A 112,290-nucleotide genomic window follows, 5' to 3' on the forward strand; every position below is an offset into this window, starting at 1 on the left:
TTAAACTTCGTATCGTACTTCGCCATGAAAAACACCCCAAAAGTTGGATCGGTGTCCAACTTTCGGGGTGCAGTTCAAATGCGGGCCTTTCAGTTTTCTGCTTTGTGGATCCTGTGCGAGTCACAGTCATCAACCCGCGATGACGGCGCCATCAATCAGCTATCAATCGCCAGCACGGCTCCGCTGCAGGATGCGGAAGATCGTTTATTCGCTCACTGATCAAACAAATGTCGACATATCAGTGTCGACATGTCGACAACCGCAGTTACCTTAAACAATTGATGTAATGGAGATATTGTTTGTCGACATCACCTAACTTCTGAGTGACCTGGGCTACAAGATTGAATTCATCCAGAAGAAGGAACAGTCCGGCGCGCCCGACTGAGCCGCGTTGTACCGATAAAAAAGCCCGCAACGCTGCGGGCTTTTTTATTGCGCGCGGCAACGTCCGGCCGCGAGTTCAGATGCCGCTGAACCAGTTGTAGCCCTGGTCCTCCCAGTAGCCGCCCGGATTCTGGTTGCTGACATAGATGGCGACGACATGCTTGGGGTTCTTGAAGCCGAGCTTGGTCGGCACGCGCACCTTGAGCGGATAGCCGTAGGAGACCGGCAGCGGCTCCTTGCCGAAGTCCAGCGCCAGGACGGTTTGCGGGTGCAAGGCGCTGGCCATGTCCAGGCTGGAGTAATAACGGTCGGCGCACTTGAAGCCGACATACTTCGCCGAGAGGTCAGCGCCGATGGCCTGCAGGAAGAGCTTCAGCGGCACGCCCGACCACTGGCCGATGGCGCTCCAGCCTTCGATGCAGATATGGCGCGTGATCTGGCCGGCCTGCGGCAGGGTGCGCAGGCGCTCCAGCGTCCATGCCTGCTTGTCGCGCACCAGGCCGGAGACTTCCAGGCGCCAGTCGGCGCCGTCGATGTCCGGCGCATTGAATTCGTCGTAGAAGGCATTGAAGGGAAATGGGTTGGTGATCTGGCTGGCGGCATAGGTCGGCGCCAGCTTGTCGCCGCGAAACAGCATGGCCTGCACGCGGTCGTTCCAGCGCGACATCGCCCACAACACCTTGTCCACGCTGTCGTTGTCCTGCAGGTCGCAACCCGAGAGCATGGACAACGCACCCAGCGACAAGGCCGAACGCAGCATGAGGCGTCGTTCCACCTTCACCAGCCCGCTTCGATGGTCGGCCAACTTGATCTTCTCCGGCTTGGCGCCGGAGCGGTCGTCATTGCGGCCCATCAGCTCGCCTCCCCGCGCGCACGGCGCAGATGTTGCCGCCCCGTCAGCATGGGCAGCAAGGTTTTCGGCACGATCGCCACCAATGCCAGATGCACCGCCACGAATGCGGCGATACCGCTCATCGCGGCGAAATGCACCTTGCGCGCAAAATCGAAACCGCCGAACAGGTCGACCAGCCAATCCAGCTGCACCGGCTTCCAGATGGAAATCCCGGACAGCACCACCAGCGCGCCCAGCAGCAGCACCGACCAATACAGCAGCTTTTGCACGGCATTGTAGATGCCGGGCTGATGCGGCAGGCGAAAGCGCAAGGCCTGGCCCGCATCGGCCAGCACGTCACGCGCGCGCAGCGGCAACAAGTGCCTGCGGAAGTGGCCGCTGGCCGTGCCATAGGCCAGATAGAACAGGCCGTTGGCGACCAGCAGCCACATCGCCGCGAAATGCCAGGCGATGGCGCCGCCCAGCCATCCGCCCAGCGTCATCCAGGCCGGGAACTTGAATCCGAAGATCGGCGACGCGTTGTAGATGCCCCAGCCGCTGGTAAACATGCATGCCATGGCCAACGCATTGAGCCAGTGGGCGATGCGCACCGCCAGAGGATGAAGCAGGATCTTGCCGGGCATCGGTGCGCCTCTTACATCGGCGGCGTGACGCCGTTCTTACCGACGCTGACCGAGACGGCGGTCATGCTGCCGTCGGCGCCTTTGCGAGCGCGCACCACCACCTTGGCGCCGGCGACCAGCATGGAGCGCTCACCGGCTTCGATGTTCACGATGGGCACATCTTCAGGCACCACGATCTTCTTTTCGCCGCCCTTGTATTTCAGCGTGAGGGTGCGGCCGCTGCTGGCCACTACATCGCCCACGGTGCCGTTGGTCATGGTGCTGTTGGGCGCCAGGTCAAAGGGACGATGGCCGTCGCCGGTGCCGGCCATCGCCGGCGGGAACACGTGCACCTCCAGCGCCTTCTGCGAGCCGTCCGGTTGCGGAATGCCGGCCGCGCCGATGTAGCTGCCCGGCTTGATGTCATTGATGTTGGCCAGCGAAATCGCCGCTACCCGGGTGTCCTTGTCGAGCGCGACGGTCTGCTCGCCGCCGCGATTGCTTTTGACGACCAGCTTGTCGGCGCCGACCGAAACGATGGTGCCACGAATGCCGGTTTGGGCAGGCGCGGGCGCCTGCGCCATGGCGGTGGACGCCGCGAAAGCGCCGACGAATGTCGCCGATGCCAGCGCGCCACGGAAGAGTTTGACCAGGGATGTATGCATGGGATGGTGCCTCGTGAGGGGTTGAGGATCATCCATGCTAGTGAGGCAAAGGCGTCATTCGAATGACATTTAGATGACAAAATTGTCATTTTCCGGCGGCCGCCGGCGATGCAGAAATGAAAACGGGCGACCGTTGCAGGTCGCCCGTTTTCCCTCAAGTCGAATGTCTTTAACCGGCTGCGCGCTCAACGGCCGTAGTAGTACGGACGGTCGTCGTCATAACGATAGGTACGCACTTCGGTACGCTCCACGTAGCGCACCGGACGCGGCGGCGGCGGCGGTGCGTAGTAGCGCGGCTCTTCGTAGTACACGCGCTGCGGCGCCTGGTAATACACCTGCTGCGGCGGCGCCTGATAGACCGGCTGGGCCGGGGCGGAATTGGCGTTGGCGATCAGGGAACCGATGGCGACCGCGCCGATGATGCCGGCCGCGATGGCGACGCCGTCATTGCCGCCGCGGCCATGCGCCATGGCGGGCGTGCTGACGGCTGCCGCCGAAGCGAGAAGCGTGGTTGCGATCAGAACCGATGCGATTTTTTTGCTGGCCATGATTGGCTCCTGTCTGAAAATGTCCGCTATGTCGTCGCGGTACGATTTCAATATACGCCGCAAAAAATCGAAATCCATCGATTCTGAAACTTGGTTACAGTTCTTACGAGTCCGGCGCCGAATTGTGACTTTGTGCAATCGGAGCGATTCCCGCCATGCGATTGAACAATCAGGCCTGGCGTTCACCCAGCAAGTTGGCCAGTGCGACGAACTGCTCCATCGGCACGGCTTCGGGACGCGCCTGCGGATCGATGCCGGCCTGTTTCAATTCGTCTTCGGTGAACAGCCCCGCCACGCAATTGCGAATCACCTTGCGGCGTTGGGAGAAGGCCTTGGTGACCACCTGTTCCAGCAGTTCCTGGCGGCACGGCAGCGGCTGCGCCAGCGGGATCATGCGCACGATGGCCGAATCCACCTTGGGCGGCGGATCGAAGGCGGTGGGCGGCACCACGAACATCAGCTCCATGCGGTAACGCCACTGCAGCATCACCGACAAGCGGCCGTAGGCCTTGCCGCCCGGTTCGGCCACCATGCGTTCCACCACTTCCTTTTGCAGCATGAAATGCTGGTCCTGCACCTGCGGCGCAATCTCGGCCAGGTGAAACAGCAGCGGGCTGGAAATGTTGTACGGCAGGTTGCCCACCACGCGCAGCTTTTGTCCTTCAGGCACCGGGATCGAAGCGAAATCGAACTTCAAGGCATCCGCCGAGTGCACGGTCAGGCGCGCCTTGTCGAAACGCTTGTTGAGCCGCTCGACCAGATCGCGGTCCAGCTCGACCACGTGCAGGTGACGCACCGTGTCCAGCAGCAGCGAGGTCATCGCCGCCAGGCCGGGGCCGATCTCCACCATGGCGTCGCCCGGCTCGGGGCCGATGGAACGGATGATGTCGTGCAGGACGACGTCGTCGGTCAGGAAGTTCTGGCCAAAGCGTTTGCGGGCGATGTGTTTCATGGTCGTGATATCTGGTGAAATGCTGGGCGGCCTCAGGCGGCGGCCTGATGCTGGCGACGCGCCATGTCGGCGGCGGCGCGGATGGCCACCACCATGCTGCCGTGGTCGGCGTGACCCAGGCCGCGCGCGGCGAGGTCGAGGGCGGTGCCGTGATCGACCGAGGTGCGGATCAGCGGCAGCCCCAGCGTGATGTTGATGCCATGGCCGAAGCTGGCGAACTTCAGCACCGGCAGGCCCTGGTCATGGTACATCGCCAGTACGCAGTCGGCGTCTTCCAGGTACTTGGGCTGGAACAGGGTGTCGGCCGGGTACGGGCCGCGCGCGTCAATGCCGCGCTGCTGCGCCGCCAGCAAGGCGGGGGCGATGACGTCGATCTCTTCGCGCCCGAGATAGCCGTTCTCGCCGGCGTGCGGATTCAGGCCGGTCACCAGGATGCGCGGCGCGGCGATGCCGAACTTGCTGCGCAGGTCGGCGGCGATGATGTCCAGCGTGCGCGCCAGGCTGTCGGCGGTGATCGCGGCCGGCACATCCTTCAGCGCCAAGTGGGTGGTGGCCAGGGCAACCCGCAGATGCGGCGCATCGCCGCCGGCCAGCATCATCACCACTTGAGGCGTGTTGGTGACGTCGGCCAGGTATTCGGTATGGCCGGTGAAGGCCACGCCGGCGTCGTTGATGGTGCTCTTTTGCAGCGGCGCGGTGACGATGGCGCTGAAGCTGCCGTTGAGCGCGCCCTGCACCGCCATGTCCAGCGTCTGCAGCACGGCGCGGCCGTTGCGCGCATCCAGCTGGCCCGGGCGAACGGGCTCGGCGGTGGGGCAATCGATCACGCACAGGCGATCCGCCGGGAAATTGGGCAGGCCGCCGTTGTGCCACGCCTGAATGGAGATCGCCGCCACCCGCAGCGCGGGGTCGATATCGTGCGCGATCTGCGCCAGCAGGGCGGCGTCGCCCAGCAGCACGCAACGCACTTCATTGCGCAGTTCCCAGGCGGCGCGCAGTGAAATCTCGGGACCGATGCCTGCCGGTTCGCCGCAGGTGAGCGCGATGATGGGTCGGTTCATGGCGTGAAGAAAATGGACTTCAGAAATGCAAGAGCCGGCGACGGGGCCGGCTTCTTGCTCGGGTGAAGGCGCCATCTGGCGCCTTCCTGCTACAAGCTTACTCGTCGTTGCGATATTCAACGTAGGCGCGGTCGCGGATCTGGCGCAGCCAGTCTTCGTTGGCTTCCTCGATCTTGCGTTCGCGGATGGCCTGGCGGGCCGCAGCGCGGGCGCGTTCCTTGGAGGCGTCATCGGTCTTGCGCTCGACCACCTGGATCAAGTGGTAGCCGAACGGCGACTCGATCGGCTGGCTGACTTCGCCCGGCTTCAACTGGTCCATGGCGCGCTCGAACTCGGGCACGGTATCGCCAGGATACACCCAGCCCAGGTCGCCGCCCTTGGAGGCCGACAGATCGTTCGAATACAGCTTGGCCAGTTCCTCAAAGGAAGCCGAACCGTGATCCAGGCGCTCCTTCAGTTCAGCCAGCTTGCGCTTGGCGTCGGCGGCCGTCACCACCTGATTGACCTTGATCAGGATGTGGCGCACGTGGGTCTGTTGCACGGCGGGCGCGGCGGCCTGCGTTTCACCGGCGGCGCGACGGCCCACCAGCTTCAGGATGTGGAAGCCGTTACCGCTCTTCAGGATGGCGCTGACCTGGCCGTCCTGCAGCTTGGACACGCCGTCCAGGAACAGCTGCGGCAGGCGGTCGGACGGACGCCAGCCCAGATCGCCGCCTTGCAGCGCATCGGCGGCGTCGGAATAGGCCGCGGCGGTCTTGGCGAAGTCGGCGCCGGTCTTCAACTGGCGCAGCACGTCTTCGGCGCGCTCGCGGCGCGAGGCCAGTTGCTCGGGCGATGCGTTCTCGGGCACGCGGATCAGGATCTGGGCGATGTCCACTTCTTGGCGGGTGCCGCCGGCGTTGGCTTCGGCCGCGAGGTAATTGTCGACTTCGGATTCGGTGACGTTCACCTTGTTGTCGACCTCGCGCTCACGCAGGCGCTGGCTCAGGATTTCGCGGCGGATATCTTCGCGGAAGCTGTTGTAGGCGATGCCTTCCTGTTGCAGGCGGGCGCGGAACTCCGGCAGCTGCATCTTGTTCTGTTCGGCGATGCGCTGCATGGCGCGGTCGAGCATGGCGTCATCCACCACGATGCCGTTTTCCTTGGCCATCTGCGCTTGCGCGCGCTCCACGATCAGGCGTTCGACCACCTGGCGCACCAGCTGGTTGCGCGGCGGCATCGGCGCGTTCTGCGCAGTCATGCGCTGCTCGACGCTGGCCAGGCGCTCGGCCACTTCCTGACGGGTGATGACGTCGTTGTTGACCACGACCATGATCGAATCGACCGGCTTGGGTTCGGCTCGCGCGGTGGCCGCTGCAGCAGCGGGCGCCGGAGCGACCGGCGCGGCCGGAGGCGTCACCACCACGGACTTGACCGTCGGCGCGGCCGCAGGCTTGGCAGCCGGTTTGGCCGGCGTCTGCGGTGCAGTTTCGGAGGGCGCGACCGGAATGATGGTGGAAGCGAACTGCGCATGCGCGTTGCTGACCACGCCAAGCATGCACAGCAGTGCGGTCACTGTTTTGGTTTTTGCGAGGAGTGGTGTACGCATATTACGCATGGATAAACAGGTCAGAAAAGTTAGAAGGTATCGTTCGTGGAGCTGTCAGGCAGATTCACGTTCTGGTAGCCGGGCACGCTGCTCTTGATCGCTTCCAGCGGGTTGGAGCCGATCTTGGAGAAACCCGTGAGTTCCAGCTGGAAGAAGAAGCCCGTGGATGCCTTGGTCGACGAGGTCGGAATACGCTGGGCAACCAGGCGGAAGACCCAGCAATCGGCCTTGTACTCCATGCCCGCCAGGCCCTCGGCCACGGTGCGGTCAGGCAGCGAGTAGTTGATGCGACCGACAGCATACCAGCGCTGCGACACGGGCCACTGGCCGGAAATGTCGATCTGGCGAATCGGGTCGATCAATCCGGTCGACGGATTGACGTAGGTGCGGTCCAGGCGATATTGCAGGTTCAGCACGCGCTTGGGCGCCGGCTGCCAACGCACGCCGAACGTCGAGCGCACCATCTGGCGCAGCGTTTCGCTGTATTGCACCGTGTTGTCGGTGGAGAATTCCTTGGAAATCTGCCCACCCAGCGCCAGCAGCAGGTCGGACTTGCTGCCCAGCGTCGTCGTGGTGGTGCCGGCGATGGCTACGCGCGGATCGGAGAAATAGAAGCGCTGCGCCACGGCAGCTCGCAGACGTTCCAGGCCGTTCTCTTCGATCAGGCGCGACGTCACTGCGGCAGTCAGCTGGTTGGCGTCGCTGATGCGGTCGTGGCCGACGAACCGATTCTCGCTGAATGCCTGGGCGAAATTGAAGTCCGCCAGGCCGGAGTCGAAGTTGGGCAGCTGCGACTGGTCACGATAGGGCGTGCGCACGTAGAACAGGCGCGGCTCCAGCGTTTGGGTCATGCTTCGGCCCAGCAGCGTGGACTCGCGCTCGAAGATCAGGCCGGAATCAAGCGACATCGTCGGCACGGTGCGCGTGAAATTCGTCGGCTGCCCGGCCGAGACATTGTTGAGGCGATAACTGGTCGCATCCAGCGTGACCTTGGGCGTAATGAAATAACCGGGGCGCACGATGGGATACGCCACGGATTGGGTGATATATCCGCGATCCCCGCCGACCAACTCGCCGCTGGAGAAGCGCGTGAAGTCCGCCACCGTGGTGAAGTCGAATCCACCCAGATCAAGACGGCTGCCGTTGAACACGAGTTGCGGTACCCGGTCGTAGGGCTTGGTGATCGGGTTGTTGACATCTTGCAGCAGCTGGTACTTCGACACGTGCCCGTACAAACTCCAGTAGGTGCTGGAGTAAGTCAGCGAGACGTCACGCGTCAGCAGACGCTGCGTACTACCCGTGATGGAATGCGCGAAATCAGATGCGTAGTCGTTGTCGGACGCCTTGTTCACGTTCCACGCCAGTTCCAGCTGAGGCAACAACTTTTGCTTGTGGATGGACGACAAGGAATAACGTCCGGTCCCCGTCAACTGATCCTGAATGCCTTCGACATAGGTGGTGCCGGAATACGTCTCGCCCAGATAACGCGTCTCCGCCCCCATCTGCAGGCCGCGACGCGCGATGTACTTGGGCACCAGCGTGAGATCGTAATTGGGCGCCAGGTTGAAGTAGTAAGGCACGGCGATTTCGGCGCCGCCGGTGCTGGTCGCGCCGATGGTGGGCGGCAGCACGCCGGACTTGCGCTCGCCCGACAACGGGAACGTCATCCACGGCGAGCCCAGGATCGGCACGTCCTTGAAATACAGCAGGCCGCCATGCACGGTACCAACGTCGCGCCCGGTATCGAGATCGAGCGTGTTGGCCCGCAGATACCAGTCCGGGTCGGTCGCTTCGCAGGTGCTGTAGGTGCCTTGCTGCACCTGGGCCTGGTCGTCCGAGAGGAAATTGATGCGGTCGGCCTTGCCACGGCCGCCGACCTTGCCGATCAGATACGTCGGCTGGGTGACATAGCCCTCGCCGGTGCCCATGTTCATCTCGGCATGGTCGCCGGTGTATTGGTCCTGCAGGCGCTTCATCCAGACGTGACCGGTAGCTTCGACTTCGTCCTGGATGATGCGGTATTCGGCCTTGTCCGCCTTGATGGTGGTGTGGCCCTTGACCACTTCGACGTCGCGATCGAGGTTGACTTGGCGATCGGGTCGACCGGTCATCTGCTCGGCGCTGACGTTGACCGGCGCGTCCTTGTCGTCGGCCGGAGCCGCCGCCGGGGCCGGCATCGTCATCTGCGCGTGGACGGTCAGCGGCAGCAGGCTGGAAGCCGAGGCCACCGCCATTGCCGACGAAAACAGACGCGCCAGCCGCCAGTTGACAGTGCGTTCAGAAAGAGACTTGGAAAACCGGATCATGAAAAGAGTGGCAAGACACCGTGCAGGCGGATTTTTTGAATTTAATCCCTTATTATATGGGAACTCATACACGTCAAACGAATTCCTCAGATAGTTCATGTCTTCATCTAGTTCTGCCCCTGATCTCCGCCTGTCCGAACTGCAAGCCTGGCTCGACACCCTCGCCGACACTCCGGTGCTCTCCTCCACCCTGCGCCCGGCCTCGGCCGACGCCAGCTTCCGCCGGTATTTCCGGGTGGATACGAAAGACGGCGGCACCGCCATCGCGATGGACGCGCCGCCGCCGCAGGAAGATGTCCGCCCCTTCGTCAAGGTGGCCGGCCTGTTCGGCGCCACCGGCGTCACCGTGCCGAAAGTCCTGGCACAGGACGCAGAGCGCGGCTTCCTGCTGCTCACCGACCTGGGTTCGACCACCTACCTGAACCAGCTCACGGCCGACAGCGCGCACAAACTATACATGGATGCGATCGAGGCCTTGGTACTTTTACAAGCGCAAAGCAAGCCCGACGCCCTGCCCGAATACGATCGCGCGCTGCTGCTGCGCGAGCTGGAGCTGTTTCGCGAGTGGTATGTCGGCAAACATCTGGGCGTGACGCTGACCGACGAGCAGAACGCCGTACTGACCAAGACCTTCGACGCCATCCTGGCCAACAACCTGGCCCAGCCGCAGGTCTACGTTCATCGCGACTACCATTCCCGCAACCTGATGGTGCTGCCCACCGGCAACCCGGGCATCCTGGACTTCCAGGACGCGGTCTACGGCCCGGTCACCTACGACCTGGTCTCGCTGCTGCGCGACGCCTACATCCAGTGGGATGAGGAACTGGTGCTGGACTGGGCGATCCGCTACTGGGAAAAGGCGCGCCGCGCCGGCCTGCCGGTGGCGCCCGACATCGACAGCTTCTACCGCGACTTCGAATGGATGGGCCTGCAGCGCCACCTCAAGGTGCTGGGCATCTTCGCCCGCCTGTACCACCGCGACGGCAAGGACGGCTACCTGAAGGACATGCCGCTGGTGATGGAATACACCCTCAAGACCGCGCGCCGCTACGTCGCCTTCACGCCGCTGGTGCGCCTGATCGAGAAGCTCGAGCAAGAACACGCGCCCAAGTTCGGCTACACCTTCTGAGGAGCCGCGCGATGAAAGCCATGATCTTTGCAGCCGGCCGCGGCGAGCGCATGCGCCCGCTGACCGACGACTGTCCCAAGCCGCTGCTGAAAGTGCGCGGCCGCCCGCTGATCGTGTGGCAGATCCTGTCGCTGGTGCGCGCCGGCATCACCGAGATCGTGATCAACCACGCCCACCTCGGCCACATGATCGAAGAAGCGCTGGGCGACGGCAGCAAGTTCGGCGCGCAGCTGATGTACTCGCCCGAAGGCATCGCGCTGGAAACCGCCGGCGGCATCGCAAAAGCGCGCCACCTGCTGGGCGAGGAACCGTTCGTGGCCGTCTCCGGCGACGTCTACTGCCCGAACTTCGACTATGAGCAGGTCAAGACCGTGCTGGAAGACGAAGACCCCTGGGGCAACCCGCTGGCGCTGGACAAGCGCGACGTCGCCTGGATCTGGCTGGTCAAGAATCCATCCTTCCACCCCGAGGGCGATTTTGCGCTCAACAACTTTTCCATCGCCAATGAAGGCGAGAAGAAACTGACCTTCGCCAACATCGGCGTCTACCGCCCGCAAATGTTCGACGCCATCACGCCCGGCGAACACGCCAAGCTCGGCCCGCTGCTGCGCGAATACGCCGCGCGTGGCCAGGTCGGCGGCGACGTCTATCGCGGCGACTGGCACAACGTCGGCACCATCGATCAACTGCAAGCATTGACCTGAGGAGCGCACGCCCATGAGCTTCAACGCCACGCCCTTCGCCGCTCGCCGCGAGCGCCTGATCGCCGCCATGCAAAAAGCCGGCGGCGGGGTCGCCATCATCCCGACCGCGCCGGAAGTCATGCGCAACCGCGATGCCGACTATCCCTACCGCCACGACAGCTACTTCTACTACCTGTCCGGCTTCACAGAGCCGGAGGCGGTGATCGTGCTGATCGCCGGGCGGGAGAACCGCAGCATCCTGTTCTGCCGCGACAAGAACCTGGAGCGCGAGATCTGGGACGGCTACCGCTTCGGCCCGCAAGCCGCGCAGCAGCAATTCGCCTTCGATGCCGCGCACCCGATCGAAGAACTCGATAAAAGCATGCCCGCGCTGCTGGCCGACGCGCCCGCGGTGTACTACGCGCTGGGCCACGACGACAAGCGCGACGCCCAGCTGCAACGCTGGATGCAAGGCGTGCGCGCGCTGTCGCGCAGCGGCGTGGCCGCGCCCGGCTCGGTGGTCGACGTCAGCGTGCTGCTGGACGACATGCGCCTGTTCAAGGACGCCTTCGAGATCGACCTGATGAAGCGCGCCGGCGTGATCTCCGCCGAGGCGCATTGCCGCGCCATGCGCATCTCGCGCCCCGGCCTGCGCGAATATCATCTGGAGGCGGAGCTGCTGCATGAGTTCCGCCGCAACGGCTCGCAATTCCCGGCCTACGGCTCCATCGTCGCCACCGGCGCCAACTCCTGCGTGCTGCACTACCGCGCCGCCGACGCCGAACTGAAGGACGGCGACCTGGTGCTGATAGACGCCGGCTGCGAACTGGACGGCTACGCCTCCGACATCACCCGCACCTTCCCGGCCAACGGCAAGTTCAGCGGGCCGCAGCGCGCGCTGTACGAGATCGTGCTGGCCGCGCAAAACGCGGCGGTGGCCGAGACCGCCCCGGGCAAGCGCTTCATGGACGGCCACGACGCCGCCGTGCGCGTGCTGGCGCAAGGCATGCTGGACACCGGCCTGCTCGACAAGAACAAGGTCGGCTCGCTGCAGGACGTGATCGAGAAAGGCGACTACCGCCAGTTCTACATGCACCGCACGGGCCACTGGCTGGGCATGGATGTGCATGACGTCGGCGACTACCGCGACCCGGCGACGGCCGACGGCAGCAAGCCATGGCGCACGCTGCAGCCGGGCATGGTGCTGACGGTCGAACCGGGCATCTATGTGCGTCCGGGCGAAGGCGTGCCGGAGCAATACTGGAACATCGGCATCCGCATCGAGGACGACGCCCACGTCACCCCGACCGGTTGCGAGCTGCTGACCACCGGCGTTCCCAGCAAGGCCGACGACATCGAAGCGCTGATGCGCCAGGGCTGAGCGCCCCACTTCCTCTCCCATCGGCGATGCATGCGCGGGATCAATTCCCGCGCATGCCGCTCCGCTACAATGGCGGCTTGTTTCCTTTCCTGCACCTGCGCACCATGAATTCCGTCGACTTCGACCTCATCATCTGCGGCGGCGGCCCCGTCGGCCAAAGCGTCGCCGGCCTGCTGGCGCAGCGCGGCCGCACTGCCGCGCGCATCGCGCTGGTCGACATGAAGACGCCGGAGCAGGCCGCGCAGGATCCGCGCACCATCGCACTGTCCTACGGCAGCCGCCAGATCCTGGCGGAGCTGGGCGCCTGGGACGCCGTGGAAAAGCGCGCCACCGCCATCGAACAAATCCATGTCTCGCGCCGCGGCCACTTCGGCCGCACGCTGCTGGACCGCAAGGACTACCAACTGCCGGCGCTGGGCTACGTGGCCCGCTACGGCGACGTCAACCAGGCGCTGGTCAACGCCACTGCCGCGATGGGTCTGTCCTTCCTGCGCCCCGCCGAAGTGGCGGCGCTGGCCGAGGAGGAAGACCACGTCGCGGTCTCGCTGCAGGACGGCCGCGTGCTGCGCGCCACGCTGGCCATCCAGGCCGAAGGCGGCCTGTTCGGGGAACAGAAGCAAAAGAATGTGCAGCGTGACTATCAGCAACTGGGCCTGATCGCCCACGTCCACGCCGACCAGGCCATCGCCCATCGCGCCTTCGAGCGCTTCACTGACGAAGGCCCGCTGGCCCTGCTACCGCAGGACGATGGCTATGCGCTGGTGTGGTGCGTGCGCCCGGCCACCGGCGAGGCCTTGCTGGCGCTGGACGACGCCGCTTTCCTGGCCGCGCTGAGCCAGGCCTTCGGCCAGCGTGTGGGCTGCTTTACCCGCGTCAGCCCGCGCCTGTCCTACCCGCTCGGCCTGACTGCCGGCCCCGGCCAGACGCGCCGCGTGGTGGCCATCGGCAATGCCGCGCAAACCCTGCATCCTGTCGCCGGCCAGGGCATGAACCTCGGCCTGCGCGACGCCCGCGTGCTGGCCGACGTGCTGGCGCGCGACCTGTCGCCGCAGGCGCTGCAAGCCTTCGAACGCCAGCGCGGCGGCGACCGCGGCCTGACCATCCGCCTGACCGACCTGATGGCGCGCGTATTCGCCGGCTCGGCGCAAGGCTCGCCGTTGCAGACGGCGCTGGGTCTGTCGCTGGGTGCCATCGACCTGCTGCCGACGGCGCGCGACCTGCTGGCCGAGCAGATGATGTTCGGTCGCCGCTGACCCGCCCTGATTCCTGCGAATCCGCCGCCGGATACCGCGCCGGAGCGCGCCGTGAGACAATGCGGCCATCGCGGCCCGAGCCGCTCCAACACAGCCTTTTTCTTTACCATGAAACAAGATCCGCGCTTCAAGAACCTGTTCATCCTCGATCACCCGCTGATCCAGCACAAGCTCACGCACATGCGCGACAAGCGCACTTCCACCCGCACGTTCCGCGACTTGCTGCGCGAAATCACGCTGCTGATGGGCTATGAAATCACGCGCGACCTGCCGCTGACCACCGAGAGTATCGAGACGCCGCTGGTGACCTACGACGCCCCCGTGATCGCCGGCAAGAAGCTGGCCATCGTGCCGGTGCTGCGCGCCGGCGTGGGCATGAGCGACGGCCTGCTGGAGCTGATCCCCTCGGCGCGCGTGGGCCATATCGGTGTCTACCGCGACGAGAACCACCAACCGGTGGAATACCTGGTGCGCCTGCCCGACCTGCAGGACCGCACCATGATCCTGTGCGACCCGATGGTCGCCACCGGCAACTCCGCCGTGTATGCCGTCGACGCGCTGAAAAAGCGCGGTGTGCCGGCGGCCAACATCGTCTTCGTGGCGCTGGTCGCGGCGCCCGAGGGTGTGCAGGTGTTCGCCGATGCTCACCCGGACGTCAAGCTGTATGTGGCGTCGCTCGATTCGCACCTGGACAGCCACGCCTACATCGTGCCCGGCCTGGGCGACGCCGGCGACCGCATCTTCGGCACCAAGTAAGCCGGGGCCGGCCGGTACAAACCCGGTTGCAAGAATAAAAAAAGCCGCTCCGAAGAGCGGCTTTTTCATTGCCTGAAAGCGCGGCTCAGTCCACAGCCTTGACCATGTCCTCGATGACCTTCTTGGCGTCGCCGAAAACCATCATGGTCTTGTCCATGTAGAACAGCTCGTTGTCCAAGCCGGCATAACCGGCCGCCATCGAGCGCTTGTTCACGATCACGGTCTTGGCTTTGTAGGCCTCCAGGATCGGCATGCCGGCGATCGGCGACTTCGGATCCTTGGCCGCCGGGTTGACCACGTCGTTGGCGCCCAGCACCAGCACCACGTCGGCCTGCGCGAACTCGCTGTTGATGTCTTCCATCTCGAACACCTGGTCGTAGGGCACCTCGGCCTCGGCCAGCAGCACGTTCATGTGACCGGGCATGCGGCCCGCCACCGGGTGGATTGCGTACTTCACGGTCACGCCGTTGTGCGTCAGCTTCTCGGTCAGCTCCTTCAGCGCGTGCTGGGCGCGCGCCACCGCCAGGCCGTAGCCGGGGACGATGATCACGGTCTCGGCATTGCCCATCAGGAAGGCCGCGTCGTCGGCCGAGCCAGACTTGACGTTGCGCTGCTGCTGCGCACCGCCGCTGGCCGCCGCAGCCTCGCCGCCGAAGCCGCCCAAGATCACGTTGAAGAACGAACGGTTCATCGCCTTGCACATAATGTAGGACAGGATTGCGCCGGACGAACCCACCAGCGAACCGGAGATGATCAGCATCGGGTTGTTCAGCGAGAAGCCGATGCCGGCCGCGGCCCAGCCGGAGTAGCTGTTCAACATCGAGACCACCACCGGCATGTCGGCGCCGCCGATGGGGATGATGATCAGCACGCCCAGCACGAAGGCGATCGCCGCCATGATGATGAAGGGCAGCCAGCTTTGCGTGAGCACGAAGATGATGCCGAAGCCGATCATGGCCACCGCCAGCAGCAGGTTCAGGAAGTGCTGGCCGGCGAAGTTCACCGGCGCGCCCTGGAACAAGCGGAACTTGTACTTGCCCGACAGCTTGCCGAAGGCGATCACCGAACCGGAGAAGGTGATGGCGCCCACGAACGTGCCGATGAACAATTCCACCCGGTTGCCCACCGGGATCGGCATGCCGTGGCCAGAGATACCCAGCGCCCAAGGCTCCGCCACCGCCGCCACTGCAATGCAGACGGCGGCCAGGCCGATCAGCGAGTGCATCGCCGCGACCAGCTCGGGCATCTTGGTCATCTCGACACTGCGCGCGAGGTAGGCGCCGATGCCGCCGCCCACGATCACGCCGGCGGCTACCAGGAGGTAGCCAATGTTGCTGGCAGAGTCGGCGCCGTCGCCCTTCAACTTGACGATCAGGGCCAGCGTGGTCAGCACCGCGATCACCATGCCGGCAATGCCGAAGGCGTTGCCGCGACGCGCGGTGGCCGGGTGCGACAGGCCCTTCAACGACTGGATGAAGCAGATCGAGGCGATCAGGTACAACAAGGTGACGAGGTTCATGCTCATGCCTGTCCTCCCGTCTTGGCCTTGGGTTCTTTCTTCTTGAACATTTCCAGCATGCGCTGGGTCACCATGAAGCCGCCGAACACGTTGACCGCGGCCAGCGCCACGCCCAGGGTGCCGGCGATGCGGCCCACCGGGCCCTCGGTCAGGCCGGCGGCCAGCATGGCGCCGATGATGATGATCGCCGAGATGGCGTTGGTGACCGCCATCAGCGGCGTGTGCAGCGCCGGCGTGACGGTCCAGACCACGTGGTAACCGACGTAGATCGCCAGTACAAAGATGATCAGGTTGATGATGGTATGGCTGACTTCCATTTCTTGTTCCTCTCTTTATGGCGCGGCGGTGAAACCGCGGGTCAGATTCACGTCGGTCAGGTTGCGGTGGTCAGATCGCCTTCAGGCTGGTGATGCGGTTCTTGTCGTCGACGAAGACGACCTTGGGCTTGTATTGCGCGACTTCCTCGTCCGACATCGGGGCATAGGTGCAGATGATCAGCAGATCGCCCAGGTGCGCCAGGCGGGCTGCCGCGCCGTTCAGGGAAATCTCGCCGCTGCCGCGCTTGCCGCGAATGGCGTAGGTGGAAAAACGTTCGCCATTGTTGACGTTGTAGAGCTCGATCTTCTCGAACTCGCGGATATCAGCCGCCTCCAGCAGGTCTTCGTCAATGCCGCAGGAGCCCTCGTAGTTGAGGTCGCACTGGGTAACGGATGCACGGTGGATCTTGGCGCGCAGCATGATGCGTTGCATGTACTTCTTCCTTCTTTTTTATTGAGTGATGGTGATGCCGGACGGCCGGCGTTCGACGCCGCCGGCCTTGTCCGATGGATTACTTGTTTGGCTGGCGCAGGACTTCCCCGCCCTGGCACAGCAGCGTGGCGGCGACGATGTCGTCTTCCTTGTTGATCACCAGCCGGCCTTCGCCGTCGATGATCAGCTTCAGGAAATCGATCACGTTGCGCGCATACAGCGCCGAGGCATCAGCCGCCACCAGGGCCGCCAGGTTGCCTTCGCCGATGATGTGCACGCCGTGCTTGATGACGGTCTTGCCCGGCTCGGACAGGGGGCAGTTGCCGCCCTGGTCGACTGCCATGTCCAGGATCACCGAGCCCGGCTTCATCGCCTTGACCGTCTCTTCGCTGATCAGCACCGGCGCCTGGCGGCCCGGGATCAGCGCGGTGGTGATGATGATGTCGGCCTGCCTGGCGCGTTCGTGCACCAGTTCGGCCTGACGCTTCATCCAGTCGGGCGGCATCGGGCGTGCATAGCCGCCGACGCCCTGGGCGATCTCGCGCTCTTCGTCGGTAATGAAAGGCACGTCGAGGAACTTGGCGCCGAGCGACTCGATCTGCTCCTTGACTGCGGGACGCACGTCGGACGCCTCGATCACCGCGCCCAGGCGCTTGGCCGTGGCGATCGCCTGCAGGCCGGCGACGCCCGCGCCCATGATCAGCATGCGCGCGGCCTTGACCGTGCCGGCCGCGGTCATCAGCATGGGCATGAAGCGCTGGTAGGTGTTGGCCGCCATCAGCACGGCCTTGTAGCCGGCGATGTTGGCCTGCGAGGACAGCACGTCCATCGATTGCGCGCGAGTGGTGCGCGGTGCGGCTTCCAGCGCGAAGGCAGTGAGCCCGGCGGCGGCCATGGCGGCGATATTGTCGGCGTCGAAGGGATTCAACATGCCCACCACCACGGTGCCGGTCTTGATGCGGGCGCGCTCCTGCTCATCGGGTGCGCGCACCTTGAGGATCACTTCGGCGGTGTAGACGGCGTCGGCGCTGCCGATGCTGGCGCCGACGGCGACATAAGCTTCATCCGGGAGGCTGGATTTGATGCCGGCGCCCGACTCGACCATCACTTCGTGCTTGGCGGCCACCAGTTTCTTGACGGTTTCCGGGGTCGCCGCGACACGCGTTTCTCCGTCCCGACTTTCGGCGGGAATCCCAATCCTCATGCAAAGCTCCTGTGTGGTGAATTCTTACCTGAATCTTACACGACAAAATTTGGAACCCAACAACTTTACCCGGGTACCGCGGCAGACGGCAAATCCCCGCGCCACGGGCCTTTGCGCTGAAGAGTCGGCGCCGAACGGGTAAAATGTCGGATTCACGAGGTAATCAATGTCTGAAGTCTGGAAACCCTCCGTCACGGTCGCCGCGATCATCGAGCGGCAAGGCAGCTTCCTGATGGTCGAGGAGCAAAGCGGCGGCGCCATTCGCATTAACCAGCCGGCCGGCCACCTGGAACCGGGCGAATCGCTGCTGGACGCCGTGGCGCGCGAGGCGCTGGAAGAATCGGCGCGCCATTTCACGCCGACCGCGCTGGTGGGCACCTACCTGTCGCGCAATGTGTCTTCCTCGCGCGGCGGCATGAGCGTGACCTACCTGCGCTTCGCCTTTGCCGGCGATGCGGGAGAGGCGCTGGACCGGCCGCTGGACGAAGGCATCCTGCGCACGGTCTGGATGACGCGCGACGAGCTGGCGGCCTGCGCCGATCGCCATCGCAGCCCGCTGGTGCTGCGCTGCGTGGACGACTGGCTGCGCGGCCAACGCGCGCCGCTGGAACTGGTGCACGCCGATCCCAGCGCGATCGGCGAGCTGGGCTGAGGACATTGCATCGCGTGCATGCATTTGCACGCCAATCTAACGGGCAACATCATGGGCAAGAAAAAAGTAGTCATCGGCATGTCGGGCGGCGTGGATTCGTCGGTTTCGGCATGGCTGCTGAAGGAACAAGGTTATGAAGTCATCGGCCTGTTCATGAAGAACTGGGAAGACGACGACGATTCGGAATACTGCTCGACGCGCGAAGACCTGATCGACGCCGTCAGCGTGGCCGACGTGGTCGGCGTGGATATCGAGACAGTCAACTTCGCCTCGGAATACAAGGACCGCGTGTTCGCCGAGTTCCTGCGCGAATACCAGGCCGGCCGCACGCCCAATCCGGACGTGCTGTGCAACGCCGAAATCAAGTTCAAGGCCTTCCTCGACCACGCCATGAAGCTGGGCGCCGACTACATCGCCACCGGCCACTATGCGCGCGTGCGCCAGAACCCGGCCGGCAACTTCGAGCTGCTCAAGGCGCTGGACGCCAGCAAGGACCAGAGCTATTTCCTGCACCGGCTCAATCAGGAACAGCTCTCGCGCACCGTTTTCCCGCTGGGCGAAATCCACAAGACCGAAGTGCGCCGCATCGCCGAGCAGCTGAAACTGCCCAATGCCAAGAAGAAAGATTCCACCGGCATCTGCTTCATCGGCGAGCGACCGTTCCGCGAATTCCTGAACCGTTATCTGTCTTACAAGCCGGGCCCGATCAAGACCGCCGACGGCGACACCGTGGGTGAGCACGTCGGCCTGTCGTTCTACACGCTGGGTCAGCGCAAGGGTATCGGCATCGGCGGCATCAAGGCGCACCAGAATGCGGACGGCAATGGCGACGCCTGGTACGTGGCGCGCAAGGATGTGGAAAACAACACGCTTTATATCGTGCAGGGCCATGATCATCCCTGGCTGCTCTCGCCGAGCTTGTCGGCAGGCCAGATCAGCTGGGTCGCGGGCAGCGCGCCGGACAAGGCGGCGCTGTCGGCCAAGACGCGCTACCGCCAGGCGGATGTGCCCTGCGGCTTCGCCGGCGGCGATGGCCAGTTCGCGCTGCATTTCGACACGCCGCAATGGGCGGTCACGCCAGGCCAGTCGGCGGTGCTGTATGACGGCGACATCTGCCTGGGTGGCGGCATCATCGAGACCGGCGCCGTGACCGCCTGATTCCCCACCAAAGAGCAACGAAACAGAACGCCCCGCAGGCATTGGATGCTGCGGGGCGTTTCTTTTTGCACAACAAAAACGGAGACAAACGCCGTAAATCGCCGAATGATGCCAAGAGGAAATCTTTGGGCGATAAAAATAATCAATCTCACTCATAAAGAGCTTGCAATCTGGCGGCAAATGACAAATAATCTAAATAAGAATTGTTCGCATTTAATAGGAGGTGTTATGAGCCAACTGAACGAACACGGCATTGACCGTCGCAACAAGCCCGGTACCACTGCAAACGGCACTCCGATTACTCGCATCAAGAGCACGGACCTGTTCCGTCAGATGCGCGAACTGGAGATCGATCATGGCGGTCGCATCTACAAGTTGCGTCTGACCCAGCTGAACAAATTGATCCTCACGGCGTAAGCCGCGCGGATCGCAGTCATTGCGGTACAAGGTGGACAAACAGGCCAGCCAGCGTTGAAGCCATTTGACGTTTAGCCAGCAAAGCTAGCCAAGTGAGGAGAGTTTGATGGTTACCGACCAAATGCATTCCGCTTTTGCGGAACCCAACAGCGCGCCGGCCCAGCCTGAACTTCTGGTTTCTGCCGTATTGCATCTGATGTCGCACTACACTGCCAACAACAATCAGGAAACTCAAAGCTGCGTCAAATTGGCGTCGGTGATTGAGCGCCACCTGAAAGCCTTGGCGGACCTGCCGAATCTGGCGCCGGTGTTGCGGGCAACTTGCCAGCAACTGTCGGAGCAGTGGGCAACCGTAGTGGAACGGACGATGCCGCAGCCGGAAAAATTTAAATTCTTCTCGCGTATTGTGTCAGGGGCGAGATCCGCATAGGCCTGATAAAGCAGGCGGCAAGGCGTACAATGATCGTATGTGTTTGTAACAACATCTCCGAAGGCAAGATTCATCAGGCGGTCGATGCAGGCATGACATCCATGACCGAGCTGCGCAAGCAGCTCGGTGTTGGCACTTGCTGCGGCAAATGCCACTCTTGCGCCAAGCACGTTCTGCGCGAATGTCTCGACAAAGCCAATCAAACACATCAAGGCGCACGGCCGATGGTATTTCATCCATCGCTCGCTGCTGCGTAATTAAAATTCATGAACGCCATTTCGCCGTCTGTTATGCGTAACAGCTCTCCCAGCGCTTTGATGCGCCAGGTTCGCAAAATCGGCCCGCTCGGGCTGATCATCCTTTTACACATCGCTTTCTTCTGGGCCCTGCAAAGCGGCCTGGTTCATCAGGTCGCCAGCGCCATTCCCAAGGAAGTGATCGCCACCTTCATCGTGCCCGAGAAGGCGCCGGAACCGGCGCCGCCCAAGGCTGAGCCGACGCCTCCGAAAGTCGTGAAGACGGTCAAGAAGGTCGTCACGCCGCCCAAGCCGGTTCCGGTGACCGAAGCCCCCGCCCCGACCGCCATCACCGCGCCGCCGCAACCGCCACAGCCGGCTGAACCTGCCCCGCAAGTCGCAGCGGCGCCGGCACCCGCGCCGGCTGCGCCGCCGGGCCCGATCCTGCCCAAACAGATTACCTCCGGCATCGAATACATCGAGCCGCCTCGCGTGAACTACCCTGCCGTCTCCAAGCGCATGGGTGAAGAAGGCGTGGTGCAGTTCAAGGTCACGGTCAACACTAGCGGCCGCGCCGAGAAAGTCGAAATCACCAAATCGTCCGGCTATCCGCGCCTGGACGAAGAAGCGCGTCGCGCCGTCATGCGCGCCGTCTACAAGCCGTATATCGAAGATGGCAAAGCCATCGTCGTTGCCACCACGGGCAGCATTGCCTTCAAGTTAAATTCTTAAACCATAACAAGTAGCAAAGGAAGTCATCATGGAAGTTAGTCCGTACGGATTGGAAAGCCTTTGGGCTCAAGGGGATTTCGTCACCAAGGGCGTCGCCGTCCTGTTGCTGGCCATGTCGATCGCATCCTGGTATGTGATCATCACCAAGGCGTTCCAGCTGCTGCGTTTCCGCAAGGCGTCGGCCGCCGCCGGCCATCAGTTCTGGGATACCACCAGCCTGCCGGAAGGCGTGGCGACCCTGGGCGATGAAAACCCGTTCGCCGACGTCGCCAAGGCTGGCGTCACCGCGATGAGCCACCACACCGCCCACAAGGGCCACTTGCATGACCAACTGTCGGTCAGCGACTGGGTCACCCTGTCGCTGCGCCAAGCCATCGACGAAGCCTCCGGCAAGCTGCAGACCGGCATGGCCGTGCTGGCATCGGTCGGTTCCACCGCGCCGTTCGTCGGCCTGTTCGGCACCGTCTGGGGCATCTACCACGCGCTGGTGTCCATCGGCACCACCGGCCAGGCCAGCATCGACAAGGTCGCCGGCCCCGTCGGCGAAGCGCTGATCATGACCGCCTTGGGTCTGGCCGTGGCGATTCCCGCCACCTTCGGCTACAACGCCCTGGTGCGCGGCAACAAGACCACTATCGCCAAGCTGAACAAGTTCGGTTTCGACCTGCACGCCCTGTTCGTGACCGGCTCGCGCGCCGCCACCGAAGAAGGTGACAAGAACAGCGCCAAGGCCAAGTTGACCGCCGTCGGGAGAGCGTAATGGCAATGGGTTCCCTGTCCGATTCGGACGACGACTTCAACCCGGAGATCAACACCACGCCGCTGGTCGACGTGATGCTGGTGCTGTTGATCATCTTCATCATCACCATCCCGGTGATGAACCATGCGGTGAAGATCGATCTGCCCAAGGCCAGCAGCCAGCCGGATGAAGTGAAGCCGGAAAGCATCAACCTCTCCATCGACGCCGGCGGCGACGTGTTCTGGAACGAAGAGAAGATCGACAGCAACCAGCTGGGCATGCGCATCGCGGCAGCTGCGCAAAAGCAGCCGCAGCCCGAACTGCATCTGCGCGCCGAGCGTACGACTCAGTACGAAAAGGTGGCGCAGGTCATGTCGGCGGCGCAGTCCGGCGGACTGACCAAGATCGGCTTCGTGACGGATCCGGACAAGAAGTAAGCGCAACACCCCGCGCGTGAGCGCGACTGTGCCGCAGCGTCTTCATGATCGCTGCGGCGCTTTCCCAAGAAACCTCCCTCGCTTTTGCGTCGGAGGTTTTTTGTTTTTGGCACAAGAATGGTGTGATTCCAAGAAAGAGCGCCGCGCAACGAACGACGCACCCGATTGCGCCGTCAACCGGCCCCATTCGTTCAAAGGCGTGCCGGGCCTGCCTTTGCGCGGCATGCCCTGGACACAAAACGACGACGAACAATGACAAGAATGATTCGCGCTAATTTATGCTGAAGAAACAAATTGCCTGCGCTATGATGCGTCCGTTCTCGCCGCACGGGTCTGTAGTCTGATTATCAACTGCCGGGCGGCCTCCCATCTACTTCACGAATTCAGAGGTTCCCATGAAAGGCGATCCAGCAGTCATCAAGTTGCTCAATGCACAATTGACCAACGAGCTCACCGCTATCAACCAGTATTTCCTCCACGCCCGCATGTACAAGCACTGGGGCTTGGACAAGATCGGCGCCAAGGAATATGCAGAATCGATCGGCGAAATGAAGCACGCCGACAAGCTGATCGACCGCATCCTGATGCTCGATGGCCTGCCCAACCTGCAAGCCCTGCACAAGCTGATGATCGGTGAAAACACCAAGGAAATGATCGAGTGCGACCTGAAGCTGGAAAAGGCCGCGCACAAGACCGTCAAGGAAGGCATCGCCACCTGCGAACAGCACGGCGACTATGTGTCGCGTGAACTATTCCAGATGATCCTGGACGATACCGAAGAGCACATCGACTGGCTGGAAACGCAGCTGGACTTGATCGAAAAGATCGGCATCCAGAATTACCTGCAAAGCCAGATGGCGCCTGCCGGCGAATAAGCCGTCTCACCCGCCGGACAAAAAAAGCGCGCTTTCAAAGCGCGCTTTTTTTTGCGCCGACGACAGCCGGGGCCGGTCGGCATGAGCCTGATCCGCTCAGAGATGCGGCACCGTATCCTTGAAGGACTGGCGCTCCGATACCTTGTCGAACAAGCGGGCCAGCTCGGGATAGTCTTCGCGCCAGGGCATGTCAGGGAAGCGGAAGCTCATCCAGCCCAGCGCACAGCCGACGGCGACGTCGGCCAGCGTGTAATGGTTGCCGACGCAGAACGGCTTCTCGCCCAAGCCTTCGGCCATCGCCTTGATCGAGGCTTCGACCTTGCTCCACTGACGCTTGATCCACTCCGGGCTTTGCTGCTTGGTGGGACGCAGGGTCTTTTCCAGGCGCACCAGCACGGCCGCATCCAGCAGGCCGTCAGCCAGCGCTTCCCAGCACTTGATCTCGGCGCGCTCGCGGCCGTTGGGCGGCAGCAGCTTGCCGACCGGCGTCAGGGTATCCAAGTATTCGACGATCACGCGCGAATCGAACATGGCGCCGCCGTCATCCATCAGCAGGCAGGGCACCTTGCCCAGCGGGTTGCTTTGCTGGATGGTGGTCGATGCACTCCAGACATCTTCCAGGATGAATTCGTAGTCGATCTTTTTTTCTGCCATCACGACGCGCGCTTTGCGCACAAAGGGGCTGGCGTAGGAGCCTATGAGTTTCAGCATAGCGTTTGGAGTAATTATCTGCGGCGATTATAGCATTCGCGTTTTGGGCAAAAATCGATGGCCCGCAGCAACGGGACGGAAAGCAACACAGCGGCAAAACTGGGCTGCCGGCCGCGCGGATGGTAAAATCCCGCCTTCGGGCGATTCGGGTTTTGACTGTATTAACGTCAACAGCCTGCCAATCTTCAGTCAACGTATCTCATCCCTTCCTTCGTTTCCATCATGTCCCTCTCCGCTCTCTCGGCACTGTCCCCGCTGGACGGCCGCTACGCCTCCAAAACCGACAAACTGCGTCCCATCCTGTCCGAAGCAGGCTTCATGCATCATCGCGTGAAGGTTGAGATTTCCTGGCTGCAAGCCCTGTCGGAAGCCGGCTTTGCCGAGATCAAGCCGTTCTCCGCCGCCGGCAAGAACCTGCTGGACAAGCTGGCCGCCGACTTCAGCGAAGCCGACGCCGCCCGCATCAAGGAAATCGAAGCCGTCACCAACCACGACGTCAAGGCGGTCGAATATTGGCTGAAAGAAAAGGTCAAGGACGTGCCCGAGCTGGTCGCCGCCTCCGAATTTATCCATTTCGCCTGCACCTCCGAAGACATCAACAACACCTCGCACGGCATGATGCTCAAGGCCGCACGTGACGGCGTGATGCTGCCGTCGCTGCGCAACGTCATCACCAAGCTGACCGAGATCGCCCACGCCAACGCCGAACTGCCGATGCTCTCGCGCACCCACGGCCAGACCGCCAGCCCGACCACCCTGGGCAAGGAGATGGCCAACGTGGTCGCCCGCCTGCAGCGCGCCATCAAGCGCATTGAGCAAGTCGAGATCCTCGGTAAAATGAACGGCGCGGTGGGCAACTACAACGCCCACTTGTCGGCGTATCCCTCGTTCGACTGGCCGACGTTCTCCAAGAACGTGATCGAGCAGCGTCTGGGCCTGGTGTTCAACCCGTACACCATCCAGATCGAACCGCACGACTACATGGCAGAACTGTTCGACGCCTTCGCCCGCGCCAACACCATCCTGCTGGACCTGAACCGCGACATCTGGAGCTACGTCTCGCTGGGCTACTTCAAGCAAAAGCTGAAGGCCGGCGAAATCGGTTCGTCGACGATGCCGCACAAGGTCAACCCGATCGACTTCGAAAACTCCGAAGGCAACCTGGGCCTGGCCAACGCGGTGCTCAAGCACCTGTCCGAGAAGCTGCCGGTGTCGCGCATGCAGCGCGACCTGACCGATTCGACCGTGCTGCGCAACATCGGCGTGGGCCTGGGTTACACGCTGCTGGCCTACGACAGCTGCCTGCGCGGCCTGAACAAGCTGGAAGTCAATCCCGAGCGCCTCGCAGCCGACCTGGACGCCAACTGGGAAGTGCTGGCCGAGCCGGTGCAAACCGTGATGCGCCGCTACGGCATCGAGAACCCGTACGAGCAACTGAAGGAGCTGACCCGCGGCAAGGGCATCTCCAAGGAAGCGCTGCGCGACTTCATCAACGGCCTGGCTATCCCGCAGGAAGCCAAGGACGGCCTGCTGGCCATGACCCCCGCCAACTACATCGGCGGCGCCGTGACCTTGGCCAAGCAGATCTGAGCTGACTGAGGGTCGCAGCCTGCTGCGGCCTAGCGACACTGCTGCAATGGCGCGCATCTTGCGCGCCATTTTTTCATCCACTCCCCTCGCCCCTCCCGCTCATTACTCGCAAAATCGGACGGCTGAAATTCGAATTGCACGAGTAATGCGCCGCCGCAAAGCTCTTTATACTCACAATCGGCCAAAAGAATGGCATGATGCAACGCACCCGATGGGCTCGCCGCCCGCGCCCATCGCGCATCAGCCGGCCCGTGCATGCTTGCGAAACCATTTCGGGCTAAGCCATTCAAACCGCAACAATAAGATTCCGCCCGCTATGGATCGCTACACCAAACCTGCCGTGCTGCTGCACTGGCTGATCGCCCTGCTGATCATCTCCGCCTTCGGCCTCGGCTTGACCATGGTCAATATCCCGGGCCTGACGCCGACCAAGCTCAAATACTTTTCCTGGCACAAATGGATAGGCGTGACCGTACTGGCGCTGGCCTGCGTGCGCCTGCTCTGGCGCCTCACGCACAAGGCGCCGGCCTATCCCTTGCACATGCCGCAATGGCAGCAGGCTGCCGCACACGGGCTGCACCTGGGCCTGTATGCGCTGATGTTCGCCATTCCCGTTTCCGGCTATTTCTACAGCCTGTCGGCCGGCGTGCCGGTGGTCTACCTGGGCATCGTGCCGCTACCGGTGCTGATGGCCCCCAACCCGGAACTCAAGCCGCTGCTCAAGGAGCTGCACTATGTGCTCAATATGGTGCTGCTGGCCGCCTTCGCGATGCACGTACTGGCGGCGCTGAAGCACCAGTTCATCGATCGCGACAATATTTTCCGGCGCATGCTGCCGTAAGCGGCGCCGTTTCAGATACGCCGCAAGCCAGCCGCCGCGGCGCGTTTCACTCGCTTTATGTTGGTTTGTATTTCACGCAGGCTTGCCCCAAGCCACACCGTTCGTCTTAGTCTGTTTTTACCGGGACCCGATATGACACTGCGAAGCATCCTCCACCCCACCCTCGCCGCCCTCGGCGCCGTCGCCCTGATGGCCTCCGCGCAAGCGGCGCCGCTGAAAGTCGACGCTGCCAAGAGCAGCGTCGGCGCCACCTTCAAGCAACTCAACGTGCCGGTCGACGCCAAGTTCAAGAAGTTCGCCGCCAACATCGACTTCGACGCCTCCAAGCCTGAACAAGGCAAGGCCAGCGTCGACATCGACGTCTCCAGCTTCGACCTGGGCGAAGCCGAATACAACAAGGAAGTGCAGAAGAAGGAGTGGTTCAACGCCGCGCAATTCCCCAAGGCGACCTTCGTCGCCAGTTCCATCAAGGCCGCCGGCGCCGGCAAATATGATGTGGCAGGCAAGCTGACCATCAAGGGCAAGAGCACCGACGTCAGCTTCCCGCTGACCGTGAAGAAGGAAGGCAACACCCAGGTGTTCGACGGCACCTTGCCGATCAAGCGCCTGACCTACAACATCGGCGAAGGCGAATGGAAGGACACCGGTATGGTGGCCGATGAGGTCAGCATCAAGTTCCACATCGTCGCAGCGCCGTAAGCATTTTCGCAATCCCACTGACAGCACAACAACATCCGCGCCCTATTGCGCCGCTCCACCGCGGCGCCCGATAAGCCGGTATTTTCTACACTCAAGGAACCGAACCATGAAACTGAATCACGTCCTCGTCGCTCTGCTCGCCGCCGGCGCAGCCGTCTCCGCATCCGCCGCCGACACCTACACCATCGACCCAAGCCACACTTACCCCAGCTTCGAAGCCGACCACATGGGCGTGTCGATCTGGCGTGGCAAGTTTGACAAGAGCAGCGGCACCGTGACCCTGGACCGCGCGGCCAAGACCGGCACCATGGAAATCACCGTCGACACCTCCTCGATCGACTTCGGCCACGCCAAGATGAACGAGCATGCCAAGAGCGCCGATATGTTCGACGTCGCCAAATTCCCGACCGCCGTGTACAAGGGCACCGCCATCAAGTTCGACGGCGACAAGCCTGCCTCGGTCGAAGGCACCCTGACCCTGCACGGCGTGACCAAGCCGGTGACCCTGACCATCAACAAGTTCAATTGCATCCAGCACCCGATGCTCAAGCGCGAAGTGTGCGGCGGCGATGCGTCGGCTACTTTCAACCGCGCCGACTTCGGTGTGGACTACGGCGCGAAGTACGGCTTCTCGATGGAAACCAAGCTGGCCATTCAGGTCGAAGCGATCAAGACCAACTGATCAGCCTGTCCTGACAGCAAAAAGCCGATGCGATAATGCATCGGCTTTTTTTTGCGTCGCTTGTTCGCGATCATTGAAGACGCCGTCGCCCGGGCGCACAATGGCTCGCATTCGTCGTTTTGCCGTTCTGCAAAACTTTTTAAAACGCGCTACTCTAGCGCTGTTCCATGAGGACCAAGTAGCATGTCGATAGCAGACCTACGTAAAGACTACAGCCGCGCCAGTTTGTCCGAACTCGAAGCCGCCGCCGATCCGATTGATCAATTTGCAATCTGGTTCGACGAAGCGACCAAAGCACAAGTACCCGAATACAACGCGATGAGCGTTGCCACCGTCGGGGCCGATGGAAGACCGTCTTCGCGCATCGTCCTGATCAAGCAGTTTGACCAGAATGGCTTTACTTGGTTTACCAACTACGACAGCCGCAAGGGAAGGGATGTCGAATCCAACCCGTACGTAGCCTTGTTGTTCCATTGGGTAGAACTTGAACGCCAGGTTCGCATCGAAGGAAAGATCGAGCGCGTCACCAAGGAAGAAAGCGACGCGTATTTCTTCAGCCGACCGCTGGGCAGCCAGCTGGGAGCCATCGCCTCCCGCCAGAGCCAGGCAGTCTCGGACCGCGAAACACTGGAACGACAATACGAAACGACGAAGCAGCAATTCGGCGAACATCCGGTGCGCCCCGCTCATTGGGGCGGCTACCGGGTCATCCCTGATCGCATCGAATTCTGGCAAGGCCGCCCATCGCGCATGCACGACCGCGTGCTCTATACACGCACTGATAGTGGCGAATGGCAGCGGCTGCGCCTGCAGCCCTGACGAAGAAAATCTTGACAGGGCTGTTAAGCATTCACGTCACTAACGCGGAGGAAAATCGTGTTTTGGGAAAAGAAGCTTGACGCCTGGGTAGAAAATATTCGCAACGCATCTGCACTGCCGCTGCGGCTGGTACTGTGGAACGGACAGCAATACGACTTCAGCACGGGTTCGCCCGAAGTCACGCTGAAAGTGCCGCAGGCATCGGCCATCACCTCGCTGCTCAATCCTTCGCTGGCCAATCTGGGCGAGGCCTATGTGGAAGGCAAGATCGAGGTGGAAGGCGCGGTCAAGAACATCATCAAGGTGGCCAACGGGCTGGCCGCCAACACGCTCAAGGCCGAAGGCAAGCTCGGTCGCATCGTGCGCAGCGTGACGCACACCAAGAAGAAGGACGCGGAGGCGATCCAGTATCACTACGACGTCTCCAACGACTTCTACAAGCTATTCCTCGACGAGAACATGGTGTACTCCTGCGCCTATTTCGAGAACGGCGACGAAGACCTGGTCAGCGCGCAAATCAAGAAGATCGATCACATCCTCGACAAGATCCAGCTCAAGCCCGGCCAGACCCTGCTCGACATCGGCTGCGGCTGGGGCGCGCTGGTGCTGCGCGCGGCCCAGAAGTACGGCGCCAAATGCGTCGGCGTCACCCTGTCGCAGAACCAGTACGCACTGGCGCGCGAGCGCGTCGAGCGCGCCGGGCTGTCCGACCGGATCGAGATCCGCCTGCAGGATTACCGCGACGTCACCGGCACCTTCGACCGCATCACCAGCGTGGGCATGTTCGAGCATGTCGGCATCAAGAACCTGCCCGGCTACTTCCGCCAGATCAACAAGTTGCTGGCCGATGACGGCATGGTGATGAACCACGGCATCACCAGCACCGACATCGACAACGGCGAGTCGCCTTATGGCGCCGGCGAGTTCATCGACAAGTACGTGTTCCCCGCCGGCGAGCTGCCGCATATCAGCATGGTGTTGAAGACCATGCAGGAAGGTGGCCTGGAAGCCTTCGACGTGGAAAACCTGCGCCGTCACTACGCCAAGACTTGTGGCATGTGGGCCGATAATTTCGAAGCAAATACCGAAGCCATTCGTAAAGTCACCGACGAAAAGCATTACCGCATCTGGCGCGTCTATCTCGCCGGCAGCTCCTACGGCTTCGAGCGCGACTGGATCTCGCTGTACCAGGTGGTGTGCACCAAGGCCGACACCAGCGCCCAGACGTTGCCGTGGTCGCGCAACTACGTCTATAACAAATAAGGTTCTTTCCGCTGGTCGCCGGGCATGCATCGGTGTATCGATGATGTCCGCTGAGCCGGAATCTGTAGATAAAAAAACGGGCATGCGGCTTGGCCGATGCCCGTTTTCTGTTGACTGCCTGGTGCTTCTTTCTTATTGCGCCTTGCTCTTCTGCGCAAACACCTCTCGGAATTTGGCGAGCTTGGGCGCCACCACGAACGCGCAGTAACCCTGGAAGGGATGCTGCTGGAAATAGTTCTGGTGGTAGTCCTCGGCCTTGAAGTACGGTTGCGGCGCACTCAGCTCGGTAACAATGGGCGCATCCCATACCAGCGCCATCTCGGCGATGATGTGCTTGGCCGTGTCCTGCTGCTGCGCGTCCTGGTAGTAGATGACCGAGCGGTATTGCGTACCGACGTCGTTGCCCTGTCGATTCAAGGTGGTGGGATCGTGGATCGTGAAGAAGATCTCCAGGATCTCGCGATAGCTGATCTGCTGCGGGTCGAAATGCAGCTTGACCACCTCGGCGTGGCCGGTCTGGCCGCCGCACACCTGTTCATAACTGGGATTGGCAATCGCGCCGCCGGTGTAACCCGACTCCACCGCCTCCACCCCTTTGACTTGCTGGTAGACGGCTTCCAGGCACCAAAAACATCCGCCGCCCAACACTGCGATTTCGCTAGCCATTTCGGCCCCCTTTTTCAGTTGCATTGCATGAAACTCTAACGCAAAACGGTACGTCCCGTCCGAAGGATGTTGACGCACACCAACATGGCGCATCGACAAGCCGGCGGCAGGAGTGGCCGCGATCCGCTATCATGTTGGTTTGTGGCCGGCCTCGCCGCCGCGCCTCCATCCCGGATCAAACCCATATTCCCGATGCACACACGCTATCCGCGCGCCGAATCGCGCGAATTCGACGCCGCTCATTTCCGCCAGGCCCTGTCCCAGTTCGCCACCGGCGTCACTGTGATCACCACGCGCCTGTCCGACGGCACCCTGCTCGGCCTGACCGCCAGTTCATTCAACTCGGTCTCGCTGGATCCGCCGCTGGTGTTGTGGAGCCTGGGCACCAAGGCCAACAGCCTGCCCGTGTTCTCCGGCAACTCGCACTACGTGATCAACATCCTTGGCGCCGAGCAGGCGCACGTGGCGCAGCAGTTCGCCAGCAGGAAGGAAAACCGCTTCGAGGGCATCCCCTACACCCTATCGCGCACCGGACAACCCGTGCTGGATGGCGTCTCGGCCTGGTTCGAATGCCATAACCGCAGCCAATATCCGGAGGGGGATCACGTCATCTTCGTAGGTGAGGTCGAACACTGCGAAGTCAATCCGCAGGCGGCGCTGGTGTTTCACAACGGGCAATTTATCAAGACCGGCGAAATCTGATCGCCCCGCGACGGCTAACATCGCCAGTGATGCTGCAAATAAAAAAGCGCCCGAAGGCGCTTTTTTATTTTCTACGCGTTCAGCTTAGAACTTGTAGCCGACGGACAGGAAGCTCACGATCGGATCCAGCGTGATGGTGGTCTTGTAACGCTGTGCACCCAACGCGGCTGCGGCGCCTGCCGGCTGGGCAGTGATGTCGGCATCGGTCTTCAGCGGGATGTAGGAAACCGACAAGCTCATCGACCAACGATCATTGAAGTTGTAGGTGGCGCCCAGGTTCAGAACCGGCGACCAGGACGAGCTCAGCGACGCGGTTGCGGTGCCGTTACCCAGCGCTGCGGAATTCTGGAAAGCCTGCGACAGGGAAACGTCCGAGTACCACACATAGGTCACACCAGCGCCCAGGAACGGACGGAACTTGTCGTTGGCGCCGCCGAAGTAGTATTTGGCAACCAGCGCCGGGCTCCATTGCTTGGCCTTGCCCAGCTCGCCCAGAGCGGCCAGGTCACCGGTGCCCTTGAGCTTGAACTCCGGCGGAATGCCCAGGTCGGCGGTCAGCGCGAAGTTATCGGTGAAGAAGTGGGTGAAGGCGATACCAACGGTGTCAGCGGTGCTCACGCTGGAAGTGCGGTTCGGATAGAAGCCGGCGCCAGGGCCGTTCAGCTTGCTCAGGCCGGAGCTGGAATCCTGAGGCGCCAGGTGGAACCAGCCCAGGTTCACAATGTTGCTGCCAGCCTGCTGCGCCATGGCCGGAGCGGCGCATGCTGCCATCACGGACAACGCGGCGATTTTAGGCAAAAGGGAAAATTGTTTCTGCATTTCTGTCTCCAAGAGTTAAGGGCATTCTTGCCCTGATTTTTATTCCCGCAGGCTGGCGTCGGCGGGCTGTTTCCCAACGGCTGATTTACCGTTTTTCATTTTTTTGCGTAACTCAGGGTAACTGATACACCCCTGGCACTTACATCCGTCAATCAAAAAGAACGCGCGTGCTATTCTTGGAAGATACTATGCCAGCTTTGTGACAATTTGTATAGAAGATGTCAGGAGCTGTCTTGTTTTGACAACCGGCAACTGACCGCAAAGTCAGTACCGGCGCAGACAGCAGAGTTTCGGTAGTGAGGAGATCAGCGGCCCAGCCGCTCCAGGATACCTTGCGAATCAAAGGCGGCGCGGCGCAGACGATCGTTCACGCCCTGCCATTGCGCCGTCAGCGGCAAGGCCTCCACCACGATGATGTCGCAACCGGCATGGTCCATGTCGCGCAATGCGGCGTAGAGATCGTGCGCATAGGCATCCGCCTCTTGCGGCATGGCTTGCGTCACCGCCACGCGATGCGCATCCCCTGTGCGGGAAATCAGGGCAACCTTCTTCCCTGCGTCGGCCAGTTTTGCCAGCACTGCGGCCAGCTCGTCGGGCTGCACCTGCACCACCGGAGTGTGCGGCGCATAGTGCGCATCCAGCGTGCCCGAGGCGCGCGGCGCGGCGGCGTCGGGCGCAGCCGGCATTACGCCCAGCACGGCGGCGATCTGGTCGGCGCTGATGTGGCCGGGACGCAGCAGCACCGGCCCATGGGTATCGATGCGGGACAGATCGACAATGGTCGACTCAATGCCGACATCGCTCTGCCCACCGTCCAGCACGTAATCCACCAAGCCGTCTTCATCGTCGCCGAATTCTTCGCGCACGTGGGCTGCAGTCGTCGGGCTGACATGGCCGAACTTGTTGGCCGACGGGCCTGCGATGCCGCCCTTGCCGCCACGGAATTCACGCAGCAGCGCTTGCGCCACCGGGTGCGAAGGACAACGCAGGCCCACCGAATCTTGGCCGCCGGCCACGGCGTCGGGAATATGCGGCGCGCGCTTCAGAATCAACGTCAACGGCCCCGGCCAGAACGAGGCGATCAGACGGCGCGCCTCCACCGGCACCGATGCCGCCCAGTAAGCGATATCGGCCTCGGGCGAGACGTGCACGATCACCGGATGGTTGGCGGGACGGCCCTTGGCGGCGTAGATAGCGGCAATCGCAGCCGGGTCTTCGGCGTCGCCGCCCAGGCCGTAGACGGTCTCCGTCGGGAACGCCACCAGTTTGCCCTGCTCCAGCTTGCGGGCAGCCAGCATGACGGCTGCGGCATCGATGCCGCGTTCGGTGGGGGCTTGCTTGTCGTCGCTCATCGCCGTGTCCTGCAATCCAAAATCAAACTGCGATGCCGAGGATGGCGCAGGCGGAAGCCAGCTGCTGTTGCGCATCGTCGATGGTGGCGCCGGTGAAGGTCACGTGGCCCATCTTGCGGCCGCGACGCGCCTCGGCCTTGCCGTACAGGTGCAGGTGCGCGCCGGGCAGCGCCAGCACTTTTTCCCACGCCGGTTCGCGCACAGTCTCGCCGTCGTACCAGACGTCGCCCAGGATGTTCAACATCACTGCCGGCGAATGCTGGCGTGCGTCTCCCAGCGGCAGGCGGGCCATGGCGCGCGCCTGCTGCTCGAACTGGCTGGCGACGCAGGCGTCGATGGTGTAGTGGCCGCTGTTGTGCGGACGCGGCGCCATTTCGTTGACTACCAGCGAACCGTCCTGCAGCACGAAGAATTCAATGCACAGCACGCCCACGTACTGCATCGCGCCAATGATCTGCAGCGCCGCCTGTTGCGCGCGCTCGGCGGCTTCGGGCTTAATGTTGGGACCGGGCACGGTAGTGGTGAACAGGATGCCGTCGCGATGCACGTTCTCTGCGATCGGGTAGACCACGGCCTGACCGTCGTCGCCGCGCGCCACCAGCACCGAGACCTCGTAGGCCAGCGGCAGCATCTTTTCCAGCACGCAGGTCACGCCCTTCATGTCCTTGAAGGCGGCGCGCACTTCATCCTGCGTGCGCACGCGGACTTGTCCCTTGCCGTCGTAACCCATGCGGGCGGTCTTCAGGATGCCAGGCAGCAGATCGTCGCCGATGGCGGCGATGTCGGCTTCGGTCTGGATCACACGGTGCGGCGCCGGCAGCACGCCGGAACGCGTCCCGCATTCGGTGAAGAAGGCCTTCTCGGCCGTGCGGTCCTGCGCGATCGACACGCCCGAGGCGGCCGGCGCCACGAAGGTCTGGCCGGCCAACGCGGCCAGGCTTTGCGCCGACACGTTCTCGAACTCGGTGGTCACCGCAGCGCACAGCGCGCCCAGTTCCGCCAGCGCCTTGGCGTCGTCATACGGCGCGGCCAGCAGGCGATCGGCCACCTGCCCGGCAGGGCAGTCGGCATCCGCTTCCAGCACGGCGACCTTGAAGCCCATGCTTTGCGCGGCGTGGGCGAACATGCGGCCGAGCTGGCCGCCGCCCATCACGCCCAGCCAGGTGGCAGGCGTGGTCGAGGGAATGGCGAAAGGCTGTTTCTTCACGGACTGCTGGGTCATACAGGCAACTTCATATCGAGAGCGACTTGCGTCTGGGTCTTGCGGAATGCGTCGAGCTTGACGGCCAGCGCATCGTCGGTGGTCGCCAGGATAGCGATGGCCGACAGCGCCGCGTTGGCGGCGCCGGCCTCGCCGATGGCATAGGTGGCCACCGGAATGCCCTTGGGCATCTGCACGATGGACAGCAGCGAATCTTCGCCGCGCAGGTACTTGGACGGCACCGGCACACCCAGCACCGGCACGATGGTCTTGGCCGCCACCATGCCCGGCAGGTGGGCGGCGCCGCCGGCGCCGGCAATGATCGCGCGCAAGCCACGCTCGCGCGCGGTCTCGGCGTAGTCGAACATCTGGTCAGGCATGCGGTGTGCGGAAATCACCTGCGCCTCGAAGGGGACGCCGAAGTCATTCAGGATGGACACGGCGTTCTGCATCACGTCCCAGTCCGAGGACGAGCCCATGATGACGCCGACCAGCGGCTTGATGGCGTTGCTCATGGCTCAGTCCTTCAGCTTGTTGCCGGTCAGGCGTTCCAGCGCTTCGCGGTACTTGGCGCCGGTTTTCTCGATCACGTCGTCCGGCAGCGGCGGCGCCGGCGGGGTCTTTTCCCAGCCGTCCACGGTTTCCAGGTAGTCGCGCACGAACTGCTTGTCGAACGACGGCGGCGAGATGCCGACCTGGTAGCTGTCGGCCGGCCAGAAGCGCGACGAGTCTGCAGTCAGCACTTCGTCCATCAGGTGCAGCACGCCGTTGTCGTCCAGGCCGAACTCGAACTTGGTGTCGGCGATGATGATGCCGCGGGTGGCGGCGTAGTCGGCAGCCGCGGTGTACAGCGCGATCGCGGTGTCGCGGATCTTGTTGGCCAGCTCGGCGCCGATACGCTGCACGGTTTCCTCGAAGCTAATGTTCTCGTCGTGCTCGCCCAGGTCGGCCTTGGCGGCCGGCGTGAAGATCGGCTGCTCCAGCTTGGAGGCCTGCTGCAGGCCGGCGGGCAGCTTGATGCCGCAGATCGCACCGGTGGCCTGGTAGTCCTTCCAGCCCGAGCCGATGATGTAGCCGCGCACCACCGCTTCCACCAGGATCGGCTTCAAGCGCTTGGCCACCACGGCGCGTCCGCGCACCTGCTCCACTTCGGCCGGTGTCACCACCGACTCCGGATCCACGCCGGTCAGGTGGTTGGGCACGATGTGGCCCAGCTTCTCGAACCAGAAGTCGCTCATCTGGTTCAAGACCTTGCCCTTGCCGGGGATCGGCTCGTTCATGACGACGTCGAAGGCCGACAGGCGGTCGGTCGTCACGATCAGCAACTTGTCGTCGCCGACGGCGTAGTTTTCGCGGACCTTGCCGGTGCCCAGCAGCGGCAGGGAGGTGATCGAGGATTTGTACAGACTGCTCATGGTGGTCTTCCGTAAAGTCAAAAACCGGGACCGCCTTAAACGGATCCCGGTTGGTTGGTACGTAGTGCTTGTGCTACGGCTTACTGGACGATTTGCGCCAGCTCGCCCTTCTTGTACTTCTCTGCGATCTTTTCCAGCGGCAGGGCCTTGATCTTGCCGGCCTGGCCTTCGCAACCGAACGACAGGAAGCGCGCCTTGCACACCAGCTTGGCGGCTTCGCGGGCAGGCTTCAGGTAATCGCGCGGGTCGAACTTGGACGGGTTCTCGAACAAGTAGCGGCGGATCGCGCCGGTCATCGCCAGGCGGATGTCGGTGTCGATGTTGATCTTGCGCACACCGTGCTTGATGCCTTCCTGGATCTCTTCGACCGGCACGCCGTAGGTTTCCTTCATGTCGCCGCCGAATTCGCGGATCTCGGCCAGCAGTTCCTGCGGCACGGAGGAGGAGCCGTGCATCACCAGGTGGGTGTTGGGGATGCGGGCGTGGATTTCCTTGATGCGGTCGATCGCCAGGATGTCGCCGGTGGGCTTGCGCGAGAATTTGTAGGCGCCGTGCGAGGTGCCGATGGCGATGGCCAGCGCGTCGCACTGGGTCTGCTTGACGAAGTCGGCCGCCTGGTTGACGTCGGTGAGCAGCTGCTCACGGGTCATGGTGCCTTCGGCGCCGTGGCCGTCTTCCTTGTCGCCCTTCATGGTTTCCAGCGAACCGAGCACGCCCAGTTCGGCTTCCACGGTCACGCCGATGGCGTGCGAGAACTCCACCACCTTGCGCGAGACTTCGACGTTGTATTCGTAACTGGCCACCGACTTGCCGTCTTCTTCCAGCGAGCCGTCCATCATCACCGAGCTGAAGCCCGACTTGATCGCCGCCATGCACACCGCCGGCGACTGGCCGTGGTCCTGGTGCATCACGACCGGGATGTGCGGATAGGCTTCCACCGCGGCCGAGATCAGGTGGCGCAGGAAGGCTTCACCGGCGTACTTGCGGGCGCCGGCCGAGGCTTGCATGATCACCGGCGAACCGACTTCGTCGGCAGCCTGCATGATGGCGGTGACCTGCTCCAGGTTGTTGACGTTGAATGCCGGCAGGCCGTAACCGTTTTCGGCGGCGTGGTCCAGCAATTGACGCATGGATACGAGAGGCATGATGAAAACTCCAGAACGATAAAAAATCAGTACTCGCCGACCTTGAGGATCTTCAGGGCGTTGGTGCCGCCCACCTGGCCGATGGGCTCACCCCAAGTGACGACGACGAGATCCCCGCGTTGCACCACGCCCTTGGCCAGCAGCAGATCCTGCGCGCCCTTGAGCATGGTTTCGGTGTCGGCGCATTGCGCCAGTTCCAGCGTGGTGACGTTGCGGAACAGCGCGGCCTTCTGGCGCGTGCCGACATTGGGGGTTACGGCGAAAATCGGGATATCGATGTTGTGACGGCTCATCCACAGCGCCGTCGAACCGGACTCGGTCAGCGCCACGATGGCCTTCACGCGCAGGTGATGCGCAGTGAACAGCGCGCCATAAGCGATCGACTGGTCGACGCGGGTGAAGCGCTGGTTGATGAAATCGGCGTCGACCTTGGCTTCTTCCGAACGCTCGGCTTCCTCGCAGATGGCCGACATAGCTTCCACGGTTTCCACCGGATACTTGCCGGAGGCGGTCTCGGCCGAGGTCATCACGGCGTCGGTGCCGTCCAGCACGGCGTTGGCGACGTCGGAGACTTCCGCGCGGGTCGGCACGGCGTTGACGATCATTGACTCCATCATCTGGGTCGCGGTGATGGTCAGCTTGTTGGACGCGCGCGCCATCCTGATCATGCGCTTTTGCAGGCCCGGCACGGCCGCGTTGCCCACTTCCACGGCCAGGTCGCCGCGTGCCACCATGATGCCGTCGGAGGCGTCGAGGATCTCCTGCAGCAGCGGGATCGCTTCGGCGCGTTCGATCTTGGCGATCATCATCGGCTTGTGGCCGAACGGCTCGCCGGCCACGTTGGAGAGCTGGCGCGCCATTTCCATGTCGGTCGCGTTCTTGGGGAAGGACACGGCGATGTAGTCGGCCTGGAAGCTCATCGCGGTCTTGATGTCGTCCATGTCCTTGGCGGTCAACGCCGGCGCCGACAAGCCGCCGCCCTGGCGGTTGATGCCCTTGTTGTTGGACAGCTCGCCACCGATCTTGACCACGGTGTGGATCTCATTACCCAGCACCTTCTCCACCTTCAGCACGATCAGGCCGTCGTTCAACAACAGCACGTCGTTGCCCTTCAGGTCACGCGGCAACGCCTTGTAGTCCAGGCCCACGCGTTCCTGGTTGCCCATCTGGCAATCGGCGTCGAGGATGAACTTGTCGCCGTTGGCCAGCATCACCTTGCCGTTTTCGAACTTGCCCACGCGGATCTTCGGACCTTGCAGGTCGGCCATGATCGCAACCTTGGTGCCGCACTCGTCGGCCACGTCGCGCACCAGCGTTGCGCGGTCGATGTGATCCTGCGGCTTGCCATGCGAGAAATTCAGGCGCACCACGTTCACGCCCGCGCGAATCATGCGGGTCAGGGTGTCGCGGTCGCTGGACGCGGGGCCGATGGTGGCAACGATCTTTGTGGCTCTGGACATGAGGACTTTCTATTTTCTTTTCGACTTGATGAAGAAGCCCGCCAGACTCCGGTTCAGGAACCGGGGCTTGGCGGATGGCTTCCCGCCCCTGGATGCGCGTCTCCGGCGCATCCTGTAATTCGGTACTGCTTACTGCGCGCGTTGCAGCAGGATGTCGACGGCCGGCAGGGTCTTGCCTTCCAGGAACTCCAGGAAGGCGCCGCCGCCGGTCGAGATATAGCCGACCTTGTCGGCGATGTTGTACTTGGCGATCGCGGCCAGGGTGTCGCCGCCGCCGGCAATCGAGAAGCCCTTGGAGGCGGCGATGGCGCGCGCCAGGGTTTCGGTGCCGCGGCCGAACTGGTCGAACTCGAACACGCCCACCGGGCCGTTCCAGACGATGGTGCCGGCGCGGTCGAGCTGCTCGGCCAGCTGGGAGGAGGTCTCAGGGCCGATGTCGAAGATCATGTCGTCGTCAGCCACGTCCTGCGCGCGCTTGACGGTCGCGGCCGCGGTCGGCGAGAACTCCTTGCCCACCACCACGTCCGTCGGGATCGGCACCGAAGCGCCGCGCTTGGCCATCATGTCGATGATGGCCTTGGCATCTTCCACCAGGTCCGGCTCGGCCAGCGACTTGCCGATCTTCAGGCCGGCCGCCAGCATGAAGGTGTTGGCGATACCGCCGCCGACGATCAGGTTGTCCACCTTTTCGGCCAGCGTCTTCAGGATGGTCAGCTTGGTCGAGACCTTGGAGCCGGCCACGATGGCCACCAGCGGACGCGCCGGCTGGTTCAGGGCCTGGCCCAGTGCGTCCAGTTCAGCAGCCAGCAGCGGACCGGCACAGGCCACCGGCGCGAACTTGGCCACGCCGTGGGTGGTAGCTTCGGCGCGGTGCGCGGTGCCGAAGGCGTCGTTCACGTAGACGTCGCACAGTTTGGCGATCTTTTGCGCCAGCTCGTCGCTATTCTTCTTTTCGCCCTTGTTCAGGCGGCAATTTTCCAGCAGCACCACCTGGCCCGGCGCGACATCCACGCCGTCGACCCAGTTGGACACCAGCTTGACCTCGAAACCGAGCAGCTCGGAGAGGCGCTTGGCGACCGGCGCCAGCGAGTCTTCCGGCTTGAATTCTCCTTCCACCGGGCGACCCAGGTGGGAGGTGACCATCACCGCAGCGCCTGCCTGCTGGGCATCGCGAATCGCCGGCACCGAGGCGCGGATGCGCGTATCTTCGGTGATGTTGCCGGCATCATCCTGCGGCACGTTCAGATCAGCACGGATGAATACGCGTTTTCCTTGCAATTGCTTGGCAGAAATCAGGTCGCTCAGTCGATTGAATTTCATGGGTCCGAATTCGAAAATGGGGGCGAAAAACGTCGTATTTTACTCCAGCCTGACCTCTCCCTGACGGGTTTTTGGGGGGCTGCGGGGCAAAGGTCGGTACGACGGACGTGGTAGCCGGGGCCGGTTCAGCCTTGTTTTTATTAATAAAAAGACAAGGCGTCGGATCGCTGCGTCAAAGCATCAATCTCAGCACTGTAAAGAGTGCCATTCCCGCCACAATAGTTCCCAAAAGATGACGCGTCGCAGCAAAGAAAATAGCGCCGCCAATGCCGGCAAGCAGCTTGGGATTGGCCAGGCTGACGTCGATCATGCCCTCAACCGCCACCAGGTCGGGGATGACAATGGCCGCCATCGCCGCCGCCGGCGCGTAGCCAAGGGCGTGTTTCAAGCGCGGCGGCAGCTTGACCGCATGGCCGAAGAGAAAGAACCCACTGCGGGTGATCAGGGTCGACAAGGTCATCAGGGCGATCGCCGCCCACACATACCATTCGCTCATGCCGTCGCCCCTTCATCCTTGTCGGCGGCCGGCAGGAATCGGTCCACCAGCAGCGCCGCGGCCATGCCCAGCACCATGGCCGCCAGCAAACCCAATCGATAAGGGAAATGCAGCGCCAACACCGACACCGTGCCTGAAACGATGACGCCGGCCAGCGCGGCAATATTGTTGGTCATGGGAATCATGATGGCGATCAGCGCCAGGGTGCCGGCGAAGCCGATGTTCCAACTCTCGGGAATCTGGCTCGCCAGCAGGATGCCGACGGTGGCGCCGAGCTGCCAGCTGAGCCAGCCCGGATAGCAGATGGCGGCGAAGTAGCCGATCTTGCCTGCCGGTTGGCCGAAGGTATGCGGCGGAAAGCGGCGCGGGAAGAACGCCATCGAGATATCGCCGTTGAAGAAACCGTACCACGCGCGGCGATACCAGGGCAGATGCTCAAAATGAGGCGCCACAGCTGCGGAAAAGATGACGAAGCGCAGGTTGACGATCATCGCCGTGAAGAACACCACCAGCAGCGGCGCCCCCACCGCCAGCAGCGGCAGCGCCGCGAACTGGGCCGAGCCGGCGTAGACCAGCAGGCTCATGCCCAGCGACTGCATGATGCTCATGCCGGACTTGACCATGGCCATGCCCGACACGACGCCCCAGGCAAACACCGCCGGGATGGTCGATGCGCTGTCCCGCCAGCCTTCCTGAAAGGCATCCTTCTCGATACGGCGCGCCTCGGACGCGCTACGGTCGTCCCGTGGCCCGGCGTCGCCTGTCTCCGTCTGCATTGTTGTGTCGCTTTGCGCTTGGTTGGATCGGGTATGCGCGGCTTTTTCGCAAGGAATGCGCGCTTGCCTGTCGGCATTGTTACCCAGGCCGAACATTCTACAGATGAAAGTTTTTGCTCGCTTGAATCCGCTAAAATGGAGCTCTTTCGTACCGATAACGCTCTGGTGACCGTTATCGATTCATTCCGGGGAGATCCATCATGTCCATGGCAGACCGCGACGGCAAAATCTGGAAGGACGGCGAGCTGATCGACTGGCGCGACGCCACCGTCCACGTGCTCACCCATACCCTGCATTACGGCATGGGCGTGTTCGAAGGCGTGCGCGCCTACAAGACGCCCGAGGGCACGGCGATCTTCCGCCTGAAGGAGCACACCCAGCGCCTGTTCAACTCGGCCAAGATCTTCCAGATGGACATGCCGTTCGACCAGCAGACCATCTACGAGGCGCAGCGCCAGGTAGTGCGTGAGAACAAGCTGGAGTCATGCTACCTCCGTCCGCTGGTGTGGATCGGCTCGGAGAAACTGGGCGTGTCCGCCAAGGGCAACAAGATCCACGTGGCGATCGCCGCCTGGCCGTGGGGCGCCTATCTCGGGGAAGACGGCATCAACAAGGGCATCAGCGTGAAGACGTCGTCGTTCTCGCGCCACCACGTCAACGTCTCGCTGGTGCGCGCCAAGGCCTGCGGCTACTACATCAACTCCATCCTGGCCAACCAGGAAGCGCTGGCCGACGGCTACGACGAAGCCCTGCTGCTGGACACCGACGGCTACGTCTCGGAAGGCTCGGGCGAGAACGTCTTCATCGTCAAGAACGGCAAGGTGTACACCCCTGACCTGGCCTCCTGCCTGGACGGCATCACCCGCGACGCCGTGCTGACCATGGCGCGCGACCTGGGCATCGAAGTCGTCGAAAAGCGCATTACCCGCGACGAGATGTATTGCGCCGATGAAGCCTTCTTCACCGGCACCGCCGCCGAGATCACGCCGATCCGCGAGCTCGACCGCCGCACCATCGGCAACGGCGCGCGCGGCCCGATCACCGAGAAGCTGCAGACGCTGTTCTTCGATATCGTCTCCGGCCGCGCACCGCAGTACAAGCACTGGCTCACGCTGGTGTAAGCAGGACCGAACCTCTTCATTACCGCAACATCGTTTCAACGCTCAACCAGCACCACCTACGGAGAACAACATGAGCCAGGCTCAAGCATCCCAGGCAGTCGTCCAACTCGAAGGCAAAGACCTGCCGGCCCACTGCCCCAACCCCAACATGACCAGCTGGAGCTCGCACCCGCGCGTGTTCCTGGAGCTGGACGACCACGGCGCCGCCAAGTGCCCGTACTGCGGCACCCAGTACCAGCTCAAGCCGGGCACCGTGGTCAAGGGCCACTAAGCACACCAAGAGGGCCGATGGCCCTCTTTTCATCTGATCCGGAGCTTCCCATGCCTCGCGCCAAACTGATCCATGGTTCCCCCGACGAAATCGAATCGGCCTATTACGACGCCCTCGCCCGCGCCGACCTGGAAGCATTGATGGATCTGTGGGCGGAGGACGAGGAAATCGTCTGCATCCATCCCGGCGCGCAACGCCTGGTGGGCCATGCCGAGATCCGTTCGGTGTGGGAAGACATCCTCAGCAACGGCGGCCTGCATATCCAGCCGCGCCAGTTGCACGCCACGCAGAACATGATGACGGCGGTGCACAGCGTGGTCGAAGAAATCGACCACGGCGGCCAGCAGCAGCAGCCGGACGTGCACGTCATCGCCACCAACGTCTATCTGAAAACCGCGCTGGGCTGGCGCATGGTGATGCACCATGCCTCGGTGGCGCCTGGCGCAGCGCCGGCCGAACCGATCTCCAGCGGCGCCATGCTGCACTGAAGACAGAAGCGCCGCACCATACCCGCAAGCACAAGCAAGGCTAGCAAGATGCTTTACATCCCACCCCGCTGGCTTCCCGGCGGACATCTGCAGACCATCTACCCGTCCACCTTCATCGCCAAGCCGCCCGTCACCTACCGGCGCGAGCGCTGGGAAGCGCCGGATGGCGACTTCATCGACATCGACTTCGTCGACGGCAAACCCGGCCGGCCGCTGGTGGTGCTGTTCCACGGGCTGGAAGGCTCGTCCGACAGCCACTACTGCCGCGCGCTGATGGCCGAAGTGCAGCGCCGCGGCTGGCACGGCGCGGTGCCGCACTTTCGCGGCTGCTCGGGTGAGATCAATCTGGCGCCGCGCTTCTACCATTCGGGCGATGCACAAGAAGTTGATTGGATCCTGCGCCGCTTGAAACAACGCCAACAAGACCTGGCCGCCACCCACCTGTACGCCACCGGCGTCTCGCTGGGCGCCAACGCGCTGCTGCGCTGGCTGGGCGAGTCGCAGCACCAGGCGGAGATCGTTGACGCCGCCTGCGCGGTCTCGGCGCCGCTCGACCTGGCCGGCGGCGGCGCTGCGCTGGCGCGCGGCTTCAACCGCCTCTACACCTGGGTGTTCCTACGTACCATGCGTCCCAAATGCCTGCTGAAGCTGGATCAGTTTCCCGGCCTGTTCGATCGCGAGGCGCTGCTCGGCGCGCGCGACCTGTACGCCTTCGACAACATCGTCACCGCACCGCTGCACGGTTACCGCGACACCGACGACTACTGGGATCGCGCCAGCGCCAGGCACATCCTGCACGACATCACGGTGCCCACGCTGGTGCTGAACGCGCAGAACGATCCCTTCCTGCCGGCGCGTCACCTGCCGCGCACCGCGGCGCCCGAGGTGGTGCTGGAATATCCCGAACAGGGCGGCCACGTCGGCTTCGCCGCCGGCGGTCCGCCGGGCAGCCTGGCATGGCTGCCAGCGCGCCTGCTGCACTTCCTGGAAGGGAAATCCGACACCGCCTTCGCCGCGCAGAAAGAACTCGCCCATGGATGAAATCGTCCGCCAGGCCATGACCAAGTGGCCCAATGTGCCGCATTGCTTCGGCTGGCTGCGGCTGGATGCACGCGGCGGCTGGCGCATGCGCGACGAACGCGCGCAGCACCTGAATTTGCCGGGCGAGCGCATCAGTCACCCTGCCCTGCTGGCTTTCATCGAACGCAATTATGCCGGTGACGAACAGGGCCGCTGGCACTTCCAGAACGGCCCGCAGCGCGTCTATGTCGACCTGGAGCTGACGCCCTACATCGTGCGCACGCAACCCGGCCCCGCCGGCGCGCCGCAGCTGGTATTCCACACCGGGGAGACGGTCGGGCAGATCGATGCCGCCTGGCTCGATGAACACGGCCGGCTCTACATCAGGGACGGGGAAAAATCAGGCGGCGTGGACGACCGCGACATGGCGCAGCTGCTGCCGCATCTGCAGGTGGATGACGACAGCGACGAGAACGAAGAGGCATTGTTGCGCTGGCTGGAAGGCGACGATAGCGTAACCGCCCGCCTCGTTCTGGGCACGTACATTATCGACCTGCAGCGCATCCGCTCGGATCATCTGGCGCAGCAATTCAATTTCACCGCCACGCCGCGCCAGGCGTAACGCCAAACATATCGCCAGGAGTCGGCAACAGGATCGCGACGCTCAGCCGCGATCCTTCATTTCCTTGGACTCGTCTTTCCAACGTTCTTTCCACTCGCGCTCGCGAGCGTCGATCTGCGACTGGTCATAGAAGGTCGCATCGGGTGCGCGGCGCGCGATGCCGAGCTGCTCGATCGCCGACAGCAGGCTGCCGTTCAACGCATACGATTCGGCCAGCGCCAGATGCTGCAAGGCCTGCTTGCCCTGCGCCGCGTAGGCCTTGGCCAGCAGGCCCTGGATCCGGGCGTCGCTGCGGTATAACTGCGCCTGGTCGCGCAGGTAAGCCACGGCCTCGTCGTAACGCTTGCTGGCGGTCAGCGCCTCGGCGTACTGGCGCGCGGCCACGCGTGAAATGGGGAACTGCTGGCGCATTGCCTCGGCCAGCTGCAGTGCCTGCGGCGCCTGCTTGCGGGCGATCTTGATGTCGATCTCCAGACTGGTGATCATGATGCCGGTCTTCAGCGGCATCGCTGCCTCCTGCGCCTCCTTGAGCATGGCGTCGGACTGTTCCAGCTTGTTTTGGCGATAGTAGACGTAGGCCAGGCCGTACTTGGCGGCCGCGGTCTGCAGCTTGGTGTTCTGCTTGGCCTGGTTCTGGAATTTCTCGGCCGATTCGCGCAAGCCCTGCACCGAATCGTTCTGCAATGCCTGGGTGCGCGCGCGCACCAGCTGGAACTCGGGATTGTCCACCCGCTGCTTGTAGCGCTGGTCGCGGATACGCGCCTCGATGTCGGCGATACGCTCGGTAGTCAGCGGGTGGGTCATCAGGTACGGCGGCACCACGTCGCTGTAGTTGCGCGAGGCGGCTTGCAGGCGACCGAAGAAGGTGACCATGCCGGATGGATCGTAGCCGCCGTCGCGCATGATCTGCAGGCCGATGCGGTCGGCCTCGCGCTCGGCGTCGCGGCTGAAGTTGAGCTGGCGCTGCACGGCCAGTCCGGTGCCGCCCATCATGGTGGCCATGGCGGCGTCACCGCCGGCCTTGGAGACGCCGGCCAGCGCGCCCAGCACGATGGCGGCCAGCTGGATCATCGAGTTTTGCTTTTGCTGGCCCAGCATGCGCGCGATGTGGCGCTGGGCCACGTGACCGATTTCGTGCGAGAGCACGCCGGCCAGTTCGGACTCCGACTGCGCCGCCACGACCAGGCCGCTGTTGACGCCGATGAAGCCGCCCGGCAGCGCGAAGGCGTTGAGCATCGGGTCGCGCACCATGAAGAACTGGAAGTCGAAGCCGGCTTCGCCGCGCACCTCGGGGTGGATCTGCACCAGATTCAGGCCGAAATTGTTGAGGTATTCCGAGACCGGGCCATCGTCGACGTAGTCGCGGTCGCCGCGAATGTCGCGCATGATCTGCTCACCCAGCTTGCGCTCGGTCAGCGGCGACAAGCCCTCGCGTTCGGTGTCGCCCAGCGTCGGCAGGTTCTGCGCCACGCCGGCCACCGGCGCAATCGCCAGCGGCACCGTGGGCAGCAGGAGCAGCGCGGCGGTCAGCGCGCGCGCCAGGACCCGGCGCACAGGGCGAAGTGAACGACGATCAGGCGAGGTGGCGTATCGTTGCATGGGCGAAAACGGTAAAGGATGACCTGCCGGCCGCAGGCGTCCGGACGCACAATCGGTCCGGCCACGGCTGCGGCTCGCCTGCTATGATACCCGCTCCCTCATGGGCGTTCCATGGCGGACATGCCATTTTGATCTCCACCACTTCTGCGATTCACACCATGCACACACCCGGCGACGACAACGCCCCCAACGGCGGCCTCACCCATTTTGACCAGAGCGGCCAGGCCCACATGGTCGACGTCGGCGGCAAAGAGCAAACGCACCGCGTGGCGGTGGCCAGCGGCGTGATCCGCATGAAGCCGGAAACGCTGGCCATCATCGAGTCCGGCAGCGCCAAAAAAGGCGACGTGCTGGGCATCGCCCGCATCGCCGCGATCATGGCGGCCAAGCGCACCGGCGACCTGATCCCCCTGTGCCACCCGCTGGCACTGACGCACGTATCGGTCGAGTTCGAGACCAATACCGCCGAGTCCAGCGTGCTGTGCACCGCGCGGGTGGAAACCTACGGCAAGACCGGCGTCGAGATGGAAGCGCTGACCGCCGTGCAGGTGGGCCTGCTGACGGTCTACGACATGAGCAAGGCAGTGGACAAAACCATGGTGATGACCGACATCTGCGTGACCGAGAAGCGCGGCGGCAAGAGCGATATCGCGATGGCGCGACCATAGGCCTGCATGGCCCCGCCAACGAAAAAGCGCCCCGAAGGGCGCTTTTTTTTCATACCTGAAATCGCTGCACTGAAAGCGCTGCTGCAATCAGCCGCGGCAATTGGCTGGCGCGTACTTGGCCGGCAGAGTACCGGCGACAAATGCTGTATTATCCACAGCGCCTGTGGCCACGGCCGCCTTAGCCACGTCCGCCGCCGCGCATTGCCACTGGATGGAAGTCGAACCGATCGTCGGCGTCAACGTCAGGGTTCCGCCGCCGCCCACGCGCTGACCGAACTTGATGGTGATCACGCCGCCGACGCCACGGTTTGCCATGGGCGTCACCGTGATGTCAGTCACGTCTGCGGTCGGCGTGAACTTGGCCGGCAAGCCGAGTTGTGCGTCCGTGAATACCCCGTTGTTGGCCTGCGCCTGCTCTGCCACCGCCAGCTTGTATGGCGCCGCCAGGTTCAGCCCCTCGGCCACGCGTGAACGCGCGATGTAGTCCTGATATTGGGAGGCGCCGATGGTGGCGAGAATGCCGATGATGGCGAGCGTCACCATCAATTCCAGCAGGGTAAAGCCTTGTTGCTTGCTCTTGCGTGCGACTGGTTTCATTGAATCCCCAAAAAATAAAATGGCGTTGCCAGTATCGGCACCGCCAGCGATGCGGCCAAGCGAATTTGTTCCAAACTAACAGGCTTTGACGCCGCGGTCGCTGACATGCGTCAAACATCGGCCGATGCGGAGCCTGGTCTCACGGCGGCGTCGAAAAAATCCGTAAATCATTTCGACCCGCCGCGCCTGGGACGACCGGCTTCAGATTCCTTCCCGCCCCTGCTTCCTGCGCTTCAGGCTCAGGCCCACCAGCACCACGCCGACGGCGCCGACCAGGCCGGGCAGGCTCAGGTGCAGCTGCGCGCCGGGCACCACGAACTCGGTGTCGGGGATGAAGCCCTGCAGATAGCCCCGCACGCCGACATCGCTGAAGATCATGCCGCCGGCGATATAGCCCAGCAGCGCCGCGCCCAGCGTGATAATAACCGGGAATTTTTCCATCAGCTTCAACACCAGGGTGCTACCCCAGACGATGATGGGAATGCTGACCACGATCCCGAACACCACCAGGGCCATCTGATGCTGGCCGGCTTGCTCGGCCGCGCTGGCGATGGCGATCACGTTGTCCAGGCTCATCACCAAGTCGGCCACAATCACGGTCTTGACCGCGCCCCACAGGCGATCGCTGCCGTTGACCTCGGCGTGCTCATCGTCCTCGTTGAGCAGCTTGACGCCGATCCACAGCAGCAGCAGGCCGCCGATCAGCTTCAGGAAGGGCAGCTCCAGCATGGTCACGGCGAAGGCGATCAGGGCGATGCGGATCGCGATGGCGCCGATGGTGCCCCAGACGATGCCCTTCATGCGCAGCTGCGCCGGCAGGTTGCGGCAGGCCAGCGCGATCACGATGGCGTTGTCGCCGCCGAGCAGGATATCGATCAGGATGATTTGTCCCACCGCCACCCAGTTCAGGTTTGCCAGGAATTCCATGCTGGTCCTTGTCCTTATGAATTCTTGATATCCGATGTCCGCGATATCCGTGAAAAAACATGGGGAGCCGCAGCTCCCCATATTGGTCTTGCAGTGACTATCCCGAGGCGCCGGGCGCTTCGGGACGGCCACCATACAGCATTGATTACAGCATGGCCTTCAGCAGACGCGCCATTTCGGACGGGTTGCGTGTGGCCTTGATGCCGCACTCTTCCATGATCGCCAGCTTGGCTTCGGCGGTGTCGGCACCGCCCGAGATCAGCGCGCCGGCGTGGCCCATGCGCTTGCCCGGAGGCGCGGTGACGCCAGCGATGAAGCCAACGACCGGCTTCTTCATGTTGTCACGGACCCAGTACGACGCGTTGGCTTCGTCAGGACCACCGATTTCACCGATCATGATGACGGCATCGGTGTCCGGATCGTCGTTGAATGCCTTCATGATGTCGATGTGCTTCAGACCGTTGATCGGGTCGCCACCGATACCGACTGCCGACGATTGGCCCAGACCCAGAGCGGTCAGCTGGCCGACGGCTTCGTAGGTCAGGGTGCCGGAACGGGAAACCACGCCGATACGACCCTTCTTGTGGATGTGACCCGGCATGATGCCGATCTTGATTTCGTCAGGGGTGATCAGGCCGGGGCAGTTCGGGCCCAGCAGCTTGGTCTTGGAACCGGCCTTTGCCATGCGGTCCTTCAGGGCCAGCATGTCACGCACGGGGATGCCTTCGGTGATGCAGATGGCCAGGTCCAGATCGGCTTCAACAGCTTCCCAGATCGCAGCGGCGGCGCCGGCGGGCGGCACGTAGATCACCGACACGGTCGCGCCGGTAGCCTTCTTGGCTTCAGTCACGTTGGCGTAGATGGGGATGCCTTCGAAGTCTTCACCGGCCTTCTTCGGGTTCACGCCTGCCACGAAGGCGTTCTTGCCATTCGCGTATTCACGGCACAAGCGGGTGTGGAACTGGCCGGTCTTGCCAGTGATGCCTTGCGTGATGACCTTGGTGTCTTTGTTGATGAGGATCGACATTTCTCTTCCTTGTCTGTGATGCCTGCACTGCTCGCGGCCGGGATGCCTTTGTCGCACCTGGCGCAGCCGCAGCGGCGCAGACTTGCATGTATGAGTTCTTACTTGCCTGCGGCAGCAGCCACAACCGACTTCGCTGCCTCTTCCATCGAATCGGCCGAGATGATCGGCAGACCGGAGTCAGCCAGCATCTTCTTGCCCAGGTCTTCGTTGGTGCCCTTCATGCGGACCACCAGCGGGACGCCCAGCGACACTGCCTTGGAGGCGGTGATGACGCCTTCGGCGATCACGTCACAGCGCATGATGCCGCCGAAGATGTTGACCAGGATGGCCTTCAGGTCGGGGTTCTTCAGCATGATCTTGAAGGCTTCGGTGACCTTCTCGGCAGTAGCGCCGCCGCCCACGTCCAGGAAGTTGGCCGGCTCGCCGCCGAACAGCTTGATGGTGTCCATAGTGGCCATGGCCAGACCGGCGCCGTTCACCAGGCAGCCGATGTTGCCGTCCAGGGAGATGTAAGCCAGGTCGAACTTGGAGGCTTCGACTTCAGCCGGATCTTCTTCGTCCAGGTCGCGGTAGGCGACGATTTCCGGGTGACGGAACAGGGCGTTGGAGTCGAAGTTGAACTTGGCGTCCAGGGCGATGACCTTGCCGTCGCCGGTCAGGATCAGCGGGTTGATTTCAGCCAGGGAAGCGTCGGTTTCCCAGTAAGCCTTGTACAGGCCTTGCAGGTTCTTGCGCGCTTCGGGGATGGAAGCGGCCGGCACGCCGATCTTGGCGGCCACGTCATCGGCGTCGGCATCGGTCAGGCCGGTGACGGGGTCGATGATCACGTTGTGAATCTTTTCCGGGTTGCTGTGGGCAACTTCTTCGATGTCCATGCCGCCTTCGCTGGAGGCCATCAGCACAACCTTTTGGCTCACGCGGTCGGTCACCAGGGAAACGTACAGTTCCTTCTTGATGTCGGCGCCTTCTTCGATCAGCAGGCGACGAACCTTCTGGCCTTCAGGACCGGTCTGGTGGGTCACCAGTTGCATGCCCATGATCTGGTTGGCGTATTCCTTGACCTGCTCGATGGACTTGGCCACCTTCACGCCGCCACCCTTGCCGCGACCGCCGGCATGGATCTGTGCCTTCACGACCCACACCGAGCCGCCCAGGCTCTTGGCTGCCGCTTCGACTTCGTCGACCGACATGCAAGGAATACCGCGCGGAACGGTTACGCCGAACTGGCGCAGGATTTCTTTACCCTGATACTCATGGATTTTCATGGGAGCTTCCCTTTAGACACTGAATGAATAAAACTTGCCGGATTGAAATTCTGTCGACGGCATGATGCCGGCGAACGAGAAAGCAGACCGCAACCCGCAGGCGGGCGTCGCATCCGAGGCCGGATGGGAACTGGCGCAGGCGTGAGCTGCGCGGGTTGCGAAAGAATTCGTAGAATTGGGCATGTGCATGCCGTCTGCATGAGTTGGTCTGATATTCGTCTCACGCCGGGCAATCCGGCGCGATGCGCATTATCTGTCTCCACCGCTGTCATCAGCCTTACATCGACGCACCGTTTAATAAAAACGACAAGCATCGACAGATCTCCTCAGGCTTCCGCGTTGCAGCAAAAACTTCCGAATTTTAGCACAGGCAATGAAGGGTGAGCGCCGGTAGCGCTAACATTGCCGATAAAGACTTGAAGGCGCGGCAGGCGGACATGACGGATTCGCCGACACATGCCATTCAGACCGGGAACGAGGTAAAAGAAAGTGGAGATTGAAGATGCGGCGCTCAGCCGCCATCCTCGTCATCCGCCCAGGCCGTGTTGAAGGCCTCGCGAATGCTGCGATGGGAAAAACCGCGCTGCTGCAGGAAGCGCATCTGCTTGGCGCGCGTCTCGACGTCGGCCGGTGGTTCGGCGAACTTGCGCCGCAAGACTTGCGCTGCGCGCTCGCCCTCACCTGCAGCCAGGTCGGCCTTGAGCTCGGCCAACCCGTCACCGCCGATGCCATGACCATGCAACTCGGACAGGATACGGTTGTTGCCGTAGCGCGCCGCACGCCGGTTCACCAGCGACTCGGAAAAACGTTCTTGGGAAAGGAAGCGGGATTGCTCAAGCCAGTTGAGCAAGGCCTCGATGTCGTCACCCTCTTGCGCGTAAGGGGCAAGCTTACGCGCAAGTTCCAGGCGACTATGCTCACGTGAAGAGAGATATTTGAGCGCCCGTGCTTTCAGGCTGATCGGCGGTCTGGGCATGACGTTCGACTACACGGACGTTGAAACGAATATTGCGGTTGATACGGTTGATGCGGTGATGGTGCACTTGCTGCCATTGATGCGGTTACTGCCGTTGATGCTGTGAAGCCGGCGCCTTCCCGTTGAGCTGGTCAAACACCGGCACGACTCAATACCTACTACAACCGCTGCGAGCGACGACGATCTTCCATGACGACATCCGCAGCGGATACAACCACCGGTACGACAGCGACGGGCCAGGCATCCCTTGCCGCCGCACCGGCTTATCTCTGCCTTGCGGGAAATCAGGAAGCTTGCGCTTCGGCTGCTTCGCCGCCGGCCAGCTCGGGCACGCCCAGGGCGACACGAACCTTGTTCTCGATCTCGCGCGCCAGTTCCGGACGTTCCTTCAGGAAGTTGCGGGCGTTGTCCTTGCCCTGGCCGATCTTCTCGCCGTTGTAGCTGTACCAGGCGCCGGACTTCTCGACCACCTTGTGTTCGGAGCCCAGGTCCAGGATCTCGCCTTCGCGGGAAGTGCCTTCGCCATACAGGATGTCGAAGTGGGCTTCGCGGAACGGCGGCGCAACCTTGTTCTTGACGACCTTGACGCGGGTTTCGCTGCCGATGACTTCGTCGCCGGACTTGATCGAGCCGGTGCGGCGGATGTCCAGGCGCACGGAGGCGTAAAACTTCAGCGCGTTGCCGCCGGTGGTGGTTTCCGGATTGCCGAACATGACGCCGATCTTCATGCGGATCTGGTTGATGAAGATGACGGTGGTGTTGGTGCGATTGATGCTGCCGGTCAGCTTGCGCAGCGCCTGCGACATCAGGCGGGCCTGCAGGCCGGGCAACGAGTCGCCCATGTCGCCTTCGATTTCAGCCTTGGGGGTCAGCGCCGCCACCGAGTCGACCACGACCAGGTCGACCGCGCCGGAGCGCACCAGGGCGTCGGTGATTTCCAGCGCCTGCTCACCGGTGTCCGGCTGCGAGATCAGCAGGTCGCTGAGGTTGACGCCCAGCTTTTGCGCGTAGGTCACGTCGAGCGCGTGCTCGGCATCGATGAAGGCGCAGGTGCCGCCCAGTTTTTGCATTTCGGCAATGGCTTGCAGGGTCAGCGTGGTCTTGCCCGAGGATTCCGGACCGTAGATCTCGACGACGCGGCCGCGCGGCAGGCCGCCGACGCCCAGGGCGATGTCCAGGCCCAGCGAGCCGGTCGACACGACCTGGATCTCTTCGCCGATGATGCCGTCTTCCATGCGCATCACGGAGCCCTTGCCAAACTGCTTTTCAATCTGCGCCAACGCGGCGGCCAGCGCTTTACCCTTTTCAGAGTTGTTCGCAGCTTTTTTGTCGTCCATAAATTTCTCTCGGCAAAAGGTCGTGAAGAAGTGTCTTACAGGAAAGGTATTGCTTGGATGCATCTGGCGCGCGGCGCGGTTTTGCGGAGTGCGCCAGACCAATGAAGCGATACTGTATAAAAAAACAGTAATTCGCGCAAGCGTTTTTAAATTGCGGCGGAAGAGGCAATTATAAGAGTGCAACAAAACCGCGCCGCGGCCGGCCTGCAACACCGGAGATGCGCGCCGGCGCAAAAACCGTCAAACTCGCGGTTTGCCTAGAAATGGATAAGGATTCCGTCCCTAAATTCGCTACGGAATCATGCTGATTTGATATACATTTCAGGCTAGCAATATAACGAGATAAAAGATTGTTTTATAGACGGTAGTCATGAGTTTAGTCCCCTTCAGCCATATCAGCGCGCTGCGCTGCCTCGTCATTGACGACATGCCGACGATGCGCCAGAACATCCGGATGCACCTCGGCCAGCTCGGAGTGACCAAGGTGGATCAGGCCGCCACGCCTGACGAAGCGATCCGCTTCGTGCAGTCGGGGAATTACGACCTCATCATCTGCGACTACAACCTGAACAAGGAAAGCAACGGCCAGCAGCTGCTGGAGTTCTTCCGCACCCAGAACATGCTCTCGCCGACCTCCATGTTCATCATGGTGACCGCCGAGAGCGGCTACAACCTGGTGGCCAGCGCCGCCGAGTTCCAGCCCGATGCCTACATGCTCAAACCGCTGACGGCCAGCCGCATCGCCGAGCGCGTCGATCGCCTGCTGGAAAAGCAGCACGCCATGCTGCCGGTGACCGAAAAGATGAAGCGCAAGGATTTCGCCGGCGCCATCATCGAGTGCGACAACGTGCTCAAGGCCGCGCCGAAGTGGATCGTCGAGATCATGAAGACCAAGGGCACGCTCCTCATCGAGCAGCGCCGCATCGACGAGGCGCGCGAGGTCTACCAGCAGGCGCTGGGTATGCGCGACGACCTGGTGTGGGCCAAGATCGGCCTGGCCCGCTGCAACATCGTGGCCGGCCAGTTGAGTGATGCGCGCACCATCATCCAGGACGTGCTGGCGCAAAACAAGCAGTTCATCGCCGCCTACGACCTGCTGGCGCAGATCGATGAAGCGCAGGGCAACCAGGAAGGCGCGCTCGCCGCGCTGACCACGTCCTCCGAGATCATTCCGTCGGCGCGCCGCAGCCGCCTGGTGGGCGAAGTCGCCTACCGCAGCGGCCACCTCGACCAGGCGCGCGAAGCCTACGACAAGGTGCTCAAGCACACCAAGGGTTCGCTCACCGCGCAACCGACCGACCTGCTGTCGCTGGCCCAAGTGCACGTCGACAGCGGCGATCCGGACCAGGCGCTGCGCCTGCTGGAAAGCGCGCCGCGCCGCTACGAAGAATCCAGCCTGTTCACCTCGGCCCAGGCAGCGGTGCAAGCGCAAGCCTACGTGCAGCTGGGCGACACCATCTCCGCCCAGCAGGCCTTCGAAGCCGCCAAGCAGGCCGCCGGCAAGGACATCTCGGAAGTCGCCACGCTGGCGCTGGCCAAGGCCGCCTTCTCGATGGGCAAGGATGACGAGGGCGCCAAGCTGATCGCCGACGCCATCAAGTCCGACCACGAAAACAAGAACCTGCAGACGCTGGCGCGCAAGGTACTGGCCGATACCGGCAAGAATGCGCTGGCCGACGAGCTCATTGACGGCGCCGTCAAGCACTGCATGAGCATCATCGCCGAGGCCAACGCGCTCATGCGCAGCGCCAAGCCCGACGAATCGCTGGCCAAGCTGGAAGAGGCGCTCAACAGCATGCCGGAGAACACCGGCGTGCTGCTCGCCTCGGCGCAGCTGCACCTGCTGTGGATGAGCCAGCGCGGTTGGAACGACGAGTACGTCAAACGCGTGCGGCGCTACCTCGCCACCCTGGACCGCCTGATTCCGGGCAATGACCGTGTCGCCAAGATGCACAAATTCCTGCGCGACACCCTGAGCAAAGTAGCCCCGAAGAGCTGACCATGGATCCCAAGCTTGCCGCGATCATCATTCACGACATCAAGAACTCCCTGGGCGTGCTGGAGGGCGAACTGCGTCGCCTGTCCGACGACGTGCCGCGCGTGCAGCAGGCGCACGTCACCTGCCTGGCGCTGCAGGAAAAACTGATCGCCTTCCTGACCTTGTACAAGGCCGACTCGCAAGGCCTGCGCGCGCAGGTGGAGGCGGTATCGCCGCTGGACTTCCTCGACGCCCTGCTGCGTGAGCACGGCGTGGGCCGCAACGGCAACGGCATCGACGTCAGCATCGACGAGACCGACATGCCGCTGATCGGCTTTTTCGACGAGCACCTGGTGGCGCTGGCACTGGAAGCCGCCTGGCAGAACGCCAGCCGCTTCGCGCGCTCGCGCATCGAGCTGGGCTGCCGCAAGAACCCGCAAGGCGGCGTGATCTTCACGGTGCGCGACGACGGCCCCGGCATCGGCACGCAAGAGAAGAAGCCCTCCACCGGGCTGGGCATGGACCTGTGCAATGCCATCGCCACCGCCCACAACAAGGAAAACCAGCACGGCGAGGCGCGGCTGTCCAACCATCCGGACGGCGGCGCGCTCTTTGAGCTCTGCCTGCCCTGACGCAACATCCCCGCTCCTGCAGCAACCGCTGCGGGAGCATGCGTAAAGCGCATATCCAAACCTGAAAACAATCGTTCTGCCGTTCGTCGTTCGTCCTTAGAGTGTTTGTCTGCACCGCAGACTCCCCCGACACAACAAGAACGGACATCATGGAACGCAGACACTTTCTTCGCCTCGGCGCAGCCTCGCTGGGCGCCGGCCTGGTGGGCGCCACACCCTTGATCGCACAGGCTGCCCAGGCACCCAAGACCATCCGCCTGGACTATGCCTACTATTCGCCGCCCAGCCTGGTGCTGCGCAAGTTCGGCTGGCTGGAGGAGGCCCTCAAGGCGCAAGGTACCGAGGTCAAGTGGGTGCTCAGCCAAGGCAGCAACCGCGCGCTCGAATACCTCAACAGCGACAGCGTCGACTTCGGCAGCACCGCCGGTCTGGCAGCGCTTTTGGCGCGCGCCAACGGCAATCCGATCAAGGCGGTGTACGTCTATTCGCGCCCGGAATGGACCGCTCTGGCGGTGTCCAAAGATTCGCCGGTGAAGTCGGTGCGCGAGCTCAAGGGCAAGAAGATCGCTGCTACCAAGGGCACCGACCCCTACCTGTTCCTGCTGCGTGCGCTGCATGAAAACGGCCTGAAGAAAGGCGACGTCGAGATCGTCCACCTGCAGCATCCGGACGGACGCGTGGCGCTGGAGCAAGGCCGGGTGGACGCCTGGGCCGGGCTCGATCCGCACCTGGCCGCCAGCGAGCTGGAAGCCGGCTCGCGCCTGATCTATCGCAACGTCAACTTCAACACCTACGGCTTCCTCAACGTCAGCGATACCTTCGCCGCGCGTCATCCCGAGCAGGTCAGGCAGGTGATCGCCGCTTATGAGAAGGCGCGCGCCTGGATCGCGGCGCATCCCGACGATACCGTGGCGCTGCTGGCCGAAGAATCCAAGCTGTCGCCGCCGGTGGCGCGCCTGCAATTGAAGCGCAACGATTTCTCGCACCCGCTGATCGGTCGCGAACACATCGACGCCTTGCGCGCAGCCGCCCCCATCCTGACCGAAGAAGATCTGGTCAAGAGCGGCACCGATCTGCCGCGCACCATCAACGCCCTGATCGATCCATCGTACGCGACGGGCGTGGTCAAGGCTTGATGCGATGGACGAGGCCGGCGCCATGAGCACAGCGAAACCCGCCCGCCTGCCGTCGCAGGCGGCGATCTCTTCGGCTGCGCCGGCCACGACGACGGCGAAGCAAGCGCCGCGCGCGCCGGCAAAAGTGAGCAGAGGCTGGCCGCACGACGACGGCTATCGCCCCGGCAAACTTACCGGCTGGATCCTGCCGCTGGGCTTCTTCCTGCTGGTGGAACTCGGCGCACACCTGGGGCTGATCCCGGCGCGACTGTTGCCGCCGCCCAGTGAACTGGCGCAGACCCTGTGGTCGCTGGCGGTGCGCGGCGAGCTGCTACCCCACATCTGGGCCAGCCTGGCGCGCGTGCTGGCCGGCTTCATCATCGGCAGCGTGTCGGCCGTCGCGTTGGGTCTGCTGGTGGGCACCAGCCGCCGCGCCGAGGCGCTGCTGGAACCGAGCTTCCAAGCCTTGCGCGCGATTCCCAGCCTGGCATGGATTCCGTTGCTGCTGCTGTGGCTGGGCATCGATGAGACGCCCAAGATCGTGCTCATCGCCATCGGCGCCTTCTTTCCGGTCTACCTGAACCTGGTATCCGGCATCCATGACATCGACCACAAGTTGATCGAGGTCGGCACCAGTTCCGGGCTCGGACGCGCGGAGCTGGTGCGGCACATCCTGCTGCCGGCATCGCTGCCCTACCTGTTCGCCGGCCTGCGCGGCGGCCTGAGCCTGGCCTGGATGTTCCTGGTGGCGGCCGAGTTGATCGCGGCCACACGCGGCGTTGGCTACCTGCTCTCCGACGGTCGCGAAAGCAGCCGTCCCGACCTGGTGCTGGCGGCCATCCTGGTGCTCGCGCTGCTGGGAAAGCTCAGCGACAGCTTGCTGCGCCTGGCCGAACGTAACAGCCTGCGCTGGCGCGAAGCGCATCGCATCCCGACTTCTTCGCGCGCCAAATCCTGAAGCGCGTTTCCTGACCACCTTCCATGACGCCATGAGCAAATCATCTCTCCCCGACCTGCATCGCCGTCGCCTCCTGCAATCTGCTGCGGCCCTGGGCGCGGCCGCCGCGCTGCCCTCCATTACCCTGGCGCAGGGCAACGGTCGCGCGATCCGCATCGGCTACCAGAAATCCTCGACGCTGCTGACCATCATCAAGAGCAATGGCACGTTGGAAAAACTGCTCGCGCCCGGCGGCGCCAAGATCAGCTGGCATGAATTTTCCAGCGGCTTGCCGCTCTTGGAAGCGCTCAACGTCGGCGGGGTCGACCTCAGCGCCGACGTCGCCGACACGGTGCCGGTGTTCGCCCAGGCAGCCGGCGCCAAGCTGACCTACCTGGCGCAAGAGTCGCCTTCGCCGTCGGCCCAGGCGATCGTGGTGCGCGCCGACTCGCCCATCCGTACCACGGCCGACCTCAAACGCAAGAAAATCGCCGTCACCAAGGCCGCCGGCGTGCACTACCTGCTGATCGCCACCCTGGAAAAGGCGGGACTGAAATTTTCCGACGTCGAGGCCGCCTATCTGTCGCCGGCCGACGGCCGCGCCGCATTCGAACGCGGCAGCGTGGACGCCTGGGTCACCTGGGACCCTTTCCTGGCCGGCGTGCAGCGGCAATCGCAAGTACGCGTGCTGGCCGACGGCCGCGGCGTTGCCGATTACCAGCGCTACTACCTGGCATCGACGCCGTTTGCCGACGCCAATCCGGATGTGCTGCGCGCGGTCTTCAATGAACTGCAAAAAACCGGGCAATGGGTCAAGCAGCATCCAAAGGAAGCCGCCGCTTTCCTCTCGCCCTTGTGGGGACTCGACGCCGACACCATCGAACTGGCCAACGGCCGTCGCAGCTATGAAGTGCGCGCGGTGAAGCTCGATGCGCTGGGAGAACAGCAGCGCATCGCCGACACGTTCTACGCCGCAGGATTGCTGCCGAAGAAGGTGAATACGGCGGAAGTGGCGATCTGGAAGCCGGCGCAACCGGGCTGATCCCGGCGAAGGATGACGAACATGGATGCACTCGACAAAATCACCCTGGTACTGATGGTTTGCCTGGTAGCGGTGGCCCTGTTGTTCCCGCTGTCCTCCGGCCATCTGCCGCAGCGCAAGGAGCGACGCAAAGGTCATGACCGGCACGAGGCGGACGAACAACAGCGCCGCTGACCCAGAGGATCCGGGACGACAAAAAAGCGCCGCATCAGCGGCGCTTTTTTTTTAATTGGTCGGCCGCGCCGTCCGTATCGCCTACACCAGCGTCGCCGTCACCGAAATATCGGCATTCAAGACCTTCGATACCGGGCAGCCCGCCTTGGCGGCTGCCACCGCTTCATTGAATTTCTGTTCATCGCGATCAGTGAGCTCAACCTTGACCACCAGCTGGATAGTGGTGATGGTGAAGCCGGGATCGGTTTTCTCCAGCGTCAGCGCGGCTTCGGTATCGATGCGCTTGGGGCCGAGCCCTGCCTTGTCCAGGCGCGCCGACAAGTCCATCGAGAAACAACCTGCATGCGCCGCTGCGATCAACTCTTCGGGGTTGGTGCCCACGCCGTTTTCAAAACGTGTGGAAAAGGAATACTGGGTGTCGGACAGCGTCTTGCTCTCGGTGCTGAGCGCGCCCTTGCCATCCTTGAGATTGCCGGTCCATACCGCCGATGCCTTGCGTTTCATGTCAGCCTCCATGTCAGGGTCAATGCGGCCCCGCTTTTGCGCATGGGCCGCGCGAGCTTCTCATCCTGCCCGCAAGCGGCCGGCGCGACGATAGGACAAGCCCTCGGCCATGCGTAGGACTGCGCGCGACGCATGTCTTGATCACAACGATGAGGCGAAACTGGAAGGAAGAAAGTGCGTGGCCGGGATGGCCGCAGAGCGCAACACAGCGCGCAAAGAGGAGGCAGAGAAACGGTGAAACGGAGAGACGGTGAAACGCAGAAACGTCAGGCGTGGAGTGCAAATAAAAAAACCGCCGGCAGAGCCGGCGGTAAAACGGACTGGCGACGCTCATCCACTAACCGCCGCCTTCCGCGCCAAACTTTTACTGATGCATGAGCTTTGCTCAGGCCGACACAGGATCCACTTGTTGGATACCTGCCAGCACCCAGCCGCCTTGACCGGCGGTCGGCTTGGACAGGTTCCAGATCTCGGCGAACTGGGCCGGCGATGCGTTCTGGTCTTCCTTGATGAAGCCGAAGAACTTCACGCTGGCCACGTGATCGTTGCCCACGGTTTCCACACCCAGGACTTCCGCATCCAGCGACACCACATCAGTGTGGTTGGCTGCAGCGCCGCGTTCCTGGATCTGCAGGCGCAGCTCGGCGAACATTTCCGGCGTGGTGAATTCGCGGATGTCATTGATGTCGGCCTTGTCCCATGCCGCTTGCAGGCGGATGAAATAGGTCTTGGCATTGCGCACGAAACCAACGGTGTCGAAACCGGCCGGCACGCCGTAAGCCACCGCCTCGGCGTTACCGAAACCACCGCCACCGAAGCCGCCTTGCGGAGCTGCCGGCGGTTGCGCCGGCTCCAGCAGCGAGCCGATCTTGGGGGTCGCGTTGCTGTCGGCAGCGTGGTTGTCATTGGCGCCAGCCCATGCCGGACGCGGCTGCGAAGCCTCCGACTTGCGGCGGAACATGCGGTAGATGAACATCGCGGCCATTGCGATCAGGGCGACGGTGAGGATGGTGCTGATCATGCTCGCCAGGGCGCCGCCCAGGCCGAGGTGCGAGAGCAGCGCGCCCAGGCCGAGGCCCAGCAATGCGCCGCCCAGGATGCCCTTCCACGGGCTGGGCTTGGCTGCGGCGGGAGCCGCTGCCGGGGCGGCCGGCTTGGCCGCTGCTGCGTTCTGCTGCATCGGTGCGGCCGGGCTTTGCGCCTGGCGGCCTGCGCCCGCGGACTGTTTGCCGATCGAACCGCCGCCGCCAAGACGCTTGGCTTCGACCGTCGATATGCCAACAGACAGCGTCATCACCGCCACTATCAGCGCGACAAATGCTTTTTTCATTACTATCTCCTGAGATGGAATCTGATGTGATGCGGTCACATCGGCCGTGTTATCTGAACTCTTGATTGCCTGACTGGCGCCGCAATTGGCGACAAATGGAGATCGCGTGCGGACATGCGCATGCTGTCGCACGACGCGAAGCCACGGATCAATCAGGAGCGGTTCAGCGGGCGCAGCAAGTCAGTCGCGCGAAGCGACAGGATCAGGCCCGGGGAGGACGGCCGGCGAGCGGCAGGAACGGAGGCTGGCTGGCGTCGTCGCTGCGAAGAGCGGGAGCCAGACGGGTGGTTTGCGGCAGGATGGCCAGCGACTGGATCAGCACCGGCTCGTCGCCGATGCCTGCATGCGTGGAGAAATCTTCGCCATTGTCGGCGTAGGTATTGCTGTCTTCATCGGCCGCGCCCTTGTCGGCCACGGCATCGTGCTGCTGCACGTCGGCGACGTGATCGACCACGGCAACGGTCTTGTCGACCAGATGCTTGACGGCGATATTGGATTGCACCTGCACCGGCGCCGAGAAATCAGTTGCGGCGACCGAGCTGGCGTACGTCAGCACCGCTGCAAATACTTGCACCGGGAACAGACAGATCAGCAGAAGGACCCACAAACGTTTCATCTAATTTTCCAGCAATGGATGCGAGAAATTATAACAACAAAAATTACGCCGACACGCCGGCGGAGAAATTAATTACAGCTCCTACTATTGGACCGAAACCGCGATCTTCAAGGGCCGTCGACGCACTGTTACATTTAAAAGCTCATCCGCCGTCGATTTCCCCTCGACGACCTCACGCGGCAATTTCCCGAGCCGGCCGGATCGCGCCTCGGACAAGTGATTCCGGGCGTCAGCCCCAATTGCGAGCTTATCTTCAGATCAACCGTTTCCCTCATTTGCATTGGCGGTTGAATTAGTAGATTATGCGTGAAAATACCACAATAATTCCATCACACGAGACAAATCAGACGAGAGTTCTCTCTGATAAATTCCTATGCGCATCCTCCTTGCTGAAGACGACAGCGTACTGGCCGATGGATTGACGCGCTCGCTGCGCCATTCCGGCTATGCCGCCGATTGCGTCAAGAATGGTGTGGAAGCCGACTCGGCCCTGTCCACCCAGGACTTCGACCTGCTGATCCTGGACCTGGGGTTGCCCAAAATGTCCGGACTGGAAGTGCTGCGCCGCCTGCGTGCGCGCAATTCGCGCCTGCCGGTGCTGATCCTGACGGCGGCCGACTCGGTGGAGCAGCGCGTGCAAGGCCTGGACCTGGGCGCTGACGATTACATGGCCAAGCCCTTCGCGCTGTCCGAATTGGAAGCGCGCGTACGCGCCCTGACCCGGCGCGGCGCCGGCGGCGGCCCCACGGTGATCAGGCACGGTCCGCTGTCGTACGACCAGGTTGGCCGTATCGCCTACATCGGCGAGCAGATGCTGGAATTGTCGGCGCGGGAACTGGGCCTTCTGGAAGTATTATTGCAACGCACGGGACGGCTGGTCTCCAAGGAACAGCTGGTCGACCACCTGTGCGAATGGGGAGAGGAAGTCAGCAACAATGCCATCGAGGTCTATGTCCACCGCTTGCGCAAAAAAATCGAAGTCGGCGGCGTACGCATCGCTACCGTGCGCGGGCTGGGCTATTGCCTGGAAAAGCTCCCCGACGCCGGCAGCCCGGCGCCGGCCGTCGCCAGCGGCGCGGCCTGAACACGCCCGCCCGTTACTGAACGCCCGCTCGCCCGCCGCGGCGCTGCCTCATGTCGCCGCGTGATCCCTCCTCCGTCCAGCCGCAGGCTGACGCCGAAGCCCCCTCCTCCGCGCCGCCGCGCAAGAAGCGCCGCGCCATCGCCACCCAACCGGTGGAGCGCATCCAGCGCTCGCTGTTCGGCGAGATCCTGGACTGGATGCTGGCGCCGCTGCTGTTGCTGTGGCCGATGAGCATCGCCATCACCTACCTGATCGCGCAATCCATCGCCAACCAACCCTTCGACCGCGCGCTGGAAGACAGCGTCACTGTGCTCGCGCAGCAGGTGTCCGAAGTCAACGGTAAGGTAGTGGCGCGATTGCCGGTATCGGCGCGCGACCTGCTGCGCGCCGACGACATCGACAATATCTATTACAAGGTCAGCGGCCCCGCTGGCGAATACGTGGAAGGCGACGTCGACATGTCGCAGCCGCCGCCCGATGATGATCGCAGCACCGTCGGCACGGTGCAGTTCCGCAACGACATCCTGCACGGCAGCGACGTGCGCATCGCCTACGTGCAGGTCGACCTGCGTCGCAGCGCCGCCCAGCGCGCCGCCTCGCGCGAGCCGCGACTGGCCACGGTGCAGGTCGGCGAGACGCTGGAGAAGCGCGCCCAGCTCGCCAATGAAATCATCAAGGGCGTGATCCTGCCGCAGTTCATCATCCTGCCGGTGGCGCTGGCGCTGGTGTGGTTCGCGTTGTCGCGTGGGCTCTCGCCGCTGTCCGAACTGCAGCAGCGCATCCGCGCGCGGCGTCCTGACGATCTCTCGCCGATCGACTCGGGCCAGGTGCCGGAAGAAATCTCGCCGCTGGTACGTTCGCTCAACGACATGCTGGCGCGCCTGTCGCAGACCATCGCGATCCAGAAGCGCTTCATCGCCGACGCCGCGCACCAGATGAAGACCCCGCTGGCCGGCATGCGCATGCAGTCCGAACTGGCGCTGCGCCAAGACGACCAGGTCGACGTGCGACGCTCGCTGGAACAGCTGGCCAAGAGTTCGGAAACCGCCACCCGCCTGGTCAATCAGCTGCTCTCGCTGGCCCGCGCCGAGAACCAGCAATCGCAGGCCGGCGGCATGGCGCCGGTCGAGCTGTCCGAACTGGCGCGCACCGTGGTGCAGGACTGGGTGCCGATGTCCTTCACCCAGCGCATCGACCTCGGTTTCGAGCAACCGGGCCACCCGATCCTGATCAACGGCAATCCCATCATGCTGCGCGAGATGCTCTCCAACCTGCTCGACAACGCGCTGCACTACACCCCGCACGACGGCAACGGCCGCGTGACGGTGCGCGCGCGCACCGAAGAAGGCGGCGGGCTGGCGATCCTGGAGGTGGAAGACAACGGCCCCGGCATTGCGCCGGCCGAACGCGCGCATGTGTTCGAGCGCTTCTACCGCATCCTCGGCACGCCCACCACCGGCAGCGGCCTGGGCCTGGCCATTGTGCGCGAGATCGCCCAACAGCACGACGCGCTGGTGGAGATCGCCAACAATCCGCGCAGCAACGACCCCAGGCAGCCCGGCTGCCTGTTCCGGGTCAGCTTCCGGCTGATGCCGCGCACTCCCTTCATCGACGATATCGGCTGACATGGACCCTACCCACGCCGCCTCCGGCGACCACGGCCATCCCGGCAACCACTGGAGCAAGACCCGACGCATGACGGCCGTGCTGCTGGCGGTGTGGTTCCTGGTCACGTTCTTCTTCATTTTCTTCGCGCGCGAGCTGGATCAGGTGCACTTGTTCGGCTGGCCGATTTCCTTCTACATGGCGGCCCAGGGCATGATGCTGATCTACCTGGCCATCGTGGTGATCTACATGCGTCGCATGCGGCGCATCGAACAACAGGCGCACGGCGAACCGGGCGATGCACAAGAGAACAGGCATGGAGAGTAACCGCGACTTCTTCTGGCGGCTGACCCGCTACTATTCGCTCTACACGATGGGCTTCATCGCCTTCCTGTGCGTGCTGGCCATCCTTGAACACGAGGGCATGCCGCGCTCGTGGATCGGCTACCTGTTCCTGTTCGTCACCATCGGCCTGTACGCTGCCATCGGCGTGGTCTGCCGCACCTCGGACGTGCCCGAGTACTACGTCGCCGGGCGCCGCGTGCCGCCGCTGTTCAACGGCATGGCCACCGCGGCCGACTGGATCTCGGCAGCCACCTTCATCAGCCTGGCCGGCGGCCTCTACCTGCAAGGCTTCGACGGCCTCGCCTACATCCTCGGCTGGACCGGCGGCTATGTGCTGGTGGCGCTGCTGATCGCGCCCTACCTGCGCAAGTTCGGCCAATACACCATTGCCGATTTCCTGGCCGCGCGCTACCCCGGCAAATACGGCGGCAACCTGATCCGCATCCTGGCGGTGGCGGCCACCATCCTGATTTCCTTCACCTACGTGGTGGCGCAGATCTACGGCGTGGGCCTGATCACTTCACGCTTCACCGGCATCGATTTCTCGATCGGCATCTTCCTCGGCCTGGCCAGCATCCTGGTGTGCTCCTTCCTGGGCGGCATGCGCGCCATCACCTGGACCCAGGTGGCGCAGTACATCATCATCCTGTTCGCCTACCTGATCCCGGTGATCTGGCTGTCCGCCAAGCACACCACCGTGCCGGTGCCGCCGGTGGCCTACGGCGCGGTGCTGCCCAAGCTCAACGCCATCGAGCACAAGCTGGAGAGCGATCCGAAGGAACAGGAGATCCGCAAGATCTTCCAGGTGCGCGCCGACGACTATGAACGCAAACTGAAGAACCTGCCGCGCTCGTGGGAGGAAGGCCGCATCGAGGCGCAGAACCATATCGACGAGGTCAAGCGCAACACCCACGCCTCGCTGGCCGAGATCAAAGCCGCGAGCCGCATGCTGTCGTCCTATCCCAAGAGCCCCGAAGAAGCAGAACGTCGCTGGAGCGAAGCGCGCGCCGCCAACCTGATACGCGCCCAGCCGCCGGTGTCGCAGACCGAGCCCTTCCCCGGCCGTGACAAGGAAAGCTCCGACATCAAGCGCAACAACTTCCTGGCGCTGGTGTTCTGCCTGATGCTGGGCACCGCCGCGCTGCCGCACATCCTGATGCGCTACTACACCACGCCCACCGTGGCGGCCGCGCGCAAGTCGGTGTTCTGGACGCTGTTCTTCATCATGCTGATCTACCTCACCGTGCCGGCGCTGACCGTGCTGGTGAAATACGACATCTATACCTCGCTGGTGGGCAGCAGCTACTCCCATCTGCCCGACTGGGTCTACTACTGGGCCAACATCGACAAGGTCAACCCGCTGGTCTCGATCACCGACCTCAACCGCGACGGCCTGGTGCAGCTGGGCGAGATCTCGGTGGACGGCGACATCATCGTACTGGCCATGCCCGAGATCGCCGGCCTGCCCTATTTCATCTCCGGGCTGGTGGCCGCAGGCGGCCTGGCGGCGGCGCTGTCGACCGCCGACGGCCTGCTGCTGACGATCTCCAACGCGCTCTCGCACGACATCTACTACAAGGTGGTCGACCCCAGCGCCTCCTCGCAAAAGCGCGTGACCATCTCCAAACTGCTGTTGCTGGTGGTGGCGCTGCTGGCCGCCTACGCCGCGTCGTTGAAGCCGGGCGACATCCTCTCTATGGTCGGCGCCGCATTTTCGCTGGCCGGCTCCACGCTGTTCCCGGCGCTGGTGCTAGGCGTGTTCTGGAAGCGCGCCAACCAGGCCGGCGCAGTCGCCGGCATCGTGTGCGGCTTCCTGATGTGCGTGTACTACATGCTGCACACCAATCCCACCTTTGGCGGCAATGCCGCGGCCCAGTGGTTCCACATCGCGCCGATCTCGGCCGGCGTGTTCGGCGTGCCGGTGGGCATCGCCGCGATGGTGATCGTGAGCCTGCTCACGCCGCCACCCGACGAGGGCACCATCGCGCTGATCGATCACATCCGTACGCCTTGAAAAATATTACCGCAAGGCTATTGTGAAATCGTCCACAGGCCTGACATGCGTTGACAAAGCGCCATCAGAGAACGCCTGATGGCCGCGCGACAGCCATCCGCTATCATGCATCGGCCAGCCTGACATCGCGCCGCCACCAGCGGCCTGCCGGCAGATCGTCAACAGCGCATCAGCAGACACACGCCCCGAACGCCAAAGAGCGCGGGGAGAGAGCCGGCCCACCGGCCTTCGCCAAAGCAGCGTAGCAAGCTCCCCCGGGAGCCGCATCACCTCATCCACGGCAATACCTCACATCGGCGCCGACCGGCGCCTTCGCACGTCACCAAGGGGAAAATCATGCCGTTCAAGAACACAAAGGTTGCGACCAAACTGGGACTGGGCTTTGGCCTGGTGCTTCTGCTGCTGGCGGCCATCACCGCCATCGGCATCGCACGCATGGTGCAGATCAACGCTCAGGTGAAGAACATCGTCGACATCAACAACGTCGAGATCAGCGCAGTGATGACCATGCGCGCAGCCATCTTCGAGCAGTCCATCGCCGTGCGCAACGTAGCGCTGATGAGCGACCGGGCCGCCATCGACCGCGAGCTCGACGGCCTGATCAAACAGGATGAACGCTACAAGACGGCGCAGGCCAAGTTGCAGGAGTTGTTCGGCATCGACCAGAACACCTCCGGCCGCGAGAAGGAGCTGCTGGCCACCGCCACCAGCCAGTCGGCCGCAGCCAGCACGATGTTTGCCCGCGCGGTCGAACTGAGCCGCCAAGGCGAGGATGCGGAGCTGAAGCGCTTCATCACCAACGAAATCGGGCCGCGCCAAATCGAGCGCCGCGGCACGCTGGCCGACCTCGCCGCGCTGGAAGACGAATCCAACCGCGAAGCCGGCGCGCACGCGCATGCCGTGTTTGAAAGCGCGCGCCTGCAGATGCTGGTCATCGGCGGCGCGGCGCTGCTGATCGGCGTGATCGCCTCGCTGCTGATCGCGCGCAACCTGCTGCGCCAGCTCGGCGGCGAGCCGTCCTACGCGGCCGACATCGCGCAAAAGATCGCGGTGGGCGACCTCACCGTGGAAGTCGCCGTGGCCGAGCAGGACAAGAGCAGCATGCTGTTCGCCATGAAACAGATGCGCGACGCGCTGACCCGCATCGTGGCCCAGGTGCGCCAGGGCACCGACACCATCGCCACCGCCAGCAGCGAAATTGCGCGCGGCAATCTCGACCTGTCCTCGCGCACCGAGGAGCAAGCCAGCTCGCTGGAAGAGACCGCGTCATCGATGGAAGAACTGACCTCCACCGTGCGCCAGAACGCCGACAACGCACGCCAGGCCAACCAGCTCGCCAGCTCGGCCTCCAGCATCGCCTCCGAAGGCGGCCAGGTGGTGCAGCAGGTGGTCGACACGATGGGCTCGATCAACGAGTCATCGCGCAAGATCGTCGACATCATCGGCGTGATCGACGGCATCGCCTTCCAGACCAACATCCTCGCCCTGAACGCGGCGGTGGAAGCCGCCCGCGCCGGCGAGCAGGGGCGCGGTTTCGCGGTGGTGGCGTCGGAAGTGCGCACGCTGGCGCAGCGCTCGGCCTCGGCCGCCAAGGAAATCAAGCAGCTCATCGACGACTCGGTCGCCAAGGTCGACACCGGCAGCAAACTGGTGGCGCAAGCCGGCGGCACCATGGACCAGGTGGTCTCCAGCGTGCGCCAGGTGACCGACATCGTGTCCGAAATCTCCGCCTCCAGCCGTGAGCAGAGCGACGGCATCGAGCAGATCAACCAGGCGGTAGTGCAGATGGACCAGGTCACGCAGCAGAACGCCGCCTTGGTGGAAGAAGCCGCAGCAGCAGCGCAGTCGTTGCAGGACCAGGCCGACTCGCTGCAGCAGATCGTCAGCATCTTCCGCATCGACGGTCGCCAGCTGGCGGCCATGGGCAAACCCGCGCAAGCGCAGCGCGTGCCGCAAGCGCAGGCACCACGCAGTGTGCCGGCTCCGCCAACATCAACGTCGCCGGGTCGTGCAACAGAAGCACAACGTCCGGCACTGCCCGCCAATGCGGAGCCGACGCGCAGCAAGGCCGTGGCCGGCGATGACGATTGGGAACAGTTCTGACGCGCAGCTCACCGCGCGAAGATGCAATAAAAAAAAGCCGGCGCAATGCCGGCTTTTTTATTTCCGCAGCAGCTTCAGATCGACAGCTGCAAACCCTGCGCCTCTTCCCCCGGCATCACCGTCACCGCCACCTGCATGCTTTGCTGGCCGCCGCCGATCAGCACGCCGCGCAAGGGCGAGACATCGAGGAAGTCGCGGCCCCAGCCCAGGGTGATGTGGCTGGTGTCGGCAAACACGCCGTTGGTAGGATCGGCGTCGATCCACGTCCCCATCGTGCCGTCGTCGCCCGGGCAGTACACCGAGACCCAGGCGTGTGAGGCGTCGGCGCCGATCAGGCGCGGCTGGCCCGGCGGCGGCTCGGTCAACAGGTAGCCGCTGATGTAACGCGCGGCCAGGCCGATCGAGCGCAGGCAGGACAGCATCAGGTGCGCGAAATCCTGGCACACGCCGCGACGGTTGGCGAAGACTTCCGTGACCGGCGTCGACACCGTGGTGGCGGCGGGATCGAAGGCGAACTCTTCATGGATGCGCAGCATCAGCGCGCGCATGCCCTCCACCACCGGCAGGCCGGGACGGAAGCATTCGGCGGCGTAGCGGATGAACTCGCGCTTGATGCGCACATGCGAGGACTCGAACAGAAAGTTGGACGCATCCAGCATGCCCGGCGCCATCGGCTGCCCGCCGCGATACGACATCAGGCTCACCGCTTCCTCCCACGACATGCCGGCTTGCGGCAGGCCGCGCGGGGTCAGCTCGACCCAGGAGTCGGCATGCACCTCGAGGCTGGTGTGGTCGGTATCCAGCGAGAACGCCTTGATGACGTTGCCGAAGTTGTCTTCATAGCTGCGCACCAGCTGCGGCGCCGGCAGCACCGTGACGGTGTGCGACAGGCAGCGCTGCCACGGCAGCTCGCGCGGGGTCAGGTGCAGCATCTGGTGCGACAGGCGCACCGGCAGCGAATACTGGTAGGAAGTCTGATGGCGGATCTGGTAGACCAGGCGCTGTTGCGCATCGCCGGCATTGGCACTGGCAGTAGCGGCGGCAGCGGAACCGATGTCGTCTTGCTCGGCCATCTCAAACCCCCTGGCTGACCGGCGCGGTCAGCGGCGTGAAGTAATGGCGCGAGAGGTCGTCGGACAGCATGTAGCCGCCGCTGACCGCGTCGCGCATCAGTTGCGCCAGGCGCGCATTGGCCTCCCCGGCGGTGGCCGAGCCGTAGGCGAAGTCGGCCAGGCTCATCGCCTCCAGTTGCTGCGCCAGGTGGGTCGGGATGGTCATGCTGAGCAGGCCCAGCTGCTGCGCAATCTCGGCCAGGTACTGCTGCAGCATGCGAAACTGGTACGCCATGCCGTGCGGATTGGACACGTCGAACACCAGCAGGTGCAGCACCGGCAGCCACTCGGGCGTGCGCCGGTAGCGCACGCGATAGGTGACGATGCTGCTGGCCGACTCCAGCAACCAGGACAGCGCTGCGGTCTGGTGGCGCGGCGGCAGCCGCAGGAAACTGTCGAACAGCGTGGCCATGTTGACCATGCGCTCGATGTGGCGGCCGACCATCAAAAATTGCCAGCCGGCGTCGCGCGTCATGTCGTCCAGCGCGTGGCCGGCCAGGCCGGAGCAGGCGTCGATCACGTTGCCCAGCACCTGCTGGGCGGCGGCCGGGGTATTGATACGCTCCTGCACCATGGCCGGCATCTTGTTGAGGGCATGCCAATTGTCCAGCGACAGGTGCTCGCGCACCTGGTAGGCGGCGCCGGCCAGCTGGCGCAGCTGGGTCGCCACGCTGACCGATGCCGAGGTGTCGACCACCGCGGCCTGCAGGCTTTGCTGCAGGCCGGTGATGGTCGGGCGCGGATCGGACTTGGGCATCTGCACGCCAAGCTGGCTGCAGATCCAGGACACGCTGCCCAGCATGCCGCGGCTTTCGGTCTGGCCGTCCATCGTGTATTGCAGCGTGGTGCGCAGCAGGCGCGCGAGGTTCTTCACGCGCTCGGAATAGCGTCCCATCCAGAACAGGTTTTCGCCGGCGTGCGAAGAGACATCGACGGTGCTACGAATCAGCGTGCCGTCGCCCGCGGCTATGCCGGCGGCGTCATCGGGTAACTGGTCGGCCGCGGCCGCGCCGGCGTCGCCTTCGCGCAGCACCCATACATCCTTGGTGGTGCCGCCCTGCTGCATCGACACCACGTCGCGCCGCTGGCGCGAGGCCACCCGCGTCAGGCCGCCCGGCATCACGTGGTAGCCGCCCTCGCCGTCGGCCACGGCGAACACACGCAGGCTGATGGTACGGTTCATCAGGCGGTAGTCGCCGCTGCGCGACATCACCGGCGCCTGCGACAGGCGCACCCACTCCTGCGCCGCATAGGCGTGCGGTTGCAGTTGCAGGCTTTCGATCAGGCGGCGGCGCGCGGCGCCGGTGACGGTGTGACCGAACACCGGCTGCATGCGCATGCTGGAGAAAGCCGGCACGATCACCAGGTCGTCGAAATGCTCCAGCGTGTAGTCCAGCGCCGGCTTCTCGCCGCACCACCAGGAGGCGACCGCCGGCAGCATCAGCGGCTCGCCGAACAGGCGCTCGTTGATGGCCGGCAGGAAGCCGTGCAGCGCCGTCGACTCGAGTACGCCGCTGCCCAGCGAATTGGCCACCAGCACATTGCCCAGGCGCGCCGCCTGCGTCAGGCCGGGCACGCCCAGCGCGGAGTCGGCGCGCAGCTCCAGCGGGTCGCAATAGTCGTCGTCCATGCGGCGCAGGATGGCGTGCACGCGGCGCAGGCCGTTGAGGGTCTTCAAGAAGACTTGCTCGCCGCGCACCGTGAGGTCGACGCCCTCCACCAGCGGAAAGCCCAGCGTATGCGCCAGGAAGGCGTGCTCGGAATAGGTTTCGTTATACGGGCCGGGGGTCAGCAGCACGATCAGCGGCGGCTCGCCGTTGGCCGGCGCCAGCCGCGTCAGCGTCGAGCGCAGCGTATGGAAGTAGCCGTGCGGCGACTCCACCTGCATGTCGCGCAGCGCCTCGGGCATGGCGCGCGACATGATCTGGCGGTTCTGCAGTGCGTAGCCGGTGCCCGACGGGCCCTGGGTGCGATCCGACACCACCCACCAGGTGCCGTCGGCCGAACGCGCCAGGTCGATCGCGTAGGCATGCAGGTGCACGCCACCGGGCGGCTTCAGGCCGTGGCAGGGCATCAGGTAGCCGTGCTGGCCGAACAGCAGCGCCGGCGGCAACAGCCCGCCGGCGATCAGCGATTGCTCGCCGTAGATATCGGCCAGCACCGCGTTCATCAGGCGCGCGCGCTGGTCGACCGCGCGCGACAGGAAGCCCCATTCCTCGGACGACACCAGGTGCGGCAGCAGATCCAGCTCCCACGGTCGGTTGGCGCCCTTGGGATCGGCATAGACGTTGTAGGTGACGCCGTCGGAGGCGATGGCGTCGCGCACCTCGTTGGCGCGCCGGCGCAGCATCTCCGGGGAAAGATTTTCCAGCTGGTCGATCAGCGTTCGCCAATGCGGCCGCAAGCGGCCGTCGGCCAGCAGCATTTCGTCGTAACGATCGCTGCTGACCGGATAGCTTTCCAGTAAACGCTGGTGCATGAGTGAGACGAAACGGGCGCACCGGCACGGGATGCCGGAGTCGCGCGCGCTTGAGTTAGAAGTAGCGCAAGTCTAGCGTAAAAGGAAACTCGATAGACGGCCGCGCGGGCTGGATATCGAATTTTCCCGGCGTATGGTTCAGGCGGAAATAGCGCGCCAGGCGACGGCTCTCGGCCTCGAAGGCATTGACCGGGAAGGTCTCGTAATTGCGCCCGCCCGGATGCACCACGTGGTACTGGCAACCGCCCAGGCTGCGGCCGTTCCAGGTGTCGACCAGGTCAAAGGTCAGCGGCGAGTCGACCGCTATCGTCGGATGCAGCGCCGAAGGCGGCTGCCAGGCGCGGTAGCGGATGCCGGCCACGAACTGGCCCACCGTGCCGGTGGGCTGCAGCGGCACGGCCACGCCGTTGCACGTCAGCACGTAGCGATCGGAGGCCATGCCGCCGACCTTCACCTGCAAGCGCTCCAGCGACGAATCCACATAGCGCGCGGTGCCGCCGGCGGTGCTCTCCTCACCCAGCACGTGCCACGGCTCCAGCGCGGTGCGCAGCTCGATCTCCATGCCCTTGACCGCATAGTCCCCGATCTTGGGGCAGCGGAACTCCATGTGCGGCGCGAACCACTCGGCCTTCACGCCATAGCCGGCCTCGTTCATGTCGGCGATGACGTCGCGGAAATCCTGTTCGATGAAATGCGGCAACAGGAAACGGTCGTGCAGCTCGGTGCCCCAGCGCACCAGGCGCGCCGGCTTGTAGGGCTGCTTCCAGAAACGCGCCACCAGGCCGCGCAGCAACAACTGCTGGGTCAGGCTCATGCGCGCATGCGGCGGCATCTCGAAGGCGCGCAGCTCCAGCAGCCCCAGGCGGCCGGTGCTGCTGTCGGGCGAATACATCTTGTCGATGCAGAACTCGGCGCGGTGGGTGTTGCCGGTGACGTCGATCAGCAGGTTGCGCAGCAGGCGATCCACCAGCCAGGGCGGGCAATCGCCCTTGGCGACCTGCTTGTCCATCTCGGCGAAGGCCAGCTCGATCTCCACGGTGGAGTCGTTGCGCGCCTCGTCGATGCGCGGCGCCTGCGAGGTCGGCCCGATGAACATGCCCGAGAACAGGTAGGACAGCGAGGGATGATTGTGCCAATAGGAAATCAGGCTGCGCAGCAGGTCCGGCCGGCGCAGGAAGGGCGAATCGCCGGTGGTGATGCCGCCCAGCACCATGTGGTTGCCGCCGCCGGTGCCGGAGTGGTGGCCGTCGAGCATGAACTTTTCGGTGGTCAGGCGCGAGGCGCGCGCGGCGTCGTACAGGTGAGTGGTCTGCTCGACCAGCTCGCCCCAGTTGTTGGCCGGCTGGATGTTGACCTCGATCACGCCGGGGTCGGGGGTGACGCTGAACTTGCGCAGGCGCGGATCGTTGGGCGGCTCATAGCCTTCCAGCAGCACCGGCTGCTTCAACTCCTCGGCCACCGACTCGATGGCCGCCACCAGTTCCAGGTAATGCTCCAGCTGCGACAGCGGCGGCATGAACAGATACAGCACGCCGTTGCGCACTTCTGCGCACAGTGCGGTGCGGGTAATCCAGTTGGCCGATTCGAACTGCTCCGGCACGGCTTGCGTCGCATGCGCGGCGCTGCCGTTGCCGGTGCCCATGACAGCAGCGGCAGATGCGCCCGGCGCGGCGACGCGCGCGGCAGGCTCCTGCGGGCTGCCGACCTGCCGGCGAATGGCGGCGGCGCTGGGCAAGGGGCGGAACAATTGCGACGGATCGGCCGGATGCACCGACGGATGCTCGCTGCCGCTGACCCAGGGTAGCGAATCGAGCGGCATGCGATAACCCAGCGGCGAGTCGCCCGGATACAGGTAGCAACGCTCGCTGCGCAGGAACCAGGATCCGCTCTGCCAGCCGTGGCCGTCAAAGCGGCGCGCCAGCGGCAGCACATGGCCCACCGCGCTTTGCAGGCCCTGGGTGAATACGCGCATCAGGCGCTCGCGCTCCTGCTTGTCGTCCACGCGCGAATCAAAAGGGTCGACGTTGCCCGGCAGGCGACGCTCGCGCCACAGGTAGTAGAACACGTCCTCGTAAGCCGGGAACACGTTCTTGCCGTCCACCTGCAGGCGCTGCGCCACGCGATGCAGGAAGTGGCTGGTGACGATCTTGTCGGCCACGTTCGGTTTGGTTTCGTCGCCGATCAGGGCCGGGTTGTGCCAGATCGGTTCGCCGTCGCGACGCCAGTAGCAATTCAACGCCCATCGCGGCAACTGCTCGCCCGGATACCACTTGCCCTGGCCGAAATGCGGCAGGCCGTGCAACGCGTACTTGTTGCGCATGCGATGGTAGAGCTCGGCGGCCAGCGGCTTCTTGGTCGGCCCCATGGCGGCGGTGTTCCATTCCGGCTCGTCCGGATAATCCAGCGCGACGAAGGTCGGCTCGCCGCCCATGGTCAAGCGCACGTCGCCTGCGGCCAGCTCGGCGTCGATGGCATGACCCAGCGCCTCGATCGCGCTCCACTGTTGTTCGGTATAGGGCTTGGTCACGCGCGGCGCTTCCCAGATGCGCTTGACGCTCATCAGATGCTCGAACTCGACCTCGCAGGGATCAACCAGGCCTGACACCGGCGCCGCCGATGCCGGCTCCGGCGTGCAGGACAAAGGGATGTGGCCTTCGCCGGCGAACAGGCCCGAGGTCGGGTCCAGCCCGACCCAGCCGGCGCCCGGCAGGTAGACCTCGCACCAGGCGTGCAGGTCGGTGAAATCGGCCTCGGGGCCGGAGGGGCCGTCCAGCGACTTCTGGTCGGCGGTCAGCTGGATCAGGTAGCCGGAGACAAACCGCGCCGCCAGGCCGAGGTGACGCAGCAGCTGCACCAGCAGCCAGGACGAGTCGCGGCAGGAGCCGGACTTCAGCGCCAGCGTCTGCTCCGGCGACTGCACGCCGGGCTCCATGCGGATGGTGTAGTCGATATGGTTGGCCAGCTTCTGGTTGAGCTCGACCAGGAAGTTGGCGCTGCCCTTCTTCTCGCGCGAGATGCCGTCCAGGAAGGTCTTGAACAGCGGCGACAACGGCAGCTTCTGACGATAGGGCAGCAGCTCGTTTTGCAGCTCATCGGCATACTCGAACGGGAACTGCTCGGCATACGGCTCAAGGAAGAAATCGAAGGGATTGATGACCGACATCTCGGCCACCAGGTTCACCTCGATCCTGAATTCAGTGGTCTTCTCGGGGAACACCAGGCGCGCCATGTAGTTGGCTTCGGGATCCTGCTGCCAGTTGATGAAATGCGGCTCGGGCAGGACCCGCAGCGAATAGCTCAGGATGCGGGTGCGGCTGTGCGGCGCCGGGCGCAGGCGGACTATTTGCGGTCCCAGGTTGATGGCACGGTCATACTTGTACGAAGTGACATGGTTCAACGCCACGTGAATTGACATGTAGATCCTTTACGGCATGCAAATGGTTGAAGTGCTGAGGTTCGCCGGACATACAGGCGCGCCGCCGGTCATGCCCGCCTGTTCTTGCCGCGCTCCATTCTTCCCGCGCTTTGTTACCTCTTCTTTACCCTTTTTACCCTGTTCCCTGCGGGCGGCGATGCTCAGCCGCCGTGCCTACCTGTGGTGCATATTAATGAAATCACGCAGGCGCGGATAGATCTCGTTGTCCCAGCGGCGACCGTTGAAGACGCCGTAATGCCCCACCGCCGTCTGAACATGGTGCAGCCGCATGTAGGGCCGGATACCGCTGCACATTTCCTGTGCAGCGACGGTCTGGCCGACGGCGCAGATGTCGTCCTTTTCGCCCTCGATGGTGAACAGCGCGGTGCGGCGTATGGCGGCCGGTTTCACCACGCGTCCCTGGTATTGCAGCTTGCCCAGCGGCAGCGCATGCTCCTGGAATACCGCGCGCACGGTCTCCAGGTAGAACTCCGCCGGCAAGTCGGACATGGCGAAGTATTCCTCATAGAAGGTCTGGATCTGCGCGGCCTTCTCGTCCTCGCCGTCGACCAGGTGGCGGTACAGGTTGCGAAAGGCGTCGACGTGGCGGTTCAGGTTCATGTTCATGAACGCCGCCAGCTGCACGAAGCCGGGATACACGCGCCGGCCGGCGCCGCGATGGCGCGCCGGCACGGTGCTGATCATGTTCTTTTCAAACCATTCGATGGGCTTGCTCTTGGCCAGCGCGTTGACCGCGGTCGGATTGACGCGCGTGTCCAGCGGGCCGGCCATCAGCGTCATGGTGCGCGGCTGGGCCGGGTTGTCGTCCTCGGCCATCACCGCGGCGGCGGTCAGCGCGGCCACGGTGGGCTGGCACACGGCCAGCAGGTGCGCGCCCGGCCCCAGCACACCGAGGAAGGAAATGACGTGGGAAACGTATTCATCCAGGCCGAACTTGCCGTGCTCCAGCGAGATGTCGCGGGCGTTGTGCCAGTCGGTGATGTAGACGTCGTGATGGCGCAGCAGCGTCTTGACGGTGCCGCGCAGCAGCGTGGCGAAGTGGCCGGACATGGGCGCCACCACCAGCACCTTGGGCTGCTCTTCCAATGTTTCCTTGCGCAAATCTTTGCGCGCATCTTTACGAAACCGTAGCAGGCTGCAAAACGGCGTGGCAGCCACGACTTCCTCATGCACCGCAATCGTGCGTCCGCCGTCTTCCACATTCGGAATGTCGAAGTCAGGCCGCGCGTGGGTCAATTGCGTACGCGCAAAGACGTCGCAGGCCGAGGCCAGCTTGCGCATGAGCGGATTGGCCGGCAAACCCGGCCATTCGACGCCGAACACCGGCACCAGCATTCGGGCGGAGGCCCGCAGCGGATCGGTGGCGTCGGCGTATTGCTGGTAGAGCTGGTAGGTATTGATCATGAAGACGCCGCCCTTCTCGTTCTGGTTCTCGTTCTGTCTTTTTTGGTCTCGTCCGGCTGCTCGCCCGCACGGCCTTCGATGCAATATGCATGCCACTGGCCATGCGCGGCGCACGCCGTTTGTCGACGCCGCGCCGCGACAAAGCGCCGGGCTGGCACGCGCTTTGCAAGAGCCTCAAGGCAGGCGCCGACATACAGGCCGCCGCTTTCATCCCGCTGGACTGATGCAGGATGAAAGTTGTAACGTCGTCCCGTGCGGCGCGATTTGCGCGTGGCGCAGGCGACGTGCTCAAAGTCAACATTCGCGAAAAGAGACATAAGGGACTGACATGCCTAAAACGACTTTGCGCATCACCAGCAAGAACTACTCCTCATGGTCCCTGCGCGGCTGGCTGCTGGCCAAGTTCGCAGGACTGCCCTTCGAGGAAGACATCGTGCCGCCGGACGACCCGACGGCGCGCGCGGAGATCCTGCTGTTGTCTTCCTCCATCCTGGTGCCCAGCCTCAAACATGGCGACGTGCTGGTATGGGACACCCTGGCCATTGCCGAATACCTCAACGAAATCCGCCCCTCCGCCAAGCTGTTGCCGGGCGACCAGGCCGCGCGCGCGCACTGCCGCTCGGTCTGCGGCGAAATGCATTCCGGCTTCTCGGCGCTGCGCGCGGCCTTGCCGATGAACCTCAAGGCGCACTTTCCCAACTTCAAGGTGTGGTCGCGCGCCGAAGCCGACATCGTGCGCATCACCACCATCTGGAAGGAATGCCTGGCCAAGTACGGCGGCCCGTTCCTGTTCGGCGAGCAGCGCACCATGGCCGACGCCATGTACGCGCCGGTGGTGACGCGCTTCATGACCTACGACGTCAAACTCGACCCGGTGTGCGCGGCCTACGGCAAGCGCATCATGGCCATGCCGGAAATGCAGGCGTGGATCACTGCGGCGAAGAAGGAGCCGGAAGATATCGATGAGCTGGACGTAGAGTTTTAGGACGCCCGATTGCCGTTTTCAGCAATGCGTCCGGGGCGCGGTAACAGCTTGGGCTGACGCCGCGTTCATTTGTCGCAGGCCAAATGCGGGACGCCGCAGAAAGGATGGTTGTGATGAACACCGTAGCTGAAAGCGTACTGGCGGGGAATGTGTTTTCGCACGTGTGCGAGGGCGATACGAAGTACGAGTCGGGCGGCTTGCGCGACTTCTTCCTGTATCGCGACCTGGGCATCGCCGCGGCCACCGGCGGCCAGGTGGTGGCGCAACTGGTGAAGGCCAACATGGCGCCGGAGGAAGGCACCGGCTGGCACCGGCACGAGGCCAACTTCCACATCGTCATCATGCTCAAGGGATGGGCGCGCTTCATGTACGAGCAGGAGGTGACGCTGGTGAAGGCCGGCGACTGCGTGCACCAGCGACCGGGCATCGTGCATTTCCTGTTCGATTATTCGCCCGACATGGAATACCTGGAAATCGTCAGCCCGGCCAACTTCACGACCATCGACATGCCGGCGCCGTGCGCGGTGCCGGCGCCGACGCCCTGGAGCTGAACCGCGTTTCAAGCAGCCGTCGGTCATGCCGGGGACGCGCTTCCCGGCGTGACGGCGATGATGATTTCAAGCCGTCTTCAACGCGCCGAAGGAGCCAAATTCTCGTGACCAGAACCATGAAACTTTCCACTGTCCAAAAGCATATGCCTCTGATAGGCTTATCCAACACACGCCAGCAGGCGCGCGTATTTGCCGCAGATCCCTCAGTCTCATTTGTCGTCTAATTCAACTTAAAAAAGTTCCCGCTCCGGCAGGGAAAAAGAATCAAATTTATGGCACATTTTTTCGATGAGATGTATTCGGGAAGCGCTGCAAGCGACAACCCGCAAGTGCGTCAGCACTACGCCGAATTCGCCAACTGGCTGTCCGCGCAATCGGCTGAAACCATCGCCCGCAAACGTGCCGAGTCCGACCTGATCTTCCGCCGCGTCGGCATCACCTTCGCGGTCTACGGCAACGATGCGGGCACCGAACGCCTGATCCCGTTCGACATCATCCCGCGCATCATCCACAAGGCCGAATGGGCCAAGCTGGAAGCCGGCCTGGTGCAGCGCGTCAAGGCGCTCAACATGTTCATCCACGACATCTATCACGAGCAGAAGATCGTCAAGGCCGGCATCATCCCGGCCGAGCAGATTTTCCAGAACGCGCAGTACCGCCGCGAGATGCAGGATGTGAACGTGGTCAACGACATCTACGCGCACATCGCCGGCGTCGACATCGTGCGCGCCGGAGAGGGCGAGTTCTACGTGCTGGAGGACAACCTGCGCGTGCCCTCCGGCGTGTCCTACATGCTGGAGAACCGCAAGATGATGATGCGGCTCTTCCCCGAGCTCTTCACCCGCCACAAGATCGCCCCGGTCGACCATTACCCCGACCTGCTGCTGGACAACCTGCGCTCGGTGGCGCCGGCCGGCGTGACCGATCCGGTGGTGGTGGTGATGACGCCGGGCATGTACAACTCGGCCTACTTCGAACACGCTTTCCTGGCCCAGCAGATGGGGGTGGAACTGGTCGAGGGACAAGACCTGTTCGTCAAGGACAACGTGGTCTACATGCGCACCACGCGCGGCCCCAAGCGGGTCGACGTGATCTATCGCCGCATCGACGACGACTTCCTCGATCCGCTGGCCTTCCGTCCCGATTCGGCGCTGGGCGTGCCGGGCCTGCTGCAGGCCTATCGCGCCGGCAAGGTGACGCTGACCAACGCCATCGGCACCGGCGTGGCCGACGACAAGTCGATCTACCCCTACGTGCCGGACATGGTGAAGTTCTACCTCTCCGAAGAACCCATCCTCAACAACGTGCCGACCTACCAGTGCCGCAAGAAGGCCGACCTCGACTACACGCTGGCTAATCTCGAAAAGCTGGTGGTCAAGGAAGTGCACGGCGCCGGCGGCTACGGCATGCTGGTCGGCCCCGCCTCCACCAAACAGGAGATCGAGGACTTCCGTGCCCGCGTCATCGCCAAGCCCGACGGCTACATCGCCCAGCCCACGCTGGCGCTGTCGGTGTGCCCGACCTATGTGGAAGCCGGCATCGCGCCGCGCCACCTTGACCTGCGCCCGTTCGTGCTGTCCGGCAAGAACGTGACGATGGTCAAGGGCGGCTTGACGCGCGTGGCGCTGAAAGAAGGCTCGCTGGTGGTGAACTCGTCGCAAGGCGGCGGCACCAAGGACACCTGGATTCTGGAGAAATAAGATGCTCAGTCGTACCGCCGATCACCTGTTCTGGATGGCCCGCTACACCGAGCGCGCCGAAAACACCGCGCGCATGCTGGACGTGCATGTGCAAACCGCCCTGCTGCCGCAATCCACCGACGACGCCGAGCAAGGCTGGCGCGCCGTGCTCGGCATTTCCGAGCTGCTCTACGGCTACAACCAGAAGTACGACAAGCTGACGCAGAAGGACGTCATCGACTTCATGGTGCGTGACCCGAACAACCCGTCCTCGATCGCCTCCTGCCTGCGCCAGGCGCGTGAAAATGCGCGCGCGGTGCGCGGCGCGCTGACCACCGAGGCATGGGAAATCCAGAACGCCACCTGGATCAAGATGCAGTCCTACCTGCAGACCAACGCGCTGGAGCAAAGTCCGGGCGACTTCTTCGAATGGGTCAAGCACCGCTCGCACCTCTCGCGCGGCGTCACCATCGGCACCATGCTGCAGGACGAGGCTTTTCACTTCATCCGCCTGGGCACCTTCCTCGAGCGCGCCGACAACACCGCGCGCATCATCGACGTAAAGTTCCACGGCGCCGGCGAAGCGCAATCGCAAAAGCAGAAACAGAAGCAGTCTCCGCAGGGGCAATCGCAGTCCGACGAGGACGGCGGCCAGATCGACTTTTATTATTGGGCGGCAATCCTGCGTTCGGTGTCCGGCTTCGAGATCTACCGCAAGGTGTATCGCGACGTCATCACGCCGGAACGCGTGGCCGAACTACTGATCCTGCGTCCGGACATGCCGCGTTCGCTGCTGGCGTGCGTGGCCCAGGTGGCGTCCAACCTGAAGCACGTGCACAACGACGTCTCGGCCGACACCGAACGCTTTGCCGGCAAGCTGCACGCCGACCTCGAGTTCGCGCGCATCGAGGAAATCCTCGACGCCGGCCTGCACGACTACCTGACGGTGTTCCTGGAACGCATCTTCGAGCTCGGCAATCGGGTCAGTCGCGATTTTCTTGTTCCTTTGGCAGCATGAATATTCATTTATTCAGCCCTCTCGCCTAAGAAAATTTTGAATCGCGCCGTTAATGTAGGAACACGGCGACAGTGAGCCCCGCTCGCAACTTGTGCCGGCGGGGCTTCCTGTAAAATCCGGTTTTTATATTTTCAGATCAGATCATGACCTATTGCGTTGCCATGCGCCTGAACAGCGGCCTGGTATTCCTGTCCGATTCGCGAACCAATGCGGGCGTCGACCACATCGGCACCTTCCGCAAAATGAGTGTTTACGAGAATCCGGGCGACCGCGTCATGGTATTGATGACTGCCGGCAATCTGTCCATCTCGCAGTCGATCCGCCAGATGGTCAGCGACCGCACCAACGCCGATGGCCGCTCCATCTGGACCGCCACCTCCATGTATGAAGCCGCGCAGATCCTGGGCGACGCCATCCGCGCCGTGCATGATCGCGAGGCCAATGAGCTGGGCAAGTTCGGTATCGATTTCAACGTCAGCATCATCTTCGGCGGACAGATCAAGGGCGAGCGTTGTCGCCTGTTCCAGATGTACTCGGCCGGCAACTTCATCGAGTCGCACGACGAGAACACCTATTTCCAGATCGGCGAAGCCAAATACGGCAAGCCCATCATCGACCGCGTCGTCACCCCGCAAACCACGCTGGACGAAGCCGCCAAGTGCGCGCTGATCTCCATGGACTCGACGCTGAAGTCCAATATCTCGGTCGGCCTGCCGCTGGACCTGCTGGTCTACAACAGCGACGACCTGTCCGTGGGCCGCTTCGTCACCATTGACGAACAGAACCAGTATTTCCAGATGATCCGCCGCAGCTGGGGCTCGCAGTTGAAGCGCGTGTTCGAGGCGATCGACGACCCGGTCTGGGATGCCGCGCCGGAGGCGACGTTAAACGTGCTGTCCTCGTCGTCCGACCACAGCGAACCGGTGCGCGTGGCGCCGCCGTCGGGTGTGGCGCGCAACCCACAAGCCGTGCCGCGCCAGATCCTGGCGCATCAGGACGGCGACTCGGAGCAGGCCAGCTAAGCAATATTGGCGTTCTGACAAAACCCGAACCATGCGTTCGGGCAATAAAAAAGGCTGCAAGCAATTGCAGCCTTTTTTGTTTTCCGCGAGCAACACGGCGCCGGCAGGCGCCGTGTCTGCCGCGATCAGCGCACGATGGTCTGCGCTTCGCCTTCGGCGCGGGCGCGGATGGCGCCGATGCGGTAGACGGTCTCGCCGGCCGCCTTCAGGTGGGCTTCGGCGGCGTCCGCGTTTTCCTTGGACACAATCACGGTCATGCCGATACCGCAGTTGAAGACGCGGTGCATCTCGGCGTCAGCCACGCCGCCGTGCTGCTGCAGCCAGGTGAACAGCGGCGGCATGGTCCAGGACTTGGCGTCCAGCTCGGCGGTCAGGTTGTCCTGCAGCACGCGCGGGATATTCTCGACCAGGCCGCCGCCGGTGATATGCACCATGCCCTTGACTTCCAGCTTCTCCATCAGCGACAGCAGCGGCTTGACGTAGATGCGGGTCGGGGCCATCAGCACGTCGGCCAGCTTGCGGCCGTGGAAGTCGGCGTTCAGGTCCGGCTTGGCGACTTCCAGGATCTTGCGCACCAGAGAATAGCCGTTGGAGTGCGCGCCCGAGGAGGCCAGGCCCAGCACCACGTCGCCCGGGGCGATCTTGGTACCGTCGATGATCTTGGACTTTTCCACCGCGCCGACCGCGAAACCGGCCAGGTCGTATTCGCCGTCCGGGTACATGGACGGCATTTCAGCGGTTTCACCACCGATCAGGGCGCAGCCCGCCTGCTCGCAGCCGGCGGCGATACCCTTGATGACGTCGGTAGCCGACGGCACGTCCAGCTTGCCGCAGGCAAAGTAATCCAGGAAGAACAGCGGCTCGGCGCCTTGCACCAGGATGTCGTTGACGCTCATGGCGACCAGGTCGATACCGACCGTATCGTGCTTGTTCAGATGGAAAGCCAGCTTGAGCTTGGTGCCCACGCCGTCGGTGCCGGACACCAGCACCGGCTCCTTGAATTTCTTGCTGATTTCAAACAGGGCGCCGAACCCGCCAATGCCGCCCAGCACGCCTTCGCGGGTCGTACGCTTGGCAAAAGGCTTGATCGCCTCTACCAGGGCGTCGCCGGCATCGATGTCGACGCCAGCGTCGCGGTAGGAAAGGGAGACATTGGATGGTGAAGTCATGATGAAATATTGCCAGTTAAGACGGTAAAATACGGGATTAGGGCGAAATACGCCCTGCCAAACCGTGATTTTAACAAAACCGACACCCCCGAAGCCCGATTCCATGCCTTTTTCTTTGTCCGAAGAGCAAAAACAAAATCTGGTGTGGCTGATCGTCGGTATTCTGCTATTGAGCCTGCTGGCCGCGCTGGGCCCCATGTTGTCGCCGTTCATCGCCGCCGGCATCCTGGGCTACGCGCTCAATCCCGGCGTGGACTGGATCGCGCGCCGCCGCATCGGACCGGTGCGGGTGCCGCGTTTCGTGGCCGTGACGATCATGGTGCTGCTGCTGATCCTGGCCGCGCTGGCGCTGGTGCTGATCGTGGTGCCGCTGGTGCTGCGCCAGATTCCGCAACTGCAGGCGCAGATCCCGCCGCTGCTGGACAAGTTGAACGCCACCGTGTCGCCGCGCCTGCACCAGCTGGGCATCGACGTGCGCCTGGACCTGGCCGGCATCAAGGCCTTGCTGACCCAGCAGATCAGCACCAGCGGCGATGAGCTGTGGGCCTCGGTGCTGGCCTCGGCGCGGGTGGGCGGTACGGCGCTGCTGGCCTGGGCGGCCAATCTGCTGTTCGTGCCGATGGTGCTGTTCTACCTGCTGCAGGACTGGCATCCGTTCATCAAGCGCGTGCAGACCATGATTCCGCGCCGCTGGGCCGGCCGCATCAACACCATGGCCACCGAGGTCGACGACCTGCTGGGGCAATACCTGCGCGGCCAGTTGCTGGTGATGCTGGTGCTGGCGGTCTATTATTCAGTGGCGCTGACGCTCGCGGGCTTCGACAGCGCCCTGCCGGTGGGCGTATTGACCGGCTTGCTGGTATTCATCCCCTACGTCGGTTTCGGCCTGGGCCTGGTGCTGGCGATCCTGGCCGCGATCCTGCAGTTCGACGGCGCGGTCGGCCTCCTGTGGGTGGCGCTGATTTACGGCGCCGGCCAGGTGCTGGAAAGCTTTATCCTGACGCCCAAGCTGGTCGGCGAGCGCATCGGCCTGCACCCCTTGGTCGTCATCTTTGCCCTGCTGGCCTTTGGCCAGCTGTTCGGTTTCGTCGGCGTGCTGCTGGCGTTGCCGGCATCGGCCATCGTCTCGGTGATCGCCACCCATGTGCGGCGCGAGTACCTGGCAAGTAATTTCTATAACCGTCAGTCATGAAACAGATTCCGCTCGATTTAAGCGCGGACCAGCCGCAAAGCTTCGACACTTTCGTCACTGGCCGCAATGCAGAACTGCTGCAGCGCCTGAAGCTGCTGGCAGCCGGCACGGACACGTCCACGCACACCGCCAGCGCCAGCACTGACCGCTTCATCTACATCTGGGCCGAAGCCGGCGCCGGCAAGAGTCATCTGCTGCAAACCGTGGCCACCGCCGTCGGCCCGCGCGCACGCGTGATCACGCCCGCTTCCGCCAACGAGGCGCAGGACAGCTTCGATTATTCGTCGCAGATTTCGCACTACCTGGTCGACGACGTCGACCAGTTGCACGACGAGGCGCAGATCGCCGTCTTCAACCTGTTCAACCAGATTCGCGAACAGGGCGGCTGGCTGGTGTCCACCGGCAAGCTGCCGCCGACCCGGCTGGAACTGCGCGAAGACCTGCGCACCCGCCTGGGCTGGGGCCTGATCTACCAGATCCACGACCTGTCCGACGACGAGAAGATCGCCGCCCTGCTGCAGGCCACCCTGACGCGCGGTCTCGAAATCCCGCCCGCCGTGCTGACCTACATGCTGACCCACTACCGGCGCGACATGCCATCACTGTCGCGCATGCTCGATGCGCTGGACCGCTACTCGCTGGCGACCAAGCGCGCCATCACGCTGCCGCTGCTGCGCGAACTGTTACAACAGGAATCCGAAGAACAATGAACCTCGCCTTATTCGACCTCGACCACACCCTGCTGCCGCTCGACTCCGACCACGAGTGGGGCGAATTCCTGGCCCGCATCGGCGCGGTGGAAGCGGAAAGCTTCCGCAAAGCCAACGATGAATGGTTCGCCCATTACCAGGCCGGCACGCTGGATCCGATCAAGTACCTCGAGTTCGCCTTCGAGATCCTGTCGCGCTTCCCGCGCGCACAGCTCGACGAGATGCACCGCCAGTTCATGCAGGAAGTGGTGCAACCCGCCATCCTGCCGCAGGCGGTGGCGCTGGTAAAAAAACACCTGGACGACGGCGACCTGGTGGCCATCGTGACGGCCACCAATCACTTCGTCACCAAGCCCATCGCCGAGCAGTTCGGCCGCGTGCACCTGATCGCCGCCATGCCCGAGCTCGACGCCGCAGGCAACATCACCGGCAAGCTGGTCGGCACGCCCACCCTGGGCGCCGGCAAGGTCACCCATACCGACGCCTGGCTGGCCACGCTGGGCCACACGCTGGACAAGTTCGAGCGTAGCTATTTCTACAGCGACTCGCAAAACGACATCCCGCTGCTGGAAATCGTGACCGACCCGATCGCCACCAACCCCAACGCCAAGCTGCTGGCGCACGCGCAGGCGCGCGGCTGGCCCGTGCTGAACCTCTTCGAAGACGGTCACGCACAATGATCAAGAAGCTGATCCGCTCCATCCTGGGCAAGGGCAAGTCCGCGCCCGCCGGCAAATCCACCGAACCCGACGTGCTCGGCCACAAGCAGCACGGCATCGATCCCTCGCTGGTCTCCCCCAACGCGGTGCGCGTGACGCAGACCTTGCAGGACGCCGGCTTCAAGGCCTTCATCGTCGGCGGCGCCGTGCGCGACCTGCTGCTGGCGATCAAGCCCAAGGACTTCGACGTCGCCACCAACGCGACGCCGGAACAGGTCAAGGCGCTGTTCCGCCGCGCCTTCATCATCGGCCGTCGCTTCCAGATCGTGCATGTAATGTTCGGCCAGGAACTGATCGAGGTCACCACCTTCCGCGGCGCCTCCGCCGACAACGCCCCCAAGGACGAACACGGCCGCGTGCTGCGCGACAACACCTTCGGCGAACAGCACGAGGATGCCGAGCGGCGCGACTTCACCATCAACGCGATGTATTACGATCCGGCTTCGCAGACCGTGCTGGATTACCACGGCGGCATCGCCGACATCCGCGCCAAGAAGCTGCGTATCATCGGCGAGCCGGAAGCGCGCTATCGCGAAGACCCGGTGCGCATGCTGCGTGTGGTGCGCTTCGCCGCCAAGCTCAAATTCACCATCGACCCGGCCAGCAGCGCCCCCATCCGCGTGATGGCGCCGCTGATCGACAACGTGCCGGCCGCACGCGTGTTCGACGAAATGTTGAAGCTGCTCATGAGCGGCCACGCGCTGGCCTGCCTGCAGCAACTGCGCAAGGAAGGCCTGCATCACGGCCTGCTGCCGCTGCTGGACGTGGTGCTGGAGCAACCGCTGGGCGAGAAGTTCGTGACCCTGGCGCTGGCCAATACCGACGCCCGCGTCAAGCAGGGCAAGCCGGTGTCGCCGGGCTTCCTGTTCGCCTCATTGCTGTGGCACCAGGTGCTGGAAAAATGGCGCGCCTACCAGGCCGCCGGCGAGTACCCGATCCCGGCGCTGCACCTGGCCGCCGACGACGTGCTCGACGCCCAGACCGAAAAGCTGGCCCTGCAGCGCAAGATCGCCTCCGACATGCGCGACATCTGGGCCATGCAGCCGCGCTTCGAACGCCGCGTCGGCAAGGCGCCGTACAAGCTGCTGGAACACCTGCGCCTGCGCGCCGGCTACGACTTCCTGCTGCTGCGCTGCGAATCGGGCGAATTGGATGCGGAACTGGGCGAGTGGTGGGAAGCCTTCATCGGCGGCAACGGCGCCGAGCGCGAAGAACTGATCGCGCGCAAGCCGGCTGACGCCTCCGCCGGTCCCGGCCCCAAGAAGCGCAAGCGCCGCGGCGGCCGCAGCCGCTCCAAGAGCGACGCTACGGGCGAATCGACGCAGGCCGAATTCACCGTGGAAGACCCCGCACCGGCGCCGAAGGCAGCTGCGACCCCTGCAGCCGAAGCACGTGAAGACGGCGCACCCGCCGACGGCGATGCTCCCAAGCGACGTCGCCGACGCCGCAGCAGCGGTGGCGGCAACTCCGGCAACACCGGCGGCGATGCTGGTCATGCAGCGGCTTCCGGCGAGTAATCCTCGCGCAGGAACCGGCACGCACTGAGTACGCGATGAACCCGCAGCAAACCACCGCCTTCATCGGCATCGGCGGCAACCTGGGCGACGACGCCCGCGCCACGGTCGAGCAGGCCATCGTGCGGCTGGCCGCCCTGCCGCAGGCGCAGCTGCTGCGCGCCTCGTCCTTGTACCGCACCGCGCCGGTGGACTCCAGCGGTGACGACTACGTCAACGCGGTCGCGCAACTCTTCACCTCGCTGTCCCCGCTCGATCTGCTGCATGCGCTGCAAGCCATCGAGCTGGATCACGGCCGCGAGCGCCCCTACCGCAACGCGCCGCGCACCCTCGATCTCGACCTGCTGTTGTATGGCGAGCAGTTGATCGACAATGCCGAACTAGTGGTGCCCCACCCGCGCATGGCGCAGCGCGCCTTCGTACTGGCGCCGCTGCTTGAACTCGATCCGGCCATCACCATCCCCGGCATCGGCCCGGCGCAGCCCTGCCTCGACCTCATCAACGACCAGCCCATCAGCAAGCTCTGACAGCGGCAGCCGCCATCGCGGCACTCTCCCGAACTTCATCGCCTTGCATCGCTCTGAGCGAAACCGGCGCGCGCCGGCAACACGCCAAAGGAGAGACGCATGAAACTGCAAGGATCCTGCCACTGCGGCGCCGTCAGCTTCAGCCTGGAAAGCGACACGCCCTATCCCTATCAGCGCTGCTATTGCTCGATCTGCCGCAAGACCCAAGGCGGTGGCGGCTACGCCATCAACCTCGGCGGCGACTACCGTACCCTGAAGGTGCGCGGCCGCAAAGCCATCAGCATCTATCACGCACGCATGAAGGAGCCGGGCGACAAGCGTGCCCGCATCAGCACCGCACAACGCCATTTCTGTAGCAAGTGCGGCAGCGCGCTGTGGCTGTACAGCCCGGAATGGCCGGAGCTGGTGCACCCGTTCGCCTCGGCGATCGACACACCGCTGCCAGTGCCCCCGGAGCGCACGCACCTGCTTCTCGATTCCAAGGCGCCGTGGGTAGAAGTGGAGAAGAAGAAAAATGACAGGACGTTCCGGCACTTCCCCAAGGAGTCGCTGCTGGAGTGGCACCAGCGCCTGGGCTTGGCCAAGCGCGGATGAGCTGATCGGCGCCGTTGGTCAGCGCCGTTGGTGAGCGCCGTTGGTCAGCTTCGATAGTCAGCAGTCAGCGCGCCGCATCAGACTGCGCCGTTGTTGGCGCCGTCGCCGGCGCCATCGCCCCCGGCCGGCAGCGGACGCAGTTCAGGCAGGCGGCGATGATGACCCTTGAGCCACAAGGGCAGCTCATTGGCCGGCATCGGCTTGGCGATCAGGTAGCCTTGGCCGATGTCGCAACCGAAACTCTGCAACAGGCGCCAGTCCTCCATGGTCTCGATGCCCTCGGCCACGGTCACCAGCTCAAGGCGGCTGGCCATGTCCAGCGCGGACTGCAGGATCACACGCAGGTTCTTGCGCTCATGCGCGCCGTGCACGAAGGAGCGATCAATCTTCAGCTCGGTGAAGGGAATGCGCGCCAGCTGCTGCATCGAGGAAAACCCGGTGCCGTAGTCGTCAATGGACAGCCCGAACCCCTTCAGCCGCAAGCGCGCCAGCATGCCCAATGAATTGCCCTTGTTGGCCACCACCGAACTCTCGGTGATTTCCAGCACCAGCCGGTCCGCCGGCACCGCATGGCGGTCCACCAGCTCGACGATGCGCTGCATGAAGTCCGGTTGCTCCAGCGACAGCGGCGACAAATTCACCGCCACCTTGATCGCCAGCCCGCGGCTGTGCCATACCGCGGCCTGCGCCATGACCTGCTCCATCATGCTCACCGTGAGGTCGTGGATCAGGCCGGTCTGCTCGGCCATGGGGATGAAGCGATCAGGCGGAATCATGCCGCGCTCGGGATGGATCCAGCGCGCCAGCGCTTCCACGCCTTTGAGGATGCCGGTCTGCACGTCGACCTTGGGCTGGTAGTACGGCACCACCTGGCCTTGCGCAATGGCGGCGGCGAGATCGGCCTCGCACATCGACGGACCGGGATCGGCCTGCTTGCGCGCGTCGCTGCGGGCCGGCTTGAAGGTGCGCAGGGCCGATTGCAGCTTGTCCTGGTTAAGCGGCTTTTGCAGCGCCCCGATGACGTGCATGCCCAGCGCCTGGATCATGGTCTCCACCGACAGCAGCAGCGAGGCCTCGCGGCTGGAGGCGACGATCAGCGGCATGCTCACGCCCTTGCTCTGCAGGTGCTGGATCAACTCGATGCCGTCCATGCCGGGCATCTCGAGATCGATCACCGCCAGGCCCGGCGGCAGCTTCAGCAGCGCCAGCAGATCCAGCGCCTCGTTGCCGTTGCCGGCTTCGTAGATCATGTCGATGCCCAGCTCGTGCAGCAGACCCACGGTGTGCTGTCGCTGCAGCGCGCTGTCGTCGACCACCAACGCCGACTCGATCAGCTCATTCAGGTTCTCGGAAGCCATATTGTTCAATCACAGCAGAAATGTTTTCAAGGGAGATGACGTCGCCGACGCCACCCAGCTGTATTGCTTCTTTCGGCATGCCGAAGACGATGCTGCTGCGCTCGTCCTGGGCATAGGTGGCGGCGCCGCGCTCCGCCATTTCCTTCAAGCCGCGGGCGCCGTCATCGCCCATGCCGGTCATGATGATGCCCACCGCATTGCTGCCGGCGGCCTTGGCCATCGATCGAAACAGCACATCCACCGACGGCTTGTGCCGGCTCACCAGCGGACCGTCGATCACTTCCACGAAGTACTGCTGGCCATCGCGCTTGACCACCAGATGACGACCGCCCGGTGCGATCAGAACGCGTCCCGGCACCACCAGGTCGAGGTGCTCGGCCTCCTTCACGTCCACCGGCGAGATCTTGTGCAGCCGCTCGGCGAAACTGCGGGTGAAACTCTCGGGCATGTGCTGCACCACCACCACCCCGGGACTGCGCGAGCTCAGGCCGCCCAGCACGAGTTCCAGCGCCTGCGGCCCGCCGGTGGAAGCGCCGATGGCGACGATGCGTCCGGTCGTCGGATGGAAGGCATCGGCCGCGCCTGGCGCATCCAACACCGCGTCGGCGCTGTGCCTGCGCAAATCCACGATCCAGCCGTCATGATGGCGCAATTCGCGCGGGGGCGCCTTCGGCGCGCGCGTCTCGGCCCGGTGCCCAGACAGCGGCAGCTCGATCGGCTCGAACACTTGCTCCGGGGGCGTCATCGACACGGCGGCTGAAGCAGCGCCGACGCCATTGCGCGTCAACTGCGCCTGCGCCGCGGCGCGAATTGCATTGGCCAGGTCGGCCGAACTGTCCTGCAGGAAGTCCCGCACGCCCAGCGCCGGCTTGGCGATCACGCCTACCGCGCCGGCCGCCAGCGCGTCCATGGTGATATCGGCGCTGCCGTCGGTGCGCGCCGAGCAGATGATGACCGGCGTAGGACGCAGCGCCATGATCTGCTTCAGGAAGGTAATGCCGTCCATGCGCGGCATCTCGATATCGAGCACGATCACGTCCGGCCAATCCTGGCGCATCTTGCGCATGGCGAAGATGGGGTCGGACGCCGTGGCCACCACCTGGATGTCGCTGGTGGCGCTGAGCAGCTCCTGCATCAGCTGACGCACCACCGAGGAATCATCGACCACCATCACCCGGATCATGGCGTCCTCCTGCCGCGCCCACCACCGCGCACGCAACGCTCCCCGCGCGGCCGGCGGCGCGATGCTGCAGCGAGAGTGTCCGGCGCGCGATTCATTACGGCTTCCTGTAGATCGAGGGCGAATGCATTTCCAGCCCCAGGTCCATGCCATGCAGCGACTCCGAATGTCCGACAATCAGATGACCGCCTGGCCGCAGCCGCTTGATCACCGCGTTGAGCACCTGGATCTTGGTCGGGAAATCGAAATAGATAATGACGTTGCGCAAGAAAATCAGGTCGAACTGGCCATCGTCGAAGGCGTCCAGGTCGGTCAGGTTGCGCTGCGCGAATTCGACCTTGCGACGCAGCGCGCCTTCCACCAGGAAATGCCCCTCATAGGCATCGGTGCCGCGCAGGCAATAGCGCCGCAAATACGACGAAGGGATATTCTGCCCGCGCGCCATCGGGTACAGGCCGCGCCGCGCAAAGCTCAGCACCCGGGTGCTGATGTCAGAAGCGAACACCGACCAGTTGCCGACCGGACGATAATGGTCCAGCAGCATGGCCAGCGTGTAAGCCTCCTCCCCGGTCGAGCTGGCCGCGCTCCAGATCCGCAGTGCCTTGTCGCTGCCTAGGGTCGGCAGCAACTCCTTGGCGAGGAAATCGAAATGACTCTGCTCGCGGAAGAAATAGGTTTCGTTGGTGGTGATCAGATCGATCGCGCGTTGACGTTCTTCGGCGCCGTCATCGGCGACAATGAGCGCATGATACTGACTCATCTCGCGCAAGCCGAGCTCCTGCAGGCGTCCGCCAAGGCGACTTTGCAGCAGGGCCTTCTTGGAGACCGGCAGATGCAGACCGATATGACGCTTGAACAGCCGCTGGAACAGCAGCATGTCGTGGTCGCTGACTTCCTGGTCCACCAATGCAGGCCCGGTGTTCATCGCTACTCCTCCCTCCCTTGGGGGAGCCCTTCGGATCCCGCGCGCAGCGTGCGCTCCTCGCCGCCCAGCACGCCGTCCGAACTGATGCCCAAGAGACTGGCCAGTTCATCCACCGACAAGGCCCTGGGTACATCCAGCACCACCACGAAGCGCTCGTTGATGTTGATCATGCCCTCGATGAAATCGGCGCGAATGCCGGCGCCGAACGACGGACGCGGCTCGATGCGATCGGCCTCGACGGTGAGCACCGCGCTGACGGCGTCCACCATCACGCCCAGCAACAACTGCTGTTCTTCCTGAACCAACTCCATGATGATCACGCAGGTGCGCTTGGCCACCACCGTAGGCGCGCGCCCGAAGCGCACCGCCAGGTCAATCACCGGCACCACCGATCCGCGCAGGTTGATCACTCCACGTAGAAAGCTGGGCATCAGCGGCACCTCGGTGAGGCCGCCAAACTCGATGATTTCGCGGATGCTCTCGATGGGCATCGCAAAGCTCTCGGCGCCGACCAGGAAGGTCAGGAACTGGTGGGTTTCCACCACCTCTTCCTGCTGGCGTTTCTTCTGGAAAGCGCCGTTCAACGACACGCTAGGCATTGCTTGCCCTCCTTGCTGATACGGTTTGCATCATGTTGCGTTCCATGTTCACATCGACTCCAGCGCCGCGCCCGGCGCCACGGCCGGCGGCAGCGACAAGCCGCGATTGTTGCGATGCTGGTCGCGCGCGCCCGCATGGCGCTCGCCCAGCGAAAAGTAATGCATCATCTCGCGCAGGTTGATCGCCTGCGCGTTCAATTCCTCGGAGGTCGACGATAGCTCCTCCGACGCCGCGGCGTTGAGCTGCGCGGCCTGCGAAATCTGTCCGACCGCCTTGTTGATTTGCAGCAGTCCGGAATTCTGTTCGCGCGCCGAGAAGGAAATATCATCGACCAGGTCTGCGGTACGGCGAATCGCCGGCAGCATGTCGTCAAGCATTTCGCCGGCGCGCTCGGCCAGCGTCACGCTGCGCGCGGCGACCTCGACGATCTCCTGCGCTGCTGCCTGCGAACGTTCGGCCAGCTTGCGCACCTCGCCTGCCACCACCGCGAAGCCGCGTCCGTGTTCGCCGGCACGCGCCGCCTCGATGGAAGCATTGAGCGCCAGCAGATTGGTCTGGTAGGCGATCTCGTCGATCACGCCGATGCGGCTGGCGATGGTGCGCATGGCCTCGATGGTCTCCCGCACCACCTGCGCGCTGGCCTCCGCCGCCCGCGCTGAATCGCCGGCGATCTCGTTGGTCTTGTGCGCGCCGTCGCTGTTGTGACTGACCGTGGCCGTGATCTGCTCGACCACGGAACTGGTCTCTTCGGCATTGGAAGCCTGGCCGGAAGAGTTCGCGCTCAGGTGCTGCGCCGCCTCCGACAATTGGGCCGAGGCGCTGGCCAGCATGCCGATCGACGTCTTCACTTCATGCAGCACATTGTTCAAACGCTCCATCATCTGCTGCGCGCTGTCGAGCATGCTGCCGCGCCCCAGCGGCGAGATATGAAAGCGCACCGTCAGGTCGCCTTCGGCCGCGCGCTTCAAGGCCCGCATCGCCTCGCCCGGATCGCCGCCAATCTGGCGCGCCAGCACGTAGCGCATCCAGATGCCCAGCCCCAGCGCGAGCGCCATGGCCAACGAGGTGACGGCAAGCATGCTGGTCATGTTGTCGCGCTCGAGCATGTCGGCGCGGGTTTTGTTCACGCCGGCCTGGCGCACGTTCTCGTCGGTCAGCGCCTGCAACTGGTCGCGCACCCGCCCGGACTGCTCCTGCACCCGGGCAACGGCTTCGATTGCCATCGTGCCGGCCATCAGCGGCGTGACGGCCAGTTCGATCAGGCGGCGATAGTCGGCCAGCAGCTGCTCGCACTGTCGCTGCTGCACCGCCTCCAGCTCGGAAAGGATTGTCGTCCCCTTGTAGGCGGCGAAGGCCTTGTCCATGTCGGCCACGCCGGTGCGCACCCGCGCAGCCAAGCTTGCACGATCGGCGGCGGCGTTGGCTCGCTGCAGCAGGACCACGTTCAGCGAAATCGCCTGCGCGTTCTTGCGGGTATCGTTCAGGTTGACGATGGTCAGCAGATTGGAGACGTAAATCTCCTGCAGCAGGCGGTTGACCCGACTGAGGTTGTACGCCCCCTCCATCCCTACCCCGAGGGTGATCAAGGCTCCCACCACGAAGAACACGGCCAGCTTGTTCGACAGTTTCATGACGACCTCTTTGCGTTTCACCGGTCGGGATCCTCCCCCGTCTCCGGCCCCCAGGAACGCGCCGACGGCGCATTAAAAGCGCTTGAACGACGATTCGTCTATCGGTGGCTGGCCGTCGGCGCCATCGAGCATCGACAGCCGGCGCACATTCGCCTCTGCGCCGATGTTGGGCTTCTGGTTCACCACCGTGGCCTCCGGACGAGGCGGCTTCTTGCGCGCCTCGCCGACACGGAAGAACTGCATCAGATCCTGCAGGTGCATGGCCTGCGCGCTCATCTCTTCCGACGTCGCCGACAATTCTTCGGAAGCCGACGCCGTCATCTGCGTGGTTTGCGCCATCTGGTGCACGGCGTTGTTGATCAGCTCCAGGCCGGCCGACTGTTCGTTGGAGGCCGCCGAGATCTCCTGCACCAGGTCGGCGGTCTTGCGAATCGACGGCACCATCTGGTTGAGCAGCCCCCCCGCCTTCTCCGCCAGCCCCACGCTTTGCTCGGCCACCGCGATGATTTCCTGCGCCGCCGTCTGCGAGCGCTCGGCCAGCTTGCGCACTTCGGCCGCCACCACGGCAAACCCCTTGCCATGCTCGCCGGCGCGCGCCGCTTCGATCGCTGCATTCAGCGCCAGCAGGTTGGTCTGGTAGGCAATGTCGTCGATGATGCCGATCTTGCTGGCGATCTGCTTCATCGCCAATACCGTCTCGCGCACCGCCTCGCCGCCTTCGGTGGCGGCGCTGGCGGACTGGCTGGCGATGCTGTCTGTGGTGCGCGCGTTCTCGGCATTCTGGGCGATGGTGGCGGTGATCTGCTCTACCGATGCACTGGTCTCCTCGACGTTGGAGGCCTGCTGCGAGGCCGTGTGCGAGAGCGCCTGCGAGGACGAGGAAATCTGCTCGGAGGCCGAGGCCAGTGAGCTGGCGGTGCCGCCGACGTCGCCGATCACGTCGGTCCATTTATTGACCATCTGCTGGGTGCTGTAGAGCACGCTGACCTTGTCCTTCTTGTGCAGCGGCACGGCCACCGTCAGGTCGCCCTCGGCCACCCGGCGCAGCACGCTCATGGCGTCGCGCGGCTCGCCGCCGATCTGCGAGCGGATGGTGTAGTAGGCGAACCAGAGGCAGGCGAACAGCACCAGCACCGACGCCGCCAGCAGCCAGAAGATCTTGCGCTCGAGGTCCGCATAGTCATACTGGGCGCGCTCCACCTTGGCCTGGGTGCGCTCGTCGACCAGGCGCAGGAAGTCGTTGATCGGGCTCATCACCTTGCCGAACAGGCTGCGATAGGTCTGGTCGAACACCAGCTCCTGCGCCATCGCCTGGTTGGGCGCGCCGACCACGGTGAACTTGCCCTCGCCGTCGTCGAACTCACCCTTGACGGCGTGAAAGGCGGTGATGTCGATCTTGGAGAGCTGATCGGCCACGCCGAGCGCCTCCTGCATCTTGGCCAGCTCCTGCTCGGTGAAACCGGACTGCTTCATCAGCGCCACCAGCGGCACCGGCTTGGCGCCGTTCTCGGCCGGCAGCTTGCGCGCGCTGACCAGGTCCCAGTTGAAGCGATCGTAGTTCTTCGGACGGGCCTGCTTGCCGTTACGGATGTCCATGATCATGTGGTAGCGATCCTCGTCGTTGGGATCGCCCGTGGTGACATAGGCGCGCGCAAACTTGGTCATGTCCTCGGTCGTGCGGCGCAGCTCGTTGGCCAGCGCCGTGGAGGTATAGCGCGACTCATGCGCCCGCTCCAGCGCCAGGTTGGCGTCCTTGAGCGCGCCGGTCAGGCTGACCACTACCGCCACGAGCAGCGAGAGCACCAGCGCCAGCCAGATAAAAAGCTGTTTGATGCTCATCCTGTGGGTCATCGTCGTTTGCATGGTTTTTCCCCCTGTACCGGCTCTCGCTTATTGTTCCGACGCCACGCCGCGTTCAGGCTGCGGCGCTGCATGATTCTGTTCGTGTTGCTGCGTGTATTGCACCAGATGCGGAATGTCGATGATCAGCGCCACCCGGCCGTCGCCCAGGATGGTGGAACCCGACAAACCCTTGACCTTGCCGAACAGCCGGCCCAGCGGCTTGATCACGGCCTGGCATTCGCCCAGCAGGCCATCCACCAGCAGCCCCGCGCGTTGCTGGCCGTATTGCACGATCACCAGGCTGCGGCGGCCCTTCGCGCGCGCGGGCAAGTCGAACAGTTCGCGCAGGTTGACGAACGGCAGCGGCTCGTCGCGCACCGAAATGATGTTGTGCTCAGGCCATTGCGCCGGCATATCGATGCACTCCACCACCATGTCCAGCGGGATCACGAACACGGCATTGCCGACCACCACCTGGAAGCCGGAGATGATCGCCAGCGTCAGCGGCAGGCGCACCCGCACCACCGTGCCGCGCCCGGGTTCGGTATCGATCGCCACCTCGCCGTGCAACGCGTCGATGTTGCGTTTGACCACGTCCATGCCCACGCCGCGCCCCGACAGTGCGGTCACCTGGCGCGCCGTAGAGAAGCCCGGCTCGAACACGAAACGATAGATCTCGGCGTCGCTGAGATCGACGTCGGCGGTGGTCAGGCCACGTGCGATCGCGTTGGTGAGAATGCGCTCGCGATCCATGCCGCGGCCGTCGTCCATCACCTCAATCACCACGCTGCCGGACTCATGCGTCGCGTTCAGTCGCAGCGTGGCGCGCGGCTCCTTGCCGGCGGCGATGCGTTCGGCGGCGGGCTCGATGCCGTGGTCGATGGCGTTGCGCACGATGTGCATGAGCGGGTCGGCGATGCGCTCGATCATCGACTTGTCGAGCTCGGTATCGGAGCCGGTCATGACCAGCTCGATGTCCTTCTCCATGTCGCGCGCGAAGTCGCGCACGATGCGCGGGAAGCGCTGGAACACCTCATTGATCTGCACCATGCGCAGCGTCAGCGCCGCATCGCGGATCTGCTCCATCAGCGTATCGATGGCCTGGGTCGCCTCCTCGAACTGGGCGTCCTTGCGGCGCCGCGCGATCAGGCGCGCACTGGCGCCGGCGATCACCAGTTCACCCACGAGGTCGATCAGTTGATCCAGTTTGGAGACTTCGATCTTGATGAATTTCTGCTCTTGCGTGCGCCGCTCTTCCAGCGGACGCGGCCGGCTGTCCCAACCTTCGGCCACCGCGCCCGATGCACGGATCGCCGCTGCGACAGGCGCTTTCTGCAGCGGCTCGTCAATCGCCAACACCGCCGCCAGCGCACCGGCCAGCACCGGCTCGAGCACGGCGTCGTCGGCGCCACCGCACAGGGCCAGCCACTCCTGCTCAAGCAATGCGCCGTGACCCAGCCACATGCGCCCCAATGCGGCCGCGTCCTGCTCGCCCAAGCGCGCCAGCACCGTCGCGTAACTGAGCAAGGGACTGGCCGGCGGCAGGATCTCGATACGGCTGTCGTCGCGCACGAACTCGAAGACATTCTCCAGCGTCTGCCGGGTCGAGTCCGACACCAGGCAGATCTCCAAGCCCAGGTAGCAGCTCTCGGCATCCATCTCGGCCGCCTCGGGCATACGCTCCATTACCGGCATGATGGCCACGATGCGGCCCAGCGTGCGCAGGTAATGCAGGAAGGATAGCGGGTCCAGGCCGTCGCGCAGGACGTTTTCGTTGAACTGCAGCGACAGGTGCCAGTAGGGATTGGAGGCCACCACGTCCTCGCCGATGGCGGCCAGCCATGGGGAAGCAGGCGGCGATGATTCGGATGCGAAAATCGGCGCCGGCTCGGCATTGCCATCGTCGGCTTGCCCCGCCGGCCCGGGCGGCTGCGCGGCCTCCTCGGTTGCCTGCTCCTGCGCAGCTAGCGCGGCGTTCTTTTCGGCGCGGCGCGACATCGCGTTGAGCTCGGCTTCCAACGCCTGGCGTCGCGCCAGGTTGGGCTCCTGTTCTTCCTCGCGACGTTCGATGGCATCGACCAGTTCACCCACGTAGTCGCCGCATTGCAGTAGCAGCGACATCATGTGGTCGTTCAGCGGCAGCTCTTCGTTGCGCACCTTGTCCAGCACATGTTCGACCAGATGCGTGAACTGCACGATGCTGTCGAAGGCGAACAGGCCGGCCGAGCCCTTGATGGTGTGGGCGGCGCGGAAGATGGCGTTGACCGTGTCCTTGCCCGGCCCTTCCATCTCGATTTGCAACAACGCAGCCTCCATCGCCACCAGCAGTTCGCGGGCTTCCTGGACAACGGCGTCGCGGGCGGAGTCCTTTTTCATGCAGCCGCTTCCGCCTGCGGCGCGCTGTCGGCGCCGAACATCTCGTGCAACTGCAGCAGGTCGAATACGGCCAGCGCCGCCGGGCTGAACGCCGACACCTCGATCGCGCGCCCGCTGCGGCGAATCTCGCGCTGCAGCAACAGCAGCAGCTGCACCCCGGCGGTGTCGATCTCGTCGACTGCCGACAGGTCCAGCGACAGCGTGTGCTGCACGTGCGACAGCATGTGCAACAGCTCGGGCTTGCGTTCGGCAGCCTGGAAAATGGTCAGCTCACCGCCGAGGGCGAGTTGCAGGTTGCCATTGTTCGCGGTGTACTTGAGCGGCATGGTAAAACTCTCGGCGCTTTCTTTCGTGTTGGCGTTCCGGTGCGCCCTCAGGGCTGCACCAGCTTGGCCACGGCGTCGAGCAACACCGGTGGCTGGAACGGCTTGTTGACCCAGGCGCGGATGCCGACGGCTTTACCTTCCTGCTTGCGCGCCTCGCTGCTTTCGGTGGTCAGCATGATCACCGGCGTGAACTTGTAGGAGGGCATCTGCTTCATCTCACGCACGAAGGACAGGCCGTCAAGATTGGGCATGTTCAGGTCCGAAATGACCAGGTTGAACTTGCGGCCATCGAGCTTCTTCAGCGCCTCCTTGCCGTCGGCGGCTTCCACTACCTGATAGCCGGCACCCTTCAACGCGATGGTGATGGTCTGCCGCAGGCTGAATGAATCGTCGACGATCAATATGCTCTTTTCCATGAAGGCTCCGTCAAAAGAAGTCCACTTGCGACTGCGGTCCATTGTGGGAATGCTGCCCGGCGTGCACCTGTCGCTGCTCTTGGGTGGTATAGGTCTTTTCGAGGTCGGCCAGCCATTGTTCGGGCGACGGCAGCCCGGGCAGGTCGGTTTTCTGCAGCCGCACGATGTCGCCTTGCAGGTGGTCGAGGATCTGGCTGATGCGATCCTGGAATTGCAGGTTGACCAGGATGTCGCACACCTCGCGGTCGACTTCCCGGTTCTCGCCTTCGAGCTGGTCGACGGTGGCCGACAGCTTCATGGCCGACTGGCGGAAATCGGACACCACCTGGTCGATCACTGCGCGCGAATTCTCGATGATGCCGTCAGCGCCGGCCGACAGCTCGCCGGCGGCGCCCACGGCAGCCTGGATCTGCTGGCGCACGGCGCGCGCGCGGGTGGAAATCTGTCGACTGTTCTCGGCCGAGCGCTCGGCCAGCTCCTGCCAGCTCTGCTCGCTGCTCAGGAGGTCGGTCACGCCGGTGTGGCCGGCCAACTGCTCGTTCTCTTGCGCCAGGCGGCGAATGTCTTCATTGGAGGCGGACAGCGCCTCCAGCTTGAGCAACAGCGCCTGGCGCGAGGCCAGCACGTTTTCCAGCGCCGAGGCGATGCCGCCCAGTTGCTCGGCGGCGCTCTGGATCACCTGCAACACGTCGGCGTTCTTGCCGCCCTGCGACAGGTTGAGCGCGCCGCCCAGGCGCTCATGGATGCCCACGAAGCGCGCGGTGAGATTATCGATGGCCGATTTGGTCTGGCTGCGCGCCAGCTGCACGTGTCCCTGCCACACCGGCAGCACGCGCTGCAACAAACCGGACAACCTGTCGCCGTCATCGGGGGCCGGCAGCGCGACGGCTCCTGCTCCGGCTGCAGTGGCCGCAGCCGGAGCAGGCAGGCAGGTGAGATAGAAGGCGCCGCCGATCAACAGACCGACCAGGCCACCCAACCACCAGTGCTGGGCCAGCATCATGAACAGCAGGAGGTTCACGAAACACAGCACCGGCAAAATATTGCGAAGCGATTTCACAGCCATCCATCCAGAAAATGTTGTCGTTTTGACTGCACTGTCCTGGCTCCCCCGGACATCCATCTTTCATTATCGGCAGTACGAAACTGTTTTTTTAGCAATATTTCGAATATTTTGGTAAATATTCCCGCATTGCTGTCTGACGGCACGCGCCGCAGAAGCAACAATCGGCGGCGCGCCAGGTCTATCATGCGACGCGTGCATGGCAGAGTCACCGAGCCAATGCACCGAAGAGGTCCCAGCCTGATTGTGCAGGCGTGACCAGAATAGCCTTGGGAGGAATAAAGGCCAATTTCCCGCTGAATTATCGGCCACGCATCGCCGGGGGCGGCGCCCGCACATATTAATTATTAAAAAGACAACTCAAACCAAATAAATCCTCATCCCATGTTCAATTCCATTCCCGTCTGGTTGCAAACTGCCGGTCTGCTGGCCCTGTCCAACATGTTCATGACCGTGGCTTGGTATGGTCACTTGCGCAGCCTGGCCGCCAAGCCCTGGTGGATCGCCGCGCTCATCAGCTGGGCCATTGCCCTGTTTGAATATCTGCTGCAAGTGCCGGCCAATCGCATCGGCTACACCCAGTTCAGCCTGGCGCAGCTGAAGATCATGCAGGAGGCGATCACGCTGACCGTGTTCGTGCCCTTCGCCATGCTCTACATGAACCAGCCCTTCAAGCTCGATTACCTGTGGGCTGGCCTGTGCCTGGTGGGCGCGGTGTACTTCATCTTCCGCACCTGAGGCGGCAGCCGTCCGCACTCGCCGTCCCCCGGGATCCCCGCGGCCGGAACGCCGCGGCGAAATCATCTACAATGCCGCACCCGATCGCACCCGGCGTGCGCCCTGAAAGCAAGCAAGGGAAACATGGAACTGGAAAGCTATCGCTACATCGCAATCGAAGGCCCCATCGGGGTTGGCAAGACTTCGCTGGCCACGCGGCTGGCGACGCTGTTCGGCGCCGGCGCGATCCTTGAGCAGCCGGCCGACAATCCTTTCCTCGAGGCCTTCTACCGCGATGCCGGCCGCCACGCGTTCCAGACCCAGACCTTCTTCCTGCTGCAACGTATTGCGCAACTGCAGGCGCCGCTCGATCCGGCGCTGGCGGCCGAACGTTTCGTCGCCGACTTCATGCTGGAGAAGAATGCCTTGTTCTCCCAGCTGACCCTGGCCGGCGATGAACTGCAGCTCTATCAGGCGCTGCACGCGCAACTGCGTCCGCAGGTGCGCCTGCCAGACCTGGTGATCTACCTGCAGGCGCCGACGCCAACGCTGCTGGCGCGCATCGCCCAACGCGGCATCGGGATGGAGGAAGCGATTTCCTCCGACTATCTGCAGCAGCTGTCCGACAGCTACAGCAATTTTTTCTATCACTACGAAGAGACGCCGGTACTGACCGTCAATACCGAGCACCTGGATCCGGCCCACAACGACGCCGATCTCCAGGTACTGCTGCAGCACATCGAAGCGATGCGCGGCAAGCGCGCCTTTCTCAATCAGGGAGGTTGATTTCCAATGGCAGGCTATCTTCAGGAACCGGGCGCCGCGCGCACCAAACCGGTCACCACACACGCGCTGCAGGCCATGCGCGCCAAGGGTGACAAGATCACCATGCTGACCTGCTACGACGCCAGCTTCGCCACGCTGATGGAACGCGCCGGCGTGGAGACCGTGCTGATCGGCGACTCGCTGGGCATGGTGTGCCAGGGCCACAACTCGACGCTGCCGGTGACCATTAACGACATCGCCTACCACACCGCCAGCGTGGCGCGCGGCGCCGGCACCATGCTGGTGATTGCCGACCTGCCCTTCGGCACCTACGCCACCCGCGAGGATGCGTTTCGCAATGCCGCCATCCTGATGCAGGCCGGCGCGCAGATGATCAAGCTGGAAGGCGGCGTCTGGCTGGCCGACACCATCAAGTTCCTGACCGAGCGGGGCATCCCGGTGTGCGCCCATATCGGCCTGACGCCGCAGTCGGTTCACCAGCTGGGCGGCTTCAAGGTGCAGGGCAAGACCAGCGACGGCGCCACCCAGCTGCATGCCGACGCGCTGGCAGTGCAACAGGCCGGCGCATCGCTGGTCGTGATTGAGGCGGTGCCGGCAGCACTGGGCAAGGAAGTCAGCGACCGCATCAGCATTCCCACCATCGGCATCGGCGCCGGCCCCGACTGCTCGGGCCAGGTGCTGGTGATGCACGACATGCTGGGCGTGTTCCCCGGCCACAAGAGCCGCTTCGTGCGCAACTTCATGGAGGGCGCCGACAGTATCGAGCACGCGCTGAAGGCCTACGTGGCTGCAGTCAAGGACGGCAGCTTCCCGGCACAGGAGCACTGCTTCTGATGCGCGCGTATGTCGTCGTTCGACAGGACGGCTGTGGATAAGATAAGAAAAGCCCGGCACATGCCGGGCTTTTTCATTGGCGGGATTGAAACGCACAATACGATCTGCACGATCTGCACGATCTGCACGATCTGCGCAGCTCTCGCCGCAAAGGCCGCAGGCAAGAAAAAACGGCCGGGCTTGCGGCCGGCCGTTTTTCTCTTCAGGAATGCAGCACGAACTGCACGCCTTCCCGTCATGCCTTACTCGAAGAACTCCTTAACCTTGTCCTTCCAGGTCTTGGTCTGCGGGCTGTGCTTGGCGCCGCCTTCGGTGGTCAACTGCTCGAACTCGCGCAGCAGCTCCTTCTGGCGCTCGGTCAGCTTGACCGGGGTCTCGACCACTACGTGGCAGAACAGGTCGCCGGGGAAACCCGAGCGCACGCCCTTGATACCCTTGCCGCGCAGACGGAAAGTCTTGCCCGACTGCGTGCCCTCGGGGATCGAGAAGGAGGCCTTGCCGTTGAGCGTAGGCGCTTCGATCTCGCCGCCCAGCGCCGCCTTGGCGAAGGAGATCGGCATCTCGCAATGCAGGTCGTCGCCGTCGCGCTGGAACACGTCGTGCGGCTTGATGTGGATTTCCACATACAGGTCGCCCGGAGGACCGCCGTTGACGCCCGGCTCGCCGTTGCCGGAGGAGCGGATGCGCATGCCGTCGTCGATGCCTTCCGGAATCTTCACTTCCAGCGTCTTGTTGCGCTTGATACGGCCGGCGCCGGCGCAAGTCGGGCACGGCTCGGGGATCACCTTGCCGCTGCCGTGGCACTTCGGGCAGGTCTGCTGGATGCTGAAGAAGCCCTGCTGCATGCGCACCTGGCCGTGGCCGCCGCAGGTCGAGCAGGTCACCGGCGAGGTGCCGGGCTTGGCGCCGCTGCCGTGGCAGGTATCGCACTCGTCCCAGGACGGCACGCGAATGGTGGTCTCGAAGCCGTGGGCGGCCTGCTCCAGCGTGATCTCGAGGTTGTAGCGCAGGTCTGCGCCGCGGTACACCTGCGGGCCCGAATTGCGACCGCGACCACCGCCGCCGCCGAAGATGTCGCCGAAGATATCGCCGAAGGCGTCAGCAAAACCGCCCGCGCCGGCGCCGCCGCCGGCACCCATGTTGGGGTCGACGCCGGCATGGCCGTAGCGGTCGTAGGCGTCGCGCTTCTGCGGATCGGACAGCATCTCGTAGGCTTCCTTGACCTCCTTGAACTTCTCTTCCGCGCCCTTGCTGTCCGGGTTGCGGTCAGGATGGTACTTCATCGCCAGCTTGCGATAAGCCTTCTTGATTTCGTCATCGGTGGCGTTTTTCGCCAGGCCGAGAATTTCGTAAAAATCGCGTTTTGCCATTTCGTGTAACCCACCTTGTTATTGTGTTTCGCGGTGATTAACTGCGGAAACCAACAATGTGAAAAAGCCGAGTTCAGCTGTTGAGGCTGCGGGACTCGGCGTGCCCTGCCGCGCTGTTGCTGCCGCGCGACCCGGGATGATGCATCTCAAAAATCCGCCCGGGCCGCGCAATGCGCATGGATTTCCACGCGCATCGCGCCCCGGGCGCGAGGTCCGATCTTGCGATCAGACTCGGATTACTTCACTTCCTTGAAGTCCGCGTCGACGACGTTGTCGTCCTTGGGCTGGGCCTGGCCGGTCGCGCCTTCGGCAGCACCAGCGCCGGCCGCGCCGCCGGCAGCGGCTTGCGCCTGCTGGTCGGCATACATCTTCTCGCCCAGCTTTTGCGCAGCAGTACCCAGCGCGGCGGTCTTGGCGTCGATGGCGGCCTTGTCGTCGCCCTTCAGGACGTCTTCCAGCTCCTTGATGGCGGCTTCGATGACTTCCTTCTCGCCGGCAGCCAGCTTGTCGCCGTATTCGCCCAGCGCCTTCCTGGTCGAGTGCACCAGCGCGTCGCCCTGGTTGCGGCTCTCGGCCAGTTCACGCAGCTTCTTGTCTTCCTCGGCGTTGGCCTCGGCGTCGCGCACCATCTTTTCGATCTCGTCTTCGTTCAGGCCCGAGTTCGCCTTGATGGTGATCTTGTTTTCCTTGCCGGTGGCCTTGTCCTTGGCGCCCACGTGCAGGATGCCGTTGGCGTCGATGTCGAAGGTCACTTCGATCTGCGGGGTGCCGCGTGGCGCCGGCGGGATGCCTTCCAGGTTGAATTCGCCCAGGCCCTTGTTGCCGGCGGCCATTTCGCGTTCACCCTGGTAGACCTTGATGGTCACGGCCGGCTGGTTGTCGTCGGCAGTCGAGAACACCTGGCTGAACTTGGTCGGGATGGTGGTGTTCTTCTTGATCATCTTGGTCATGACGCCGCCCATGGTCTCGATGCCCAGCGACAGCGGGGTCACGTCCAGCAGCAGCACGTCCTTGCGGTCGCCCGACAGGACCGAACCCTGGATCGCGGCGCCCACGGCGACGGCTTCGTCCGGGTTGACGTCACGGCGCGGATCCTTGCCGAAGAACTCCTTGACCTTCTCGATGACCTTGGGCATGCGGGTCATGCCGCCCACCAGGATCACGTCGTCGATGTCGGACACCTTCACGCCGGCATCCTTGATGGCGGTGCGGCAGGGTTCGATGGTCTTGGCGATCAGCTCTTCCACCAGCGACTCCAGCTTGGCGCGGGTGATCTTCAGGTTCAGGTGAACCGGCGCGCCGTTGGCCATGGCGATGTACGGCTCGTTGATTTCGGTCTGCTGCGAGGACGACAGCTCGATCTTGGCGCGCTCGGCGGAAGCCTTGATGCGCTGCAGGGCGATGGCGTCCTTGGACAGGTCCAGGCCGTTGATCTTCTTGAACTCGTCGATGATGTAGTCGATCAGGCGCTGGTCGAAGTCTTCGCCGCCCAGGAAGGTGTCGCCGTTGGTGGACAGCACTTCGAACTGCTTTTCGCCGTCGACGTCGGCGATCTCGATGATCGACACGTCGAAGGTGCCGCCGCCCAAGTCATACACGGCGATCTTGCGGTCGCCCTTCTCTGCCTTGTCCAGGCCGAAGGCCAGTGCAGCCGCGGTCGGCTCGTTGATGATGCGCTTGACGTCCAGGCCGGCGATGCGGCCGGCGTCCTTGGTCGCCTGGCGCTGCGCGTCGTTGAAGTAGGCCGGCACGGTGATCACGGCTTCGGTGACTTCTTCGCCGAGGTAGTCTTCGGCGGTCTTCTTCATCTTGCGCAGGACTTCAGCCGAGATCTGCGGCGGCGCCAGCTTCTTGTCGCGCACGCCGATCCAGGCGTCGCCGTTGTCGGCGGCCACGATCTCGTAGGGCATCAGGTTGATGTCCTTCTGCACTTCCTTTTCCTGGAACTTGCGGCCGATCAGACGCTTGGACGCGTAGATGGTGTTGCGCGGGTTGGTGACAGCCTGGCGCTTGGCGGGTGCGCCGACGAGGATCTCGCCGTCTTCCTGGTAAGCGATGATGGAGGGCGTGGTGCGCGCGCCTTCCGAGTTCTCGATCACCTTGGGCACGTTGCCTTCCATGACGGAAACGCAAGAGTTGGTGGTGCCCAGGTCAATGCCAATGATTTTTCCCATGATTTTTCCTTCGTTCTTTCAGCCCTGGATGCCGGGCTACAGTAGTTTTTGATAGTTTTAATATGTGGAGGGAAGACGGACTTTCAAGCGCCGGAACCAGGCCGAAAAGCAAATTTTGTGCCTTTTTCTCCCCGGCGCCCCGTCGCTTACTTTCCCTGCGCCACCGTCACCAGCGCCGGGCGCAGCAGACGGTCGGAAATCATGTAGCCCTTTTGCAAGACGGCCACCACGGTGTTGGCGTCCTGCTCGGCCGGCACGGCGGAAACCGCCTGGTGCTTCATCGGATCGAGCTTTTCGCCGGTTTGCGGGCTGACTTCCTGCAGCTTGTTCTTCTCGAACGCCGAGGACAGTTGCTTCAGGGTCATGTCCACGCCTTCCTTGAGCGACTCCAGCGAGGCGTTTTCGATCTTCAGGGCCATTTCCAGGCTGTCCTTGACGGCCAGCAGCGACTCGGCGAAACCTTCGATGGCGAACTTGTGGGCCTTGGCGATATCGTCCTGGGCGCGGCGGCGGATGTTCTCGCCTTCGGCGCGGGCGCGCAGGAAGGCGTCCTGCATCTCGGCAACCTTGGCTTCGGCCGCGGCCAGCTTGTCTTCCACGGTGGGCTCGGCAGGAGCGGCCTGGACGCCTTCGGCTGCGGCGTCAGCGGCGGCTGCAGCTTGCTGTTCGTTCTGCGCTTCCTGTTTTTCCATGTCTTGCATTCCTGAATTACCTCCAACAAATCAATCAGTGATGTGCGGCTGCAGGGCTTGTTTCCCGCCTGCCGACGCGGCGATGCCGCTCAAATATGGCATACCCCTGAATTTTCAAGGGCTTCTTGCCCTGTTTTCCTTGGTTTCTTGCCTATTTCTGCTGTCTCAAGGCCGAAAGTGTTACCGGCTGTTACAGAAATTACCGAGCTCATCTTCAAGTTAATACGACCTTGACCTAAGATGAATTCAAGCCTGAGCCGTTTCGCGCTCAGCGCGACCTGGACGCGGCGCTGCCCGGTCTGGACCTCCGGGCCCCGTTCCATCTAATGGGGTAACACCATGAAACTGCCACTGATTGCGGCCACCATCCTGGTCGCCGCCTACAGCCTGCTGGCCACTGCCTGGATCAGCTATTCCCACTTGGTGGGCCTGTTCGCGCTGTAGACTCGTTGTAGAGCCTTATCCGCAAGACCGGCAAGCCACCCGCCAGCCTCCTCATTGTTCTTCTAGGGAAGAGACAGCGATTCAGCCTCGCGCGAATTGCCATTCCAACAAGCGAAAGATTGCCCGCGCGCAAGCACCGAGCCCGCTATTCTAGCAGGCCGCAGGCGGCTTTCCGCCGAATCGGCGCATCCGCGGCAAGAGAACAACGGCAACAAGGCAGCCGCGGCCAAATGAAGGGAAAACCAGCCTCAGCTGCCCGCCCCCATGGCGGCGGCGCGCTCGGCCGCAATCTGCGCCTGGCGCGCCATTTCCTCGCGCGCGGCGGCGTTGCTCATGGTCGGCCAGCCGGCCAGGTGTTGCTCGGCGACGTCGACCATGCCGGCAATCCATGCCGGCGACTCGTTCAGGCAAGCGATGAAGTGGAATTCCTGGCCGCCGGCGTGGAGGAACTCGTCCTTGCCCTCCATGGCGATTTCTTCCAGGGTTTCCAGGCAGTCGCTGGTGAAACCAGGGCACATCACGTCGACCCGGCGCACGCCCTGGCGCGCCAGCTCTTGCAGCGTCGGCGCGGTATAGGGCTGCAGCCATTCGGCCTTGCCGAAGCGCGACTGGAAGGTCACCAGATATTCGTCCTGCGACAAACCCAGCGACTCGGCCAGCAGGCGCGCCGTGCTGTGGCATTCGCAATGATAAGGATCGCCCAGCAGCAGCGTACGCTTGGGCACGCCGTGAAAACTCATCACCAGCTTTTCCGGCTTGCCATGCAACGCCCAATGGTCGAGCACCGACTGGCGCAGGGCCTGGATGTAGCCGTCGTGGTCGTGGTAGTCACGGATCAGGCGCAGCTCGGGGATATTGCGCACCTGGCGATAGTGGGCAAACACCGCGTCGAAGATGGAGGCGGTAGTGGTGCCGGAATATTGCGGATACGCCGGCAGCACCAGGATGCGCGTACAGCCCTCGGCCTTGAGCCGGTCCAGCACATCGGGCAGCGCCGGGCTGCCGTAGCGCATCGCATGGACCACCTTCAGCTGGTGATGCCCGCGCGCGGCCAGTTGTGCGCCCAGCGCCGCGGCCTGGCCTTCGGTATGCACCCTCAGCGGCGAGCCGCGTTCGGTCCAGATGCTGGCGTACTTCTGCGCCGACTTCGACGAACGGAACGGCACGATGATGCCGTTGAGGATGAACCACCAGACGGCGCGCGGAATCTCCACCACCCGCGGGTCCGACAGGAACTGCCTCAGGTAGCGCCGCAGCGCGGGTGTGTCGGGCGCGTCCGGCGTGCCGAGGTTGACCAGCACCACCGCAGTGGACGGCAGGGCGCCGTGGGTGTGATTGGGTTCTTTGCGAAAGGCCATCGATCTCTTGTTCTTGGAAAGTGCCGCGCGTTCAGGAAGCCAGCAATTCGCGCGCGTGCTTGCGGGTAGTGGCGGTAATTTCCAGGCCGCCCAGCATGCGGGCGATTTCCTCCACGCGCTCCTTGGCGTCCAGGCCGTCGATCTGCGACAGCGTCTTGCCGGCTTCGCTGCGCTTGCTGACCTGGAAGTGCTGGTTGGCCTGGCTGGCCACCTGCGGCAGGTGGGTCACGCACAACACCTGGCGCTCCTGCCCCAGGCGCTTCAACAGCCGGCCCACCACCTCGGCCACGGCGCCGCCGATGCCGCTGTCGACTTCGTCGAAGATCAGCGTGGGCGTGCTGGTGGCCGCCGAGGCGATCACCGAGATCGCCAGCGAGATGCGCGCCAGCTCGCCGCCCGAGGCGACCTTGGCCAGCGGGCGTGGCGCCACGCCGGCATGCCCGGCCACCAAAAACTCGACCTGCTCCAGGCCGTATGCGGCCGGCTCGGCTTCGTTCAACGCGATGGCAAAACGCCCGCCCGCCATCGACAGGTCTTGCATTGCGGCGGTCACAGCCTCGCCCAGCGCGGCTGCGGCCTTGGCGCGCGCCTTGGAAAGCTTGCCGGCCAGCGCGAGGTAGGCCGCCTTCAGCTTTTCCTCCTGCGCGCGCAACGCATCGAGGTCGCTGGCGTCGGCCAGTTGCTTGAGCTGCTCCGACAGGCTCTGGTATTCCTGCGGCAGGTCGTCCGGTTGCACGTGGAACTTGCGGGCGGTGGAATGCACTGCTTCCAGCCGCTCTTCCACCGCGTGCAGGCGCGCCGGATCGAGCTCGACCCGGCCGAGGTAATCGTTGAGGGAATACACCGCCTCCTGCAGCTGGATCTGCGCCGGCTCCAGCGAGTCGAGCACCGGCTTCAACGCCGAATCCACGTCGACCAGCTTGCCCAGCTTTTGCGTAATCGACGACAGCTGCGACAGAATCGGCGACTCCGATTCCGAGATCGCCGACAGCGCCTCCTGCGCGCCGCCGATCAGCGCTGCGGCATGCGACAGGCGGCTGTGCTCGGCGCTGATCTCGGCCCACTCGCCTGGCTTGACGGCCAGCTTTTCCAGCTCGGCCACCTGCCATTCCAGGCGTTCGCGCTCCAGCAGCACGTTGCGCGCGTTCTGTTCGAACTCTTCACGCTGCCGCGCCAGCGCGCGCCAGGTCTTGTACGCCGTGGCAACGTCGCGCGCGGTCTCCAGCAGACCGGCCTGGCTGTCCAGCAACTGGCGCTGGGCATCGGCGCGCAGCAGGGACTGGTGCGCGTGCTGGCCGTGGATGTCGACCAGCATCTCGCCCAGCTCGCGCAACTGCGTGGCGGTGGCGGCAATGCCGTTGACGTAGGCCTTGGAGCGGCCGGCGTTGTCGATCACGCGGCGCAACAGCACGCCGCCGTCTTCGTCGGCAAATTCGTGTTCGTCCAGCCAGGCCTGCACCTCGGGCGTGGCGGCGAAGTCAGCGGTGATGTCGGCCTTGGCCGCGCCCTCGCGCACCACGCTGGCGTCGCCGCGTCCGCCCAGCGCCAGCGCCAGGGCATCAATCAGGATGGATTTGCCGGCGCCGGTCTCGCCGGTGAAGACGGAAAACCCGCGCGCGAATTCGAGCTCGATGGCATCGACAATCACAAAGTCGCGGATCGTGAGGGTACGCAGCATGGTGGTATCGGGAAACGGTTGGACAGGCAGGCAGCGTCGGTTGCCATCATGACGCGCGGATGACCCGCTGCCCACATGACGGAATCGGATTATTGTAATCGTCCCTCGATGGAGGGATATTCATTCCAGTGCAGCTTCTGCCGCAAGGTGTCGAAATAGCTCCAGCCCTCGGGATGCAAGAAGGTGATCTTGTGCTGCGAGCGACGAATCACGATGCGGTCGCCATGCAGCACGCTGGTCAGCGACTGCATGTCGAAGTTGGCGCTGACCTCGCGTCCGGCCACCACCTGGATCACGATCTCGCAGGAGTCGGACACGGTGATGGGGCGATTGGACAGCGCATGCGGTGAAATCGGCACCAGCACGATGCCGTGCAGGCTGGGATGCAGGATCGGGCCGCCGGCCGAGAGCGAATACGCGGTGGAGCCGGTCGGGGTGGCCACGATCAGGCCGTCCGAACGCTGGTTGTACATGAAGCGCCCATCGACCTCCACCCGCAGCTCAACCATGCCGGAGGTGGAGCCACGCGCCACCACCACATCGTTCAACGCCAGCGCGCGGAAGATCTCGCCGCCCTCGCGGTAGACCCGCGCCTCCAGCAACGAGCGCGACTCGGCTTCGACCTTGCCGTCCAGCATCTCGCCCAGAGCCGGTATCATTCGGTCCTGGGGAATATCCGTGATGAAGCCCAGACGCCCCTGGTTGATGCCGATCAGCGGCACGTTGTACGGCGCCAGCTGGCGCGCGATGCCCAGCATGGTGCCGTCGCCGCCGACCACGATGGCCACATCGGCGTGGGTGCCGATCTGCTCCGGCGTCATGCTGTCGTAGCCCTGCAGCGCGATGTTGTGCGCGGTCTCTTCTTCAAACACCACGGTGTGCCCGTGCGACTCGAGGAAGACCGCGATATCGGACAAGAGCTGCGCAATGCCGACGGCTTGGAACTTGCCGACGATCGCGACGGTTTTGGGTACGGCTGCCTGGACGGGTAATTTGATGGGCCACATGCTGCGGATTAGACCATAATTTGAGATGACTTTGTGATGAATACCACCGCCTCTTCCGCGCCCACGCGCGCCTCCCGCCCCGCCGTCAAGGCCGTGCTGTTCGACCTCGACGATACGCTATGGGCGATCGAACCGGTGCTGGTGCGCGCCGAAGCGCTGCTCTATGAATGGCTGCAAACCAACGCCCCGCGCGTGGCCGCCGCCCACACCGTAGCCAGCCTGCGCGAGCGGCGCATGGCGCTGATGCAGACCGACCCGCTCTACCGCATCGACCTGTGGAAGCTGCGCCATGCGGCACTGTCCGACGTCTTCACCGAACATGGCGAAGACCTGGCGTTGGTGGAAGAAGCAATGGCGCTGTTCTCGCAGGCGCGCAGCACTGTGGAGCTGTTCGGCGACGTCGAACCGGCGCTGCAGCGCCTGAAGCAAACGCTGGCGCTGGGCAGCGTCTCCAACGGCTTCGCCGACCTCGAACGTATCGGCCTGGCCGGCCACTTCGGGGTCTCCATCGCGGCGCACCGTTTCGGCCGCGCCAAGCCGGACGCCGCCATCTTCCATGCCGCCTGCGAGGCCTTGGGCGTGGCGCCCGGCGAGACCGTCTACGTCGGCGACGAGCCGTATCTGGATGTACAGGGTGCGCAGCAGGCCGGCCTGCGCGCGGTGTGGATGAACCGTTTCGACCGCGCCCTGCCCGAGGGCATCGTGCCCGACGCCGTATGCCGCGACCTGCACGAGCTG

The 112,290-nt window shown here is 63.7% G+C and carries 110 protein-coding genes (1 of these 110 only partly in view); 55 read left to right on the plus strand and 55 right to left on the minus strand.

Going from position 1 to position 112,290, the window contains the following annotated elements:
- A partial coding sequence (locus J8I26_RS19110; protein ID WP_209608698.1) for a hypothetical protein occupies positions 1-219 on the plus strand: 219 nt, incomplete at its 5' end.
- A gap of 241 nt (positions 220-460) precedes the next feature.
- Here the strand turns inward: J8I26_RS19110 and J8I26_RS19115 are convergent.
- The 8 genes from J8I26_RS19115 to J8I26_RS19150 form a co-directional block, all read right to left on the minus strand.
- Positions 461-1,237 carry a molybdopterin-dependent oxidoreductase gene (locus J8I26_RS19115; protein ID WP_209608699.1) on the minus strand — a complete coding sequence of 259 codons (777 nt, stop codon included), beginning with the start codon at positions 1,235-1,237 and terminating at the stop codon, positions 461-463.
- Positions 1,237-1,860, minus strand: a complete 624-nt coding sequence (locus J8I26_RS19120) for a cytochrome b/b6 domain-containing protein (protein WP_209608700.1) — start codon at positions 1,858-1,860, stop codon at positions 1,237-1,239. The genes J8I26_RS19115 and J8I26_RS19120 overlap by 1 nt, the downstream gene beginning before the upstream one ends.
- A gap of 11 nt (positions 1,861-1,871) precedes the next feature.
- Entirely contained in the window at positions 1,872-2,504 is a 633-nt protein-coding gene (locus J8I26_RS19125) for a DUF5666 domain-containing protein (RefSeq protein WP_209608701.1), read from the minus strand.
- Positions 2,505-2,689: 185 nt separating this feature from the next.
- A complete protein-coding gene (locus J8I26_RS19130) occupies positions 2,690-3,052 on the minus strand; it encodes a hypothetical protein (RefSeq protein WP_209608702.1) in 363 nt (120 codons plus the stop codon).
- Between the two features lie 169 nt (positions 3,053-3,221).
- A complete protein-coding gene (rsmA, locus tag J8I26_RS19135; RefSeq protein WP_209608703.1) occupies positions 3,222-4,004 on the minus strand; it encodes a 16S rRNA (adenine(1518)-N(6)/adenine(1519)-N(6))-dimethyltransferase RsmA in 783 nt (260 codons plus the stop codon).
- Between the two features lie 32 nt (positions 4,005-4,036).
- Positions 4,037-5,065: a 4-hydroxythreonine-4-phosphate dehydrogenase PdxA gene (gene pdxA / locus J8I26_RS19140; RefSeq protein ID WP_209608704.1), complete on the minus strand. Its 1,029-nt coding sequence runs from the start codon at positions 5,063-5,065 to the stop codon at positions 4,037-4,039.
- Between the two features lie 97 nt (positions 5,066-5,162).
- Entirely contained in the window at positions 5,163-6,662 is a 1,500-nt protein-coding gene (locus J8I26_RS19145; RefSeq protein ID WP_209608705.1) for a peptidylprolyl isomerase, read from the minus strand.
- 20 nt (positions 6,663-6,682) lie between these two features.
- On the minus strand, positions 6,683-8,959 hold the full coding sequence (locus tag J8I26_RS19150) for an LPS-assembly protein LptD (protein ID WP_209608706.1): 2,277 nt from the start codon (positions 8,957-8,959) through the stop codon (positions 6,683-6,685).
- A gap of 97 nt (positions 8,960-9,056) precedes the next feature.
- Here J8I26_RS19150 and J8I26_RS19155 point away from each other — a divergent pair, with 97 nt between their 5' ends.
- From J8I26_RS19155 to upp, 5 genes are all read left to right on the plus strand, one after another.
- Positions 9,057-10,088, plus strand: a complete 1,032-nt coding sequence (locus tag J8I26_RS19155) for a phosphotransferase (RefSeq protein WP_209608707.1) — start codon at positions 9,057-9,059, stop codon at positions 10,086-10,088.
- Between the two features lie 11 nt (positions 10,089-10,099).
- The gene (gene murU / locus J8I26_RS19160) at positions 10,100-10,792 is read left to right on the plus strand and encodes an N-acetylmuramate alpha-1-phosphate uridylyltransferase MurU (protein ID WP_209608708.1); all 693 of its coding nucleotides are present in this window, start codon (positions 10,100-10,102) and stop codon (positions 10,790-10,792) included.
- Between the two features lie 13 nt (positions 10,793-10,805).
- Positions 10,806-12,152, plus strand: a complete 1,347-nt coding sequence (pepP, locus tag J8I26_RS19165; RefSeq protein WP_209608709.1) for a Xaa-Pro aminopeptidase — start codon at positions 10,806-10,808, stop codon at positions 12,150-12,152.
- Between the two features lie 104 nt (positions 12,153-12,256).
- A complete protein-coding gene (locus tag J8I26_RS19170) occupies positions 12,257-13,405 on the plus strand; it encodes an FAD-dependent monooxygenase (protein WP_209608810.1) in 1,149 nt (382 codons plus the stop codon).
- Between the two features lie 108 nt (positions 13,406-13,513).
- Positions 13,514-14,161 carry a uracil phosphoribosyltransferase gene (upp, locus tag J8I26_RS19175; RefSeq protein ID WP_209608710.1) on the plus strand — a complete coding sequence of 216 codons (648 nt, stop codon included), beginning with the start codon at positions 13,514-13,516 and terminating at the stop codon, positions 14,159-14,161.
- A gap of 85 nt (positions 14,162-14,246) precedes the next feature.
- Here upp and J8I26_RS19180 read toward each other — a convergent pair whose 3' ends face one another.
- The 4 genes from J8I26_RS19180 to J8I26_RS19195 all read right to left on the minus strand — a co-directional run bounded on the left by J8I26_RS19180 (position 14,247) and on the right by J8I26_RS19195 (position 17,634).
- The gene (locus J8I26_RS19180) at positions 14,247-15,686 is read right to left on the minus strand and encodes an NAD(P)(+) transhydrogenase (Re/Si-specific) subunit beta (protein WP_209608711.1); all 1,440 of its coding nucleotides are present in this window, start codon (positions 15,684-15,686) and stop codon (positions 14,247-14,249) included.
- Entirely contained in the window at positions 15,683-15,997 is a 315-nt protein-coding gene (locus J8I26_RS19185; RefSeq protein ID WP_209608712.1) for an NAD(P) transhydrogenase subunit alpha, read from the minus strand. Before J8I26_RS19185 ends, J8I26_RS19180 begins: the two co-directional genes overlap by 4 nt.
- Positions 15,998-16,067: 70 nt before the next feature.
- Positions 16,068-16,430: an aspartate 1-decarboxylase gene (gene panD, locus J8I26_RS19190; RefSeq protein ID WP_079216722.1), complete on the minus strand. Its 363-nt coding sequence runs from the start codon at positions 16,428-16,430 to the stop codon at positions 16,068-16,070.
- Between the two features lie 79 nt (positions 16,431-16,509).
- Entirely contained in the window at positions 16,510-17,634 is a 1,125-nt protein-coding gene (locus J8I26_RS19195) for a Re/Si-specific NAD(P)(+) transhydrogenase subunit alpha (RefSeq protein ID WP_209608713.1), read from the minus strand.
- Positions 17,635-17,800: 166 nt separating this feature from the next.
- Here J8I26_RS19195 and J8I26_RS19200 point away from each other — a divergent pair, with 166 nt between their 5' ends.
- From J8I26_RS19200 to bfr, 9 genes are all read left to right on the plus strand, one after another.
- Entirely contained in the window at positions 17,801-18,286 is a 486-nt protein-coding gene (locus tag J8I26_RS19200; protein WP_209608714.1) for an NUDIX hydrolase, read from the plus strand.
- Positions 18,287-18,337: 51 nt separating this feature from the next.
- Positions 18,338-19,444, plus strand: coding sequence for a tRNA 2-thiouridine(34) synthase MnmA (mnmA, locus tag J8I26_RS19205; RefSeq protein WP_209608715.1), 1,107 nt, complete (start codon positions 18,338-18,340; stop codon positions 19,442-19,444).
- Between the two features lie 228 nt (positions 19,445-19,672).
- Entirely contained in the window at positions 19,673-19,861 is a 189-nt protein-coding gene (hemP, locus tag J8I26_RS19210; RefSeq protein WP_209608716.1) for a hemin uptake protein HemP, read from the plus strand.
- Between the two features lie 106 nt (positions 19,862-19,967).
- Positions 19,968-20,291, plus strand: coding sequence for a hypothetical protein (locus J8I26_RS19215; RefSeq protein ID WP_209608717.1), 324 nt, complete (start codon positions 19,968-19,970; stop codon positions 20,289-20,291).
- 29 nt (positions 20,292-20,320) lie between these two features.
- Positions 20,321-20,548, plus strand: coding sequence for a (2Fe-2S)-binding protein (locus J8I26_RS19220; RefSeq protein ID WP_209608718.1), 228 nt, complete (start codon positions 20,321-20,323; stop codon positions 20,546-20,548).
- 9 nt (positions 20,549-20,557) lie between these two features.
- A complete protein-coding gene (locus tag J8I26_RS19225) occupies positions 20,558-21,259 on the plus strand; it encodes an energy transducer TonB (RefSeq protein ID WP_209608719.1) in 702 nt (233 codons plus the stop codon).
- Between the two features lie 28 nt (positions 21,260-21,287).
- Positions 21,288-22,019, plus strand: a complete 732-nt coding sequence (locus J8I26_RS19230) for a MotA/TolQ/ExbB proton channel family protein (RefSeq protein WP_209608720.1) — start codon at positions 21,288-21,290, stop codon at positions 22,017-22,019.
- Positions 22,019-22,435 carry a biopolymer transporter ExbD gene (locus J8I26_RS19235; protein ID WP_209608721.1) on the plus strand — a complete coding sequence of 139 codons (417 nt, stop codon included), beginning with the start codon at positions 22,019-22,021 and terminating at the stop codon, positions 22,433-22,435. Before J8I26_RS19230 ends, J8I26_RS19235 begins: the two co-directional genes overlap by 1 nt.
- Positions 22,436-22,830: 395 nt before the next feature.
- Positions 22,831-23,310, plus strand: coding sequence for a bacterioferritin (bfr, locus tag J8I26_RS19240; RefSeq protein ID WP_209608722.1), 480 nt, complete (start codon positions 22,831-22,833; stop codon positions 23,308-23,310).
- A gap of 96 nt (positions 23,311-23,406) precedes the next feature.
- Here the strand turns inward: bfr and J8I26_RS19245 are convergent, their stop codons facing one another.
- On the minus strand, positions 23,407-24,021 hold the full coding sequence (locus tag J8I26_RS19245) for a glutathione S-transferase N-terminal domain-containing protein (RefSeq protein ID WP_209608723.1): 615 nt from the start codon (positions 24,019-24,021) through the stop codon (positions 23,407-23,409).
- A 222-nt stretch (positions 24,022-24,243) separates the two neighbouring features.
- Here J8I26_RS19245 and purB point away from each other — a divergent pair, with 222 nt between their 5' ends.
- The 6 genes from purB to J8I26_RS19275 all read left to right on the plus strand — a co-directional run bounded on the left by purB (position 24,244) and on the right by J8I26_RS19275 (position 29,915).
- Entirely contained in the window at positions 24,244-25,611 is a 1,368-nt protein-coding gene (purB, locus tag J8I26_RS19250; RefSeq protein ID WP_209608724.1) for an adenylosuccinate lyase, read from the plus strand.
- A gap of 316 nt (positions 25,612-25,927) precedes the next feature.
- The gene (locus tag J8I26_RS19255; RefSeq protein WP_209608725.1) at positions 25,928-26,452 is read left to right on the plus strand and encodes a cytochrome b; all 525 of its coding nucleotides are present in this window, start codon (positions 25,928-25,930) and stop codon (positions 26,450-26,452) included.
- 132 nt (positions 26,453-26,584) lie between these two features.
- On the plus strand, positions 26,585-27,151 hold the full coding sequence (locus tag J8I26_RS19260) for a YceI family protein (RefSeq protein WP_209608726.1): 567 nt from the start codon (positions 26,585-26,587) through the stop codon (positions 27,149-27,151).
- A 106-nt stretch (positions 27,152-27,257) separates the two neighbouring features.
- On the plus strand, positions 27,258-27,833 hold the full coding sequence (locus J8I26_RS19265) for a YceI family protein (RefSeq protein ID WP_209608727.1): 576 nt from the start codon (positions 27,258-27,260) through the stop codon (positions 27,831-27,833).
- Between the two features lie 183 nt (positions 27,834-28,016).
- The gene (pdxH, locus tag J8I26_RS19270; RefSeq protein WP_209608728.1) at positions 28,017-28,652 is read left to right on the plus strand and encodes a pyridoxamine 5'-phosphate oxidase; all 636 of its coding nucleotides are present in this window, start codon (positions 28,017-28,019) and stop codon (positions 28,650-28,652) included.
- Positions 28,653-28,709: 57 nt separating this feature from the next.
- Positions 28,710-29,915, plus strand: coding sequence for a cyclopropane-fatty-acyl-phospholipid synthase family protein (locus tag J8I26_RS19275; RefSeq protein ID WP_209608729.1), 1,206 nt, complete (start codon positions 28,710-28,712; stop codon positions 29,913-29,915).
- 132 nt (positions 29,916-30,047) lie between these two features.
- Here J8I26_RS19275 and msrA read toward each other — a convergent pair whose 3' ends face one another.
- Positions 30,048-30,581, minus strand: coding sequence for a peptide-methionine (S)-S-oxide reductase MsrA (msrA, locus tag J8I26_RS19280; protein WP_209608730.1), 534 nt, complete (start codon positions 30,579-30,581; stop codon positions 30,048-30,050).
- A 192-nt stretch (positions 30,582-30,773) separates the two neighbouring features.
- On the opposite strand from msrA, the gene J8I26_RS19285 reads away from it, so the two are divergent.
- Positions 30,774-31,283, plus strand: coding sequence for a flavin reductase family protein (locus tag J8I26_RS19285; RefSeq protein ID WP_209608731.1), 510 nt, complete (start codon positions 30,774-30,776; stop codon positions 31,281-31,283).
- A gap of 84 nt (positions 31,284-31,367) precedes the next feature.
- Here the strand turns inward: J8I26_RS19285 and J8I26_RS19290 are convergent, their stop codons facing one another.
- The 10 genes from J8I26_RS19290 to J8I26_RS19335 form a co-directional block, all read right to left on the minus strand.
- On the minus strand, positions 31,368-32,102 hold the full coding sequence (locus J8I26_RS19290; RefSeq protein WP_209608732.1) for an OmpW family outer membrane protein: 735 nt from the start codon (positions 32,100-32,102) through the stop codon (positions 31,368-31,370).
- 305 nt (positions 32,103-32,407) lie between these two features.
- A complete protein-coding gene (locus J8I26_RS19295; protein ID WP_209608733.1) occupies positions 32,408-33,454 on the minus strand; it encodes an L-threonylcarbamoyladenylate synthase in 1,047 nt (348 codons plus the stop codon).
- 22 nt (positions 33,455-33,476) lie between these two features.
- Positions 33,477-34,676, minus strand: a complete 1,200-nt coding sequence (locus J8I26_RS19300; protein WP_209608734.1) for a 5-(carboxyamino)imidazole ribonucleotide synthase — start codon at positions 34,674-34,676, stop codon at positions 33,477-33,479.
- Complete coding sequence (purE, locus tag J8I26_RS19305) at positions 34,673-35,170, minus strand: 5-(carboxyamino)imidazole ribonucleotide mutase (protein WP_209608735.1); 498 nt, start codon at positions 35,168-35,170, stop codon at positions 34,673-34,675. Before purE ends, J8I26_RS19300 begins: the two co-directional genes overlap by 4 nt.
- 3 nt (positions 35,171-35,173) lie before the next feature.
- Entirely contained in the window at positions 35,174-36,070 is an 897-nt protein-coding gene (locus J8I26_RS19310; RefSeq protein ID WP_209608736.1) for a phosphoribosylaminoimidazolesuccinocarboxamide synthase, read from the minus strand.
- Between the two features lie 80 nt (positions 36,071-36,150).
- Complete coding sequence (gene fba / locus J8I26_RS19315) at positions 36,151-37,215, minus strand: class II fructose-bisphosphate aldolase (RefSeq protein ID WP_209608737.1); 1,065 nt, start codon at positions 37,213-37,215, stop codon at positions 36,151-36,153.
- A gap of 26 nt (positions 37,216-37,241) precedes the next feature.
- Positions 37,242-38,675, minus strand: coding sequence for a pyruvate kinase (pyk, locus tag J8I26_RS19320; protein ID WP_209608738.1), 1,434 nt, complete (start codon positions 38,673-38,675; stop codon positions 37,242-37,244).
- 129 nt (positions 38,676-38,804) lie between these two features.
- The gene (locus tag J8I26_RS19325; protein WP_209608739.1) at positions 38,805-39,995 is read right to left on the minus strand and encodes a phosphoglycerate kinase; all 1,191 of its coding nucleotides are present in this window, start codon (positions 39,993-39,995) and stop codon (positions 38,805-38,807) included.
- Positions 39,996-40,167: 172 nt separating this feature from the next.
- Positions 40,168-40,491 (minus strand): AzlD domain-containing protein, encoded by a 324-nt coding sequence (locus tag J8I26_RS19330; protein ID WP_209608740.1) that lies wholly within the window; start codon positions 40,489-40,491, stop codon positions 40,168-40,170.
- The gene (locus tag J8I26_RS19335) at positions 40,488-41,267 is read right to left on the minus strand and encodes an AzlC family ABC transporter permease (protein ID WP_209608741.1); all 780 of its coding nucleotides are present in this window, start codon (positions 41,265-41,267) and stop codon (positions 40,488-40,490) included. Before J8I26_RS19335 ends, J8I26_RS19330 begins: the two co-directional genes overlap by 4 nt.
- Before the next feature lie 200 nt (positions 41,268-41,467).
- Between J8I26_RS19335 and J8I26_RS19340 the strand changes: the two genes are divergently transcribed.
- From J8I26_RS19340 to J8I26_RS19360, 5 genes are all read left to right on the plus strand, one after another.
- Positions 41,468-42,388: a branched-chain amino acid transaminase gene (locus J8I26_RS19340; protein WP_209608742.1), complete on the plus strand. Its 921-nt coding sequence runs from the start codon at positions 41,468-41,470 to the stop codon at positions 42,386-42,388.
- A gap of 70 nt (positions 42,389-42,458) precedes the next feature.
- The gene (locus J8I26_RS19345) at positions 42,459-42,659 is read left to right on the plus strand and encodes a zinc-finger domain-containing protein (RefSeq protein WP_141914392.1); all 201 of its coding nucleotides are present in this window, start codon (positions 42,459-42,461) and stop codon (positions 42,657-42,659) included.
- Positions 42,660-42,709: 50 nt separating this feature from the next.
- Entirely contained in the window at positions 42,710-43,147 is a 438-nt protein-coding gene (locus J8I26_RS19350; protein WP_209608743.1) for a nuclear transport factor 2 family protein, read from the plus strand.
- 48 nt (positions 43,148-43,195) lie between these two features.
- Positions 43,196-44,188 carry an alpha/beta fold hydrolase gene (locus tag J8I26_RS19355; RefSeq protein WP_209608744.1) on the plus strand — a complete coding sequence of 331 codons (993 nt, stop codon included), beginning with the start codon at positions 43,196-43,198 and terminating at the stop codon, positions 44,186-44,188.
- A complete protein-coding gene (locus J8I26_RS19360) occupies positions 44,181-44,789 on the plus strand; it encodes a DUF2946 family protein (protein ID WP_209608745.1) in 609 nt (202 codons plus the stop codon). The genes J8I26_RS19355 and J8I26_RS19360 overlap by 8 nt, the downstream gene beginning before the upstream one ends.
- A 42-nt stretch (positions 44,790-44,831) precedes the next feature.
- Here J8I26_RS19360 and J8I26_RS19365 read toward each other — a convergent pair whose 3' ends face one another.
- Complete coding sequence (locus J8I26_RS19365; RefSeq protein ID WP_209608746.1) at positions 44,832-46,388, minus strand: M48 family metalloprotease; 1,557 nt, start codon at positions 46,386-46,388, stop codon at positions 44,832-44,834.
- 158 nt (positions 46,389-46,546) lie between these two features.
- Here J8I26_RS19365 and moaC point away from each other — a divergent pair, with 158 nt between their 5' ends.
- Positions 46,547-47,056 carry a cyclic pyranopterin monophosphate synthase MoaC gene (gene moaC / locus J8I26_RS19370; protein WP_209608747.1) on the plus strand — a complete coding sequence of 170 codons (510 nt, stop codon included), beginning with the start codon at positions 46,547-46,549 and terminating at the stop codon, positions 47,054-47,056.
- A gap of 87 nt (positions 47,057-47,143) precedes the next feature.
- Here moaC and J8I26_RS19375 read toward each other — a convergent pair whose 3' ends face one another.
- The 6 genes from J8I26_RS19375 to recA all read right to left on the minus strand — a co-directional run bounded on the left by J8I26_RS19375 (position 47,144) and on the right by recA (position 53,185).
- Positions 47,144-47,653, minus strand: a complete 510-nt coding sequence (locus J8I26_RS19375; protein ID WP_209608748.1) for a pilin — start codon at positions 47,651-47,653, stop codon at positions 47,144-47,146.
- 201 nt (positions 47,654-47,854) lie between these two features.
- Positions 47,855-48,580 carry a TerC family protein gene (locus tag J8I26_RS19380; protein WP_209608749.1) on the minus strand — a complete coding sequence of 242 codons (726 nt, stop codon included), beginning with the start codon at positions 48,578-48,580 and terminating at the stop codon, positions 47,855-47,857.
- A gap of 145 nt (positions 48,581-48,725) precedes the next feature.
- On the minus strand, positions 48,726-49,607 hold the full coding sequence (sucD, locus tag J8I26_RS19385; RefSeq protein ID WP_079216758.1) for a succinate--CoA ligase subunit alpha: 882 nt from the start codon (positions 49,605-49,607) through the stop codon (positions 48,726-48,728).
- Between the two features lie 98 nt (positions 49,608-49,705).
- Entirely contained in the window at positions 49,706-50,872 is a 1,167-nt protein-coding gene (gene sucC, locus J8I26_RS19390) for an ADP-forming succinate--CoA ligase subunit beta (protein ID WP_209608750.1), read from the minus strand.
- A gap of 511 nt (positions 50,873-51,383) precedes the next feature.
- Complete coding sequence (gene recX, locus J8I26_RS19395; protein WP_209608751.1) at positions 51,384-51,848, minus strand: recombination regulator RecX; 465 nt, start codon at positions 51,846-51,848, stop codon at positions 51,384-51,386.
- A 284-nt stretch (positions 51,849-52,132) separates the two neighbouring features.
- Complete coding sequence (gene recA / locus J8I26_RS19400) at positions 52,133-53,185, minus strand: recombinase RecA (protein ID WP_209608752.1); 1,053 nt, start codon at positions 53,183-53,185, stop codon at positions 52,133-52,135.
- 370 nt (positions 53,186-53,555) lie between these two features.
- Here recA and J8I26_RS19405 point away from each other — a divergent pair, with 370 nt between their 5' ends.
- The 6 genes from J8I26_RS19405 to J8I26_RS19430 all read left to right on the plus strand — a co-directional run bounded on the left by J8I26_RS19405 (position 53,556) and on the right by J8I26_RS19430 (position 59,063).
- On the plus strand, positions 53,556-55,184 hold the full coding sequence (locus tag J8I26_RS19405; RefSeq protein WP_209608753.1) for a tetratricopeptide repeat protein: 1,629 nt from the start codon (positions 53,556-53,558) through the stop codon (positions 55,182-55,184).
- Positions 55,185-55,186: 2 nt separating this feature from the next.
- Positions 55,187-55,795, plus strand: a complete 609-nt coding sequence (locus J8I26_RS19410; protein ID WP_209608754.1) for a HAMP domain-containing sensor histidine kinase — start codon at positions 55,187-55,189, stop codon at positions 55,793-55,795.
- A 149-nt stretch (positions 55,796-55,944) separates the two neighbouring features.
- Positions 55,945-56,931: an aliphatic sulfonate ABC transporter substrate-binding protein gene (locus J8I26_RS19415; protein WP_209608755.1), complete on the plus strand. Its 987-nt coding sequence runs from the start codon at positions 55,945-55,947 to the stop codon at positions 56,929-56,931.
- A 22-nt stretch (positions 56,932-56,953) separates the two neighbouring features.
- Positions 56,954-57,868, plus strand: coding sequence for an ABC transporter permease (locus J8I26_RS19420; protein WP_209608756.1), 915 nt, complete (start codon positions 56,954-56,956; stop codon positions 57,866-57,868).
- Positions 57,869-57,899: 31 nt separating this feature from the next.
- Positions 57,900-58,889 carry an aliphatic sulfonate ABC transporter substrate-binding protein gene (locus tag J8I26_RS19425; protein ID WP_209608757.1) on the plus strand — a complete coding sequence of 330 codons (990 nt, stop codon included), beginning with the start codon at positions 57,900-57,902 and terminating at the stop codon, positions 58,887-58,889.
- Positions 58,890-58,910: 21 nt separating this feature from the next.
- The gene (locus tag J8I26_RS19430; RefSeq protein ID WP_209608758.1) at positions 58,911-59,063 is read left to right on the plus strand and encodes a hypothetical protein; all 153 of its coding nucleotides are present in this window, start codon (positions 58,911-58,913) and stop codon (positions 59,061-59,063) included.
- 81 nt (positions 59,064-59,144) lie between these two features.
- On the opposite strand, the gene J8I26_RS19435 is transcribed toward J8I26_RS19430, so the two are convergent.
- From J8I26_RS19435 to J8I26_RS19445, 3 genes are all read right to left on the minus strand, one after another.
- Positions 59,145-59,567, minus strand: a complete 423-nt coding sequence (locus J8I26_RS19435; protein WP_209608759.1) for an OsmC family protein — start codon at positions 59,565-59,567, stop codon at positions 59,145-59,147.
- Positions 59,568-59,952: 385 nt separating this feature from the next.
- Complete coding sequence (locus J8I26_RS19440; protein ID WP_209608760.1) at positions 59,953-60,897, minus strand: Tim44-like domain-containing protein; 945 nt, start codon at positions 60,895-60,897, stop codon at positions 59,953-59,955.
- 202 nt (positions 60,898-61,099) lie between these two features.
- Positions 61,100-61,513, minus strand: coding sequence for a hypothetical protein (locus J8I26_RS19445; protein WP_209608761.1), 414 nt, complete (start codon positions 61,511-61,513; stop codon positions 61,100-61,102).
- Positions 61,514-61,886: 373 nt separating this feature from the next.
- Between J8I26_RS19445 and J8I26_RS19450 the strand changes: the two genes are divergently transcribed.
- The 5 genes from J8I26_RS19450 (at position 61,887) to J8I26_RS22840 (ending at position 68,664) form a co-directional block, all read left to right on the plus strand.
- Complete coding sequence (locus J8I26_RS19450; protein ID WP_209608762.1) at positions 61,887-62,597, plus strand: response regulator transcription factor; 711 nt, start codon at positions 61,887-61,889, stop codon at positions 62,595-62,597.
- Between the two features lie 50 nt (positions 62,598-62,647).
- The gene (locus J8I26_RS19455; RefSeq protein WP_209608763.1) at positions 62,648-64,222 is read left to right on the plus strand and encodes a sensor histidine kinase; all 1,575 of its coding nucleotides are present in this window, start codon (positions 62,648-62,650) and stop codon (positions 64,220-64,222) included.
- A gap of 1 nt (position 64,223) precedes the next feature.
- Positions 64,224-64,529 (plus strand): DUF4212 domain-containing protein, encoded by a 306-nt coding sequence (locus J8I26_RS19460; protein ID WP_209608764.1) that lies wholly within the window; start codon positions 64,224-64,226, stop codon positions 64,527-64,529.
- Positions 64,519-66,561 carry a sodium:solute symporter family protein gene (locus J8I26_RS19465; RefSeq protein ID WP_209608765.1) on the plus strand — a complete coding sequence of 681 codons (2,043 nt, stop codon included), beginning with the start codon at positions 64,519-64,521 and terminating at the stop codon, positions 66,559-66,561. The genes J8I26_RS19460 and J8I26_RS19465 overlap by 11 nt, the downstream gene beginning before the upstream one ends.
- 336 nt (positions 66,562-66,897) lie before the next feature.
- Positions 66,898-68,664 carry a methyl-accepting chemotaxis protein gene (locus tag J8I26_RS22840; protein ID WP_209608766.1) on the plus strand — a complete coding sequence of 589 codons (1,767 nt, stop codon included), beginning with the start codon at positions 66,898-66,900 and terminating at the stop codon, positions 68,662-68,664.
- A gap of 74 nt (positions 68,665-68,738) precedes the next feature.
- Here the strand turns inward: J8I26_RS22840 and J8I26_RS19475 are convergent, their stop codons facing one another.
- The 4 genes from J8I26_RS19475 to phaZ all read right to left on the minus strand — a co-directional run bounded on the left by J8I26_RS19475 (position 68,739) and on the right by phaZ (position 77,095).
- A complete protein-coding gene (locus J8I26_RS19475; RefSeq protein WP_209608767.1) occupies positions 68,739-69,737 on the minus strand; it encodes a transglutaminase family protein in 999 nt (332 codons plus the stop codon).
- Position 69,738: 1 nt separating this feature from the next.
- Complete coding sequence (locus tag J8I26_RS19480; protein WP_209608768.1) at positions 69,739-72,255, minus strand: circularly permuted type 2 ATP-grasp protein; 2,517 nt, start codon at positions 72,253-72,255, stop codon at positions 69,739-69,741.
- Between the two features lie 55 nt (positions 72,256-72,310).
- On the minus strand, positions 72,311-75,670 hold the full coding sequence (locus J8I26_RS19485; protein WP_209608769.1) for a transglutaminase family protein: 3,360 nt from the start codon (positions 75,668-75,670) through the stop codon (positions 72,311-72,313).
- Between the two features lie 174 nt (positions 75,671-75,844).
- Positions 75,845-77,095 carry a polyhydroxyalkanoate depolymerase gene (phaZ, locus tag J8I26_RS19490; RefSeq protein ID WP_209608770.1) on the minus strand — a complete coding sequence of 417 codons (1,251 nt, stop codon included), beginning with the start codon at positions 77,093-77,095 and terminating at the stop codon, positions 75,845-75,847.
- An 89-nt stretch (positions 77,096-77,184) separates the two neighbouring features.
- Here phaZ and J8I26_RS22845 point away from each other — a divergent pair, with 89 nt between their 5' ends.
- The 6 genes from J8I26_RS22845 to J8I26_RS19515 all read left to right on the plus strand — a co-directional run bounded on the left by J8I26_RS22845 (position 77,185) and on the right by J8I26_RS19515 (position 82,350).
- Complete coding sequence (locus tag J8I26_RS22845; protein WP_280868902.1) at positions 77,185-77,319, plus strand: hypothetical protein; 135 nt, start codon at positions 77,185-77,187, stop codon at positions 77,317-77,319.
- 104 nt (positions 77,320-77,423) lie between these two features.
- Positions 77,424-78,080 carry a glutathione S-transferase family protein gene (locus J8I26_RS19495; RefSeq protein WP_209608771.1) on the plus strand — a complete coding sequence of 219 codons (657 nt, stop codon included), beginning with the start codon at positions 77,424-77,426 and terminating at the stop codon, positions 78,078-78,080.
- A 113-nt stretch (positions 78,081-78,193) separates the two neighbouring features.
- A complete protein-coding gene (locus J8I26_RS19500; protein ID WP_209608772.1) occupies positions 78,194-78,631 on the plus strand; it encodes a cupin domain-containing protein in 438 nt (145 codons plus the stop codon).
- Between the two features lie 272 nt (positions 78,632-78,903).
- The gene (locus J8I26_RS19505) at positions 78,904-80,331 is read left to right on the plus strand and encodes a circularly permuted type 2 ATP-grasp protein (RefSeq protein WP_209608773.1); all 1,428 of its coding nucleotides are present in this window, start codon (positions 78,904-78,906) and stop codon (positions 80,329-80,331) included.
- Between the two features lies 1 nt (position 80,332).
- Positions 80,333-81,328, plus strand: coding sequence for an alpha-E domain-containing protein (locus J8I26_RS19510; RefSeq protein ID WP_209608774.1), 996 nt, complete (start codon positions 80,333-80,335; stop codon positions 81,326-81,328).
- A gap of 143 nt (positions 81,329-81,471) precedes the next feature.
- On the plus strand, positions 81,472-82,350 hold the full coding sequence (locus tag J8I26_RS19515) for a peptidase (RefSeq protein WP_209608775.1): 879 nt from the start codon (positions 81,472-81,474) through the stop codon (positions 82,348-82,350).
- 125 nt (positions 82,351-82,475) lie between these two features.
- Here J8I26_RS19515 and purM read toward each other — a convergent pair whose 3' ends face one another.
- Positions 82,476-83,519, minus strand: coding sequence for a phosphoribosylformylglycinamidine cyclo-ligase (gene purM / locus J8I26_RS19520; protein ID WP_209608776.1), 1,044 nt, complete (start codon positions 83,517-83,519; stop codon positions 82,476-82,478).
- 103 nt (positions 83,520-83,622) lie between these two features.
- Between purM and J8I26_RS19525 the strand changes: the two genes are divergently transcribed.
- The 6 genes from J8I26_RS19525 to J8I26_RS19550 all read left to right on the plus strand — a co-directional run bounded on the left by J8I26_RS19525 (position 83,623) and on the right by J8I26_RS19550 (position 88,775).
- Complete coding sequence (locus J8I26_RS19525) at positions 83,623-84,711, plus strand: AI-2E family transporter (RefSeq protein WP_209608777.1); 1,089 nt, start codon at positions 83,623-83,625, stop codon at positions 84,709-84,711.
- Complete coding sequence (gene hda / locus J8I26_RS19530; protein ID WP_209608778.1) at positions 84,708-85,421, plus strand: DnaA regulatory inactivator Hda; 714 nt, start codon at positions 84,708-84,710, stop codon at positions 85,419-85,421. The genes J8I26_RS19525 and hda overlap by 4 nt, the downstream gene beginning before the upstream one ends.
- Positions 85,418-86,101: an HAD-IB family hydrolase gene (locus J8I26_RS19535; RefSeq protein ID WP_209608779.1), complete on the plus strand. Its 684-nt coding sequence runs from the start codon at positions 85,418-85,420 to the stop codon at positions 86,099-86,101. The genes hda and J8I26_RS19535 overlap by 4 nt, the downstream gene beginning before the upstream one ends.
- Complete coding sequence (gene pcnB / locus J8I26_RS19540) at positions 86,098-87,657, plus strand: polynucleotide adenylyltransferase PcnB (protein WP_209608780.1); 1,560 nt, start codon at positions 86,098-86,100, stop codon at positions 87,655-87,657. Before J8I26_RS19535 ends, pcnB begins: the two co-directional genes overlap by 4 nt.
- A 35-nt stretch (positions 87,658-87,692) precedes the next feature.
- Entirely contained in the window at positions 87,693-88,181 is a 489-nt protein-coding gene (gene folK / locus J8I26_RS19545) for a 2-amino-4-hydroxy-6-hydroxymethyldihydropteridine diphosphokinase (RefSeq protein WP_209608781.1), read from the plus strand.
- Positions 88,182-88,280: 99 nt separating this feature from the next.
- The gene (locus J8I26_RS19550) at positions 88,281-88,775 is read left to right on the plus strand and encodes a GFA family protein (RefSeq protein WP_209608782.1); all 495 of its coding nucleotides are present in this window, start codon (positions 88,281-88,283) and stop codon (positions 88,773-88,775) included.
- Between the two features lie 77 nt (positions 88,776-88,852).
- Here J8I26_RS19550 and J8I26_RS19555 read toward each other — a convergent pair whose 3' ends face one another.
- From J8I26_RS19555 to J8I26_RS19600, 10 genes are all read right to left on the minus strand, one after another.
- Positions 88,853-90,133 (minus strand): EAL domain-containing response regulator, encoded by a 1,281-nt coding sequence (locus J8I26_RS19555; protein ID WP_209608783.1) that lies wholly within the window; start codon positions 90,131-90,133, stop codon positions 88,853-88,855.
- Positions 90,111-91,316, minus strand: coding sequence for a chemotaxis response regulator protein-glutamate methylesterase (locus J8I26_RS19560; protein WP_209608784.1), 1,206 nt, complete (start codon positions 91,314-91,316; stop codon positions 90,111-90,113). The genes J8I26_RS19555 and J8I26_RS19560 overlap by 23 nt, the downstream gene beginning before the upstream one ends.
- A 94-nt stretch (positions 91,317-91,410) precedes the next feature.
- Positions 91,411-92,190 (minus strand): CheR family methyltransferase, encoded by a 780-nt coding sequence (locus J8I26_RS19565; protein WP_348635346.1) that lies wholly within the window; start codon positions 92,188-92,190, stop codon positions 91,411-91,413.
- A gap of 50 nt (positions 92,191-92,240) precedes the next feature.
- The gene (locus J8I26_RS19570) at positions 92,241-92,837 is read right to left on the minus strand and encodes a chemotaxis protein CheW (protein ID WP_209608786.1); all 597 of its coding nucleotides are present in this window, start codon (positions 92,835-92,837) and stop codon (positions 92,241-92,243) included.
- Between the two features lie 48 nt (positions 92,838-92,885).
- Entirely contained in the window at positions 92,886-94,469 is a 1,584-nt protein-coding gene (locus tag J8I26_RS19575; protein ID WP_209608787.1) for a methyl-accepting chemotaxis protein, read from the minus strand.
- Positions 94,470-94,541: 72 nt separating this feature from the next.
- The gene (locus J8I26_RS19580) at positions 94,542-96,332 is read right to left on the minus strand and encodes a methyl-accepting chemotaxis protein (protein ID WP_209608788.1); all 1,791 of its coding nucleotides are present in this window, start codon (positions 96,330-96,332) and stop codon (positions 94,542-94,544) included.
- A gap of 27 nt (positions 96,333-96,359) precedes the next feature.
- Positions 96,360-98,687, minus strand: coding sequence for a chemotaxis protein CheA (locus J8I26_RS19585; RefSeq protein ID WP_209608789.1), 2,328 nt, complete (start codon positions 98,685-98,687; stop codon positions 96,360-96,362).
- The gene (locus J8I26_RS19590) at positions 98,684-99,013 is read right to left on the minus strand and encodes an STAS domain-containing protein (RefSeq protein WP_209608790.1); all 330 of its coding nucleotides are present in this window, start codon (positions 99,011-99,013) and stop codon (positions 98,684-98,686) included. Before J8I26_RS19590 ends, J8I26_RS19585 begins: the two co-directional genes overlap by 4 nt.
- Positions 99,014-99,060: 47 nt before the next feature.
- Positions 99,061-99,429 (minus strand): response regulator, encoded by a 369-nt coding sequence (locus tag J8I26_RS19595; protein WP_209608791.1) that lies wholly within the window; start codon positions 99,427-99,429, stop codon positions 99,061-99,063.
- 10 nt (positions 99,430-99,439) lie between these two features.
- Positions 99,440-100,489 carry a chemotaxis protein gene (locus J8I26_RS19600; RefSeq protein WP_209608792.1) on the minus strand — a complete coding sequence of 350 codons (1,050 nt, stop codon included), beginning with the start codon at positions 100,487-100,489 and terminating at the stop codon, positions 99,440-99,442.
- Between the two features lie 387 nt (positions 100,490-100,876).
- Between J8I26_RS19600 and J8I26_RS19605 the strand changes: the two genes are divergently transcribed.
- The 3 genes from J8I26_RS19605 to panB all read left to right on the plus strand — a co-directional run bounded on the left by J8I26_RS19605 (position 100,877) and on the right by panB (position 102,829).
- A complete protein-coding gene (locus tag J8I26_RS19605) occupies positions 100,877-101,230 on the plus strand; it encodes a DMT family protein (RefSeq protein ID WP_209608793.1) in 354 nt (117 codons plus the stop codon).
- 123 nt (positions 101,231-101,353) lie between these two features.
- Positions 101,354-101,995: a deoxynucleoside kinase gene (locus J8I26_RS19610; RefSeq protein WP_209608794.1), complete on the plus strand. Its 642-nt coding sequence runs from the start codon at positions 101,354-101,356 to the stop codon at positions 101,993-101,995.
- A 6-nt stretch (positions 101,996-102,001) separates the two neighbouring features.
- The gene (gene panB, locus J8I26_RS19615; RefSeq protein WP_209608795.1) at positions 102,002-102,829 is read left to right on the plus strand and encodes a 3-methyl-2-oxobutanoate hydroxymethyltransferase; all 828 of its coding nucleotides are present in this window, start codon (positions 102,002-102,004) and stop codon (positions 102,827-102,829) included.
- Positions 102,830-103,071: 242 nt separating this feature from the next.
- Here panB and dnaJ read toward each other — a convergent pair whose 3' ends face one another.
- The 6 genes from dnaJ to J8I26_RS19645 all read right to left on the minus strand — a co-directional run bounded on the left by dnaJ (position 103,072) and on the right by J8I26_RS19645 (position 111,552).
- Positions 103,072-104,199 carry a molecular chaperone DnaJ gene (gene dnaJ, locus J8I26_RS19620; RefSeq protein ID WP_209608796.1) on the minus strand — a complete coding sequence of 376 codons (1,128 nt, stop codon included), beginning with the start codon at positions 104,197-104,199 and terminating at the stop codon, positions 103,072-103,074.
- 236 nt (positions 104,200-104,435) lie between these two features.
- Complete coding sequence (dnaK, locus tag J8I26_RS19625) at positions 104,436-106,373, minus strand: molecular chaperone DnaK (protein ID WP_209608797.1); 1,938 nt, start codon at positions 106,371-106,373, stop codon at positions 104,436-104,438.
- Between the two features lie 146 nt (positions 106,374-106,519).
- On the minus strand, positions 106,520-107,074 hold the full coding sequence (gene grpE / locus J8I26_RS19630; RefSeq protein WP_209608798.1) for a nucleotide exchange factor GrpE: 555 nt from the start codon (positions 107,072-107,074) through the stop codon (positions 106,520-106,522).
- Positions 107,075-107,757: 683 nt separating this feature from the next.
- Positions 107,758-108,867 carry a ferrochelatase gene (hemH, locus tag J8I26_RS19635; RefSeq protein ID WP_209608799.1) on the minus strand — a complete coding sequence of 370 codons (1,110 nt, stop codon included), beginning with the start codon at positions 108,865-108,867 and terminating at the stop codon, positions 107,758-107,760.
- Positions 108,868-108,898: 31 nt separating this feature from the next.
- Positions 108,899-110,545, minus strand: a complete 1,647-nt coding sequence (recN, locus tag J8I26_RS19640) for a DNA repair protein RecN (RefSeq protein ID WP_209608800.1) — start codon at positions 110,543-110,545, stop codon at positions 108,899-108,901.
- Positions 110,546-110,634: 89 nt separating this feature from the next.
- Positions 110,635-111,552 (minus strand): NAD kinase, encoded by a 918-nt coding sequence (locus J8I26_RS19645; RefSeq protein ID WP_209608801.1) that lies wholly within the window; start codon positions 111,550-111,552, stop codon positions 110,635-110,637.
- 36 nt (positions 111,553-111,588) lie between these two features.
- On the opposite strand from J8I26_RS19645, the gene J8I26_RS19650 reads away from it, so the two are divergent.
- Positions 111,589-112,290 carry the 5' portion of an HAD family hydrolase gene (locus J8I26_RS19650; RefSeq protein ID WP_209608802.1) on the plus strand. It continues 36 nt past the right edge of the window, so the window shows 702 of its 738 coding nt (coding positions 1-702); it begins with the start codon at positions 111,589-111,591; its stop codon lies beyond the right edge, outside the window.

Source organism: Herbaspirillum sp. LeCh32-8 (genome assembly GCF_017814915.1).
GTDB lineage: Bacteria > Pseudomonadota > Gammaproteobacteria > Burkholderiales > Burkholderiaceae_D > Herbaspirillum.

Excerpts from the sequence above, each read along its gene's own strand:
- J8I26_RS19115 (WP_209608699.1), bottom strand. The coding sequence starts at position 1,237 with ATGGGCCGCAATGACGACCGCTCCGGCGCCAAGCCGGAGAAGATCAAG.
- J8I26_RS19120 (WP_209608700.1), bottom strand. The coding sequence starts at position 1,860 with ATGCCCGGCAAGATCCTGCTTCATCCTCTGGCGGTGCGCATCGCCCAC.
- J8I26_RS19125 (WP_209608701.1), bottom strand. The coding sequence starts at position 2,504 with ATGCATACATCCCTGGTCAAACTCTTCCGTGGCGCGCTGGCATCGGCG.
- J8I26_RS19130 (WP_209608702.1), bottom strand. The coding sequence starts at position 3,052 with ATGGCCAGCAAAAAAATCGCATCGGTTCTGATCGCAACCACGCTTCTC.
- rsmA (WP_209608703.1), bottom strand. The coding sequence starts at position 4,004 with ATGAAACACATCGCCCGCAAACGCTTTGGCCAGAACTTCCTGACCGAC.
- pdxA (WP_209608704.1), bottom strand. The coding sequence starts at position 5,065 with ATGAACCGACCCATCATCGCGCTCACCTGCGGCGAACCGGCAGGCATC.
- J8I26_RS19145 (WP_209608705.1), bottom strand. The coding sequence starts at position 6,662 with ATGCGTAATATGCGTACACCACTCCTCGCAAAAACCAAAACAGTGACC.
- J8I26_RS19150 (WP_209608706.1), bottom strand. The coding sequence starts at position 8,959 with ATGATCCGGTTTTCCAAGTCTCTTTCTGAACGCACTGTCAACTGGCGG.
- J8I26_RS19155 (WP_209608707.1), top strand. The coding sequence starts at position 9,057 with ATGTCTTCATCTAGTTCTGCCCCTGATCTCCGCCTGTCCGAACTGCAA.
- murU (WP_209608708.1), top strand. The coding sequence starts at position 10,100 with ATGAAAGCCATGATCTTTGCAGCCGGCCGCGGCGAGCGCATGCGCCCG.
- pepP (WP_209608709.1), top strand. The coding sequence starts at position 10,806 with ATGAGCTTCAACGCCACGCCCTTCGCCGCTCGCCGCGAGCGCCTGATC.
- J8I26_RS19170 (WP_209608810.1), top strand. The coding sequence starts at position 12,257 with ATGAATTCCGTCGACTTCGACCTCATCATCTGCGGCGGCGGCCCCGTC.
- upp (WP_209608710.1), top strand. The coding sequence starts at position 13,514 with ATGAAACAAGATCCGCGCTTCAAGAACCTGTTCATCCTCGATCACCCG.
- J8I26_RS19180 (WP_209608711.1), bottom strand. The coding sequence starts at position 15,686 with ATGAGCATGAACCTCGTCACCTTGTTGTACCTGATCGCCTCGATCTGC.
- J8I26_RS19185 (WP_209608712.1), bottom strand. The coding sequence starts at position 15,997 with ATGGAAGTCAGCCATACCATCATCAACCTGATCATCTTTGTACTGGCG.
- panD (WP_079216722.1), bottom strand. The coding sequence starts at position 16,430 with ATGCAACGCATCATGCTGCGCGCCAAGATCCACCGTGCATCCGTTACC.
- J8I26_RS19195 (WP_209608713.1), bottom strand. The coding sequence starts at position 17,634 with ATGAGGATTGGGATTCCCGCCGAAAGTCGGGACGGAGAAACGCGTGTC.
- J8I26_RS19200 (WP_209608714.1), top strand. The coding sequence starts at position 17,801 with ATGTCTGAAGTCTGGAAACCCTCCGTCACGGTCGCCGCGATCATCGAG.
- mnmA (WP_209608715.1), top strand. The coding sequence starts at position 18,338 with ATGGGCAAGAAAAAAGTAGTCATCGGCATGTCGGGCGGCGTGGATTCG.
- hemP (WP_209608716.1), top strand. The coding sequence starts at position 19,673 with ATGAGCCAACTGAACGAACACGGCATTGACCGTCGCAACAAGCCCGGT.
- J8I26_RS19215 (WP_209608717.1), top strand. The coding sequence starts at position 19,968 with ATGGTTACCGACCAAATGCATTCCGCTTTTGCGGAACCCAACAGCGCG.
- J8I26_RS19220 (WP_209608718.1), top strand. The coding sequence starts at position 20,321 with ATGATCGTATGTGTTTGTAACAACATCTCCGAAGGCAAGATTCATCAG.
- J8I26_RS19225 (WP_209608719.1), top strand. The coding sequence starts at position 20,558 with ATGAACGCCATTTCGCCGTCTGTTATGCGTAACAGCTCTCCCAGCGCT.
- J8I26_RS19230 (WP_209608720.1), top strand. The coding sequence starts at position 21,288 with ATGGAAGTTAGTCCGTACGGATTGGAAAGCCTTTGGGCTCAAGGGGAT.
- J8I26_RS19235 (WP_209608721.1), top strand. The coding sequence starts at position 22,019 with ATGGCAATGGGTTCCCTGTCCGATTCGGACGACGACTTCAACCCGGAG.
- bfr (WP_209608722.1), top strand. The coding sequence starts at position 22,831 with ATGAAAGGCGATCCAGCAGTCATCAAGTTGCTCAATGCACAATTGACC.
- J8I26_RS19245 (WP_209608723.1), bottom strand. The coding sequence starts at position 24,021 with ATGCTGAAACTCATAGGCTCCTACGCCAGCCCCTTTGTGCGCAAAGCG.
- purB (WP_209608724.1), top strand. The coding sequence starts at position 24,244 with ATGTCCCTCTCCGCTCTCTCGGCACTGTCCCCGCTGGACGGCCGCTAC.
- J8I26_RS19255 (WP_209608725.1), top strand. The coding sequence starts at position 25,928 with ATGGATCGCTACACCAAACCTGCCGTGCTGCTGCACTGGCTGATCGCC.
- J8I26_RS19260 (WP_209608726.1), top strand. The coding sequence starts at position 26,585 with ATGACACTGCGAAGCATCCTCCACCCCACCCTCGCCGCCCTCGGCGCC.
- J8I26_RS19265 (WP_209608727.1), top strand. The coding sequence starts at position 27,258 with ATGAAACTGAATCACGTCCTCGTCGCTCTGCTCGCCGCCGGCGCAGCC.
- pdxH (WP_209608728.1), top strand. The coding sequence starts at position 28,017 with ATGTCGATAGCAGACCTACGTAAAGACTACAGCCGCGCCAGTTTGTCC.
- msrA (WP_209608730.1), bottom strand. The coding sequence starts at position 30,581 with ATGGCTAGCGAAATCGCAGTGTTGGGCGGCGGATGTTTTTGGTGCCTG.
- J8I26_RS19285 (WP_209608731.1), top strand. The coding sequence starts at position 30,774 with ATGCACACACGCTATCCGCGCGCCGAATCGCGCGAATTCGACGCCGCT.
- J8I26_RS19290 (WP_209608732.1), bottom strand. The coding sequence starts at position 32,102 with ATGCAGAAACAATTTTCCCTTTTGCCTAAAATCGCCGCGTTGTCCGTG.
- J8I26_RS19295 (WP_209608733.1), bottom strand. The coding sequence starts at position 33,454 with ATGAGCGACGACAAGCAAGCCCCCACCGAACGCGGCATCGATGCCGCA.
- J8I26_RS19300 (WP_209608734.1), bottom strand. The coding sequence starts at position 34,676 with ATGACCCAGCAGTCCGTGAAGAAACAGCCTTTCGCCATTCCCTCGACC.
- purE (WP_209608735.1), bottom strand. The coding sequence starts at position 35,170 with ATGAGCAACGCCATCAAGCCGCTGGTCGGCGTCATCATGGGCTCGTCC.
- J8I26_RS19310 (WP_209608736.1), bottom strand. The coding sequence starts at position 36,070 with ATGAGCAGTCTGTACAAATCCTCGATCACCTCCCTGCCGCTGCTGGGC.
- fba (WP_209608737.1), bottom strand. The coding sequence starts at position 37,215 with ATGCCTCTCGTATCCATGCGTCAATTGCTGGACCACGCCGCCGAAAAC.
- pyk (WP_209608738.1), bottom strand. The coding sequence starts at position 38,675 with ATGTCCAGAGCCACAAAGATCGTTGCCACCATCGGCCCCGCGTCCAGC.
- J8I26_RS19325 (WP_209608739.1), bottom strand. The coding sequence starts at position 39,995 with ATGAAATTCAATCGACTGAGCGACCTGATTTCTGCCAAGCAATTGCAA.
- J8I26_RS19330 (WP_209608740.1), bottom strand. The coding sequence starts at position 40,491 with ATGAGCGAATGGTATGTGTGGGCGGCGATCGCCCTGATGACCTTGTCG.
- J8I26_RS19335 (WP_209608741.1), bottom strand. The coding sequence starts at position 41,267 with ATGCAGACGGAGACAGGCGACGCCGGGCCACGGGACGACCGTAGCGCG.
- J8I26_RS19340 (WP_209608742.1), top strand. The coding sequence starts at position 41,468 with ATGTCCATGGCAGACCGCGACGGCAAAATCTGGAAGGACGGCGAGCTG.
- J8I26_RS19345 (WP_141914392.1), top strand. The coding sequence starts at position 42,459 with ATGAGCCAGGCTCAAGCATCCCAGGCAGTCGTCCAACTCGAAGGCAAA.
- J8I26_RS19350 (WP_209608743.1), top strand. The coding sequence starts at position 42,710 with ATGCCTCGCGCCAAACTGATCCATGGTTCCCCCGACGAAATCGAATCG.
- J8I26_RS19355 (WP_209608744.1), top strand. The coding sequence starts at position 43,196 with ATGCTTTACATCCCACCCCGCTGGCTTCCCGGCGGACATCTGCAGACC.
- J8I26_RS19360 (WP_209608745.1), top strand. The coding sequence starts at position 44,181 with ATGGATGAAATCGTCCGCCAGGCCATGACCAAGTGGCCCAATGTGCCG.
- J8I26_RS19365 (WP_209608746.1), bottom strand. The coding sequence starts at position 46,388 with ATGCAACGATACGCCACCTCGCCTGATCGTCGTTCACTTCGCCCTGTG.
- moaC (WP_209608747.1), top strand. The coding sequence starts at position 46,547 with ATGCACACACCCGGCGACGACAACGCCCCCAACGGCGGCCTCACCCAT.
- J8I26_RS19375 (WP_209608748.1), bottom strand. The coding sequence starts at position 47,653 with ATGAAACCAGTCGCACGCAAGAGCAAGCAACAAGGCTTTACCCTGCTG.
- J8I26_RS19380 (WP_209608749.1), bottom strand. The coding sequence starts at position 48,580 with ATGGAATTCCTGGCAAACCTGAACTGGGTGGCGGTGGGACAAATCATC.
- sucD (WP_079216758.1), bottom strand. The coding sequence starts at position 49,607 with ATGTCGATCCTCATCAACAAAGACACCAAGGTCATCACGCAAGGCATC.
- sucC (WP_209608750.1), bottom strand. The coding sequence starts at position 50,872 with ATGAAAATCCATGAGTATCAGGGTAAAGAAATCCTGCGCCAGTTCGGC.
- recX (WP_209608751.1), bottom strand. The coding sequence starts at position 51,848 with ATGCCCAGACCGCCGATCAGCCTGAAAGCACGGGCGCTCAAATATCTC.
- recA (WP_209608752.1), bottom strand. The coding sequence starts at position 53,185 with ATGGACGACAAAAAAGCTGCGAACAACTCTGAAAAGGGTAAAGCGCTG.
- J8I26_RS19405 (WP_209608753.1), top strand. The coding sequence starts at position 53,556 with ATGAGTTTAGTCCCCTTCAGCCATATCAGCGCGCTGCGCTGCCTCGTC.
- J8I26_RS19410 (WP_209608754.1), top strand. The coding sequence starts at position 55,187 with ATGGATCCCAAGCTTGCCGCGATCATCATTCACGACATCAAGAACTCC.
- J8I26_RS19415 (WP_209608755.1), top strand. The coding sequence starts at position 55,945 with ATGGAACGCAGACACTTTCTTCGCCTCGGCGCAGCCTCGCTGGGCGCC.
- J8I26_RS19420 (WP_209608756.1), top strand. The coding sequence starts at position 56,954 with ATGAGCACAGCGAAACCCGCCCGCCTGCCGTCGCAGGCGGCGATCTCT.
- J8I26_RS19425 (WP_209608757.1), top strand. The coding sequence starts at position 57,900 with ATGAGCAAATCATCTCTCCCCGACCTGCATCGCCGTCGCCTCCTGCAA.
- J8I26_RS19430 (WP_209608758.1), top strand. The coding sequence starts at position 58,911 with ATGGATGCACTCGACAAAATCACCCTGGTACTGATGGTTTGCCTGGTA.
- J8I26_RS19435 (WP_209608759.1), bottom strand. The coding sequence starts at position 59,567 with ATGAAACGCAAGGCATCGGCGGTATGGACCGGCAATCTCAAGGATGGC.
- J8I26_RS19440 (WP_209608760.1), bottom strand. The coding sequence starts at position 60,897 with ATGAAAAAAGCATTTGTCGCGCTGATAGTGGCGGTGATGACGCTGTCT.
- J8I26_RS19445 (WP_209608761.1), bottom strand. The coding sequence starts at position 61,513 with ATGAAACGTTTGTGGGTCCTTCTGCTGATCTGTCTGTTCCCGGTGCAA.
- J8I26_RS19450 (WP_209608762.1), top strand. The coding sequence starts at position 61,887 with ATGCGCATCCTCCTTGCTGAAGACGACAGCGTACTGGCCGATGGATTG.
- J8I26_RS19455 (WP_209608763.1), top strand. The coding sequence starts at position 62,648 with ATGTCGCCGCGTGATCCCTCCTCCGTCCAGCCGCAGGCTGACGCCGAA.
- J8I26_RS19460 (WP_209608764.1), top strand. The coding sequence starts at position 64,224 with ATGGACCCTACCCACGCCGCCTCCGGCGACCACGGCCATCCCGGCAAC.
- J8I26_RS19465 (WP_209608765.1), top strand. The coding sequence starts at position 64,519 with ATGGAGAGTAACCGCGACTTCTTCTGGCGGCTGACCCGCTACTATTCG.
- J8I26_RS22840 (WP_209608766.1), top strand. The coding sequence starts at position 66,898 with ATGCCGTTCAAGAACACAAAGGTTGCGACCAAACTGGGACTGGGCTTT.
- J8I26_RS19475 (WP_209608767.1), bottom strand. The coding sequence starts at position 69,737 with ATGGCCGAGCAAGACGACATCGGTTCCGCTGCCGCCGCTACTGCCAGT.
- J8I26_RS19480 (WP_209608768.1), bottom strand. The coding sequence starts at position 72,255 with ATGCACCAGCGTTTACTGGAAAGCTATCCGGTCAGCAGCGATCGTTAC.
- J8I26_RS19485 (WP_209608769.1), bottom strand. The coding sequence starts at position 75,670 with ATGTCAATTCACGTGGCGTTGAACCATGTCACTTCGTACAAGTATGAC.
- phaZ (WP_209608770.1), bottom strand. The coding sequence starts at position 77,095 with ATGATCAATACCTACCAGCTCTACCAGCAATACGCCGACGCCACCGAT.
- J8I26_RS22845 (WP_280868902.1), top strand. The coding sequence starts at position 77,185 with ATGCCACTGGCCATGCGCGGCGCACGCCGTTTGTCGACGCCGCGCCGC.
- J8I26_RS19495 (WP_209608771.1), top strand. The coding sequence starts at position 77,424 with ATGCCTAAAACGACTTTGCGCATCACCAGCAAGAACTACTCCTCATGG.
- J8I26_RS19500 (WP_209608772.1), top strand. The coding sequence starts at position 78,194 with ATGAACACCGTAGCTGAAAGCGTACTGGCGGGGAATGTGTTTTCGCAC.
- J8I26_RS19505 (WP_209608773.1), top strand. The coding sequence starts at position 78,904 with ATGGCACATTTTTTCGATGAGATGTATTCGGGAAGCGCTGCAAGCGAC.
- J8I26_RS19510 (WP_209608774.1), top strand. The coding sequence starts at position 80,333 with ATGCTCAGTCGTACCGCCGATCACCTGTTCTGGATGGCCCGCTACACC.
- J8I26_RS19515 (WP_209608775.1), top strand. The coding sequence starts at position 81,472 with ATGACCTATTGCGTTGCCATGCGCCTGAACAGCGGCCTGGTATTCCTG.
- purM (WP_209608776.1), bottom strand. The coding sequence starts at position 83,519 with ATGACTTCACCATCCAATGTCTCCCTTTCCTACCGCGACGCTGGCGTC.
- J8I26_RS19525 (WP_209608777.1), top strand. The coding sequence starts at position 83,623 with ATGCCTTTTTCTTTGTCCGAAGAGCAAAAACAAAATCTGGTGTGGCTG.
- hda (WP_209608778.1), top strand. The coding sequence starts at position 84,708 with ATGAAACAGATTCCGCTCGATTTAAGCGCGGACCAGCCGCAAAGCTTC.
- J8I26_RS19535 (WP_209608779.1), top strand. The coding sequence starts at position 85,418 with ATGAACCTCGCCTTATTCGACCTCGACCACACCCTGCTGCCGCTCGAC.
- pcnB (WP_209608780.1), top strand. The coding sequence starts at position 86,098 with ATGATCAAGAAGCTGATCCGCTCCATCCTGGGCAAGGGCAAGTCCGCG.
- folK (WP_209608781.1), top strand. The coding sequence starts at position 87,693 with ATGAACCCGCAGCAAACCACCGCCTTCATCGGCATCGGCGGCAACCTG.
- J8I26_RS19550 (WP_209608782.1), top strand. The coding sequence starts at position 88,281 with ATGAAACTGCAAGGATCCTGCCACTGCGGCGCCGTCAGCTTCAGCCTG.
- J8I26_RS19555 (WP_209608783.1), bottom strand. The coding sequence starts at position 90,133 with ATGGCTTCCGAGAACCTGAATGAGCTGATCGAGTCGGCGTTGGTGGTC.
- J8I26_RS19560 (WP_209608784.1), bottom strand. The coding sequence starts at position 91,316 with ATGATCCGGGTGATGGTGGTCGATGATTCCTCGGTGGTGCGTCAGCTG.
- J8I26_RS19565 (WP_348635346.1), bottom strand. The coding sequence starts at position 92,190 with ATGCTGCTGTTCCAGCGGCTGTTCAAGCGTCATATCGGTCTGCATCTG.
- J8I26_RS19570 (WP_209608786.1), bottom strand. The coding sequence starts at position 92,837 with ATGCCTAGCGTGTCGTTGAACGGCGCTTTCCAGAAGAAACGCCAGCAG.
- J8I26_RS19575 (WP_209608787.1), bottom strand. The coding sequence starts at position 94,469 with ATGAAACTGTCGAACAAGCTGGCCGTGTTCTTCGTGGTGGGAGCCTTG.
- J8I26_RS19580 (WP_209608788.1), bottom strand. The coding sequence starts at position 96,332 with ATGCAAACGACGATGACCCACAGGATGAGCATCAAACAGCTTTTTATC.
- J8I26_RS19585 (WP_209608789.1), bottom strand. The coding sequence starts at position 98,687 with ATGAAAAAGGACTCCGCCCGCGACGCCGTTGTCCAGGAAGCCCGCGAA.
- J8I26_RS19590 (WP_209608790.1), bottom strand. The coding sequence starts at position 99,013 with ATGCCGCTCAAGTACACCGCGAACAATGGCAACCTGCAACTCGCCCTC.
- J8I26_RS19595 (WP_209608791.1), bottom strand. The coding sequence starts at position 99,429 with ATGGAAAAGAGCATATTGATCGTCGACGATTCATTCAGCCTGCGGCAG.
- J8I26_RS19605 (WP_209608793.1), top strand. The coding sequence starts at position 100,877 with ATGTTCAATTCCATTCCCGTCTGGTTGCAAACTGCCGGTCTGCTGGCC.
- J8I26_RS19610 (WP_209608794.1), top strand. The coding sequence starts at position 101,354 with ATGGAACTGGAAAGCTATCGCTACATCGCAATCGAAGGCCCCATCGGG.
- panB (WP_209608795.1), top strand. The coding sequence starts at position 102,002 with ATGGCAGGCTATCTTCAGGAACCGGGCGCCGCGCGCACCAAACCGGTC.
- dnaJ (WP_209608796.1), bottom strand. The coding sequence starts at position 104,199 with ATGGCAAAACGCGATTTTTACGAAATTCTCGGCCTGGCGAAAAACGCC.
- dnaK (WP_209608797.1), bottom strand. The coding sequence starts at position 106,373 with ATGGGAAAAATCATTGGCATTGACCTGGGCACCACCAACTCTTGCGTT.
- grpE (WP_209608798.1), bottom strand. The coding sequence starts at position 107,074 with ATGCAAGACATGGAAAAACAGGAAGCGCAGAACGAACAGCAAGCTGCA.
- hemH (WP_209608799.1), bottom strand. The coding sequence starts at position 108,867 with ATGGCCTTTCGCAAAGAACCCAATCACACCCACGGCGCCCTGCCGTCC.
- recN (WP_209608800.1), bottom strand. The coding sequence starts at position 110,545 with ATGCTGCGTACCCTCACGATCCGCGACTTTGTGATTGTCGATGCCATC.
- J8I26_RS19645 (WP_209608801.1), bottom strand. The coding sequence starts at position 111,552 with ATGTGGCCCATCAAATTACCCGTCCAGGCAGCCGTACCCAAAACCGTC.